At 54.4% G+C, this 101,091-nt stretch carries 95 protein-coding genes and 3 tRNA genes; 34 read left to right on the forward strand and 64 right to left on the reverse strand.

Going from position 1 to position 101,091, the window contains the following annotated elements; translation table 11 throughout:
* Nucleotides 1-9: 9 nt before the first annotated feature.
* From JXO48_04980 to JXO48_05045, 14 genes are all read right to left on the reverse strand, one after another.
* Nucleotides 10-987 carry a deoxyhypusine synthase family protein gene (locus JXO48_04980; protein ID MBN2283225.1) on the reverse strand — a complete coding sequence of 326 codons (978 nt, stop codon included), beginning with the start codon at nucleotides 985-987 and terminating at the stop codon, nucleotides 10-12.
* Nucleotides 988-1,152: 165 nt separating this feature from the next.
* Entirely contained in the window at nucleotides 1,153-2,034 is an 882-nt protein-coding gene (locus JXO48_04985; GenBank protein MBN2283226.1) for a nitroreductase, read from the reverse strand.
* Nucleotides 2,034-3,005, reverse strand: a complete 972-nt coding sequence (locus JXO48_04990; protein MBN2283227.1) for an NAD-dependent epimerase/dehydratase family protein — start codon at nucleotides 3,003-3,005, stop codon at nucleotides 2,034-2,036. The genes JXO48_04985 and JXO48_04990 overlap by 1 nt, the downstream gene beginning before the upstream one ends.
* A 4-nt stretch (nucleotides 3,006-3,009) precedes the next feature.
* Nucleotides 3,010-4,227, reverse strand: a complete 1,218-nt coding sequence (locus JXO48_04995; protein MBN2283228.1) for an alcohol dehydrogenase catalytic domain-containing protein — start codon at nucleotides 4,225-4,227, stop codon at nucleotides 3,010-3,012.
* Between the two features lie 4 nt (nucleotides 4,228-4,231).
* Entirely contained in the window at nucleotides 4,232-5,899 is a 1,668-nt protein-coding gene (locus JXO48_05000; GenBank protein MBN2283229.1) for a thiamine pyrophosphate-binding protein, read from the reverse strand.
* Nucleotides 5,900-5,990: 91 nt separating this feature from the next.
* A complete protein-coding gene (locus JXO48_05005; protein ID MBN2283230.1) occupies nucleotides 5,991-6,860 on the reverse strand; it encodes an SDR family NAD(P)-dependent oxidoreductase in 870 nt (289 codons plus the stop codon).
* A 64-nt stretch (nucleotides 6,861-6,924) separates the two neighbouring features.
* Entirely contained in the window at nucleotides 6,925-7,860 is a 936-nt protein-coding gene (locus JXO48_05010) for an NAD-dependent epimerase/dehydratase family protein (GenBank protein MBN2283231.1), read from the reverse strand.
* 49 nt (nucleotides 7,861-7,909) lie between these two features.
* Entirely contained in the window at nucleotides 7,910-8,815 is a 906-nt protein-coding gene (locus JXO48_05015; protein ID MBN2283232.1) for a C_GCAxxG_C_C family protein, read from the reverse strand.
* A 151-nt stretch (nucleotides 8,816-8,966) separates the two neighbouring features.
* Nucleotides 8,967-10,205, reverse strand: coding sequence for a thiolase family protein (locus tag JXO48_05020; GenBank protein MBN2283233.1), 1,239 nt, complete (start codon nucleotides 10,203-10,205; stop codon nucleotides 8,967-8,969).
* 30 nt (nucleotides 10,206-10,235) lie between these two features.
* Complete coding sequence (locus tag JXO48_05025) at nucleotides 10,236-11,468, reverse strand: acyl-CoA/acyl-ACP dehydrogenase (GenBank protein MBN2283234.1); 1,233 nt, start codon at nucleotides 11,466-11,468, stop codon at nucleotides 10,236-10,238.
* A gap of 36 nt (nucleotides 11,469-11,504) precedes the next feature.
* Nucleotides 11,505-13,118, reverse strand: coding sequence for an AMP-binding protein (locus JXO48_05030; GenBank protein ID MBN2283235.1), 1,614 nt, complete (start codon nucleotides 13,116-13,118; stop codon nucleotides 11,505-11,507).
* 24 nt (nucleotides 13,119-13,142) lie between these two features.
* Complete coding sequence (locus tag JXO48_05035; GenBank protein ID MBN2283236.1) at nucleotides 13,143-13,802, reverse strand: hypothetical protein; 660 nt, start codon at nucleotides 13,800-13,802, stop codon at nucleotides 13,143-13,145.
* Between the two features lie 17 nt (nucleotides 13,803-13,819).
* On the reverse strand, nucleotides 13,820-14,500 hold the full coding sequence (locus JXO48_05040; GenBank protein ID MBN2283237.1) for a hypothetical protein: 681 nt from the start codon (nucleotides 14,498-14,500) through the stop codon (nucleotides 13,820-13,822).
* A 15-nt stretch (nucleotides 14,501-14,515) separates the two neighbouring features.
* Nucleotides 14,516-14,908, reverse strand: a complete 393-nt coding sequence (locus JXO48_05045) for a hypothetical protein (GenBank protein ID MBN2283238.1) — start codon at nucleotides 14,906-14,908, stop codon at nucleotides 14,516-14,518.
* A 778-nt stretch (nucleotides 14,909-15,686) separates the two neighbouring features.
* Between JXO48_05045 and JXO48_05050 the strand changes: the two genes are divergently transcribed.
* From JXO48_05050 to JXO48_05065, 4 genes are all read left to right on the forward strand, one after another.
* Nucleotides 15,687-16,223 carry a gamma carbonic anhydrase family protein gene (locus JXO48_05050; GenBank protein ID MBN2283239.1) on the forward strand — a complete coding sequence of 179 codons (537 nt, stop codon included), beginning with the start codon at nucleotides 15,687-15,689 and terminating at the stop codon, nucleotides 16,221-16,223.
* 75 nt (nucleotides 16,224-16,298) lie between these two features.
* A complete protein-coding gene (locus JXO48_05055) occupies nucleotides 16,299-16,826 on the forward strand; it encodes a TIGR04076 family protein (GenBank protein ID MBN2283240.1) in 528 nt (175 codons plus the stop codon).
* Nucleotides 16,823-17,326: a hypothetical protein gene (locus tag JXO48_05060; GenBank protein ID MBN2283241.1), complete on the forward strand. Its 504-nt coding sequence runs from the start codon at nucleotides 16,823-16,825 to the stop codon at nucleotides 17,324-17,326. Before JXO48_05055 ends, JXO48_05060 begins: the two co-directional genes overlap by 4 nt.
* A 39-nt stretch (nucleotides 17,327-17,365) precedes the next feature.
* Nucleotides 17,366-18,973 (forward strand): AMP-binding protein, encoded by a 1,608-nt coding sequence (locus JXO48_05065; GenBank protein MBN2283242.1) that lies wholly within the window; start codon nucleotides 17,366-17,368, stop codon nucleotides 18,971-18,973.
* 27 nt (nucleotides 18,974-19,000) lie between these two features.
* Here the strand turns inward: JXO48_05065 and JXO48_05070 are convergent, their stop codons facing one another.
* The gene (locus JXO48_05070; GenBank protein ID MBN2283243.1) at nucleotides 19,001-19,591 is read right to left on the reverse strand and encodes a carboxymuconolactone decarboxylase family protein; all 591 of its coding nucleotides are present in this window, start codon (nucleotides 19,589-19,591) and stop codon (nucleotides 19,001-19,003) included.
* Nucleotides 19,592-19,647: 56 nt separating this feature from the next.
* Nucleotides 19,648-19,995 carry a cupin domain-containing protein gene (locus JXO48_05075; GenBank protein ID MBN2283244.1) on the reverse strand — a complete coding sequence of 116 codons (348 nt, stop codon included), beginning with the start codon at nucleotides 19,993-19,995 and terminating at the stop codon, nucleotides 19,648-19,650.
* A gap of 233 nt (nucleotides 19,996-20,228) precedes the next feature.
* On the opposite strand from JXO48_05075, the gene JXO48_05080 reads away from it, so the two are divergent.
* Both JXO48_05080 and JXO48_05085 read left to right on the forward strand, forming a co-directional pair.
* Complete coding sequence (locus tag JXO48_05080; protein ID MBN2283245.1) at nucleotides 20,229-20,603, forward strand: VOC family protein; 375 nt, start codon at nucleotides 20,229-20,231, stop codon at nucleotides 20,601-20,603.
* 89 nt (nucleotides 20,604-20,692) lie between these two features.
* The gene (locus JXO48_05085) at nucleotides 20,693-21,148 is read left to right on the forward strand and encodes a redoxin domain-containing protein (GenBank protein ID MBN2283246.1); all 456 of its coding nucleotides are present in this window, start codon (nucleotides 20,693-20,695) and stop codon (nucleotides 21,146-21,148) included.
* A 59-nt stretch (nucleotides 21,149-21,207) separates the two neighbouring features.
* Here the strand turns inward: JXO48_05085 and JXO48_05090 are convergent, their stop codons facing one another.
* Entirely contained in the window at nucleotides 21,208-22,431 is a 1,224-nt protein-coding gene (locus JXO48_05090) for a hypothetical protein (protein ID MBN2283247.1), read from the reverse strand.
* Entirely contained in the window at nucleotides 22,432-23,562 is a 1,131-nt protein-coding gene (locus JXO48_05095; GenBank protein MBN2283248.1) for an SPFH domain-containing protein, read from the reverse strand.
* 312 nt (nucleotides 23,563-23,874) lie between these two features.
* On the opposite strand from JXO48_05095, the gene JXO48_05100 reads away from it, so the two are divergent.
* On the forward strand, nucleotides 23,875-24,627 hold the full coding sequence (locus JXO48_05100) for a uracil-DNA glycosylase (GenBank protein ID MBN2283249.1): 753 nt from the start codon (nucleotides 23,875-23,877) through the stop codon (nucleotides 24,625-24,627).
* 18 nt (nucleotides 24,628-24,645) lie between these two features.
* Here the strand turns inward: JXO48_05100 and JXO48_05105 are convergent, their stop codons facing one another.
* Complete coding sequence (locus tag JXO48_05105; GenBank protein MBN2283250.1) at nucleotides 24,646-26,004, reverse strand: FAD-dependent oxidoreductase; 1,359 nt, start codon at nucleotides 26,002-26,004, stop codon at nucleotides 24,646-24,648.
* A gap of 143 nt (nucleotides 26,005-26,147) precedes the next feature.
* On the opposite strand from JXO48_05105, the gene JXO48_05110 reads away from it, so the two are divergent.
* The 5 genes from JXO48_05110 to JXO48_05130 all read left to right on the forward strand — a co-directional run bounded on the left by JXO48_05110 (nucleotide 26,148) and on the right by JXO48_05130 (nucleotide 30,715).
* Nucleotides 26,148-26,825 carry a Crp/Fnr family transcriptional regulator gene (locus JXO48_05110; GenBank protein MBN2283251.1) on the forward strand — a complete coding sequence of 226 codons (678 nt, stop codon included), beginning with the start codon at nucleotides 26,148-26,150 and terminating at the stop codon, nucleotides 26,823-26,825.
* Between the two features lie 215 nt (nucleotides 26,826-27,040).
* Complete coding sequence (locus JXO48_05115; protein ID MBN2283252.1) at nucleotides 27,041-27,880, forward strand: transketolase; 840 nt, start codon at nucleotides 27,041-27,043, stop codon at nucleotides 27,878-27,880.
* Nucleotides 27,881-27,937: 57 nt separating this feature from the next.
* Nucleotides 27,938-28,948 (forward strand): transketolase family protein, encoded by a 1,011-nt coding sequence (locus JXO48_05120; GenBank protein MBN2283253.1) that lies wholly within the window; start codon nucleotides 27,938-27,940, stop codon nucleotides 28,946-28,948.
* Between the two features lies 1 nt (nucleotide 28,949).
* Nucleotides 28,950-29,735 carry a hypothetical protein gene (locus JXO48_05125; GenBank protein MBN2283254.1) on the forward strand — a complete coding sequence of 262 codons (786 nt, stop codon included), beginning with the start codon at nucleotides 28,950-28,952 and terminating at the stop codon, nucleotides 29,733-29,735.
* A gap of 23 nt (nucleotides 29,736-29,758) precedes the next feature.
* Entirely contained in the window at nucleotides 29,759-30,715 is a 957-nt protein-coding gene (locus JXO48_05130) for an NAD-dependent epimerase/dehydratase family protein (protein MBN2283255.1), read from the forward strand.
* A gap of 25 nt (nucleotides 30,716-30,740) precedes the next feature.
* On the opposite strand, the gene JXO48_05135 is transcribed toward JXO48_05130, so the two are convergent.
* The 8 genes from JXO48_05135 to JXO48_05170 form a co-directional block, all read right to left on the reverse strand.
* Nucleotides 30,741-31,940, reverse strand: a complete 1,200-nt coding sequence (locus JXO48_05135; GenBank protein MBN2283256.1) for an alcohol dehydrogenase catalytic domain-containing protein — start codon at nucleotides 31,938-31,940, stop codon at nucleotides 30,741-30,743.
* A gap of 720 nt (nucleotides 31,941-32,660) precedes the next feature.
* Nucleotides 32,661-32,737 (reverse strand) — tRNA-Met (locus JXO48_05140).
* Between the two features lie 61 nt (nucleotides 32,738-32,798).
* Complete coding sequence (locus JXO48_05145; protein ID MBN2283257.1) at nucleotides 32,799-33,779, reverse strand: response regulator; 981 nt, start codon at nucleotides 33,777-33,779, stop codon at nucleotides 32,799-32,801.
* Nucleotides 33,754-35,988: a GAF domain-containing protein gene (locus tag JXO48_05150; GenBank protein ID MBN2283258.1), complete on the reverse strand. Its 2,235-nt coding sequence runs from the start codon at nucleotides 35,986-35,988 to the stop codon at nucleotides 33,754-33,756. The genes JXO48_05145 and JXO48_05150 overlap by 26 nt, the downstream gene beginning before the upstream one ends.
* Before the next feature lie 100 nt (nucleotides 35,989-36,088).
* Nucleotides 36,089-36,613 carry an arginine decarboxylase, pyruvoyl-dependent gene (locus JXO48_05155; protein ID MBN2283259.1) on the reverse strand — a complete coding sequence of 175 codons (525 nt, stop codon included), beginning with the start codon at nucleotides 36,611-36,613 and terminating at the stop codon, nucleotides 36,089-36,091.
* A 47-nt stretch (nucleotides 36,614-36,660) separates the two neighbouring features.
* Nucleotides 36,661-37,512, reverse strand: coding sequence for an agmatinase (gene speB, locus JXO48_05160; protein MBN2283260.1), 852 nt, complete (start codon nucleotides 37,510-37,512; stop codon nucleotides 36,661-36,663).
* A gap of 34 nt (nucleotides 37,513-37,546) precedes the next feature.
* On the reverse strand, nucleotides 37,547-38,266 hold the full coding sequence (locus JXO48_05165) for a UDP-2,3-diacylglucosamine diphosphatase (GenBank protein ID MBN2283261.1): 720 nt from the start codon (nucleotides 38,264-38,266) through the stop codon (nucleotides 37,547-37,549).
* A complete protein-coding gene (locus JXO48_05170) occupies nucleotides 38,263-38,919 on the reverse strand; it encodes a histidinol phosphate phosphatase domain-containing protein (GenBank protein MBN2283262.1) in 657 nt (218 codons plus the stop codon). Before JXO48_05170 ends, JXO48_05165 begins: the two co-directional genes overlap by 4 nt.
* Nucleotides 38,920-39,111: 192 nt before the next feature.
* Here JXO48_05170 and lptF point away from each other — a divergent pair, with 192 nt between their 5' ends.
* The 6 genes from lptF (at nucleotide 39,112) to JXO48_05200 (ending at nucleotide 43,715) form a co-directional block, all read left to right on the forward strand.
* A complete protein-coding gene (lptF, locus tag JXO48_05175; protein MBN2283263.1) occupies nucleotides 39,112-40,296 on the forward strand; it encodes an LPS export ABC transporter permease LptF in 1,185 nt (394 codons plus the stop codon).
* A gap of 16 nt (nucleotides 40,297-40,312) precedes the next feature.
* Nucleotides 40,313-41,398 carry an LPS export ABC transporter permease LptG gene (gene lptG, locus JXO48_05180; protein MBN2283264.1) on the forward strand — a complete coding sequence of 362 codons (1,086 nt, stop codon included), beginning with the start codon at nucleotides 40,313-40,315 and terminating at the stop codon, nucleotides 41,396-41,398.
* Nucleotides 41,399-41,528: 130 nt separating this feature from the next.
* A tRNA-Gln gene (locus JXO48_05185) sits at nucleotides 41,529-41,602 on the forward strand.
* Nucleotides 41,603-41,749: 147 nt separating this feature from the next.
* On the forward strand, nucleotides 41,750-41,899 hold the full coding sequence (locus tag JXO48_05190) for a hypothetical protein (GenBank protein ID MBN2283265.1): 150 nt from the start codon (nucleotides 41,750-41,752) through the stop codon (nucleotides 41,897-41,899).
* A 79-nt stretch (nucleotides 41,900-41,978) separates the two neighbouring features.
* Nucleotides 41,979-43,328 carry a sodium ion-translocating decarboxylase subunit beta gene (locus JXO48_05195; GenBank protein ID MBN2283266.1) on the forward strand — a complete coding sequence of 450 codons (1,350 nt, stop codon included), beginning with the start codon at nucleotides 41,979-41,981 and terminating at the stop codon, nucleotides 43,326-43,328.
* A 48-nt stretch (nucleotides 43,329-43,376) separates the two neighbouring features.
* Complete coding sequence (locus JXO48_05200) at nucleotides 43,377-43,715, forward strand: cupin domain-containing protein (GenBank protein ID MBN2283267.1); 339 nt, start codon at nucleotides 43,377-43,379, stop codon at nucleotides 43,713-43,715.
* A 9-nt stretch (nucleotides 43,716-43,724) separates the two neighbouring features.
* Here JXO48_05200 and JXO48_05205 read toward each other — a convergent pair whose 3' ends face one another.
* The 11 genes from JXO48_05205 to tsaD all read right to left on the reverse strand — a co-directional run bounded on the left by JXO48_05205 (nucleotide 43,725) and on the right by tsaD (nucleotide 57,098).
* The gene (locus tag JXO48_05205) at nucleotides 43,725-44,942 is read right to left on the reverse strand and encodes a glycosyltransferase (protein MBN2283268.1); all 1,218 of its coding nucleotides are present in this window, start codon (nucleotides 44,940-44,942) and stop codon (nucleotides 43,725-43,727) included.
* Nucleotides 44,935-47,130 carry a bifunctional alpha,alpha-trehalose-phosphate synthase (UDP-forming)/trehalose-phosphatase gene (locus JXO48_05210; protein ID MBN2283269.1) on the reverse strand — a complete coding sequence of 732 codons (2,196 nt, stop codon included), beginning with the start codon at nucleotides 47,128-47,130 and terminating at the stop codon, nucleotides 44,935-44,937. Before JXO48_05210 ends, JXO48_05205 begins: the two co-directional genes overlap by 8 nt.
* Nucleotides 47,131-47,323: 193 nt before the next feature.
* Complete coding sequence (locus JXO48_05215) at nucleotides 47,324-48,289, reverse strand: mechanosensitive ion channel (GenBank protein MBN2283270.1); 966 nt, start codon at nucleotides 48,287-48,289, stop codon at nucleotides 47,324-47,326.
* A gap of 319 nt (nucleotides 48,290-48,608) precedes the next feature.
* Complete coding sequence (locus JXO48_05220; protein MBN2283271.1) at nucleotides 48,609-50,297, reverse strand: glutamine--tRNA ligase/YqeY domain fusion protein; 1,689 nt, start codon at nucleotides 50,295-50,297, stop codon at nucleotides 48,609-48,611.
* Nucleotides 50,298-50,403: 106 nt separating this feature from the next.
* Nucleotides 50,404-51,663, reverse strand: coding sequence for an adenosylhomocysteinase (locus JXO48_05225; GenBank protein ID MBN2283272.1), 1,260 nt, complete (start codon nucleotides 51,661-51,663; stop codon nucleotides 50,404-50,406).
* A gap of 2 nt (nucleotides 51,664-51,665) precedes the next feature.
* Entirely contained in the window at nucleotides 51,666-52,841 is a 1,176-nt protein-coding gene (locus JXO48_05230; protein MBN2283273.1) for a methionine adenosyltransferase, read from the reverse strand.
* Between the two features lie 23 nt (nucleotides 52,842-52,864).
* Complete coding sequence (locus tag JXO48_05235) at nucleotides 52,865-53,518, reverse strand: DUF502 domain-containing protein (protein ID MBN2283274.1); 654 nt, start codon at nucleotides 53,516-53,518, stop codon at nucleotides 52,865-52,867.
* Between the two features lie 150 nt (nucleotides 53,519-53,668).
* Entirely contained in the window at nucleotides 53,669-54,028 is a 360-nt protein-coding gene (locus JXO48_05240) for an aspartate 1-decarboxylase (protein ID MBN2283275.1), read from the reverse strand.
* Nucleotides 54,029-54,052: 24 nt separating this feature from the next.
* Nucleotides 54,053-54,910: a pantoate--beta-alanine ligase gene (locus tag JXO48_05245; GenBank protein ID MBN2283276.1), complete on the reverse strand. Its 858-nt coding sequence runs from the start codon at nucleotides 54,908-54,910 to the stop codon at nucleotides 54,053-54,055.
* A gap of 274 nt (nucleotides 54,911-55,184) precedes the next feature.
* Nucleotides 55,185-56,033, reverse strand: coding sequence for a ribosomal RNA small subunit methyltransferase A (gene rsmA, locus JXO48_05250; GenBank protein MBN2283277.1), 849 nt, complete (start codon nucleotides 56,031-56,033; stop codon nucleotides 55,185-55,187).
* Nucleotides 56,034-56,075: 42 nt separating this feature from the next.
* Nucleotides 56,076-57,098 carry a tRNA (adenosine(37)-N6)-threonylcarbamoyltransferase complex transferase subunit TsaD gene (gene tsaD / locus JXO48_05255; protein ID MBN2283278.1) on the reverse strand — a complete coding sequence of 341 codons (1,023 nt, stop codon included), beginning with the start codon at nucleotides 57,096-57,098 and terminating at the stop codon, nucleotides 56,076-56,078.
* A gap of 131 nt (nucleotides 57,099-57,229) precedes the next feature.
* Between tsaD and nadB the strand changes: the two genes are divergently transcribed.
* The 7 genes from nadB (at nucleotide 57,230) to JXO48_05290 (ending at nucleotide 65,879) form a co-directional block, all read left to right on the forward strand.
* Nucleotides 57,230-58,873 carry an L-aspartate oxidase gene (gene nadB / locus JXO48_05260; GenBank protein ID MBN2283279.1) on the forward strand — a complete coding sequence of 548 codons (1,644 nt, stop codon included), beginning with the start codon at nucleotides 57,230-57,232 and terminating at the stop codon, nucleotides 58,871-58,873.
* Nucleotides 58,874-58,946: 73 nt separating this feature from the next.
* The gene (locus JXO48_05265) at nucleotides 58,947-60,221 is read left to right on the forward strand and encodes an aminomethyl transferase family protein (GenBank protein ID MBN2283280.1); all 1,275 of its coding nucleotides are present in this window, start codon (nucleotides 58,947-58,949) and stop codon (nucleotides 60,219-60,221) included.
* A gap of 61 nt (nucleotides 60,222-60,282) precedes the next feature.
* Complete coding sequence (gcvH, locus tag JXO48_05270; GenBank protein MBN2283281.1) at nucleotides 60,283-60,687, forward strand: glycine cleavage system protein GcvH; 405 nt, start codon at nucleotides 60,283-60,285, stop codon at nucleotides 60,685-60,687.
* Nucleotides 60,684-62,159, forward strand: a complete 1,476-nt coding sequence (locus JXO48_05275; protein ID MBN2283282.1) for an acyl-CoA dehydrogenase family protein — start codon at nucleotides 60,684-60,686, stop codon at nucleotides 62,157-62,159. Before gcvH ends, JXO48_05275 begins: the two co-directional genes overlap by 4 nt.
* 44 nt (nucleotides 62,160-62,203) lie before the next feature.
* On the forward strand, nucleotides 62,204-63,535 hold the full coding sequence (gene gcvPA / locus JXO48_05280) for an aminomethyl-transferring glycine dehydrogenase subunit GcvPA (protein ID MBN2283283.1): 1,332 nt from the start codon (nucleotides 62,204-62,206) through the stop codon (nucleotides 63,533-63,535).
* The gene (gene gcvPB / locus JXO48_05285) at nucleotides 63,532-64,989 is read left to right on the forward strand and encodes an aminomethyl-transferring glycine dehydrogenase subunit GcvPB (protein ID MBN2283284.1); all 1,458 of its coding nucleotides are present in this window, start codon (nucleotides 63,532-63,534) and stop codon (nucleotides 64,987-64,989) included. Before gcvPA ends, gcvPB begins: the two co-directional genes overlap by 4 nt.
* A gap of 26 nt (nucleotides 64,990-65,015) precedes the next feature.
* Nucleotides 65,016-65,879, forward strand: a complete 864-nt coding sequence (locus JXO48_05290) for a formylglycine-generating enzyme family protein (GenBank protein ID MBN2283285.1) — start codon at nucleotides 65,016-65,018, stop codon at nucleotides 65,877-65,879.
* A gap of 21 nt (nucleotides 65,880-65,900) precedes the next feature.
* Here JXO48_05290 and JXO48_05295 read toward each other — a convergent pair whose 3' ends face one another.
* The gene (locus JXO48_05295; protein MBN2283286.1) at nucleotides 65,901-66,899 is read right to left on the reverse strand and encodes a 4Fe-4S binding protein; all 999 of its coding nucleotides are present in this window, start codon (nucleotides 66,897-66,899) and stop codon (nucleotides 65,901-65,903) included.
* Nucleotides 66,900-67,109: 210 nt separating this feature from the next.
* Between JXO48_05295 and JXO48_05300 the strand changes: the two genes are divergently transcribed.
* The 8 genes from JXO48_05300 to JXO48_05335 all read left to right on the forward strand — a co-directional run bounded on the left by JXO48_05300 (nucleotide 67,110) and on the right by JXO48_05335 (nucleotide 71,861).
* Nucleotides 67,110-67,553, forward strand: a complete 444-nt coding sequence (locus JXO48_05300) for an Hsp20/alpha crystallin family protein (protein ID MBN2283287.1) — start codon at nucleotides 67,110-67,112, stop codon at nucleotides 67,551-67,553.
* Nucleotides 67,554-67,568: 15 nt separating this feature from the next.
* The gene (locus tag JXO48_05305; protein ID MBN2283288.1) at nucleotides 67,569-67,973 is read left to right on the forward strand and encodes an Hsp20/alpha crystallin family protein; all 405 of its coding nucleotides are present in this window, start codon (nucleotides 67,569-67,571) and stop codon (nucleotides 67,971-67,973) included.
* Nucleotides 67,974-67,991: 18 nt separating this feature from the next.
* On the forward strand, nucleotides 67,992-68,498 hold the full coding sequence (locus JXO48_05310; GenBank protein ID MBN2283289.1) for an Hsp20/alpha crystallin family protein: 507 nt from the start codon (nucleotides 67,992-67,994) through the stop codon (nucleotides 68,496-68,498).
* Nucleotides 68,499-68,700: 202 nt separating this feature from the next.
* Nucleotides 68,701-69,636 carry a 1-acyl-sn-glycerol-3-phosphate acyltransferase gene (locus tag JXO48_05315; GenBank protein MBN2283290.1) on the forward strand — a complete coding sequence of 312 codons (936 nt, stop codon included), beginning with the start codon at nucleotides 68,701-68,703 and terminating at the stop codon, nucleotides 69,634-69,636.
* 101 nt (nucleotides 69,637-69,737) lie between these two features.
* On the forward strand, nucleotides 69,738-70,043 hold the full coding sequence (locus JXO48_05320) for a hypothetical protein (protein MBN2283291.1): 306 nt from the start codon (nucleotides 69,738-69,740) through the stop codon (nucleotides 70,041-70,043).
* Between the two features lie 54 nt (nucleotides 70,044-70,097).
* Entirely contained in the window at nucleotides 70,098-70,586 is a 489-nt protein-coding gene (locus tag JXO48_05325) for a hypothetical protein (protein MBN2283292.1), read from the forward strand.
* Nucleotides 70,583-71,314: a hypothetical protein gene (locus JXO48_05330; protein MBN2283293.1), complete on the forward strand. Its 732-nt coding sequence runs from the start codon at nucleotides 70,583-70,585 to the stop codon at nucleotides 71,312-71,314. Before JXO48_05325 ends, JXO48_05330 begins: the two co-directional genes overlap by 4 nt.
* Nucleotides 71,315-71,489: 175 nt before the next feature.
* Entirely contained in the window at nucleotides 71,490-71,861 is a 372-nt protein-coding gene (locus JXO48_05335; GenBank protein ID MBN2283294.1) for a response regulator transcription factor, read from the forward strand.
* A gap of 5 nt (nucleotides 71,862-71,866) precedes the next feature.
* On the opposite strand, the gene JXO48_05340 is transcribed toward JXO48_05335, so the two are convergent.
* From JXO48_05340 to JXO48_05385, 10 genes are all read right to left on the reverse strand, one after another.
* The gene (locus JXO48_05340) at nucleotides 71,867-73,795 is read right to left on the reverse strand and encodes an FAD-dependent oxidoreductase (GenBank protein ID MBN2283295.1); all 1,929 of its coding nucleotides are present in this window, start codon (nucleotides 73,793-73,795) and stop codon (nucleotides 71,867-71,869) included.
* Nucleotides 73,796-73,852: 57 nt separating this feature from the next.
* A complete protein-coding gene (locus JXO48_05345) occupies nucleotides 73,853-75,460 on the reverse strand; it encodes an AMP-binding protein (GenBank protein ID MBN2283296.1) in 1,608 nt (535 codons plus the stop codon).
* A 69-nt stretch (nucleotides 75,461-75,529) separates the two neighbouring features.
* Nucleotides 75,530-76,654 carry an acyl-CoA/acyl-ACP dehydrogenase gene (locus JXO48_05350; protein ID MBN2283297.1) on the reverse strand — a complete coding sequence of 375 codons (1,125 nt, stop codon included), beginning with the start codon at nucleotides 76,652-76,654 and terminating at the stop codon, nucleotides 75,530-75,532.
* A 34-nt stretch (nucleotides 76,655-76,688) separates the two neighbouring features.
* Nucleotides 76,689-77,885 (reverse strand): acyl-CoA dehydrogenase family protein, encoded by a 1,197-nt coding sequence (locus JXO48_05355; protein ID MBN2283298.1) that lies wholly within the window; start codon nucleotides 77,883-77,885, stop codon nucleotides 76,689-76,691.
* Between the two features lie 80 nt (nucleotides 77,886-77,965).
* Nucleotides 77,966-79,570 (reverse strand): AMP-binding protein, encoded by a 1,605-nt coding sequence (locus JXO48_05360; GenBank protein MBN2283299.1) that lies wholly within the window; start codon nucleotides 79,568-79,570, stop codon nucleotides 77,966-77,968.
* Between the two features lie 131 nt (nucleotides 79,571-79,701).
* Nucleotides 79,702-80,163, reverse strand: coding sequence for a Zn-ribbon domain-containing OB-fold protein (locus JXO48_05365; GenBank protein ID MBN2283300.1), 462 nt, complete (start codon nucleotides 80,161-80,163; stop codon nucleotides 79,702-79,704).
* A gap of 60 nt (nucleotides 80,164-80,223) precedes the next feature.
* Entirely contained in the window at nucleotides 80,224-80,703 is a 480-nt protein-coding gene (locus tag JXO48_05370; protein ID MBN2283301.1) for a Zn-ribbon domain-containing OB-fold protein, read from the reverse strand.
* A 63-nt stretch (nucleotides 80,704-80,766) separates the two neighbouring features.
* Nucleotides 80,767-81,933, reverse strand: a complete 1,167-nt coding sequence (locus JXO48_05375; protein MBN2283302.1) for a hypothetical protein — start codon at nucleotides 81,931-81,933, stop codon at nucleotides 80,767-80,769.
* Between the two features lie 13 nt (nucleotides 81,934-81,946).
* A complete protein-coding gene (locus JXO48_05380) occupies nucleotides 81,947-83,083 on the reverse strand; it encodes a thiolase family protein (GenBank protein MBN2283303.1) in 1,137 nt (378 codons plus the stop codon).
* Between the two features lie 66 nt (nucleotides 83,084-83,149).
* Nucleotides 83,150-84,115 carry a 3-keto-5-aminohexanoate cleavage protein gene (locus JXO48_05385; GenBank protein ID MBN2283304.1) on the reverse strand — a complete coding sequence of 322 codons (966 nt, stop codon included), beginning with the start codon at nucleotides 84,113-84,115 and terminating at the stop codon, nucleotides 83,150-83,152.
* 524 nt (nucleotides 84,116-84,639) lie between these two features.
* Here JXO48_05385 and JXO48_05390 point away from each other — a divergent pair.
* A complete protein-coding gene (locus tag JXO48_05390; protein ID MBN2283305.1) occupies nucleotides 84,640-85,113 on the forward strand; it encodes a DUF3795 domain-containing protein in 474 nt (157 codons plus the stop codon).
* Nucleotides 85,114-85,268: 155 nt separating this feature from the next.
* Here the strand turns inward: JXO48_05390 and JXO48_05395 are convergent, their stop codons facing one another.
* From JXO48_05395 to JXO48_05465, 15 genes are all read right to left on the reverse strand, one after another.
* Nucleotides 85,269-86,501 (reverse strand): aminopeptidase P family protein, encoded by a 1,233-nt coding sequence (locus JXO48_05395; GenBank protein MBN2283306.1) that lies wholly within the window; start codon nucleotides 86,499-86,501, stop codon nucleotides 85,269-85,271.
* A 15-nt stretch (nucleotides 86,502-86,516) separates the two neighbouring features.
* Entirely contained in the window at nucleotides 86,517-87,410 is an 894-nt protein-coding gene (locus JXO48_05400) for a CoA ester lyase (GenBank protein ID MBN2283307.1), read from the reverse strand.
* A 143-nt stretch (nucleotides 87,411-87,553) separates the two neighbouring features.
* Complete coding sequence (locus JXO48_05405) at nucleotides 87,554-88,855, reverse strand: TRAP transporter large permease subunit (GenBank protein ID MBN2283308.1); 1,302 nt, start codon at nucleotides 88,853-88,855, stop codon at nucleotides 87,554-87,556.
* Nucleotides 88,856-88,883: 28 nt separating this feature from the next.
* A complete protein-coding gene (locus tag JXO48_05410; protein MBN2283309.1) occupies nucleotides 88,884-89,396 on the reverse strand; it encodes a TRAP transporter small permease in 513 nt (170 codons plus the stop codon).
* 25 nt (nucleotides 89,397-89,421) lie between these two features.
* Nucleotides 89,422-90,450, reverse strand: coding sequence for a TRAP transporter substrate-binding protein DctP (gene dctP, locus JXO48_05415; protein ID MBN2283310.1), 1,029 nt, complete (start codon nucleotides 90,448-90,450; stop codon nucleotides 89,422-89,424).
* A 20-nt stretch (nucleotides 90,451-90,470) separates the two neighbouring features.
* Nucleotides 90,471-91,427 carry a TRAP transporter substrate-binding protein DctP gene (gene dctP, locus JXO48_05420; GenBank protein MBN2283311.1) on the reverse strand — a complete coding sequence of 319 codons (957 nt, stop codon included), beginning with the start codon at nucleotides 91,425-91,427 and terminating at the stop codon, nucleotides 90,471-90,473.
* Between the two features lie 101 nt (nucleotides 91,428-91,528).
* Nucleotides 91,529-91,975: an acyl dehydratase gene (locus JXO48_05425; protein ID MBN2283312.1), complete on the reverse strand. Its 447-nt coding sequence runs from the start codon at nucleotides 91,973-91,975 to the stop codon at nucleotides 91,529-91,531.
* Between the two features lie 19 nt (nucleotides 91,976-91,994).
* Entirely contained in the window at nucleotides 91,995-92,462 is a 468-nt protein-coding gene (locus JXO48_05430) for a MaoC family dehydratase N-terminal domain-containing protein (protein ID MBN2283313.1), read from the reverse strand.
* Nucleotides 92,463-92,519: 57 nt separating this feature from the next.
* Entirely contained in the window at nucleotides 92,520-93,314 is a 795-nt protein-coding gene (locus JXO48_05435; protein ID MBN2283314.1) for an enoyl-CoA hydratase/isomerase family protein, read from the reverse strand.
* A gap of 57 nt (nucleotides 93,315-93,371) precedes the next feature.
* Nucleotides 93,372-94,238, reverse strand: coding sequence for a succinate--CoA ligase subunit alpha (gene sucD, locus JXO48_05440; GenBank protein ID MBN2283315.1), 867 nt, complete (start codon nucleotides 94,236-94,238; stop codon nucleotides 93,372-93,374).
* Nucleotides 94,235-95,377, reverse strand: coding sequence for a succinate--CoA ligase subunit beta (sucC, locus tag JXO48_05445; GenBank protein ID MBN2283316.1), 1,143 nt, complete (start codon nucleotides 95,375-95,377; stop codon nucleotides 94,235-94,237). The genes sucD and sucC overlap by 4 nt, the downstream gene beginning before the upstream one ends.
* Nucleotides 95,378-95,795: 418 nt before the next feature.
* The gene (locus JXO48_05450; protein ID MBN2283317.1) at nucleotides 95,796-97,718 is read right to left on the reverse strand and encodes a sigma 54-interacting transcriptional regulator; all 1,923 of its coding nucleotides are present in this window, start codon (nucleotides 97,716-97,718) and stop codon (nucleotides 95,796-95,798) included.
* A gap of 193 nt (nucleotides 97,719-97,911) precedes the next feature.
* Entirely contained in the window at nucleotides 97,912-98,685 is a 774-nt protein-coding gene (locus JXO48_05455; protein MBN2283318.1) for an HD domain-containing protein, read from the reverse strand.
* 103 nt (nucleotides 98,686-98,788) lie between these two features.
* Nucleotides 98,789-100,675 carry a GNAT family N-acetyltransferase gene (locus tag JXO48_05460; protein MBN2283319.1) on the reverse strand — a complete coding sequence of 629 codons (1,887 nt, stop codon included), beginning with the start codon at nucleotides 100,673-100,675 and terminating at the stop codon, nucleotides 98,789-98,791.
* Nucleotides 100,676-100,911: 236 nt separating this feature from the next.
* A tRNA-Arg gene (locus JXO48_05465) sits at nucleotides 100,912-100,988 on the reverse strand.
* Nucleotides 100,989-101,091: the final 103 nt, after the last annotated feature.

Genomic DNA, 101,091 nt, shown 5'->3' on the forward strand with positions numbered 1-101,091 from the left:
TTTTCGCACTCAGGCACTCAGCACATAGGCAAATATCAACGGCACCACGATGGTGGCATCCGATTCGATGATGTACCGCGGGGTGTCAATACCGAGCTTTTCCCAGGTTATCTTTTCGTTGGGAACCGCACCGGAATATGAACCGTAACTGGTCGTTGAATCACTGACCTGGCAGAAGTATCCCCAGAGCGGCGTGTCGCGCAGTTCCATATCCTGCCGAAGCATGGGAACCACACAGATGGGAAAATCCCCGGCGATGCCGCCGCCAATCTGAAAAAATCCGATGGTCCCTTTTTCGCTTGTTTTCTGGTACCAGTCCGCCAGGCACAGCATATATTCAATTCCTGTTCTGACCGTGTGAACGTTCTTTATCGTTCCCTTGAGACAGTGCGATGCGAATATGTTTCCCAGCGTCGAGTCCTCCCAGCCGGGCACGAAGATGGGAAGGTCCTTTTCACAGGCCGCCACCATCCAGCTGTCCTTCGGGTCGATCTGATAGTAACTGGTGAGTTTTTCTTCCTTGATCAACTGGTAGAAAAATTCATGGGGGAAATACCGCGCGCCTTCGCGGTCGGCCCTGATCCATTCCTCGAGCATCGCCCCTTCTATCCGCCTGATCGCTTCCTCCTCAGGAATACAGGTGTCTGTCACCCGGTTCAGATGGCGCTTCAGAAGCCCCTGCTCTTCATCCGGGCTCAGGTTCCGGTATGCCGGAATGCGCACATAGTGTTCGTGGGCGACAAGATTAAATACGTCCTCCTCCAGGTTCGCACCGGTGCAACTGATGGCGTGTACCTTCCCGCGGCGGATCATTTCAGCCAGGGAAAGCCCGATCTCCGCGGTACTCATGGCCCCGGCCATGACGAGCAGCATCTTTCCGCCCGCTTCCAGTGATTTCCTGTATCCTTCCGCCGCGTCAACGAGGGCCGCGGCGTTAAAATGCCTGAAATGATGCTTTATAAATTCTGCGATTCCTGCCGTTTTCATGGTCATACTTCTCGCTCGGATGAGGATTTTTCTCCTTTTTTTGGGGGGCTACGTTACCACAGGTGACGGGGAATGACCATTCTTTTCCATCATGGGAGAACGATCTGCAAAGGACACACAAAAACGGTTCGGGGTCCGCCGGAAACCGATGCGGCCGACGTGCCGTCAATTTCGGACCCAGGTCGCGCAATATTCGGCCCGGGGTGGAACGGTGTCAACAGCGGCGGGCCCCTTCTCCCATTGTCCGTCGATCCCTGCCTCACGCATAGCCAGATCGAAATGGCACATGGCTATCCCCATGTCTATCCGCTGGAGGTCCGCGGCCGGGAATAACTTCCTGTATCCCGGCGTGCGTCTGAGGAAGAAGTATACCCTGTCGTCCGCAACGACAACGCGCCAGGGCTGCTTGTTCACCGCCGACGGCGCGAGCCTGACCATCTCGAGAGGTCGACCGTAGACGCCGGCCCGGTCTGCATCGATAGGAGTTCGAAAATCCTTTGAAAAAAACAGTTCCTTCCACTCCTTCCGTTTCGCCGAGCCGACGCTCGCGCGCATGAACCTGTCGCGAAACGTCGGGGTCTCCTGTGGATATCCGACGGGACAGACGGCGGGCAGGATCTCATTTTTGGTCAGTCCGATCAGGTCCGCATAGGAAGAACGGCTGAAGGTCCCGCCTACCCAGCATGTAGCGAGGCGCAGACCCGTCGCGAAGAGAATGATCTTCTCAAACTGGTAGCCGAAATCCTCCATGTTCGCCCCGTCCTTGTTCACCGCTCCGACGATGAAATGGGTCGCCCCTCTGATCACACCGTAGGTTCCGGGAACAGTTTTCAGACCCTCCACGCCGCTCTCGACGAGATAAAATCTCGTCCGCGAGCCGAATGGGGGGTCCGCCTGAGACGCCATGAACGAATCGAGAAGTTCCTTTTCATTCATCCCCAGCGGCCGACCGCTGAAACTCCTGCACGACTTCCGCAGCTCCATCAGCTCCGTGAACGAGAGCCCCGTTCTGTGATTCACCGTCATGTGCCTGTCTCCATCGGACATCACATTTCCTCCCGTACCCACCGTCCGATCGTTGTCATGGCCTCGTCATAGGATACCATCGTCCGCCATCCCAGTTCATCCGCCGCCCGCGCCGTCCTCACGTCATTGTCTCTTCCCATGACGCCCGCGGCGAGTCGGGTGACAGGAGGTCTGATATTGAGAGGTGACAGGAGCATTTCCAGCAGATACCCCAGAGACCAGGCCAGGGGAAAGGGAACGCTTCCCAGGGGCTTTTTACCGATCATCGCTCCGAGGTCTTCAACATAACGTTTCCAGGTAACGTCCCAGTCATCCCTGAAAAAATAGGTCCTCCCGTCCGCGGCATCCATGGTACCCGAGCGGTACAGACCATCGATGAGGTTGTCCACATAGAGCAGGCTGGCACTGTGCCTCCCGCCGTCGATCAACGGAACGATCCCGGTCCGGTAGCGTTCTATGATATCGCGGACCCAGACACTACCCGGGCCGATGACATTGGCCGGCCTTACAATGGTGCAGGACAGGCCCCGTGTTTCCCGGTATGAACCCACCAGCCGTTCGGCATCGAGCTTTGCATCGTTGTATGGCACTCCCGACTTACGCGGCTCATCATCTTCGTCGAAGCCCTTGAGGTGACGCCCGAGGCCGCAGGCCGCCATTGAACTCACATAGACGAACCGGGAAACATCCCCGGCGCATTCCTCGAGGAGGGAGCGGGTACCGCCGAGTATCGCATCGTAGAAGAGGTGCCGCCGCCCCCAATCGGTAACCCTGGCGGCAAGATGGAACACGATATCGACACCCTTGCCGATACCGTGCAGGCTCTCAGGCACGGTGAGATCACCGTAGCGGAATTCCGTCACATCGCCGGCGATATGGTCGACCCCTTCACCGGGGAGCACAAGGGCGGTGACGGCGCAATCCTTTTCGGACAGCTTCCTGCAGAGCCGTGAGCCGATAAATCCCGTGGCGCCTGTTACGAGTACCTTCATACCATCACTGATGGGAGACCATTGTCTTGATCGCCCCGTATTTTCCCTTGTTCAGGTTTGTCTCTATCATTTCCCGGAAACGGTCAAGGGAGAATTTGTGTGTCATCATGTCCTTCACGACGGTCTTCCCGCCGGTGATAAAATCGATGGCCGCCTGGAATACATGCTTCCGTTCGCCGAAGGCATCGGTGAACCCGTAGCTGTAAACACCTCTGATCGTTTGCAGTTTCAACCAGAGAGGTGTCAGGTCGAGTTTTACGTCGTGCCCTATGCCGACGACGCTCAGGACCCCGTCGACGGCCAGGGCCCTCAACGAGGTGTTTATCGTCGCCGTGTTCCCCACGACATCGAAGATACGGTTGAACCCTCCCATGAGTATTTCCGTCCCGATCATGGGTTTGTAACGCCGGGCACCGGTAACGGTCACGGCCTGGGAAAAAACATCACCATCGGTGAAGACACGATCGGCACCGGACCTCTTGATCGCTTCGGCGTGGAAGGGAGAGGTCTCCGACACCGAGATACGGCAGTCGATATCGAGTGCGCGAATGGCTTTCACCACCATGGTCCCGATCACCCCGCCGCCGATGACGAGCACTTCGTCACCCGGCTCCGGCCGGTTATCGGCAACGGCCTGCAGGGCGACGGCGTAGGGCTCTACCAGGGCCCCTTCCTCAAGGCTCATCCCATCAGGGAGCTTGTAGACCTGGCTGTAGTGAGCCACCTGGTACTGTCCAAAGCCGCCACCCGTGTCCCGGCATATGCCGTTGAACATTCCCGGCGCGATGATCCCCTCGGCCATATTCTCGCAGTTGCCGGTACGTCCCGTCCGGCAGGCCCGGCATACCGGGTCTATACCCCGCGGTCCACAGTCCAGGTGGGGCGCTATGGTGACCATATCACCGACGCGGACGTTCGTGACGGCACTTCCCGTCTCAACCACCTCCCCCGACACCTCATGCCCCATGGTACAGGGAAAGGAGGTGAAGGGGCTTGCCGTCGGCGAATCCCTGAGCAGAATGAGGTTCAGGTCGCTGGCGCAGAACCCGCACAGATAATTTTTGATCTTCACCCACTCGGGCGACGGAAGGGACGGTTCGGGAACATCCACCAGTCGCGCCGTCGCCAGCGGCCCCTCATAATACAGTTTCTTGCTCACCAGTCCAAGTACCTTCAGCGCCGCGAATTGCGGAACTGTTACGGAAAACTGGAGTGCTTTCATGATATTACTCCATCTTCAGACCGTCCACCAGCATAAGTGTGGCCGGACTTGTTACGGTCGGGTCCGTCAAAACGTTGACACATACAGGCTTGCGTGATCTCAGCGCCTTCCTGAGGGCCGGAACGATGTCCTTGTCCTTTTCAACCAGGATGCCGACACCACCCAGCGCTTCGACCACCTTCTCGTAATTCGCCGCCCGTAATCCGGAGCCGTAACAGCGTTTCGGACCATAGCCCAGTTCCTGCCCGTGCTTGATCATTCCCCATGCGCAGTCGTTACAGATAACACAGATAAAGGGTATCTTGTGCCTGATGGCCGTATCGAATTCCATGGCATTGAAACCGAAGGAACCATCTCCCGTAATTACGACGACCGTTTTGTCCGGGCGCGCGACCTTTGCCCCGATGGCAAAGGGTATGCCCGTGCCCAGGCACCCGAAGAGACCGCCCGAACCGGGAAGTACGGAACCTTTTTCCGTCGCCGTCAATCCCACAAGACCGAAATAGGACGTGTCACCGCCGTCGACCACGTAGATGGCATCATTGCCGATGGTGGCACGGACCTTCTCCACGAGCCTGGCCGGATGTATCGGGTGGGAAGGCTTTTTCCGCGCCGCCAGTTCCTCGGCTATGAGCGGGGCATACCCTTCCTTGAGCTGCTTCAGCCATTTCTTCCGGTCGGTCTTTTTCACGGCTGCGTTCAGTTCTTTCAGCGTGAGCCCGATATCTCCCACCAGTCCCACGTCGGACGCCCTGTTCCTGTCTATTTCGCTGGCTTCCACGTCTACTCTGACCACTTTTGCCTGGGGAAAGACCTCGCCGTACATCTGGATCCAGTTGAGACGGATCCCGGCGGTGATGATCAGGTCGGCCATGGAAAATGCCGCCAGGATCCCCGAAAGGCCGCCGTCCCAGATGGAGCTGGGATGATCGTCGGGCAGGACCCCCCTGCCGGCGTTCATCACGATGAAAGGAACACCTGTCTTTTCGATGAATTTTTTGAATTCCCCGTCACAGTCGCTCCAGCAGAGACCGTTGCCGCCGATCAGGAGCGGCCGCTCCGCCTTGTTGATGAGTTTCGCCGCCTGCCGTATTGACGCCGCGTCAGGACGGCACCGGTAGACCGTGCCTCCCTTCTTCTGGCGGGGCAGCTCAGATTCATTTACCTTGATGTTCAGGATGTCCGGGGGCAGTTCGAGAAAGACGGGACCGGGCCTGCCCGCCACAGCGTTCCGAAATGCCGTTGCGAGGTATTCCGGGATACGCCTGACGTCGTAACATACGCCGTGCCATTTCACGAAATCCTTGATCATGTCCGCCTGGCACATATCCTGCAGCGCCCCCTTGATCCAGTCCCTCACGGGTGCCGTCCCGCTTATGAAGACCATGGGAGCATTCTCAAGCCGGGCATTTACGATACCCGTGAGGGCGTTGGTAAATCCCGGGCCGGCCGTTACGAGGCATACGCCCGCTTTTCCCGTATACACGCTCCAGGCCTGTGCCATCATCGCCGCCGCCTGTTCATGTCGGACATCAATGATCTTTACCTTGTATTCCAGGCATCCGTCGTAGATGTTGTCAATGTGGCCCCCTACGAGGGAAAAGATCGTGTCGATGCCTTCGACGTTCTTCAGATATTTGGCAACCAGGTGCCCACCAGTCAATTCAGCCATGCCATCACCTCCTGTTGTATCATGATGTACCCACTTACTCTTCAAAACACCGACATCGCGTGCCGGTCGCTTCACCATGAAATAATACCCCCTATTTCACCTCCCCTCTCCGCCGTTTCAGAAATTCTGACGCCGATGGCGGAAGGAAGTCCGACCATCCACGCAGGGCAAGGCGGGCCGTACCGGCCACGCTCTTCCGTGATAACAGCCGCACCACGCCCTGATGCAGTATCTTGTTCTGCCACCCTACAACGGTGAACATCCGGCCTTTTTTAAAAGCCTCATATCCCGTTCGTACTACATCATCCACACTATTACACGAGAGGGTAAAGGGGATCAGATCCCCGGGGAAGTGAGCGTCCTCGAGGAGCGCCGTATTGGTGAAACAGGGATTGAGTACGGATATGACAACGTTCGATCTCTTCGGAAGCTCATAGCGGATCGATTCGGCGAGGCTCTGGGTAAATGCCTTGGTGGCGGAATACACGGCCAATTGCGGTAGAGGCTGAAAGGCGGCCACGGAAGCGATGAACAGCATACCCCCGGCATCACGCTCTATCATCGCCGGCAGGCAGAGACGGGCAAGCTTGGCGTAGGCCATGCAATTGAGAAGGATCATCTTTTCCAGCCGCTCCTCATACGGCATCTGCGCGAACGAGCCGAACCAGCATATCCCGGCATTGTTCACCAGTATATGGATGCCGCCGGCTGTGGCTTCGGCTTCTCTGAACAGAGTTTCCGGTCCCTTTGGTTCGGTCAGGTCGATCCCGAACGTCCAGGTGTTGATACCGTACCGTGATCCCAGCTCCGCCGCCCACTGGTCCAGTTTTTCACGCTCACGGGGCAGGTCTGCCAGTATCAGGTCGGCACCGTCCCGCGCGAAGCAGTGGGACAATCCCTTTCCGATACCCATGGCGGACCCCGTTATGAGCACCGTTTTCCCCGTGACATTCAGTTTCATTCGTCCCTCCTTCACCGCTCAGCGGCCGTTATTGTCTCGACCTGACACGAATCTTGGAATGCCGTCACCTGCTGTGACGGATAAAATCTTCAAAGGCCTCCTTCGTCGTGTATCGGAACCGGTAGCCCAGTTCTTTCTTTACTTTCTCGTTACTGGCTATCCAGGAATTGATGACGAGGTTCAAACCGGGGCTGGGAAATTTCGTGATGAACGACGCTCTCAGGAACCACATCAGGTTATTGAGGGGGTACATGATGGGAAGGGGCAGTTTCAAACACCAGTTGCCCAGGCCGCGGACCATCTCATCGAAGGTCATGGTTCCGTCGGCGGCGAGATTATAGACGCCGCCCCTTTTTTCAATGAGCAGCCGGCACATGATCTCCACCAGGTCATCTTCATGAATGAACTGGAACGGGACCGTCTTCCGCGGCAGAATGACTATCTTCCGCTTCAAGTGCTGCGACAGGGGATTATCGAAACCGGCACCGACAACGAAGCAGGGCCGAATGATGGTAAGACAGATCTCCGGGTGGGTCTCTTGAAATTCGGAACAAATAAATTCGAGCTCCTTCTTGTTCTTCGAATAGGTAAAATCATCGTTTCCCCGCAGCGGGCTGTCTTCGGTCAGGAGGGGCGGGTTATCGGGATGAAAGCCGTAGGCCGTGGTCGATGAACAGTGCAGTACCTGGGGAATGGCCGCCCGCGCGGAAGCGTTCAGAGCGTTTTTCGTTCCGTTGATGTTGATGTCTTCCATGTAGGCCTTGTCATGCAGGGGCGGCAGGATAAAGGCGGCATGGATGAGCCGGTCGACATTCTTCCCCTCGAGCAGCGGGTAGATGTCGTCCCGTACGTCATGCCTTATGAATGTCAGTTTTTTCGACGTGAAGGAAGGCGGCTTCAGGTCGATCCCCCAGACCGCAGAGATCTCATCCTTCGTCTCGAACAGCGAGACCAGCTTGCTGCCGAAATATCCCGATACGCCTGTAATAAATACATTCATTGCAACCGGGTCCTCCATTCCTGCAAACCAACCACCGAGCGACAGGTCATCACAGGACCGCATCTTTCCTGACGAAGGGCCGCCACGTTTCGATCAGCATTGATGCCAGATCGGCGGTATGGTCGATCAAGCCGTTGCAAAAAGAAGAGCTGTTCATGTGGACGGCAAAATCATGCCAGTCTTCAAACGTTCGCGCCGTGATCCGACTACATTCGAGCGACCCCGCAGCAGAAGCAAAGTTCTTCGCGAGGGTCGATCCCAGTCCGAAAGGCTCAGGCATGCCACGGGGGCGTTCCAGCAAAAGGTTCACATGGCCTATGAGAAAGGCGGAAAGGATCTGCAAATAGGACATATGGCGGACATCAATTCCGAAGAGCATGTTCAACGCCATGACCCCTCCCGCCAGCGCACCACAAAGGCCGCCGGTCAGTCCAATGCCACCGTCAAAAACGAAGGATAACCGCTCTACGCGGGAGTCCCCCACGCCGGTCCGTTCACGGACCTTCTCAAGGACCGACCGGGCGCATCGGTATGACGGCATCTCCCGCGGAGACGTATCGTTCTCACTGAGCAGGATGGACGTTCCCGCACGGACGGGATCGAGATAATTCACTGCCTGTGTGATATGTCTAAAGCAGCGTGCCATGCGGTCCCCCGGCAGCAGGTATCGGATCTGACCGCCTACCCGGTTGAAATCAACTTCAGTTCTGACACGACAGATCGTGGTACCGAAATGAACGGTGAACCAGTCGATATACTTTTCAATGAGCCCGATCACATCGATCTCGGCGGCAAGACCACGTTCTTTCAGGGCATGGTCATGGAGCAGAGCGATCGCCAGGGCGCCACTGGTCACGACACCACAGGTAGAACCGCTGGCAACGGTCCCTCCCTCAAATCCGGTCGCCGCGCGAAGCAGCATGTCGTCCCTGCACTCGATCCGGTCCTGGAACACTTCCAGGGTGGCAAGGCCTCAGTTCAGATTCTTGAGCAGAAACAGAGCGCCTTTGAGCCCGAGGGAATTGTCGCTCTTTGCCACGTATTCCTCCCCACCGACCTGAACAGGCGGATGACGAATGTCATCCGCCTTCAGGTGTTCCTTCCGATCAGACCTTTTCCAGGATATGGATGGTCATCGACGCTTCTTCAACGCCGATATTCCCTCCGCCGTTTTCCGTCAGCCCGATCCGGGCGCTTTCCACCTGCCGCGCTCCCGCCTCTCCTCGAAGCTGATGGACCACTTCATAGATCTGGGCAAGCCCGGAGGCACCGATGGGATGTCCCCTGCATTCGAGTCCCCCGCTGGTGTTGATCGGCAGGGAACCGCCGAGTTTCGTAGCGCCCGTTTCCGCAAACACACCGCCCTCGCCGACGGGGCAGAATCCCATCACTTCGGCCTGATGCAGTTCACCGTAAGCCGTGGCGTCATGCAACTCGGCAAGGTCTATATCCTCCGGGCCCAGGCCGGCCATGTCGTATGCCTGCCGGGACAGACGCAGCCCGATATCGGGACCGTCGAGCTCCCGGTCCGAGCCGGAACCGAGGACGGACGCCCGGACCTTCACGGGACGGGCGTCCTTCAATTTCTTCAGGTATGAGGCGGAGCACAGGATGGCCGCCGCAGCTCCGTCACCGACGGGCGCGCACATCGCCCTGGTCAAGGGCCACGCGACGGACCGGTCGGCAAGCACTTCCTCAACGGTCATGTCCTGCTGATACTGTGCCAGCGGATTCAGCGATCCATGCCAGTGATTCTTCGCGCAGATGACGGCGAGCTGCCGCTGCGTCGAGCCGAACCGGTCCATGTGCCACCGGCATCCCATGGCATAGGCATCCATGAAGATGCTCCTCCCTTCACCGGGAGGACTCTGACCTTCGGGAATTTTCACGTTCACCTGTTTGCTGACCTCTTCGAACATTTTAATATGTTCGTCGAAGTGTTCCACATCCATGCAGCTCGCGTACGCCCCCAGCGAAAGCGCCTTGTTCTCATGGGTGATCTTTTCCGACCCGATGGCCAGGACCACGTCATGCATGCCCGCCTTGATGGCCGTATACCCCAGAAGGAACGCCGTCGATGCCCCGGCGCAGGCGTTTTCAACGTTCACGATGGGGATCGTGTCGATCCCCATATGCCACAGCATTACTTCACCCCTGATCGAATGCTGATTCGAGAACATGCCCCAGAACGTGTTCGATACGTACGCCGCCTGAATGTCCTTTTTACCGAGCCCCGCGTCCTTCAGCACAAGGTCCACCGCCTGAGTCGCCATCCCCGTGACCGTCGCGTCCGGATACTTGTTGAATCGAATCATTCCGATCCCGATTACATACACATCGTCCATAATCATTTTCCCCCTGTTTGGGCTGTCCCGCTATTCCGCTTTCAGGAGAAGATGCGCTCCCGACAGCGCGAGACTTTCATTTGAACCGTCCTCGATCATGCCCGCCCGGGCATCCCTGAACAGCTTTTCTATCGGGTATTCCTTCGTCAGGCCGTTGCCGCCGAAGAGCTGGAGGGCATCACTGGTCACCTCAAAGGCCGTCTGGGTGCAGAAGATCTTTGCGGCGATAGAATACTGAGTCGCCGGCGGGCTCGTCGACAGGTTGTATATGATGGCCGACCGCGAGTACGCACGGCCCACCTCTATTTTCATGAACATGTCGAAGAGCATCCGCTGCACCGTCTCGTGTTCACAGAGCATCTTTCCGCCCTGGACCCGCTCACGACAGTAATCTATCGCAAGGTCAAAGGCCGCCTGGGACACACCGGTGAAAAAGGCGCCCATGCAGGCGTTCGCCGTGGCAAGGGTGATGTCCGTGAACATCTCATAGCTTTCCGGGTCGATGATCATCTGCTCATCGGGACACACGGCATCATCGAAATAGATCTCTCCCTGGGGAAGCTCCCGCTGTCCCATCTTCTCAAGTGGCTTTCCCCTGGTAACACCCGGCTGCGTCAGATCGATCAGGCAGATACCACCGCCCGACATACCCATTGATTTGTCGATGCCGACGAAGAGCGCCGCCTGTGTCGCGATCGGACCGTTAGACACCCAGGCCGCTTTCTGACCGTTGACCAACCATTTGTCACCCTTCTTTTCGGCACGTATCTGCTGCGTAATGCTCGGGGAATTAAAAAAAGGAGTAAAGGGCATCAGGATATCCGACCCATGCTCCGGCTCGGTGATCGCCCAGCAGGACATGACGCTGGCGTCGGTGCATCCCACAAAGGGGGTGATGAAATTATTGATAAGGTTCTCTTCGGGAACCAGCGATGCGAAAAAGGCGGAGAAGCAGGAAACACCGAGGGATATCGTGAATCCTACGCTGCCGTAACTCAATTCCTCAAAAACGATGTGGATCCCCAGCGGGTCCAGGCCCAGGCCGCCGTATTCGTCGGGGATGAGGACCGTATGATAGGAATTCTGGTACATTTTTTTCATGCAGTCCCAGTACGGCGACCCCGGAGCAATGACTTCCTCGGCGCTCATCTTGTCAAGCTCCAGGGAAACCGGCCGGAGCACCTCTACGGAAAACTTGTGAACGTTCTCTTTCAGTGACTGATGCTCTTCAGACAGTTCAAGATTCAGTTCGGTATAGGGCATAGTTACCTCCTTTTTACGGCACAGACAGGGTACCGGTTACTGATAGTCTTCATATTTGTAAATTGTTCCCGCGCCCTTTTCAAAATCCTCCCGCAGCTTCCGATCCAGCGCCTTTTCGGAAACAGTCTTCGGTATATCGTCAACCACCTGAAGGTAGGAGGGAATAAAATTCGCTTCCAGGTCCTGCCGGCATTTCTGGAATATCGAGGCAGGGTCTATTGTTCTTCCCTCAAAGGGCGAAACAGCCGCCACCAGGTCGCTCTCACCGGGTGCCCCCGACGCGGCGGGTATTCCATAGACGCAGACCTCGCTCACGTCGGCATGCTCGCCGATGATCTTCTCCACATGATCCGGCTGGATGAAGTCCCCCGCCCTGCGCAGTTCGGTTCCCTTCCGAAAATCGAAAAAGTACCAGCCGTCTTCGTCACGATGGACGATGTCACCCGTTCTGAGCCATCCGCCCTTCGTTTTGTCCTTTGACGCGTCTGGCAGGCCAAGGTAGTCCACCCTGGTCTCGCCTTTCATCATCCGGCAGACGAGCTCTCCCTTTTCACCCGGCGGAAGGGGGCTGTCGTTGTCATCGACGACCCTGAACTCCATGACGCCGGGGATCGGTTTTCCAAAAGAACCGATGGGGCCTTTTCCGATCGGCTTGTAGGCGAACCCGCCCTCGATGGCACCGTACCACTCAAGGATCTGCACATTGAATCTCTTCTCGAAGGCTTCCCACATGGATACGGGCGTTCCCGCGCTGATGACCACCTTTACGGGATTGTCACCGTCATCGGGTTTTTCCGGTTCATTGAAAATGCCGGCCATCATCCCGCCGAGCAGTGAGAACGACGTACACCCGTATTTTCTGCAGATATCCCAGATCCTGCTCTTCGTGAACCGGGGGCTGAACACGGCCTTGATACCCGCGTACAGCGCCGGGAAAAGGGTAACGGCCTGCGCGTTTCCGTGGGTGAGGGAAAGGCCGGTATAGAGGATCTCGTCCGGCCGATAGCGCCAGACAAGCCGGTTCAGGATCGTAAAGAGTCCTGTCCGGTTGTTCCTGATCTTCACACCCTTTGGATCACCGGTGGTCCCCGATGTGTAGATGATCTGCATGGGTTGCCGGACATCCATGATCTGCTGTTCCACGCGATCCCAGGAATCCTTCTCCAGGGTTTCGTTGAGCACCGGGTACCGGTCGGGAACGTCGATGCCGTGCTCGGGGCGTTTTACCACTGAAATGAACCGGAGCCCCGGAACATCGGCGATGACCTCTTCCAGTTGCTCAAGGCACTGGTCCGACACGAAAAGGGCCTTCACGCCCGAGTTGTTGAGGAGAAATTTCAGGCGGTCACCCCTCGAGCGCGGGTCGATGGGCACCATGACCGCCCCGATGGTCGTCCCCGCCAGAAGGGCATGGACGAATTCGGGATGGTTCCGCATGAACACTCCGAAGGCATCGCCGGACGTGATACCCTGATCGAGCAGCAGGCGGGCCACCTTGTTCGAATTCTCATAAAGGCTCTTGTAGGTCAGAACATCCTCACCGAACTCACCACGTTCGAAAACAAGGATCTCCCTGTCCGGCTTCGCGTCGGCCTGTATCTCAACCATGTGTGAAGCGATCACCTGGTTCAGGTGTGCTTTTGAAGACATGTTCCACCTCCTCCGCGCGCTGTATCAGAAATCTTCGCTTTCCACCGCACCGATGAACCCTCTGTTGAAGGTGGGGAACTCCTTGTTGAAGATCTCGTCCCAGTAATCCTTCGTCCAGAACTTATGACGGTCGAAGAAGGGGTCTTCTTTCGCGGCGCTCACGCACACGCTCACGACGATGTCCACTCCTTCGAGCACTTCCATCGCCCTCGCACCGAATCCCAGGGTGCTGAAGACCCGGCAGTGGAGTCCCAGCCGCCAGGCCATAGCGGCGGCCGCATCGGCGGCGATATTCAGGTTGATGTTCTTGAACTGGCAACTCGGTCCGTTGGCCGTCAGCGACTCGACCTCCTCTGCCTTGTTCATTTCAGCGCAGGTGCGGTAACCGCATGCACCGCAGTTATAATTGAAATGCGATTTTCTCGTATCCCCCAGAACCAGCAGGGCACAGGGCTCCTTGATCAATTCAACGACGAACCTGCCGTCCCGTGCGGCCAGCGGCGCCATATCGCCGAGGGAAAAACAGAATTCCGCGATCCGTTCCATCTCTTCAGTCCCGACGGCGATGATCTTGACCGTGTCTCTCCCGCCGAAGCGGAAACTGTTGTGGGCCGCGAGCGCCATCAGCTCAACGGCCCTCTCAAGGCCGTTCTGCACCAAGGTTTCCATTTCTATTATAGCCATGACCTCTCCTCCTTTCCTCAGCTGTAGATTGATCGGAACTGAGGCCAGAGCCGCTGAATGATACGGTCGTTCATGGTCCTCTCGTTGATCTCATCGTACCGGCGCGGGATATCCCTGAAGGGACTCTTTTCCGTGACGGACAGTCCGACGGCAAGTGCGAAACCCGTCGCCCGCGGAAGGATCCCCATCCGCATCGCCGCCAATCCCGCCGACCAGTACACGCCGTAATCGATACCCAGGTTCCGTGCCATTGTGACAATACCGTCAATGGCATAGGCGATGTTGTTCGCTCTGAACGCGCAGAGCGGCCCCGTAAAGGCGACCCCCGGTTCGCTGGGCAGCTTTTCTTCCTCCTTCAGGTACTCGCAGGTCAACTTGCCGCACATGTTGCAGTTGATGTCGGCGGGGTCCGTGAGGCTCCTCAGGGAGGTGACGACCATGACCACATCGGCGTCACGCAGGACGGCCGCGTCCTTCTTGAAGAACTCCCAGGCCTTGTTCTCACCGGCCAGTTCTTCGACCATCTGGCAGAGGTCTTCGATGTCGCACTCATCATCGATGATGTGGGTCGTACATTCACCCACACCGCCAACACGGGGTGACGTCGTGGCCGACGCGAGAAGGAGCAGTGCCGCCAGCTTCACGGCGTCTTTCCGGTCTTCCTCGAATTGCTGCAAACTTCTCTCGATACTCATCATGATCCTCCTTCAGTCCTAAATGGGCAGATTGAACTTCTTTGCGATGTCGGGATAGGCCTGATAGGCGGGTTTCAGCATGGGAAGCAGCTTGAGTATCTTCGGCATGGGTCCCTTTGCCTTGACAAGACCCTTCGCCAGTGCCACGGGAAGTTTGACCTGCTGGAGCCAGAACTTGTGACAGGTATCCCCGCTCAGCCACATCTGGATGGTCGGTTTCAGGTCGGCCTCACCGCAGATGACCTTTCCTTCGTTCGACAGCCAGATATATCCGTCGGGACCATCGATGATGAACTGGATGACGATGTTCGCGTCGATGAATTTCTGACCCATGACGGGGTCTTTCATCAAAATCTCGAACAACCCACCCAGCACCTCGTACATCTTTTCCGTACTTTCAAATACCGCCATACTCTGTCCCTCCTTCTTCGTGTGATTTTGTTGATACGAACGTATTCGACATCCCCCGGGAATGCAGGGACGTGCACACAGGGTAAAACGGTAAAATTCGGAATCAGCAGGCAGCTCGTAATGGAAGAAACATCCGGATGTCGCACGGCAAAGGCTCGATCGAAACAGGCTTTCCCGCCTGAGCGGCGGTATGTGGAAGACGACGCAGAGAGGACGGCTGCATCCCCCCGGCCCCCCGTCCCTCCGCCGGCATCCGTTATGTCATCCGGCTGAAAGGGACAAAAACATAGTGCTTCGAACTGTGAACAACCCCCCGTTTAACAGTTGAGAAATATACCGACAATCCCGGCAAATCACAAGAAATAATTTTTTTATCGACCGATCGAAATGCCCGCTGTTGCTTGAACCGCACCGTATCATACGATAATTGCTGTATAACAACGCCCGGCAACCGGCATATCCCCGGCGCCGGACAGACTCCCGGGACATATTGTTTCCCGGGTAACGGCGTCACTTTTTGACTGTAAAAGAAACCAAAATATGGTAATTATCGAACCCTGTGGGAACCGGACATTTTGTTTTCAACCGCCAGCGAAACAAGATCGGGGAGCATCTCCCATGTCTCTGCCCTTCAAGCCACAAACAACAGACCTCCTTGAAATATACAACCGATCCGTTCATGCCACTAACTGTGAAGGGATTACGGATCAGCGGATTACGGATTAGCGGATTAGCGGATTAGCGGATTACGGGGGTTCGGGTATGAGGGGGGAATGGTATGGTCTTGAGACCTGAAATTGACGATTCCGTTTTTATCGCCGAGGGGGTTCGAATATACGGCGACGTGAGAATCGGTGCCGGGTCGAGCCTGTGGTTCAACGCGGTCATCCGCGGTGACGAGGGACCGATCGTTATCGGCCGCGATACGAATATCCAGGACAACGTGGTCATCCATAGCGATCTCATGACGGGCACCACCATCGGCGACAACGTAACCATCGGGCACTGCGCTGTTATCCGTGGCTGCACCATCGAGGACAATGTCATGGTCGGTATGAACGCCACCGTCATGAGCAATGCCGTTATCGGTGAAGGCAGTATCATCGGCGCGAATTCCTTTATTCCCTATAACGCGACCTATCCGGCCCACTCGCTTATCATTGGATCACCGGCCCGGTCGGTGCGGGTCCTGCGTGAAGATGAACGAGGGAATAACGCCGTAGCCGTCCTCATGTACCGGCAACTGTCTGAACGCTACCGGACGGGCGAGATTGCCGGGTACAGGAGGCATGCCGACGACTGGAAGGAGGAATAGAAAAACAGGACGTGCCTTCACCGGGGGCCGGCACGATCGAAAAAACGGACAACCCTGATATGGAAGGAGGGAACCATGCAGTGGATACGTGATGTTTACTCGAAGATTGTCTGGCGGATCATCAGGAACAGGAGCGGTTACACCGATAGCGAGATTGATGAACTGAAAAGGACGAAATGGCTGATACCACTCACGGACATGACCAGAAGTTTCTACTGGTTCAAGGTGGAGATGGTCAAAACGAACCGGTGCACCGTGGGATGGAAAGAGGGTGACCGCCTCTACTTCGACTTTACGGGAATGCTGCTCAGGAGAAAAAGCCCCTGCCTGATCTGTCCCCACGCCATCGCCGCCCTGTCTCCGGTCATGTACACGGCGCTTGACAGGATCGGGCGGGGCGCCGACCCGACACAGCTCCAGTTCGATCATGTCTGCTGTACCGATCCCGGATACGACAAAAAGGGGCTCGGCAACAACATTATGAGGATCACCTGTGAGAAAGTCTCTCTCTGGGACTACCTCATGAACATGCTCCCCCTGCAGCCCTTTCTCTTTTACCGCGCCTGGAAGGCACGGGGGACGAACCCGGGAGGTCTGGCATGATGAAAGACACCGAATACCAGGAAAGAACCGCAGTTCCCCGGTCACGGCCATCTGCCCGTGACCCGGAAGCCGTCGCGGCGGCGTCACAGGTGTTGAAGGGATATCCACTTTCGGAAGCGGAACAGGAGCTCTTTTTGCGATCCGACAAGCGAATAAACAAACTTCTGGGGATAGACAGGTACAAGGACAGGCGTATCGTCGTCGAGATAGAGGAATCGATGGCGTGCCTCGCCGGCCATACCGCCGGTGACCGGCTGTATTTCAATTCCGCGGGATTTCTCATGGTGGACGAATTAAAAAAGCCGGTCTGCGCCCGCCTGCTCAACAAGATATGGTACCGCCTGATCATGATCATGGACAGGATAGCGGATGGGACGGCGGATTATATCGGAGACGGCCGGTTCGAGGATGAGATCCTGGAAGTCCGCATGACCTGTTACGGAGCTGATTTTCCTTACGGAGACTGCGGTCAGGTGACCATGAAGGTCTCCGTGGAATAATACGCGAATACCCCGGCATACCGGACGAAGGAGGAAACCATGAACAGAGAACGAGTGGATGGCTTGTTTGCAGACGAACTCCAGACACGTTATGAGAAAACCCCCGACACGGCCATTGTGACTTTCGAGAACGGCGATTACCCCGATGAAACGGTCACCTATGCTGATCTCTTTCTGAACGGCTGCCGACTGGCAAAGTTCCTCCGCGACGCCGGTATCGGCCGGGGTGACCGCTTCAGCCTGGTCATGCGCAATCATCCCGAGTTTCTCTACGCCATGACAGCGGCGTCCCTGACGGGTGCCGTTATCGTATCCATCGACCCCCGTTCCAAGGGCGGCAAGCTGAGCTACCAGATCAAGGACTCCGGCTCAAAGGGGATTTTTCTGGCCAACGAATTCACCGAGGATGTCGAGGCAGCCCTGGCGGAGCTTCCCGATGTAAAGATACTGGGGATCTTCTATAAACCGGGTTTCGAAACACCCTTTCACGACAGGTACCCAAATTTGAACGAACTGTTCCAGGGGCCCGAGATGCCACCGCCGGACGACAGGAACCGCGAGGCGGCGTCGGCGTTCCAGATCATCTATACATCGGGAACCACGGGCGACCCGAAGGGGGTGGTCGTCAAAGGGAACCGGCTGGCCATGTTCACGCTTGTCGCCCAGCTTGTCTGGCAATACCGGCAGGACGACAAACTCTATACCGGCCTTTCCCTGACTCACGGCAACGCTCAGGCAGTGACCCTCACCCCTTCGCTCATGCTCGGTATTCCCTCGGTCATCAGCCGCAAGTTCACGAAGAGCAGGATCTGGGACATCTGCCGGAAACACGGCTGCACGGCCTTCTCGCTTCTGGGCGGCATGATGATGGGCATCTACAGTGAACCACGCCGTGACAACGACGGCGACAATCCCGTGCGGCTTGTCCTCAGCGCCGGCACCCCACTGCCGATCTGGGGAGATTTCGAAAAGCGGTTCAATGTCAAGATCCACGAATGGTACGGCGCCGTGGAAGGCGGGTTCGCCCATAACCCGCCGGGAGCGGGTCCCATCGGTTCCTTTGGAAAACCGATCGAGGGGGTCATGGAGATGAAGGTCGTCCGGGAAGACGACAGTGAGTGCGAACCGGGAGAGATCGGCGAGCTGGTGTCACGGACCATCGGGCAGAAAGAAGAGGTCGTCTATCATGGAAAGAAAGACGCCTCCGAGGCAAAGACCCGCGGCGGGTGGCTGAGGACCGGTGACATGTGCCATCGCGACAAGGATGGATGGTTCTATTTCGATTTCAGGAAGGGCGGCGGCCTCCGGCGGCAGGGAGATTTTATTCAGCCGGAATACATCGAGAAGGTCCTGGCGGACCTTCCTGAAATATCCGATGTCTGCGTCTACGGCATCCCCGCTGAATCGGGAGCACCCGGTGAAAGCGATATCGTGGCGGCCGTGGTCCCCGCACCGGGTTTCACTATCGAGCCCGCACCGGTGTTCGAAACGCTCTCGTCGCACCTGGACAACAATTCGATCCCGTCATACCTTCAGGTCGTCGACGAGATTCCCAAGACGGCGTCGGAAAAGAACCTTGACCGGGTCCTGCGCGATGAATTCGCCAAGGATGCTTCAAATGTTTACCGGTTCGAAGAACACCGTTAATACCGGTTCTTAGCAATCGGGAAAGGTTTACTGTCTGCTGTTCAGCCGGCCGAGCAGGTAGGCGAGCACGGGAAGCATGGCCAGATAATAGGGAGCAAGCAGAAGGAAAATGATGATCTCATTTCCCGGGTCGCTTCCTTCAGCCGGAGATCCTTTTAAGCGGTCGAGAAAGGCGTCGACGGTGTTCCCCGCCAGGTTCCCGAAATAAATGATCTGCAGGTAGCTCAGGATATATTGCGCCTTTTTCTTTCCATAGTAATCGTAGAGCCGCTTCTCCGCCTCTTCCCGGGGGCACCCGCCTGATTCACTGTAGTGCTGCGCGAAAGCCAGAGCAACGGCTTCATCCTCCGGGAAATAGCCCATTTCCTGGGACAGGAGCTTCTGTATTTCCGCCGATTTCACCCCATGGGTCAGAGCCATTTCACTGTGGAGCCAGGTACAGTATTTACAGGCAAGAACACCGCTGACGGCTACCATGAGTTTTTCTCTCAGGGCGTCACTGACCGTTGCGTTACGCGCATTCCTGATATAGGCGAAACCGTTTGCCCCGAGAAGGAAGAGGTCATGGAAAAAACCATCCAGGGTATTGTAAATTCTCTTGCGATGTTCGAACGACATGGCAATCCTCCTTGATTCAAACGGTTGCATCAGGCTTACAACGGATCGTATGCATATTACATGATGCCGGGCGAAAATACATCATAAATCAGAAGTTCATCGGAAACGTCGAATATCCGGTGCTTTGTGCCGCGTGGGACCCGTACCACCCTGCCCTTCTGCAACGGTATTTCCCCCACCCCGTCTATCCACATGGTCGCCGTGCCGGAGAGAATGAAAAGAATGTCCTCACTTCTTTCATGGACGTGTTCCGGCACCTCCTCTCCGACGGGAATTCTCACCATGAGGATCGTCGGACTGTCCGTGCCGAAACGTTCCGCAGTAACCACCTTTTTTATGGAAACATTTTCAACAGTGGGATGGGCAACCCATGCCAGGCTTTCCGTGTCGTACATGATGTCCATGACAATCTCCTTTTCCTCCGGCCGGCAGTCCACACCGGAAAACAGCAAAAGACCTCGGGACAGTTTCACTTCCCTGGGTCCTGCTTTTTTTAGCTTATAATTGTAGCAAAGGTGGAATCATATTCACAACATGTGTTATCATCTTATACAATATTTCTAAAAATTGAGTTCGGCGTTCCGTTAGCATGTCCGTGAGCGCCGTGAAGTCACGGTCTTTACCGACAGGGGGAATCATGCTTGAACACATCGGCATCACCGTCAACAGGAAAAAAGATATTGAGGCATTTTACAAAGGTGTGCTGGGACTGAAGGAGATCCACACATTCGAGGTTGCCGAAGAGGAGTCGGAAAAACTGTTCGGTATAAAAGGCGGGGCGCTCGTAACGCTTCTCGCCCGCGGCAACTTTCGAATGGAGGTATTCCTGACAAGAAGGAAACAACGGCCGGCGTACAATCACCTGTGCATCTCGGTCCGTGACAGGGAGAGCCTCATCGCAAAAGCGGACGCCCTCGGCTATTCCATGACGAAGCTCGCCCGGCAATCAAAGGAAAGCCTCGTGTTCCTGAAGGACGGTTCCGGCAACACATTTGAGATAAAAAGCCGCTGAGCATCAGGCTGTAGGGACCGGTCTGCATTACGAATGCGACAAGGCGATTCCCGGTCCGGGTGAAAAATACAGAAAGTGAGGGAACGGTCATGGCAAAGGTCGAGGTAAACACACGGGCGCCGGAGTTCACGTCGATCGATTGTAACGGGAGCAGCGTATCGCTTTCAGAGCTCACCGAACGAAAGAATGTGCTGCTTATCTTCAATCGTGGATTTTCCTGACCCTTCGCCCGCAGGCATTTGGCGCAGTTGCGTCATGATTATCAGCAATTCGTGCAGTTGAACACGGAAATACTCGTAGTCGGGTCGGAAAAGGCTGAATCCTTCAAAAATTACTGGCAGAAGGAAGAGCTGCCCTTTGTCGGGCTGCCCGATCCAAAACACAAGATTCAAAAATTATACGGACAGGAGGTCAAACCGTTCAGATTGGGCAGGCTCCCCGCGCAGATGCTTGTTGATACATCCGGCATGCTTCGTTATGTGCATTACGGAAAGTCCATGGCGGACATTCCATCGAACGAGGAGATACTGGCCCTGATACGATAATGAACTGCCGCTTTCGATGCGGCACCGAACCTGTCAACCCCGGTTCTGCGATCATCACATTACAAAAACCGGCCGAACTCCAGCGTCTTCTTCTGGATGCCGATGCACAGGTCTTCCTGGACCACCTCATGGCCGGTGTTGCGAAACGGAAGGTATATCAGCGTCGACTCCCCCGCCCTGAAAGCTATCTCTGAAAGCAGCGGAAAGAGTTGTTTCTTTCGCATCGCCGAGTCGGCCAGAATGAGTGTCAGGCTCTGGAGCGCCTCGGCGTGAGGAAGTGTCACCGGGAACAGGTTCCTGTCGGGGATCGATTCCTCCAGGTCAACATTTCTCTGGGTGATGGTCAGCTGACGGCAAAGGGTCAGGAAGACCTGGGGCCGTATCTTGAAGGCCGGGACCCAGAAGAACATGTCCTGGTCTTCCCAGCGCTTCTGAACGACACGAGGCTGATCGGTGACCCGTATGAAATCCGCATAGGTATCGATCTTCACCCCGCTGCTCCTGGCGGCGATCATCCAGAACGGCAGATATACCGAATCCTTGTTACCGCGAACCATCCCGAAGGGCACTTCAACAAAACGGCCGTTCCGTGCCGACCACACCGTATCGCAGTTGCTGCAGGTCAGAACGACGCTGTCTTTTTCACCATCGAGGTTCCAGCCACAGTTCGGACATATGGTGGCAATGACGGTCAGCCCCCACCGCGGTTTTTCGTCCGCGGCGGAGCCGAACGTGTCCCGGCCGCCAGGCAGCTCCGCGACGGGCCGGCCGGTCACGGCATCGAACAACCGGTTGTCCTGAATGAACAGGGGAAGATAGATGAGGCTGAGAACCTCACCGATACTGGCCTGGTGAAACACGGTTCCGGAGCCCGGAGACGAAGCCCGTTTTCCGACCGATTCAAGTACGTCCTCGGCGCGCAGGGTGTTCCGGATGAACGACCCGCCCAGATCGGGCGTGACGAATTTCATCTTGACGGCCTGGGGTTTCAGACCCAGGGTCACGGGAAGCTCTTCGAAGGGTGCGCCCCGGCGGGTGATATCCACGACCCGGTGACCGATGGATGTTTTCCCGCATACATAGACGGTGCCCCGGAAACGGAGGTACGGGGCATACAGAATGTCCTTCCCGGTAACGTTACAGGGCAGGACGAAGCGAAAATAATCTTCGGTAAAGAGGAAGTTCCTTACATCACAGTAGGGGCAGAGAAGCACACGGCTGGCCTCTTCCAATTCAACGGGAGCACCGCACTGCGGGCATTCATGCTCGATTGTAAAGGCCATTTAGTCTAACTTTTCCCCGCACTGATTACAGAACATGGAGTCGGGCAGGTTTTCGCTCTTGCAGTGGGGGCATACCAGGGGTTCGCGTTTCCGGTCCACCGGCTGCCCGCACCGGGGACAGAACCTGGCATTGGGCGGCAGGTTCTTGCCGCACGCGGCGCACTGGTCAAAGACCAGTTGCTGATGGCCGCAATGGGGGCAATACCGGGCATTGCCGGGAACCGTCAGGCCGCAGTCCGGACAGTGTGCTTCCGGCGTCTCCGCGGCAGGTTTCGTCACCCCCTGTGATCTGAACGCGTCAGAGAACATGGCCGGCATCATAAAGCCCATTCCCATCCCCATGCCGGCGCCGGCTTCACCGGTCGCCTGCGCCGCCTTCTCCATGGCCATGGCTGCCTTCATCTTGACCAACCGGTCCAGATCAATGATAACGCTGAGGCGGCTCTTATCGTCAATGGCGTGCTGCACTTCCGGCGGCGGGGTGATTGAATTTATGTAAAGCTGGTCAAGGGCAAGGCCGAAGTGACTAAAGTCTTCCTGAAGACTGATCTGCAGGCCTTTTGAAATTTCATCATAGCGTCCGGGCAGGTTGAAGAGGCTGTCCAGGTGCTCACCCAGGTAATCATTGAGACGCGAGACGATGACCTGCTTCAGATACTCCTCGATCTCTTCCGTGGTGAACTTGCCCATGGTCCCCACCAGGCTGTTGATGAACAGGATGGGCTGTATTACCTGGATGTTGAACACGCCGTGAGCCCGCAACCGTACCAGGCCGAGTTCCGAATCCTTGAAGGCCACCGGGTCCCGTGTTCCCCATCTGAGATTGGGGAATATCTTCATGTTGACAAAATAGACCTCGGCCCTAAGCGGACTTGTCATGGCCCAGGGAATGGCCAGGATCTTTGTCAGCACGGGGATATTGGCCGTCGTGAGGGTGTGGCGTCCCGGCCCGAACGCCTCGTAGGATTTTCCCTTGTAGAACAAGACCGCCACCTGGCTCTCGCGAGCTATCAATTGCGCGCCGAACTTTATCTCACCGGAGCCTTTTTCAGGTATACGATGCACCAGTTCCCGGCCGGTCTCATCAAACCACTCCAGCACCTCTAAGAAAATGATGTTGTCCGTACCCATTGCGCCCCCATTATATGTTTGCAGGATCATATTTCAGGATTGTGAGTGTAGGGAAAATACCATCTGATGTAAAGGATTAAATGGGGCCGGACAACAGCAGTCGACCCCGTAAACGCGTGGTCCGGACCATATGAAAATTATGGAAACGGGATGAAATGCGTATGAATGTATCATTTCATCACCATGGTATAGTACACGGAACCGTTATCCGAATCCTTACGTGTTGCGCTCACTTGAAAGAAAGTGCATTATTGAGTTCATGGATGCCTGCATCAAGGAGCGGTCCGGCCCGTGTCGAATAAAGCGAAAGCCATGGAAAAACTCAATGAGGACGTTCGCGCCTGCGAGGGCTGCCGTCTATTTCTCACCAGGACACACCCCCTGTATGGCGAAGGGAACCTGAACGCACGGTTGCTGCTTGTGGCCCTCTCTCCCGGCAGCGCGGAGGACCTGCTTGGCAGAATGTTCATCGGTCCCTCCGGTCGCGTGCTGGATCAGCTCCTGAACGTGGCGGGGGTTCATCGCGACAGCATTTACATGACCAACCTGATCAAGTGCATGTTACCAAAGAACCGGCGGCCAAAAATGGAAGAGATCGAATCCTGCCGTCACTTTCTTGAGGAAGAAATAGCGATCATTCATCCCGGGGTCATCGTACCCTTGGGCTACTACGCGACGAGGACTATCCTGACAAAATATCATGCCGATCCGCCGTCCGCGCGAAAGGATTATCCGGGCCTCTATGGAACGCTCATTTTTTCGGATGGACAGAAGATATTTCCCGTCCCCCACCCGGCGACCCTCCTCTACAACCCGGCCTTTGAACCCGGAACCGCTGAACTCTACAAACAGCTGTCCGTTCTTTCACGGGACTGTAAGTGGTATCTCTGCTGTCCCATGAAATTCTTTTACGAGGAGGGACGGTTGGAACGCCGCTGGATCGAGCTGTACTGCAAGGGACTCTGGCACCGGTGCATCCGTTACCACATGGAAGAGAGGGGTGAATATCATCCGGACTGGATGCTTCCCGATGGAACCCTGGATCAGCGATTAGCAGGCATATGAAGATCTGTGTGTGCTACATCACTGAGAAGCCTTCCATTCCCGGAGGGGGATGACTGCCTTGCACGCCGCGTTCACAATCGGATACATGATGGGAGATGACGTGAGCGCGGGATGTGTTCCCATCTGAAATTTCACAATGTCATTGGCCGTCATCCTGTGCATGATACAGGCGCTGAGCACGTTGACCATTTCCCCAACCGGTTTTCCACCCGATATCGCGCCTCCTATCAAAGTGGAGGTGTCTTTCGTAAATATGAGTTTTACCGTTGTGGAAGTGGAATTCGGCATGCCGCCGGGATGGGTGTCGGGAGCCTGGGCCTCCGTTTTGATATACTTGGTGCCTGTCTGTTTTACCCACCGTTCGGTCACACCCGCGACAGCGAAGGCCCTGCCATTGATAATGGTGGAAAAGACACTGACGGTTCCGCAGTTCTGGTGTGTCGGTGAGAACAGATTGGCACCGGCGATCCGTGCCTCCGAAGTGGCAATGGATGCAAGCATAACACCGCTCGGGCGTCCGTCAAAGAACGAAACCTTTTCCGCACAGTCACCACACGCGAAAATATCGGGATCGGTATAGGTCTGCATGTACCGGTCAACCTTTATCGTGTTCCTGAATCCCAGCTCCAGGCCGCATTTCGCTGCGAGTTCCGTGTTGGGAACCGCACCAATACCGAGGATAACGATATCAGCATCAAGTTCCCTGCCGCTTTCCAGCTGCACTCCCGTAACCGCACCGTCACCGATTATGGCTTTGACCTTTTCATTCACCAGAACGGTTACTCCCGTTTCCTCGATCTTCTGTTTTGCTTCATCGCAGAACTCATCGTCCATCGCCATCTGCAGACAGTGCGGCAAGGCTTCCACAACAGTCAAATTGACGTCCCTGCCCTTTCGGCACTCATCTGCAAATTCCATTCCTATAAAACCACCACCGACGATAACAACATTCTTCGCATTGTTCATCTTGTCCACGAGATCCGCCAGATAATCGAATTCCTTCTTTACCGGGAACACATTCTCCTTGTCGATCCCCGGGATAGGGGGAATCAACGGTCCCGAGCCGGTCGCGAACACGAGCTTATCGTACCTGACGGTCTCACCGTCTTTCAAGGTAACGATCTTATTCGTCCGGTCAACATCAACGGCTTCCCCTTTCAACAGTTCAATGCCGTTGTTCTCCAGAAGCCCATCGGGTATGACGTTGTTTTCCGGACTCCCGACCGTCCCGTAAATATATGGAATTCCGCACGGAACAAGAACCGTCCCCTCTTTTCTGATCAGTATGATCTTTTTATCAGGATAATGCCTCCGACAACTGATACCTGCAGTAATTCCCGACAGCCCTCCCAAAATCGCCACATCAGCTTCTTTCATAGTATCAACCTTTCCTCCCTGCGGATCTTCAAATGTCTTCTCTACTTCTAAAAAATTCGATTTCCCTTATACAATAATTTTTCATATTTATCGTTGATACAGGTCATTGATATAGATCAATTTTTGAAGTAGAGTAACACCCCATGGGCATACATTCCTTTTTACAAACCATTTCTCTTGGCAACAATCTTTCCGAAGAACAACTGGACATCCTTGTACAATCATCACGGAAAAAGAGATATAAAAGCGGCCAGCTTATTTTTTGTGAAAAAGATGAGTCCCGGTGTTTTTTCGTCGTAATGAGCGGCACGGTCAAGCTGTACAAAAGCTCCCCGGACGGCAAGGAGCAGACCCTGTATCTGCTCGGGCCTGGAGAGCTTTTCGGTATGTGCGCCGCATTTTCGGACTCGGTCTTTTCAGCAAATGCCATGGCCCTCGAAGAAAGCACGATCATCGTATTTCCCGGTGACGTGCTCGACATTATGGCACGAAAAGATCCCACGATCCTGTTCAACATGATCTCCATCCTTTCCTGCAGGCTGAAGGAATCCATGGCACTGATTGAAGCGCTGTCCCTGATGGAGACCCCTCAGCGGGTTGCGTCGTTCCTGCTTTTTTCGATCCTGAAAAAGGATTGCCGTGCAGGGGATGACATGGAAATAACGATCAGCCGACGGGAGATGTCGAAAATAATCGGGACCGCTCCGGAAACCCTCTCACGGGTCCTGAAAATGATGGTCTCGGAAAAAATAATAAGCATCCAGGGCAGGAACATCCGCATCCTGGACTGCGAAGAACTCGAGGGAATGGCACGGGGATAATATGATTGGTGATACTGGATGGAAGAGAGGAGCAACTACCATCCGGACCGGATGCTTCCCGGCGGAACCGTGGATGAACGATCAGCCCCTATGTGAGCAGGCATGATCATAATCATCGTTGACTTTCATGCATCAACAAACTAAAATCCCCCCATTCCTAACACAAAGATCGATCCCTTCTCTCCCCCGGCAGAACGATTTCAAAGGAGTGTGTTATGCCTCTCAGTGAACAGGAAATTTCGGTATTCCGGCAACAGGCGAAACAACTGCGGCTGGACATCCTGGATGTCACCTTCTGGGCGGGCGGCGCCCATATCGGTGGAGCGCTCAGCATCGTCGAGATCCTGGTCCTGCTGTATTACAAGTACCTTTCCATTGACCCGAAGAATCCCGAGAAAGAGGACCGGGACCGGTTCATCCTCAGCAAGGGCCACTCGGGTGTGGGTCTCGCGGCGCTGCTTGCCCGAAAGGGGTTCTTCGATTTCGAACTGCTGAAAGACTTCAATAAATTCAATTCGCCCTTCGGCATGCACCTGGACAAAAACAAGGTGCCGGGATTGGATGCATCGACCGGGTCATTGGGTCACGGACTGCCCATTGCCGTGGGGCTCGCGCTCGGTGCCCGGCTTCAGGGGAAACAGTGGAAAACCTATTGCCTGCTCGGTGACGGTGAATGCAACGAGGGTTCCATCTGGGAAGCGGCGATGGCCGCATCCCATTACAAACTGACGAACCTGATCACCATCGTGGACCGCAACAAGTACTCCGTGGACGGTAATACGGAAGATGTCATGGCCCTTGAACCCTTTGCGGACAAATGGCGGTCCTTCGGGTTTATCGTGAAAGAAGTAAACGGACACAACTGGATGGAGGTTTCCCAGGCCATCGAGGAAGCCCTGAGCGAGACGAAGGCACCGGTCCTGATACTGGCCCACACCATCAAGGGCAAGGGCGTGGACTTCATGGAGGATGATGTTCGATGGCATTACGGGGGGCTTGATTCCGACATGCTGGCAAAAGCAAAGCAATATGTGGCGAATTCAGTTGACGAATAATACCGGGACCCCCCGGTCTTCAAAGGGGACGCAACGGTCAATGGACGGAGGTATACCATGGCGGAAGGTCTGACCTGGAACGTATATGACGCCAATACGATGACACAGGCCGATATTTACGGCGAAGTGCTCTGCAGGCTCGGTGAAAAATACGACCGCATCGTCGGTCTCTCGGCCGACCTGGCCAAGTCCACGAAGATCGGAAAATTTGCCGAAAAATATCCTAACCGCTTCTTCAATGCGGGCGTGGCGGAGCAGAACATGTTCGGCATGGCGGCGGGGCTGGCCCTGTCGGGCCTTATGCCGGTCGTATCGACCATGGCTGTTTTCACTACCATGCGCGCCGGCGAGCAGGTCAGGACCGACATCTGCTATCAGAATCTTGATGTGAAGATCATCGCAACCCACGGCGGGATATCCTTCGGGCAGGCCGGCACGACCCACCAGTGTACCGAGGATATCGCCATCATGCGGTCAATGGCCAACATGACGGTCATCGTCCCCGCCGACGGCATTGAATGCGCCAACGCCGTTATCGCCTGCATCGAGCATCCCGGCCCGGTCTATATACGGATCGGTCGCGGGTTCGAACCTACCTGCTATGAAGACGACCGGTATGGCTTTCAGATCGGAAAGGCGGTGGAGATCAACCCGGGCACCGATCTTACGTTGATCTGCTGCGGGATCACCGTACTGCAGGCCCGTGAGGCGGCGCGTATCCTGGAGAAGACCGACGGCCTGAGTGTCAGGGTCATCAACATGCATACACTGAAGCCCCTTGATACCGAAACGGTTGTGAAGGCTATAGACGAAACGCGCAGGATCATTACCTTCGAGGACCACAATATTTACGGGGGATTGGGAAGCGCGGTGTCCGAGGCGATCGCCGAAAGCGGCAAGGCGTGCGCCTTCACCAGGGTCGGCTTGCCTGACTGCTATTCCCTCGTCGGATATCCCGAAGACCTCTATAACTATTACAAGCTTGATGCGGATGGTATCGTCGAGAAGGTCAGAGAGGTCATGGGGAAAGACTTCGAAGAGGACGAAAGCTGGGAGGACGGCTTCTGACATGCAACCCGACAAGGACAGAATGGCAGCGCAGCTTTTTCTGCGGGCCCTTTTCCCCTTACTGAAAGTGGTACTGAAGGATAATCCGAAGATCAGGGAGAAGTTCACCGGCGTGAATGCCAGGTTCCAGTTCGTGGCGAAGGATGACCGGCACGGCGATCTCGGCGCCTATCTTTCATTCACCGATGGAGAACTGGAGATCGTCCAGGGCATCTGTGACAACCCCGATATCGCGTTCAAGTTCTCCAGCGTCAAGCGAATGGCAGCCATGCTGGCGGGTAAACCCGCCCTGTTCCGCATCAAGGGCATTCACCGGCTGGGGCTGTTGTCAAAATTGCTGGCCCTGCTGATGAGCCTGACACTCCTCATGCCCAACGCGCGTCCAAAGACCCCGGACAAAAAACGAATGAAGGTCAAACTTTCCATCTTCATGATGGCGGCCGCGTTGAGCAAATACAACAAGCTGGGAGACCCCGAGATGAACAGGTGGACGGGAAAACAACCGGAACGTATCTATCAGTTTTCCGTCATCGGCGAAGAGGACATCGCTGCGTATCTGCGGGTGAAGGCCGGCAACACACAGGCGGCACCGGGCAGGTATACCCGAAGGAAGCCCTTTGTGCATATGAAATTCAGAACCGTGGATGAAGCAATACCCGTGCTGGCAAATGACATCAATATGGTGAAAGCCGTCGAAAAGGGGTATCTGTCCCTGGAGGGATCACCCGAATACGCGCGGGACGTCGGCAATTTTCTGATGAGGATCCAAGACCTCGTCATGGGATAAGCACAATCCGGGAGGAAACGGAAATGGCTTCGTCAGAGAATATTCTCGGCATCACCGGGGCCTTCGGCTACATAGGCAAGCGCCTGTTGAAGCGGCTCGAACGTGATACCGGGTTCCGGAAGATAATCTGCTTCGATATCATACCGCCTCCGTTTGCTCTTCCGGAACGGTTCGAGTATCGCCGGTGCGACATACGGGACGGGGAAAAACTCCTTTCCCTGTTTGTGGAGGCAGGGATCTCCACGGTCATTCACCTCGCTTTCATAGCCTATCCAACGCACGACCCCGGATTCGAGTTCGATGTGGACGTAAAAGGCACTGCGAACGTCCTGAACGCCTGTGAGAAGACAGGGGTCCGAAAGCTCGTCATCGCCAGTTCAGACTGTGCCTACGGGTTCTTTGAGGGAACACCCGATTACCTCACGGAAGATACGCCGCCGCGAACCACACCGGGGTTCCCCTACGCCGAGAACAAGGCCGAAATAGAAAAACTGGTTGCGAAATTTGCCGACGCCAATCCGTCATGCCGGGTCGTCGTGCTGCGGCCATGCATTGTCATGGGCCCCACCTGTGCGAGTACGACGGCGAAATCCATGAAAGACCCCGTCATCATCGGCGTGCAAGGCTATGATCCGATCATGCAGTTCGTTCATGAAGATGACGCGGCGGAAGTGTTCTACCAGGCTGCCGTCCGCGAGGTGTCAGGCATTTTCAATCTGGCTGCCGATGAGGGGCTCAGATATTCCGAACTGGCACGGTTCCTGAACAAGCCGTTCATCACTCTCCCATCCTGGCTGATCTACAACCTGGTGGAACTCCTGTTCCGTCTCAGGATCGTTCCCTTCGGGAAAGCGCAGATCGACTACATCCGCTACCCATTGTCCATGGACATACAAAAGATAAAAACGGAACTCGGCTTCGAACCCCGTTTCTCCACCAAGGAAACCCTGCGCTCCTTCATGGACGCTGCACAACAATAGAGAGGATTCCGTTCCGCTGCCGTTTTCAGCCGATATCGAAAACCGCCTTGATCACATCGGCCGATTTTTCCTTGACGAGTTTGAAAGCCTTCCGGTAGTCATCAAGCGCAAACCGGTGTGTGACGAAATCTTCCAGATGAACCTTTTCTTCCCGGATCATCTCGATGGCAAGTTCAAAGCTGCTGATGTCCCGGCCGTCGTAATGCTCACAGCCATGGGCGTTGATCCCCACCATCGTGATCTCCTGCTGCCAGACGGGGGTCTGATCAAAGTGAACAGGTTCCAGCTGGTTGCCGATCATGACATAGGTCCCCCTGGCCTTCAGCCACCGCAATGAGTCATGAATGGTATTTGAATAGCCGACACAATCATAGATAAGATCGAAACCGCCCAGTATGTTGTTGTTTCCGAGGGGGGCACGATACAGCTTGCCGCCGGTCTCCCCGGCGATCGACTCATAGGGGTCACCTTCGATGGAAACATCCGCTCCGAGTTTCCGGGCCAGTTCCTTTTTAAAGGGGATCTTTTCAAGAACGTACAGCCTGCATTCCGGCATCAGGACCTTTGCGAATTGAATGACATTCAATCCAATGGTCCCCGCGCCGAGAACCAGGACTTTCTCGCCACGCTTCGGAGGACGCTTCAGAACGGCATGAAGGGACACCGAGGCCGGCTCGATAAGAACGGCGATCGTATCCGGTATCCCATCGGGGACCTTTACCAGTTGCGTTTCATGGGCGATGAAGTTCGGGCCGAATCCCGCTCCAAGATTTTCAGGCAGCGCTCCAACGGAAAAATTTTCACAGAGCGTATAGTTTCCTTCGCGGCACTGCGGGCACGCCGGCTCTATCTCCTTCATGGAGCAGCAGGGAAGATATTTCTGCAGAACGACATGGTCTCCCGTCTTCAAATGCTGAACACCGCTGCCCACCTCGACGATGCTGCCGACGGCTTCATGGCCCATGAAGGCCCTCTTGACCCCGGGCAGTGCCGCTATCGAGATCCGGGGACTGGCCTTCACAAAGAACATGGAGATGTCCGCTCCACATATGCCCGTCATGATCGTTCTCACCCGCACCCACCGAGGCCCCGGCAGGTCCCGCTCGGGGATATCGCCATAGGCAACCGGCGATATCGGGCTGTAATACACAAAGGGGAGAATGCCTCCCAGTGCCTTGGTGGCAAGGATCTTCGGAATGTTGACATCAAAGTAGATAGATTTCATGGCTGCTCCAGTTCCGGAACCGATCGGTTCCTTATTGCTGAGACTTAACCATTTTCTTTTTTCCCTGAGATGCCATTATGACACCGGCAACTCCATATGACAGAGCGGTTACTCCAAGGAACGCGTGAATTCAGGATCAGGCTGGATACCGGATCGCGTTCACCATGACAGGTAAAATGATATGTACCGACCATTTATAAGGTAAATTGCACATAATTCAAAGGGGAATTCAAGGGTTCTGTATCGGGTCATCCCGGCAGGAAAATCAAAGGAACAGGCAGGCAAGAGACCTGATCCCGGATTTTACCGAATTACATTTCCATTTTTTCCCGAACTTTTATGGAGGGATCGCACTATGGCACACCGAGGAATTGTCATGGAATCCGATATCTGATACATTCGCGGGGCTTCCATGATACAATTTTTTGCGTTTTTCGACAGAATCCGAACGAGAGAGATCAGCACAATACATATTTCGAGGAAAAGTTACGCGAGGTTTAGTATCCGATCGAGTGGTGCAAAGGGAAAACGGCAAGCTACAGAGTTCCGAAATCAGTCGATTTTGCAACTGATTTTCCAAGGACGGCGGCCGGCAAGGTGCTGAAAAAGACCCTGCGGGAGAAATACTGGGAAGGACATAAACGTAAGATCTGACCACATTTCGCATTTTGTCAGAAAAAACAGGGGGTCACGACATTATCGTAACCCCCTGTTCTTATTTGGTAGCGGGGGCAGGATTTGAACCTGCGACCTTTGGGTTATGAGCCCAACGAGCTACCTGACTGCTCCACCCCGCGTCATGGTCGCCTCTCAGAAGTGACGAACTGTAACCAAATCTCTTACGGATGTCAAGCCCTTTTACGGCAAAGAATTGAGAAGGGCGTATACGCCGACCTTACGGAGAGTGCCTTTCATCACCAAGGGATCCACTCTATGAACAGGGGCGATCCCCTGTGTCTCCCTCATGGTCTCCTCGCAGATCAGGATCTGATCCTTCCCGGCACGGCTTTCAAGCCGGGCCGCCACGTTCACGGGCGGTCCGAACACGGTATATTCCTTTTTACGCGGGGAGCCAAAAATGCCCGCCAGGACCTCACCCGTGCTGATGCCGATCCCGATGGACAGGCCGGCGCTGTTTCTCCCGGCTATTTCCCGCATCATCGCTCCCGCACACCGGACGGCCCGCAGCGCGGCGTCATCCTGCGCGACGGGCACCCCGAAGACACCCATGATCCCGTCACCGATATGCTTGTCCAGCGTACCGTCATGCTCGCAGATAATCCGGTCCATGGGCGAAAAATATTTGACGTTCACCAGTTCCGACAGTTCGTCGCCCGTCAGCCGTTCCGACAGTTCCGTGAAACCCCTGATATCGCAGAAGAGTATCGTGGCCTTGCGCAGCCTCGGAAGGATCCGCATTCCCTCTTTCTGCATCTCCCGGAAGACCTCCTCGGACACGAACTGCTTCAGGCGTCTTTTCAGGGTGCATTCACGGACTTTTACACGGAGCTCGGCATTTAAAAAGGGCTTCGTGATAAACCCGTCAATCCCGGCATTCACCGATTCGATCGCGCTTTCCATCGTGGCGTACCCGGTGAGCATGATGCGCGTTATCTCGGGGTTCAACCGCCCGATCTCGACCAGCGTTTCAAGGCCGTCGATACCCGGCATTTTGAAATCACATATGACCGTTTCGATACCCTCCATGCAGCGTTTCACCAGTTCGATCGCGTCCCGCCCGTTCCGGGCTGTGTGCACCGCGTAGCCGTCATGCTCAAGTGCTTTCCGCAATGACCGCCTGACCCCCTCTTCATCATCGACAATCAGAAGTCCCATCATATGTCCTCCTCTCCACGGGAAGCGTGACCGTGACAACAGCGCCCTTCCCTGTTTCGCTCAGCACCTGGATGTCCCCGCCGTGACGTTTTACGATCTCATGGGACAGGTAGAGGCCAAGGCCGGTACCGGCGCCGGGTTCCTTGGTCGTAAAGAACGGTTTGAACATTTCCTGCATGATGTCCTGCGGTATTCCCCGGCCCGTGTCACGACATTCGATCCGGATCTCTTTTCGGCTTCCGTCATATGCTGTGCGCAACAGGATCGTTCCGCCCGGTCGCGGCAGGGCATCAATGGCATTTCCAATGATGTTGATGAAGACCCGGCCGAGATTGGAAAAATTACCCATGATACAGGGTATGGTTTCGTCCAGTTCCCTGACCACGGCAACGTCTTCCTTCCTGCAGCGGTTGCCCAGGACCCGAAGAGCATCGTCCACGACCCGGTTCATATGAACGGGTTCTTCATAGGTGTCCGTCTGCCGCGACACGCCCAGAAGGCTTTTGACGATCTCCCCCGCACGGCTCAGTTCCTTCAGAGAAAAGTCGAGATCATCACGGGCTTCGGTAAAACGATCATCGGAAGAACTCAATTCATCGAGCATTTCTGCGGTCGTTTCAACAAGGCTTGACGCGCTCGCCAGGGGATTGTTCAACTCGTGAGCCGCTCCCGCCACGAGCTGTCCGATGGCAGCAAGGCTTTCGGAACGGATCAGCTGCTGCTGGGTGCGCTCTTTTTCAGCAAGGGCGTTCATCAGTTCCCGCGTTCGCTCTTTGACCTTCTCTTCGAGGTGCGTATTCATTGCCTCTATCTCTTCATAGCGCCGGGCGTTCTCAAGGGCGATCGCCGTCTGGTTCGCGATGGTGGTCAACAATTCTATGTCTTCCGGAACATACATTTCACCGGACTCTTTCTGTGAGAGGCCGATGACGCCGATGGGAACGTCGCCTGACAGAACGGGCACGAGAAGCGTTGCCCCGGTTTTTGTGAAAAGGTCCGCCAAGGATTGGTGCTCTTCGGGCGTCGCTTTCTTCCGTTCAAGACCTGCCGTTGTGAGCGCCGCCGGTTCCCTTCTGAAATATTCCGACACCCGTCTCCAGGAGGTCGGTCCGGTTGCATCTGTCCGGCAATATCCCGAGGGATATGACACAACCATCGCCGCGCCGCGGTCGGAGAACAAAAGGAACACCTTTCCGATACCCATGGAGGATCTGATGGAACGCATCAGATAGGCGGCGATCTCTTCCATTCGCAGGAGAGATGTCATGACGCGGCTGATCTCCCTGAGTGTCGCGCGGTAATCGTACCGGCCCGGGAAGAAGAGTGTGTCAACGAAGCGCTGAACGACCGCCCGCAAGGGATTGAAGATCAGAACGACCGCCACAGACACGATGAGAGGCACCACCAGAGGGTCACCGCCGGCAAACCCCAGGGAGAACCGGTTGAAGGCGTAAAGAGCGCAGATATACAGAACTGTCAGCGATCCCGTGAGAATGATATAGACCGAGCCCTTCCGTATGACGGCACCCATGTCGAGCAGATCATATTTGAAGATGCCCACGGCAAGAATGATCCCCGGGATGAAACTGAAATTGCCCATGGGATAGATATTGTATCCGGCGATCGGCAGTGAGTTCATCAGGATCATGAAAGACATCCCACCCATGCCGACGAGAATGTATCTGATCCTGTTCCTGAACAGGCTGTCAGGGGTTTCCTCCATTGTCCTGAGCAAAATAAAAACGCAATAGAGAACGGTGATGGCACCGCCGCCGATGAACAGGAGATAGAGGGGGCCGGCATCAGCGATGACCCCGAAGGAGTATTCATTGAATCCCCTGATAAAGTTGCCTCCCTGGGTAAAGGGAACCAGGAGCACGCTGAAGGCGAACCCGGCCAGCTCCAGTTTCCGCCGGTTCCGAATGCCAAGGAAGGCATGGACGAATCGAAGATAGAGGGGAACGCTGAACAGGAACAACAGATAGGCGGCACGGTCAAGTTTCAGGGCGAGACCCTTGTCCGCCAGGATCGATACCTGGGCGATGTCAAGATTAATGAGCGTGCCGAGAAGGCACAGAAGGGCGAACAGACAGGTCACGGCATTCTTCCGGCCCTTCAACAGAGAAATACAGGCAAGGGCCAGGAGGATACTCGCTCCCAGCACGGGCGGCAGAAAAGCGACACCCGGCTCTCTGAAACCGTTTGAACACACAGCTACTCATCCCCCCGACTATAGCTGTGATCTTCCGTCTCTTATGGAACGGACGGAGCAAAACCGACAGGAATCCCGACACGGTCCCCAAACGACCGGTTCAGAAGAGGAACACCGCCGCGGCCACTACCGAGGTGTAGCCGCCGTTCTTCGCAATGGCGGACTGTGTCATATTCCTGGTCTTGACGATCTTTCCACTGATCTTGAATATCTCTTCCTTTTCGTCCCAACTTGCATCAACATCGAAATCAATGCCCAGTGTCGACGCGAGCATGGCCGCCGCGAGGTCTTCAGCATAATCTCCGGCTTCTTTTTCGGTCTGGCCGAAGGCGTGATGTTCGCTGATATATCCGTAGGCGCTCTTATCAGCGGGAATGGCGCATCCCACGGTCGCGGCGATGAGCCGCCGTGGTTCGTTGCTGCAGTTCCGGCTCATGACGCAATAGGTTATATTTCCCGGTTCCAGCAGCTTCAGACCCCGCTCCCGCGATATGAGCTTGCATCCCGGCGGGAAAATGCTGGATACCATGACGAGATTGCATTTTTCTATTCCGGCGTCTCTGAGGGCAAGTTCGAAGGAATGGAGTTCTTCCTTGTGAAAGCCGACGCCCTTCGTGAAAAACATCTTTTTGGGAACATAATCGTTCACTGTTTTCGCCCCCTGTCCTGTATTTACGATCGGTCGGCATATCCGATGATCCGGTACACCAGCTTTGCGGCCAAGAAATCAGGAGCGATCATCCCCGGGATCGGGCATAATTCCACTACATCAAAACCGCATATATGGCAGGAAAGTGAAACTTCACTGATAAGCCGGATTACTTCTTTCCAGTTCATTCCACCTGGTTCAGGCGTACCCGTGGCGGGCATGATCGCCGGATCGAATACATCTAGATCGAGTGAGACATATACATCGTTTGACAAGTTATCACAAATTTTTTTTACCCACTGAGGCTCACCATCCATGTTATCGGGTGAGACCTGCATGATATTGTTATCACTCACATATTCAGCCTCTTCGACACTCATGCTCCTGACGCCGACCTGAACGATCGGGCATGTCTCGACTATTCTCCTGGCAACGCAGGCGTGACTGAAAGGGCTGCCCTGGTATGATTCCCGCATATCGGCATGGGCATCGAGGTGAAGGACGGAGATAGACGGGTAGCGTTCCTTCATGGCATGGACCGCGCCGATGGTCACGCTGTGCTCTCCCCCCAGAAGGATGGGGACCCGGTCGCCGTCGAGAATCTCCTCGACCGCCTTCTGGACCCTTTCAACCATGAACCCGGGACCGCGGGCATCCGCCTCAAGGGGCGGCAGCGTGTGAATTCCCGCTCGAAAGGTTTCCTTTCGAAGCTCATCGTCGAACAATTCCATGTTGGCCGATGCCTCGAGGATCGCCGCCGGCCCTTTTCTCGATCCGGCCATATAGGTGGATGTGAGGTCATAGGGCACCGGCAGCACGACAAAACGCGCCGTCTCCAATGCCGCGTGTTCCACGCCGATACCACCGAAGTTCATTGAGAGACCTCCTGTAACATACCGTTGTTGACCATCATCGATCATACTTCATAAGGGTAAACGTGCCTGCTTCATATTGAAGATAGGTGAACTGGCTGATCCAGTCCCCCAGGAGCGCCAGGGTCCGCTCCGTCCCGTTCAGGAACCGTCGTTCCAGAAGGGCTTCATGGCAGTGCCCCAGGATCACGGCGTCGTAACCCTCAGCAAATTTTTCCCCGGCGAATGATTTCATCTTCTCCACCAGCCCGTGATCAAGGGCGCCGAGATGGTCCCGGCTTATGTTCGAACTGAACAGGGCCACTTTCCATATGAGGGCCGGCGGAAGGATACGCTGCAGAGCGTAAAGGCTTCGACTCCTCAGTATCCTTCTCAGAAAGAGGTACCGGCGATTCGTTCTGTCCACGGTATCTCCGTGGGCCAGGTAGATGCGGCTACCGTCAAGCCGGATATCGGCGCTTTCGGAAAAAACGGTCACCCCGCGAGGTTCGAAAAAATCCTTCAGAAAGAAATCATGGTTCCCTTCGCAATAGGAAATTCGCACCCCGCTTGATCCCAGTTCGAACAATGCATCGAGAACGGGTTTAAAATCCTCGTAGATCGCATTTTCATGACAGAACCAGAAGTCAAAGAAGTCTCCGGCGACAAAAAGATGGTCAACGGCGCCGTTCATGGAACGGAGGAAATCCAGAAGACGCCCGTATCCCGGTTGTGTCCGTTCTTTCAGATGCGCGTCGGAGAGAAAGATCGCCTTCATGAGCCCTGTACGATCTGTTGTACCAGGGCGGCCGAGTTCCGAAACATCTGGAGGATCTGTTCGTCGGACAACCCGGCACCCCGCGCCACGGCGACGGCACGCTCTTTTCCGATCAGATCGCCCGGACCGTGACTGTCCGTGTTCAGAACAAGCGGCGCCCGATATTGCGCCGCCAGCTTCGCTACATGACCGTTTGTCAGGCTGTGCCCTTTCCGAGCCGATATTTCAAGGAACAGTGACTTCGAGGCCGCCAGCTCCACCTCGTCTTCGTGTATCAATCCGGGGTGCGCGAGGATGTCGATCCCTGCTTCGATGGCCGCCCGGTTCGTTCCGGGCATGACGGGTTCGGCGATGGTCTCGCCGTGAACCACGATGAGACGGGCGCCCAGTTGCCGGGCCTCCCGTGCCAGAGACGCAATATCCGCGGGATGGACATGGGTCAGTTCAATACCCGGTATCGCCGTGATCGTTCCGTGCCGGGTGATGTTCCCGCAGGCCCTGACAAGGCGCGGAACAATAAAGTCGAGGTTCGAGTGGTCGGCATGATCCGTAATGGCAATGGCCCGGCACCCCGCAACCTCCGCCCTTCTGGCGAGCTCGGCGGGGACCAGTTCCCCGTCACTGAATATCGAATGCATATGAAGGTCGATCATAACACCCCCCGCGAAGAAAGATGTAATCGTTTAACAAATTCACCGTTCAAGGTCAACTGTGAAGGATGCCTCGCATTTTCCACACCCCGTGCACAGCACAGGGGCATGGCCGATTCTTTCTCTATTTTCATATATTTTCATCTATGCTATATGCTGAACCGAAGCGTTCAAAACATTGGATACCGTGACGGCATGGGGACAATCATCGGAAGATACATACTGAGAGAAATTTCGCTGCCATTCTTTCTCATGCTTTTTATCCTGACCTTCGTGCTCATCATGGGCAGGATACTGCAGCTCATGGACCTTATGGTCAACAAGGGGATCGGCCTGCCGGTGATCCTGGAGCTTCTGGGGTGCCTTGCCCCCTCATTCCTGGTGCTGACGATCCCCATATCTCTCCTGATCTCCATTCTCATCGGTCTGGGAAGACTCTCCGGCGACAATGAGCTCATTGTTCTGAAGTCATCGGGGATCAGCCTGTATCAGTTGATCCCGCCCGTTGCCGTCCTGACCGTTCTTGCCCTCATCGTCACCGCCGTGACGGGGATTTTTCTGGCACCGGCGGGCAACCTGAAAACGAAGACGCTCCTGTTCGAGATCGCAAAGCAGAAAGCCAGCGTCGGCATCAAGGAAAAGGTTTTCAACGACGATTTTGGCGGTCTCATTCTCTACGCCAACACCATCCCGGTCCACGGGGACTACATGGAGGGCGTCTTTATTTCCGACAGCAGGCTCGGGAAAGACCCGGTCACCATCATCGCGGAAAAGGGGTACCTGGTGTCAAACCTCGAATCGATGACCGTCATGCTTCGGCTCGAAAGGGGGAGCACGCACTCCGTCGACGATGCCTTCCAGCGATACCAGAAAATGGAATTCAGCACCTACGACGTCCAACTTGATTTTGAGGAGACGATGGGGGAAGGCGGCAAAAAACTGAGAAAAGATGAAAAGGAAATGACCATTGCGGAGTTGCGGGGAAAGCTCATGGACCCGAAGCTGAAACCCCGCACGAGGCGTGAAATGATCATTGAACTGCATTCCCGGTTCGCCATTCCCCTGTCCTGCATCGTATTCGGCATCCTGGGCATCCCCCTGGGCATATCGAAACACCGGAGCGGCAAGTCCCGGGGGTTCGTGGTGGGAATATTCATCATCATGACCTATTACGTTCTTCAGTTAAGTGGTATCGCCCTGGGAGAGACGGAAAGGATACCACCCGCTGTCGGCCCCTGGGCACCGAACATTCTTCTAGGCTGTCTCGGCATCTATCTCTTTTTCATGGCGGCACGGGAGCGGACCGTTCTGCCCTTTGATAACCTGAGCGGCGAGTCATTCCGACGGTTCATGATGGAACGTATCATGAAGAAACGATAACTCAGGGGATATCTCCATGCGCATTCTTGACCGCTACATATCAAGGGAATTTATCAAGACATTTCTGCTGATCATGGTATCGCTGGTCGCACTCTACCTGATCGTGGATTTTTTTGAACGCCTCAGGATGTTTCTGAGCCGGGATGCAACGGTACTCCAGGTGGTTTCATATTTTTTCTTCACCATTCCCATGATCGTCACCCAGATGCTTCCGGTGTCCTTTCTCCTCGCGGCCCTGATCACTTTCGCCATCCTCTCGAAGAACAGCGAGATAACGGCGATACGGGCCAACGGTATCAGCCTTTTTCGCCTTTCCCTGCCGGTCATCGTCCTATCCATCGCCGCATGCTTTCTGTCGTTCGTCCTCAGCGAGTTCATCACCCCGGCAGCCAATGAGCGGGCGAAGTATATCAAGCTCGTGGAAGTGCAGAAAAAAAAGAAACTCGGCTCCTTTACCCAGAACGAGATCTGGTACCGGGGAGATGACGGCATCTACAATTTCGCCGTTTATGACCCTGAAAAAGCAATGCTCAAAGGGGTCCGTATCTATTACCTCGATCAGAACATGCATCTTGCCAGGCGGATCGACGCCAGGAAGGCCCGGTGGGAAGCAGGTCGCTGGATCTTCGACGATGTCATGATCACCACCTTTCCGGAAGAACCCGGTTCCTTTCCGCGGATCGAACGATATTCGACGACAGAGATCGATCTTCCAGAACAACCCTCGGATTTCCTGATCGTTCAGAAGGACACCGATGAAATGGGGTTTTTTGAACTGAGGAGTTACATACGCAAGATCCGGTCTGAAGGATACGACGCTACCCGTTACATAACGGACATGCACGGCAAGATCGCCTTCGCTCTGGTCAATGTTATCCTCGGTGTTCTGGGAATTTCCTTCTCGCTGCGGACGGAAAGGAGCGGCGGGATAGCCCGCAGCATCGGAACGGGGATCATAATCGGGTTCTCATACTGGATAGTCTTTGCCTTCGCTGTTTCCCTCGGCCGCTCGGGGAGCCTCCCTCCCCTGCTCGCCGCGTGGGCGGCAAACCTGATCCTCGGCCTGGTGGCGGTCGTCTCTTTTATGCGGGTGAGAACATGAACATGGTGGTCGCAAAAATCATGTTCGAAAAAATTATTGACAGAAAAGTCCGATATACATATAGTATCGCCCTCAGAGTCGGAGCACCGGTCATACCCGATGGCCGGTGGATAATGAAACAGATCAGTGCTGGGGGATCGTTCAATGGTAGGACACCGGACTCTGACTCCGTGAATCAAGGTTCGAATCCTTGTCCCCCAGCCATATGAAAACAAGGAGCGGCCACACAGTGACCGCTCTTTTTTTTGCTGATACTGGCCCTATACGGGGGTCATGTCTTGCAATATGACATCTCCAGCGGCTGAGGTATACGATGCGCCTATTGGAGGGGGAAGAAGGAGGATAAATATCATGGTTGACTGGAATATGGCGGTGAGGATCGCCGCGGGTGGTTTCGGTCTGGTGTTTCTGCTCCTTACCATGCTGGCCTGTTCGGTATGGGTCACGAAGGAACTCCTGGAGCGGATCGAGAAGCGCGGCGGCGACAGGAAACAAGCGTAACGGATTCAAGGCTCACGACGGGCGGCTTGCGGGCATGCCGGTCCATGAGCCTGTGAGCATAACGATACGACAACGAGGGATGGCCGTGTTTGGATTACTGGAAAGCGGATTTCAGTTGTTTACCTGGGGCAACGCCCTGATGATACTCATCGGCCTGGGGTTGATCTACCTGGGCGTGGCGCGGAAGATGGAGCCCTTGCTTTTGGTCCCCATCGGGTTCGGCATCATGCTGGTGAACCTGCCGCTGGGTGGCATGATGGACTACGAGCTGCTGCTCCGGGCGCCGCAGCCGGGCGTAGTCATGGAGGTGGATGCCCGGAGGGGAGGCACCTTTACGAGCGGGGATGCCCTGGTCACCCTGGACACGGGGGCGATCGCCGCCCCGGTGTACGGCCGGGTGGACGAGCTGCGGGTGGCGAAGGGCCAGGTAGTGACGAAGGGCCAGGTGGTCGCCCGGCTAATCACGACAGAGCAGACGGACCAGGCAGTGCTGCCCACGAAGCCCATCGGGCTGCTGTCGCGGATCTTTCATTTCGGGGTCATGTGGCAGCTCCTGCCGCCACTTATGTTCTTATGCCTGGGGGCACTGACGGACTTCGGTCCCATGCTGGCCAATCCCAGGACGCTGCTGCTCGGTGCCGCGGCACAGTTCGGCGTGTATTTTGCGTTCTTTTTGTCGCTCTTTTTCGGGTTCAGCCTGCCCGAGGCCTCGTCCATCGGGATCATCGGCGGTGCCGAGGGGCCGACCACCATCTACGTCACGTCCGTCTTGGCGCCCCACATCATCGGGGCCACGGCGGTGGCCTGTTATTCCTACATGGCTCTGGTACCGGTGATCCTGCCGCCGGTGATCAAACTGCTGACCACGAAAGAGGAGCGGCGCATCTACATGAAGCCGCAGTTGCGGAAGGTCTCCCAGCGGGAGAAGATCCTCTTTCCCCTGGTAACCACCATCATCGTCATCCTCTTCGTGCCGTCATCGGCGCCGCTCATCGGCTGTTTCATGGTGGGCAATCTCTTCCGGGAATGCGGGGTGACGGAGCGGCTCACGAACACGGCGCAGACGGCCTTCGTGGATATCATCACCATCTTCCTGACGCTGGCCATCGGCGCCTCCATGCCGGCGGAGAACTTTCTCCAGCCCCGGACGCTTCTGATCCTGGTGCTGGGGGTGGTGTCCTTTGCCTCGGCGGCGGCGGCGGGGGTGTTGCTGGCGAAGTTCATGAACCTCTTTTTGAAGGAGAAGATCAATCCCATGATCGGTGCGGCGGGGGTATCGGCGGTTCCCATGTCGGCCCGGGTGGTGCAGGTCATGGGGCAGCAGGAGAACAAGAAAAACTTCCTGCTCATGCATGCCATGGGACCGAACGTGGCGGGCGCCATCGGCGCGGCCATCGCCGGCGGGGTCTTTATTGGTATCCTTGGCTAAATAAAGTAGTACAGTATTTTTCTTCAAAACAAATGAAGGAGCAAGGCAATGATCGTTCGTCACTTCACGGATGTCACGGCGGAACAGATAGCTGACGGGTTCCGGAAGCGGGTGGTAATCGGACAAAACGAAGGCGCACCGAACTTCATCATGCGCGTTTTCGATGTGGAACCGGGATTCTCAAGCCCGTTTCATGAGCATTTCTGGGAACATGAGATTTTTGTGGTCAGCGGCGAAGGGTATATACGCAACGGACAGGAAGAGGATCTCCCTCTTGGGGCCGGTGATACCATCTTTGTGCCGCCCTATGAAAAGCACTGCATGGTGAACAAAGGCAGTGATATTTTCCGGTTCGTCTGTCTCATCCCGGTCGGCGCTGAAAATTGAAATATCTTATTACTGCATCAACTCGCCTACCAGGTCCAGATAATCAATGAGGAGACGGGTGATCAGGAACCTTTCACGTACCGATTCCTTCGCCCTGCGGCCGATCTCCTGAGCCAGCTCACGGTCCCGCAGGAGGGTCACTATCCGATCCGCAAAGGCATTGTTGTCATGCGGTTCAACGAGGAAACCGTTTTCCCCGTCCTCTATCTGGAGGGGGATCCCCCCCACCCTCGAGGCGACCACCGGCGTCCCTTTCCACATGGCTTCAGTCACCACAAGTCCGAATCCCTCCTTCTGGGATTTCTGGATAATGGCCGACGAAATCCGCTGAAGCACGTTTATGAAGATAAAATTCGAGGCGATCGGATCGCTCACAAGGATCACATCGCCTGAGGCAAGCAGATTCTTGGCGTCCCGCTCTGTCTTTTCATACATCCTCAATCCCTCGGGATCGTCGGTCGCGATGTTCCCACACAGAACCAGCCGGCAGTCGATCTTTTCCTTGACCTGCTTGAAGACCTGTATCACCCCTCCGGGGTCCTTCCATTTGTCGAAACGGGATATCTGGGTGATAAGCGGCTTGTCCGTCTTGATCCTATACTTGCCGAGATACCGTGACAGGATCGTGTCGGTAAGCTCCATGTTCTTCGCCGTCAGGGGATCGATGGCAGGATGGATGATCCGCTGTTCTATGGGTATGTTATGCCGGACATAGGAATCATTGGAAACGATCATAACATCGTATTTGCGCACAAAAGTACTGAGGAAATCCCACAGGGACGGGTTCGGGTTCGACAGGTCCACATGACACCGCCACACCCAGGGCTGCCGTTTTTTATAAAAATTGACCAGCGCGACCGGTTGCGGATCATGAACGATGACACAATCATGGTCCAGGTGAGTGTACTCGGCGAATTTTTCATTCGTCTGGAGGTAGAGGGATTTTTTCCGTGCGGTGAAATTGATATCATCGCCTTGAAGTGCATTATGAAACTTCTTCGTGATCTCGAAAAAATCCGGATAACCGTGAAGGGTCCTCCACCCGGCGTCAATGCCGATATTGTTCATCAGCGGCACAAGGCTGTTCAGGATCTCCGCCACCCCGCCCCCCTGAAAGGTGGAGTTTATATGCAGGAGGTGTTTGCCGTAGAGCTTCCGCACTTTTTTACGTATCTCCGAGATCGTTTTTGTCCCCACGATGTCCTGGTATCTTTCGATATCAATCATTCCGCTTTCCTCCGTCCCGCAATTCTTCAAGGAGAGAAATGACATCATTCTGAGATTTCAGGTTGAATCGTGCAGATGTCGGGCCAAGTCCCACCTTGAGTGAATAACCCCATTTGGGAATGACCGAAAACATGTCCTCGTCGGTCCGGTCATCCCCGATCGCGAGGATGAAGTCCCATTCATGTTTCGCGATCCAGTGCATTGCCATGCGCCCCTTATTGATCCCTCTGTGTTTTATCTCCACCACCTTGTTGCCCTCGAGTATCTGCAGATCAAGATTCGCCGTCAGATGCATGAGATCGTCGATCAATTCCCTCACGCGGATCGTGCTTAACTCAGAGCTTGTTTTCCGATAATGCCAGACCAGGGAATACTCCTTTTCCTCAATAAATGAACCGGGGGTCCTGTCCATGTAAAGTTCGATTGTCGGGTAGATCTCGGCTTTCCAATCATCATTGAGCGGTTCCGCCATTTCCCATGTACCGTCCCTGATCCAGGCTCCATGCTCCGCCACGAGACCCACCGGAAGTTTTCCGAACCAGTCGTCAAGGACCTTCCGGTCACGTCCACTGATTATCACTGTCCGGTTTCCCGGGGCATTCGCCAGATCAATGATCAACCGCATGAGATCTTTTCCCGGTTTTGCCTCTTCAGGTTTGTGATGAAAAGGAACCAGCGTGCCGTCATAATCCAGAAGAAGCAGCCGTTTCGACGCGCGCCGGCAATCGGCAAGCAGCGCCTGTCGCGACGAATCGATGAGTTCGTTGCTTCGCATCTCACGCTGGCGGTCCTTCACGTCCTCGAGCCTTTCGATGAATTCACCGGCCCAGCGGCTCACGGTATACCGTTGCAGTCGAGACCGCATCACCCTGTTTTGCTGAACTCTTTCATTTTCGCTCATCTTCAGGGCCCTCACCAGCGCGTCGGTCACTTCCTCACGGTTATTGGGATTAACGATGATCGACTCTCCGAGTTCCTTCGCCGCCCCGGCCATCTCGCTCAGAATAAGGACTCCGGCGCCGTCCGTTTTCGAGGCGAGATACTCTTTGGCGATCAGGTTCATGCCGTCCCGGACCGGAGTGACAAGGCAGACATCGGCCAGGTTATAGAGGGCATTCAGTGTTGTAAAGGGAAGAGAGCGATACAGGTACCAGATTGGAGTCCAGCCGATGGTTCCGTATTTCCCGTTGATCATGCCGACCAGTTCATCGATGTGCCGTTTCAGTTGCTCGTAGTGCTCGACCTTCGTCCGGGACGGAACAGCCAGCAGAATGAGAACGACCTGCTCTCTGAATTCCGGATGCTCCTTAAGGAATTCATCATAGGCTTCGAGCCTCAGAGGAATACCTTTGGTATAATCCAGACGATCGACCGACAAAATGATCCTGTAGCCGTGAAGGCGTTTCCTGAAGTTGTGAAGGTCCCTCTGTACCTTCGGATTCTCAATGGCCTTCGCAAAGCGCTCATAGTCGATACCCATCGGAAACGTGTCGACACGGATACGTCTGTTCCCGGCGGTAAACTGTCCCAGGTTATTGTCGTATCCGAGAACGCGGTGGACACTGCTTAAAAAATGGCGCGCATAATCATAGGTGTGGAATCCGATCAGGTCCGAACCCACAAGTCCCTCAAGGAGCTGCCTTCTCCATGGCAGCATTCGAAACAATTCATAGGATGGAAAGGGTATATGGTGAAAATATCCAATTGTTACTTCCGGATTTTCCTCTCTGATAAACTGCGGGACGAGCATCAGCTGATAGTCATGGACCCAGATAAGATCGTCTTCACGAAGGATTTCGGAAACCTCGTGGCTGAACCGCTCGTTGACGTGACGGTAAGCCTGCCAGTACCGGGTATCGTGCACAACGAACTGAGGAAAATAATGGAAGAGAGGCCACACGGTCTTGTTGCTGAATCCCTCATAATAGAGGCTGACATCCCTTTGAGAAAGAAAGAGGGGATGGCAGTTGAACTCTGATTTCAGCCGTTCAGTGATCAATTCTTTTTCGTCGCCGCCGAGTTTGTCGCTCGCTATGCCGGGCCAGCCGACCCAGACGCTTTCATGGCTCTGATAGAAGGAGCTCAATCCCGTCGCGACACCGCCGGCGCTCTGGCGGTAATAGAATGTTCCTTTCCTTTTTTCTATCGTTACGGGCAATCTGTTCGATACGATCAGTATCCTTTTCATGGCTCATGTTTTCTCTGTCTTTTGAATGCCTTGTGACACTCCCCGGCAATCGCGTGAGGCGATCACGCGAACCCGCGACATCTCTTACCGGTTCGGTCAAGCCGGCCTGGGTGATGTTCATTATGCCAGCATATTCCGGGCCTGCTGTCAAATCGGGGAGAGTGTTCGGGGGCTGCATCCTTCACGCGGTCCATCATGAAACCCCGCCCTCAGTTTTGTGCAATGTCGCACGGAACAGAGGGAGTGAACCGGGATAGTTTCTCCGGATGAAATCGATCATTTTCTCCCGGACCGTGCATCGCAGTTCCCATGCCTTCGAGGAGTCGACGGCGCTGACGAGGGCCCGCAATTCCATTACGCCCTCCTTCAGGTCCGTTACCTGAAGAGCGCATACCCGGCCGTCCCACGTGTCGGTCTGGCGAACGATCCGTTCCAGCTCGCTTCGCAGAGGGGACACGGGCATGGTGTAATCGACCAGGAAATATACCGTTCCCAGAATTTCCGAGGTGGTCCTCGTCCAGTTCTGAAAAGGGTGCTCGAGAAAATAGATGATGGGCAATACAAGTCGCCGCTGGTCCCAAATTTTGACCACGACATAGGTCAGGGTAATCTCTTCTACCCTTCCCCACTCATTTTCAACGACAACTACATCATCAAGGCGTATGGGCTGTGTCACGGCGATCTGGATTCCCGCAAGAAGATTGGCAATGGTTTTCTGGGCGGCGACGCCAACGATGATACCGATGATACCGGCCGACGCCAGGATGCTGGTACCGACCTGGCGCACCGACCCAAAGGTCATCAATACGATCCCCAAACCAAGGATGGAAACAATGACAACGATGACACGCTTGATGATCCGTATCTGGGTGGTAACTGCGCGCGCCCTGAGGTTGTCTTTCGCGGATATGTCGAACTTGCTGAGCAGATACATCTCAAAGACCGACGTCATTGTAATGAGGAACCATACCAGTGAGGTTATCAGAAGGAGACTGAGCAACTGCTTGAAAAACGTCATGTGCTGACCGGAAATACCCGTGATGGGAGAGACATAATACAGGACAAGCACAACAATGAACAGCCGTGCCGGTCCCCTGCCGTATCGGATCACGGAATCGTCCAGTGTGGATTCCGTCCGTCGCGAAAGACGGTCCCCCATTTTAAAGAGTGCGAAGTGGATGATAAGTGCAACAAGAATGGACGCACAAATAACACCGAGTCCAAAAATAAAACTTTCCGCGGAATGAGCAAGCCCTTCCATGGGAACGATCCCTTCGTGAAAAAAGTATTGTCATGAAGAATGGAAATCAGCGGGGCACATTATCTGTGTGGTGAATTGAGACCGGATTGCGAGACCTGTCGACGCTCACGTGTTCGTTTGATTCCCATATAATGGTTATATTTATATGATATCCAGGGGGTGGACGTCAAGGAGCGGTTTCGAGAGATCGTGGCCTGACCGACCGGGGTTCCACTTTCTAACCCTTTGCGACTATCTTTCCCCAGGTATCCCGAAGCGGTACGACCCTGTTGAATACAGGCTTTCTGGGCCCCGTATCTTTCAGGTCCGCGCAGAAATAGCCGAGTCGCTCGAACTGGTATCGGCTTCCCGGCTCGGCGTTCACCAGGCTTGCCTCGACGGGGCAGGAAGGAAGGATCTCCAGGGATGAGGGATTCAGGTACGTGAGGTAATCGTCGCTTTCGCCGGCCGGATCGGCGACAGTGAAGAGCCTGTCGTAGAGACGCACCTCAGCGGAAACAGAGTGCTCGGCCGACACCCAGTGAATGACCCCTTCCACCTTTCTGCCGTCACGGGGCAGCCCGCTCAGTGTTTCGGGATCATAGGTGCAGTGAAGTTCGATTATTTTTCCTGTTCGTTCATCCTTCACCATGCGCTCATACTTGATGACATACGCGTTCCTCAGTCGGACCTCCCGGTCCGGCCCGAGCCGGCGATATTTCTTCGGCGGGTCCTCGTGAAAATCATCCTGTTCGATATAGAGCGTCCGTGAAAAGGGGACCCTGCGAACTCCCATGGCGGGATCCTGGGGATGGTTCGGGACCTCGAATTCCTCGACCCGGTCCTCCGGGTAATTATCGATGACGACCCGCAGGGGACGCAGGACCGCCATGGCCCGCGGCGCCGTTTCGTTCAGGTCTTCGCGAACACAGTGTTCGAGCAGCGCCAGGTCTATCAGGTTATCGTTCTTGGCCACCCCGATGGTCGTACAGAAGTTCCTGATCGCCCGGGGCGTGTAGCCCCGTCTGCGCATCCCGGCCACTGTTGGCATACGCGGATCATCCCACCCGGCGACCTGGTTCTTCCTCACCAGTTCGATGAGCATCCGCTTGCTGAGAACGGTATAACTCACATTGAGGCGGGCGAATTCTATCTGCTGCGGGCGACTTCCTTCTATCAACTGCTCGACGATCCAGTCATAGAGAGGACGGTTGTTTTCGAACTCAAGGGTGCAGATCGAATGGGTGATCCCTTCAAGTGCGTCGGAAAGACAGTGGGCGAAATCATACATGGGGTAGACGACCCATTTCATTCCCGTCCGGTAGTGGGGTTCCCGCTTTATCCGGTATATGACGGGATCGCGCATCACCACGTTCGGAGAGGCCATATCGATCCTGGCACGGAGCACATGGGCGCCGTCCTCGAATTCCCCGGCCCGCATCCGCTTGAAAAGGTCCAGGTTTTCCTCGACCGAACGGTTCCGGTACGGGCTCTCCCTTCCCGGTTCGGTGAATGTCCCCCTGTATTCCCGGATCTCGTCCGCGTTCAGACTGCACACATAGGCCTTGCCGGCCCTGATCAGTTCGACGGCGAAATCATAGAGGGCTTCAAAGTAATCCGATGCGTAATAGAGACGGTCTTTCCAGTCAAACCCAAGCCAGCGGATATCCTTCATGATCGATTCAACGTATTCAAGGGTCTCTCCACTCGGGTCCGTATCATCGAATCGAAGATTGCAGGTACCTTTGTACTTTTCAGCGGTGCCGAAATTCAGGCAGACGGATTTGGCGTGGCCGATATGGATATATCCGTTCGGCTCCGGCGGAAAACGGGTGGCCACCCTTCCCTCGTTCTTTCCCACCTCAAGGTCTTTATCAATGATCTCATGAATGAAATTAACCGGTGCCAAGTTCGACTTCTCTGCCATGAATATGCAACTCCTCTTTATATGGGCGGTCCCGGTAACGTTCGCACGGCGGCTGAGAAAAAAAGGCCGACGGCCACCGCCGCCGGCCTCTCCAGCCTGTGTTTCCTTATGTGCCCATTTCCCAGGAACTCAAATATTTTTCCTGCTCCGGTGTCAGAGTATCGATGGCAACACCCATGGCCGCCAGTTTCAACCGGGCGATCTCCCTGTCTATCTCCTCAGGAACGCTGTATACGATCTTCTCGAGCGATCCACCGTGTTTTACGAGGTACTCGGCCGCCAGTGCCTGATTGGCAAAACTCATGTCCATAACGCTCGACGGATGTCCCTCCGCCGCGGCGAGATTGATGAGCCGGCCTTCACCAAGGATATACACGTGCCGGCCGGTCTCCAGTTCATAGTCGTCGATGAAATCCCTGATCCGGCCATGGTAGACGGAGATCTTCTTCAGACCCTCGATGTCGATCTCCACATTGAAATGGCCCGAATTCGCGACGATGGCGCCGTCCTTCATCTTCTGAAAATGTTCCGTCCTGATGACATTGATATCGCCGGTGAGGGTACAGAAGAAATCGCCGATGCCGGCCGCTTCACCGATCGGCATGACCCGGAATCCGTCCATGACGGCCTCCAGCGCCCTGAGCGGGTCCACTTCGGTGACAACGACATTCGCCCCCATGCCGTTCGCCCGCATGGCGAGGCCCTTCGAGCACCAGCCGTAACCGCAGACGACAAAAACGGAACCGGCGATGAGCCGGTTCGTGGCACGGATGATCCCGTCAATAGTGCTTTGACCCGTTCCGTACCGGTTATCGAAGAAATGCTTTGTCTTCGCGTCATTCACGGCGACGAGGGGGAATTCCAGGACCCCTTTCTCAGCCATCGCCTTCAGCCGGATGACACCGGTCGTGGTTTCCTCGGTCCCGCCGATTATCCCGTTGATAAGGTCACGGCGCTCGGAATGGATCGTCGATACCAGGTCGGCTCCGTCATCCATGGTAAGATGGGGTTTCAGATCAAGGACCGTATGGATATGGGCGTAATAGGTATCCCGGTCCTCACCCTTGATGGCATTGACGGGGATCTCATGATACTTGACGAGATAGGCCGCCACGTAATCCTGCGTGCTGAGAGGATTTGATGCGCACAGGGATAGCTCGGCGCCTCCCGCCTGCAGGGTCTCCATGAGGCTTGCCGTTTCAGTGGTCACATGGAGACAGGCAGCGAGGCGGGTCCCCGCGAGGGGTTTTTCCGCCGCGAAGCGTTTCTTTACGCTGTTGAGAACGGGCATGCTCTTGTTCGCCCAGTCGACGCTGAGTTTTCCCTGCTCGGCAAGGGAAATGTCCTTTATGTCGTATTTCGTCATGATCAGATACCGGCTTCCTTTCTCAGCGCGTTTGCCTTGTCGGTCTTCTCCCAGGGATAATCATCGAGGAAGAGTGACCGGGCGATCTTTCTGTAGGTGTCACCGTTGAGAAGTTCAAAGTTCTCGATCATCGCCCGGGGGGTAAAATCAAAGACCTGCTCGACGATGCGGGATATTTCGCGGTCCGGAAGAACTCCCGTGCCGTATGTATTCACATAAAGCGACATGGGTTTCGCCACGCCGATCGCGTAGGCGATCTGGAGAGAACACTTCCGGGCAAGACCGGCGGCCACCACGTTCTTTGCCGCGTAACGGGTCCCGAACACGGCGGAGCAGTCGACCTTTTCCGGCGACTTGTTCACAATGGACCCGCCGCCGAGTTGCGCGCCGGGATATGCTCCGTAGAGCTGGCAGACGAGTTTCCGGCCCGTTATTCCCGAGTCGGCGGCGCTGCACGAATGAACGGCCTGCCACTCGCCGGTCGGGTTGAAGAGGAATTCCGTCCCGTCATCCACCCACTCATCCAGGCACTCAAAGGCCATCTTTTTCGCTATGGACTCCACTTCGTTACTGGTCGTCACGTACCGGTAATCGATGGCGTTCGACATAAGGACCTTTGCCACCCTGAGGGGTTTCATGGTCTCGTCATCATACTCGACAGTGACCTGGCCCTTTCCGTCCGGGGCGAACACGGGATTGTCGCAGTTCTCAAAGACCTTCATCATCTTGTTGACAAGGACATAGGTCAGGGGAAGTAGTTCCGGGGTTTCATCACAGGCGAACCCGAACATGATGCCCTGGTCGCCGGCCCCGATCTCCTTGTATTTACCGAGGTCAGCCCTCGTTCCTATGTTGATGTCCGGAGACTGGGGGATGATGGCATTGAACACGCCCATGGAATGACCGTTCAGTCCGACGGCGGCATCGTTATATCCCAGAGCAAGAACGGTTTTTCTGATGGACCGTTCGATATCCACGTATATCCTCGTTGATACCTCACCGCCGACGATACAGTACCCCTTCCCCAGAAACACCTCGAGACCGCAATGGGGCATCGTATTGATGTCCATACCTTCCTGCTTTTCCTTGTCGAGTATCTCGGCTATCAGGTTCGCCGCGATCGTGTCGGCCACAACATCCGGATGTCCCACCTTAACTGCTTCAGCTGTTATCAACATACAGACTTCCCCTTTATCATGATTTATTTTATCGTTTTCTGCACTTCACCCGGTCGCTCCGCATCCTTGACCTTCTCCGGCGCTATGATGCCGCCCGATATGATAAGACGGAAGGCCTCCTCCACGGTCATGTTAAGATTGACCACGTCACCCTCGGGGACCATGATGTAAAACCCTGATGTCGGATTCGGTGTCGTGGGCACAAAGAGATTGATGCAGTGCTGATTCGTTTTCTGCTGGACCTCTCCCTTGGCTTCGCCCGTTACAAAGGCAATGGAATACAGTCCCTTGCGCGGATACTCGATAAGGACCACCTTTTTGAAACTGTTGGCCTTTTCGCTGAACAGGGCATCGACAAGTTTTTTCACGGCACCGTAGATACCACTTACAAGAGGTATCCTGGCAACGATCCTTTCACCGATCTGTACGACCTTATTGCCGATATAGCTCTTGACGATGAGTCCCAGGACCAGTATCAGGATCAGGGCTATGAGAATATCAAGGCCCGGAATGGGAAAGGGAAGCAGGTTCTTGAGCTGGAACCGGGCCGGAACGATATCAACGATCCTGTTCAGAAACTTGATTATGAACAGGATAATGTATATGGTCGCCGCTATCGGGATAATAGCGGCGATACCTGTCAGAAATGTGTTCTTCAGTTTTTTACGCATTGACATGCCGTCATAAACCCCTTCATGTAAAGCGAGCCTTTGTTATCAAAAACCCCCTGTTATTTCAACCTATCTTTTCCCGACAAAAAACGGGGCTTCAGTGCCCCGTTTTCAGATACTTCTGTGACGTGATCCCGGAATCGGTCTTTCCTGTTGTCACCGGTTGATCTTTTTGACCTTGTTTTCATTGCCGAGGAGAACACAGGTGGCCTTCCAGCCTTTCACCTCGCTCTCGTCCACGTTGACATAACTGGCAATGATGATCAGGTCCCCTTTTGAACATTTCCTCGCCGCGGCACCGTTGAGACAGATGACACCCGACTCCCTTTTCCCCGGAATCACATAGGTTGAGAACCTCTCCCCGTTGGACACATTGTAGATGTCAACCTTTTCATGATTCACGATATCGGCGATCTCCATGAGATTCTCATCGATCGTGATGCTGCCCTCATAGTGGAGGGACGCGTCGGTTACCGTGGCCCGGTGCAGCTTTGATTTCAGCATTATCCTCTGCATGATTCACCCCGCCCTTCATGTTTTTTATATTTCAAGAGGTTCACCGAATACGTAATTATCGATCAATCGCGGCACACCAACCCAGACCGCCAGGGCCAGCACGGATTCACCTGAAAGGGTTTCGACGTCCTCCATGGTCGCCGTGTCGCAGATCTTTACATAATCGACCTTCGTACCGGAATGCTTGTCGATGAAATCCCGAACAGCCTGAATGATCTTTCCGGCACTTCTTTCTCCCCGGTCATAAAGACCGGCCGCGAGCTTCAGGGAACGGCTGAGGCTCAGCGCCGATTCCCGCTCGTCTTCCTTCAGATAGGAGTTGCGCGAACTCATGGCCAGGCCGTCCGCTTCCCGAACCGTCGGGAGGCCGACGACCTCGAGGTCCATGTTGAGGTCTTTCACCATCCGCTGAATCACAACAAGCTGCTGAAAATCTTTTCTTCCGAATATGGTCACGTGAGGTTTGACGATGTTGAAGAGCTTGGCGCAGACCGTGGCCACTCCTCTGAAGTGGCCGGGCCTCGTAAGACCACAGAGATTCTGCGTAACGTTCTCTACGGTCACATAGGTTTGATACTGCGGGGGATACATCTCGGCATTGGATGGATAAAAAATGACGTCGCAGCCTGCTTCACGGGCAAGCATCTCGTCACGCTGAAAATCCCGGGGATACTTGTCGAGGTCCTCGCTCGGCCCGAACTGTGTCGGGTTCACGTAAATGCTGACGACCAGACGATCTCCCCTTCTTCGCCCCTCTTCCATCAGGCTCAGATGTCCCCGGTGAAGATACCCCATGGTGGGAACAAAAGCTATTTTGGTCCCCTGCCCCCTGAGGGACTCGGAATATCTCTGCATTTCATGAACAGTTTCAATAACTTTCATCGTTCCACAATAAAAAAGCCCCACGTCGGAGACGGGAGGCCTGCGGTATCATCCTCGTAATACATTGTTTCAAACCTTCCGTCCCAGTCCGTTCCCGGATCCAGGCGGTTTTTTTCGGCACCTGCCTAACAGATGTAACACATAATTGTCAAGTAATTTCTGTGATGAATTCGTAAAAAAGTTCCACAAACGGGCAAGGGCGTGGGGCGAAAACATATACGGATTACGGATTATGGATTATGGATTACGAATAACGATTCCCGAGCCCCGACAGTCATTTCTCAGAGACCGCCCGGGTTATCGCAACGAATTCTTCCACGGTCAGCGTTTCACCTCTTCTCCGGCCGTCGATGCCGAGAGAGGCAAGAAGTTCCCCGGGGTCCAGGCCCGTTCGATCCAGAAAGGAAGCAGTCCTGAGGTTGTTCAGCAGCGTCTTTCTCCTCCGGGCAAAGGCGGTCCTCACAACGGTGGTGAAAAGTTCATCGTCCGCGACATCTCCCCGCGGCTTGTCGAGGATCTCGAATTTAAGCACCGCGGAATCGACTCGGGGCTTTGGGTAAAAACAATGGGGAGGAACGGCCATCATCTTCCACGAACGGGCGTACCGGGCCGTCAGGACCGAGAGGATCCCATAGTCACGGCCTCCGGGCGACGCCGTTATGCGGTCCGCCACCTCCTTCTGAAACATAAGGACCATCGAGGAAATGACCCGCCGCGATGAGAGCAGGTGAAAGAGTATCTGGCTGGAAATATTATAGGGTATGTTTCCGAGGACCTTCACCGTCGACGGCGTACCGACCATACCGTCGAGAAAAGAGGCAAAATCACAGGTCAGAACGTCGGCTTCCAGCACGGTCAGATTCGGAAACTCCATCAACTCGCTGCGGAGGATTCCGATCATCACGGGGTCGACATCGATCGCCACAACGCTCTGGGCCCGCTCGGCGATACGGGCCGTCATGACACCGAGGCCGGCGCCGATCTCAATGACCCGGTCGTCTTTCCCGATATCCGCGGCATTGACGATCTTGCCGATGATGTTCGGATCGATGAGAAATGATTGCCCCAGTCCCTTTCGGGGACGCAATCCATATTTTTTGATGAGTTCCCAGGGCGTCGTCATGACCGGTTGCGGCACCCCTTTCTTACCGCCGTCACGCGAACCTCAGCAACCACCGGGTTTCGGTCTGTCGTCGAGGGGCCACCGGGAAACGGGTGCCAGGTCATAGCCGTCCCTCCTTCCCGCGGCGAGAAGATGCGTCCCCACAACGGCCACCATCGCCGCGTTGTCCGTGCAGAGCACCGGTGGCGGAACGAAGATATCGATCCCCCTGGCCTCCCCTTCCTGACGGAAACGCTCCCGGAGCCTGCTGTTCGCAGCGACACCTCCCGAAACGACGACACGGGCAAGACCATGCTCACCGGCCGCCCGAAGGGTCTTTTCAACGAGCACTTCCACCACCGCTTCCAGATAACTTGCCGTTATATGTGGTAATTCGTCCTTTGAAACGGGAGTTTCCCGTTTTTTGAGGTAGGTAAGCAAGGATGTCTTCAGCCCGCTGAAGCTGAAATCATTGCTTCCGCGCATGGCCTGGGGAAACCGGATGTACGACGTATTACCCCCCCTCGAAAGCCGGTCGATGACGACGCCACCCGGATATCCGAGGTCAAGCATCTTTGCCGCCTTGTCAAGGGCTTCTCCGGCGGCATCATCCCTGGTCTGTCCCAGGACCGTAAAGCTTTCGAAACCGTCGACCCGGTAGATATTCGTATGACCGCCCGACACGACCAGCGCCGCAAAGGGAAAATCAGGGCGGTTCTCCGCGAGAAAAACGGCGGCGATATGGCCCTCGATGTGATTCACCCCGACAAAGGGAAGACCCCGTGCATACGCCAGTGCCTTGGCGGTGGTAAGGCCCACCAGGAGCGAACCCACGAGACCGGGTCCCCGGGTCACGGCAATGCCGTCAATATCGCTCATGGTAACACCCGCGCCGTCAAGCGCCTCCTGGATAACGGGCATGATCGCTTCGATATGCTTTCGCGAGGCTATTTCAGGCACAACACCGCCGAACCGTGTGTGGATGTCTATCTGAGAGGCGATCACGTTCGACAATGCCCGTGTCCCGTCGGCCACAACGGCGGCGGCGGTTTCGTCACAGGATGATTCTATTCCCAAAACAAGCATGGACCGTTCCCTGATATAATGAATACTCGCTCCCGAAGGCATTGAACGCCCGCGGGAAAGATGTCCCTTTGCAAAGGATCGAAAAAGGTATATAAGAAAGCCCGTCGTTTGTAAATAGACAGGGATGAAAAATGGAAATTCAAAGTGATTTTCTCATTCTCGGCAGTGGTATCGCCGGACTGTGTTTCGCCATCAAGGCATCGGAACTGGGAACGGTGGCCGTGGTCACCAAGAAAGAGAAGGTTGAGTCGAACACCAACTATGCCCAGGGGGGGATCGCGGCCGTCACGACGGAGCGGGACAGTTTCGGCTCACATGTGGAAGATACGCTTCAGTGCGGTGCCGGGCTCTGCAAGGAACCGATCGTACGAATGGTCGTCACCGAGGGTCCGGATCGGATCAGGGAATTGATCGACTGGGGGGTTCACTTCACTAGGTCGGAAGAGGTCTATTCTTCCGAATATGATCTGGGACGGGAAGGCGGTCACAGTCACCGGCGTGTCCTTCACGCCGAAGACCTGACGGGAAGAGAAATAGAACGGGCCCTGATAGAAAAGGTATCATCAAAAAAGAACATCTCGATCTACGAGAATCACTTCGCCGTGAATCTCATCACCAAATCCCAGCTTACCGACGTCGGCAGGGGCAGGCGCGACACCTGCCTCGGAGCCTATGTCTTCGATATCGAGAACAACTGTGTCCATACCTTCCGCGCCCGTTTCACGGTGCTGGCAACCGGCGGTTCCGGGAAAGTGTATCTCATCACCACCAACCCCGACATCGCCACGGGTGACGGCGTCGCGATGGCCTACCGGGCCGGCGCGGAGATCAACAACATGGAGTTCATTCAGTTCCATCCCACGTGCCTCTTCCATCCCGAGGTAAAATCATTCCTCATCAGCGAGGCGGTCCGCGGCGAAGGAGGGATCCTCAAGCTGCAGGACGGCACGCCCTTCATGGAACGGTATCACCCCATGAAGGACCTGGCACCCCGCGACGTGGTGGCGCAGGCCATCGACGCTGAACTGAAAAAATCGGGGGACCAGTTCGTTCTGCTCGACATCACTCACCGTGACCGTAACTTCCTCGCGGGGCGATTTCCTTACATATACGGGAAATGCCTTGAATTCGGCATTGACATGTCGGAAGACCCCATACCGGTGGCACCGGCGGCCCACTACCAGTGCGGCGGCGTCGCGATCGATCCATGGGGCCAGACCAACATCGACCGCCTCTTCGCCTGCGGAGAGGTCGCCTGCTCCGGCCTTCACGGCGCCAACAGGCTCGCAAGCAATTCGCTTCTTGAAGCACTCGTCTTTTCCCACAATGCCATCACGCGGATCACCGAACTACTGCCGGACGCCCGTGACATATCCATTCAGATACCATCCTGGAACCCCGGCGGAGCGACGGAAAGCGATGAATCCATCGTGGTTTCCCACAACTGGGACGAGATCAGGATGTGCATGTCCAACTATGTGGGGATCGTGCGTTCGAAGAAGAGACTTGAGCGGGCGCAGCGCAGGATCGACGTTATCAGCCAGGAAATAGACGAATATTACTGGAACTTCAAGATCACTTCTGATCTTCTCGAGCTCAGGAACATCGCCACCGTGGCGAAGCTCATCATCGAATGCGCCCGGATGAGAAAGGAAAGCCGCGGTCTTCACTTTAACATCGACTACCCCGAAAGAGACGACCGGAACTGGTTGAAGGACACGGTGCTCCTGAAAGATACCGGCCTTCGCCGGTCCCGCCGCGAAAAAACTGGTTGACAATCCCCGGGCGATGACCGTATGAAACATATCATACGGCCCGCCTTTGAAATTATCTACCGGGGGAAAATCAATGGGTGAAAATGTCAAGTCAACACCGCTGATTGACTGGCACAGGGGTCACGGCGCCAACATGTCCGTTTTTGGAGGCTACGAGATGCCCCTCTGGTATGGGACGGGGGCAAAAACGGAACACTGTTCCGTTCTGACCGCAGCGGGCCTCTTTGATACGAGCCATATGGCGGTCATCACCCTGTCCGGGTCTGATGCCTTCGACCTGCTCCAGTACTGTTTCACGAAGGACCTCACCTCATGCATCGGAAAGAACAAGGGCCCGCTGGTTCCGGGAAGATGCGTCTACGGCATTTTTCTCGACCCTGAGGGGTGCACGATCGATGACGCCATCGTCTATCGCCTGGACGAGACGGATTATATGATCGTTGTGAACGCCGGCATGGGTGTTGCGATAACGGCCCATCTGTCCGCAAACAGGTCGGGCCGAAGCGTCATCATCACCGATCTTACGGACCAGGTGGGAAAGGTCGATATTCAGGGTCCGGCAAGCGGCGGGATTATGAAAATGGTGTTGGAAAATCCCGGGGACGTACTGCGGGAAATGCCCTATTTCAGTTTCAAGGGCCGTTTCGACAAAAAGACGGCCTCACCTGACGCTCCGCGTATGAAGGACGGAAGGGCCTTCCTTCTTTCACGGACGGGTTATACGGGAGAGTTCGGCTTCGAGCTCTTCATGGAACGCGATCATCTCCTCGATCTCTGGGAGATGCTGCTCGACGCGGGCATGAAACAGGGCATGATCACCTGCGGGCTCGCGGCGAGGGATTCGTTGCGCGCGGGCGCCGTGCTCCCTCTTTCCCATCAGGACATCGGTGCCTGGCCCTTTGCGCGGAACCCCTGGCTGTTCGCCCTGCCGCACAAGGAAGACGCCCCGGGATTCACGAAAGACTTCATAGGAGCGGAAGCACTGCAAAACACCGGTCATGCCGATCACACCTACCCTTTTGCGGGTTTTGACCTGAGAAAGGTGTCCGTCGGCGATCCGGCCCGGGTATATGACCGTGAAGGAAGGGAGATCGGGACCGTGCTCACCTGCGCCACCGATATGGGGATCGACCGGGTCGAGGGCCGGATCTACAGTATTGCCAGCCCGGAGAAACCGGAAGGATTTTCACCCCGCGGCCTGTGCTGCGGATTCGTCAAGGTGAACAGGAGACTTGACCCGGAAGAACGGATACATCTGCGGGACAAGCGTCGAAGCATCGAGGTAATGATCGCGACGGACGTCCGGCCGGACCGGACGGCGCGGCGGCCCCTGGGCGAGATGCTCTGAAGGGAGGCGGTCAAGGGGGTTTCGGATTTGAAAAACATACCACGGTCCAAAGGAGAGACTTATGAAAGAAATTCAAGAACTTTCGATACCGGATGACCTGCGATACGCGAAGGACCACGAGTGGGCGCGGCGGGAAGCCGACCTGGTTCGTGTCGGCATCAGCGATTACGCCCAGGACCAGCTCGGGGACATTGTGTTCGTCGAACTTCCCGAAGTGGGCTCTGTATTTGACAAAGGACAGGAGTTCGGCTCCATTGAATCGGTCAAGGTCGTTTCGGACCTGTACATGCCCGTGGGGGGAGAGATCGTCGAGATAAACACGGCACTCGAGGAAACACCGGAACTGGTGAACCAGCAACCCTATAATGAAGGATGGCTTGTGGTGATCAAACCAGCCGATATAGCGGAACTGGATGGCCTCATGGAGCAGAAAGCCTACGTGGCCATGCTCGGGGGAGAAGAGTGATCCGATTCCTTTCTCATGTCGCGCCGACCGACCTGGTCGATACCGTCCCGGCCCTCACAAGACTGAAGGCATGCAATCCGTCATACATACGAAGGGCCGAGGCGGCCCTGAAAACCGGCCGGGATTTCGCGGAGAGGGTCATGCTTCCGCGGGTCCTCGACATTGACTCGCGCTGCACCGATGACCCGCGGTATTTTGACTGGGAGCTCTGGCGCCGGGCGAACAGTGAAAAACTGACCGTTGCCCTCATACCGGAAAAAATGGGAGGCCTCGGGTACACGGCGCTGGGAGCAACGATCCTCTGCGAAGAGATGACATCAGCCTGTATGGGAATGACGGCAAATATTCTGTTCAATAATTTCGGCCTTCTCGGTGCCCTTGTTGAATTCAGGACGGGGATCCTTATGCGGGTCATCAGTGACATGATAGAGGCGCAGCGCGCGGAGCGGCCGTTGTTCTGGGCCTGGGCCATCACGGAGCCGAGCGCCGGCACCGATGTGGAAGACGCGCAGGCCATGCGCACCATGAGACCCTCCACCTGGGCGGAAAAAGTGAAAGGCGGGTACCTGATCAACGGAACAAAATGTTTCATCACGAACGGGAGTCTCGCCCATTATGTGATAGCGACCATTCCCACGGACCGCGCGGCGCCGCTCGAATCGATGGCGACCTTTCTCATACCGGCGGATTCGAAGGGATATGCCGTCGGCAAGGTCGAGCGCAAATGCGGCCAGAAAGCGTCCCAGACGGCGGAATTGATCTTTGAGAACCTCTTTGTTCCCGAGGAAAACTGTTGGGAACCGCCGGGACGGGGGTTGCGGCATACCAGGGAAATTCTCTCGACGACGCGGGGGTTCATCGGTGCCGCCGCCCTGGGTGTCGCCCGGGGCGCCTTTGAGCGGTGTGTCGGCTTTGCCGCGGGCGTGTCGGTGCGCGGCCATCGTCTCATTGAAGAAGACTGGGTGCAGATAGCTCTCGCGGACATGTTGAAGGACATCAAGACGGTCCGGGCGGCCTGTTACAATTTTGCCGTATCCGTTGATACGCTCCATGTCATGCGGCTTTTTGAAAATCTGCCGGTTCGGGCGCTGCTCAGGATCGTACCGGAATCCTTTCTTATGGCAAATACCGTTAAAAAGCTGGCCGGCTCAGCGATCATTGAGAACATGGCAGCACGGCTCAAACAGTCACTCGTCTCAGACGAACGGGTGGAGGATTTCGTCAAGGAAGGCTCGGCGGTGAAGGTGGCCGGCACCGATCTGGCGACCCGGATATCGGTTCGCGTGCTTGACATAGCGGGGATCGAAGGCATGTCCTATCGGTACGGTCTCGAGAAAAGCTATCGTGACGCAAAGATCACACAGATCTACGAGGGAACCAATCAGGCGAACAGGATCGACCTTTTTCATGGTGACATCTACGGACGGCTCGGTTCGCTGTTCGTGAAAGAGGGACGTCCCGTTGGGACCTGAGAGAGCAAGAACACTTGAAACAGCACGGAAAGGAACGGAACCCTATGCCCTATATTCCTCATACCGACGAAGACATTGCGGCCATGCTCGAGGCGGTCGGCACGCCAAGCGTTTCCGATCTTTTCACGATGATACCGGCCGAATGCCGGGCAGGCAAAGACCTGGACCTCCCCGCGAACCTCACGGAATGGGAACTGAAGGACCACATGGGCGCGCTCGCTGAAATGACGGCCCGGGAACCGGAGTACACGATATTTCTCGGCGCGGGAAGCTACCGCCATTATGTTCCGGAATCGCTGACGCATATCCTGAACCGGACGGAATTCGTCACATCCTACACGCCCTACCAGCCGGAGCTGAGCCAGGGGACCCTCCAGGCGATATACGAGTACCAGACATTGATGGCCCGTCTCCTGGGAATGGAGATATCGAACGCCTCCCTGTACGACGGCGCGTCGGCTCTCGCCGAAGCCCTGCTCATGGCGGCGCGCGTCACAAAAAGAAAGACCGTGGCATTGTCAAACCTGATCCACCCTTTTTACCGGGACGTGGTCAGGACCTATCTCGAACCTTCGGGCCACGAGATCATCGAGATCTCGGCCGGTGAGAACGGAACAACCGATTGCGCGAGCCTTGATAATGTGGATGAGCTCGCCGCTGTCGCCCTGCAGTCACCCAACTTTTTCGGATGCATCGAAGCTCTTGCTCAGGCAGCCGACCTCGCTCACAAAAAGCAGGCACTGTTCATAACGGTCTTTACGGAACCGCTTGCCTACGGCCTCTATAAAAACCCGGGAAGCCTGGGCGCCGATATCGTGTGCGGTGAAGGTCAGAGTCTCGGCATTTCACAGAGCTTCGGCGGTCCCGGTCTCGGCATGTTCGCGACAAAAATGGAATATGTCCGGCACATGCCCGGAAGACTCGTGGGCAGGACAAAAGATGTCGACGGCCGTGATGGATACGTGCTGACGCTGGCAACCCGGGAGCAGCATATCCGTCGCGGGAAGGCGACGTCGAACATCTGCACGAACAACAGCCTCTGCGCCCTGGCGGCGACGGTGTACCTGGCGTCCCTCGGGGCCACCGGCATGCGGGACCTGGCCCGCCTCAACTATGATAAAACGGAATACCTGAAAGAACTTTTCAGAAAGGCCCGTTTTGAGATCCCCTTTCCGAAACCGACCTTTAACGAGTTCGTCGTGAAAATGCCGGCCGGTTCCGAATCGATATACAAACGAATGCTGGAGAAAGGGATCGTCGCCGGTCTGCCGCTCGATCCGTACTATCCCGAGCTGACCGACCATTATCTTTTATGCGTCACCGAGGTCATTTCAAAAGAAGATATGGACGCTCTGGTCACGGAGGCAAAATCATGAGTACGTTCACGGGCACCACCGGACTTGTCCACAACGAAGGCTCGCTCTGGAAAAGGGGGAAACGAGGGCGACGCGCCTATTCACAACCACGCCGTGATGTCGACACGCACCCCCTTGATGAAACGCTCATCAGCGAAGGGGTTGACCTGCCCGACCTCAGCGAACTGGACGTGGTACGGCATTTCACCCGTTTGTCCCAGTGCAATTTCAGCGTGGACAGCGGCATGTACCCTCTGGGCTCGTGCACGATGAAGTACAACCCGAAAATAAATGAGAAGCTTGCCGCCCTGCCGGGGTTTTCCGCCGCCCACCCCCTGCTTCCTTCCCTTCTGGCCCAGGGCATTCTCAGGATCATGCATGAACTGGAAACATGGCTCTGTGAGATCACGGGCATGGACGCCGCCACGCTGCAGCCCGCGGCCGGTGCCCAGGGTGAATTAACGGGCATGCTGCTCATGCATGCCTATCACGCCGGAATGGGCAGCCGCAGGACGAAGATCATCGTCCCCGATACCGCCCACGGAACGAATCCGGCCAGTGCCGCCCTTTGCGGGTATCAACCGGTGCCGGTCGCATCAAACGAGCGGGGCATCCTCTCTCCGGATGCCATCGCCGCCGTGATGGATGAAGAAACGGCGGGTATCATGGTGACCAATCCCAACACGCTGGGACTCTTCGAGGAGAACATCCGGGATATCGCGGACATTGTTCACGCCAAGGGGGGTCTGCTTTACGGCGACGGAGCAAATATGAACGCCCTCATGGGGATCGTCAGGCCGGGGGATATCGGCATTGATATCATCCATCTCAACCTTCATAAGACCTTTTCGACCCCCCACGGCGGCGGCGGTCCGGGTTCCGGTCCCGTGTGCGTGAAGGAAAACCTCGCGCCCTACCTGCCCGTTCCGCGCGTCATCGAAGAAAAAGGGAAGTATCACCTCTCGCAGGACCAACCACGATCGATCGGCAGGGTCCAGGCCTTTTATGGAAATGTGGGGGTCATGCTCAAGGCATATTGCTACATCCGCACGATGGGAGCGGAAGGGCTGAAACAGGCGAGTCAGATGGCCGTCCTCAACGCCAATTACATAAAGGAAAAATTGAAGGGCTCCCTCTACCTGCCCTATGACGTACCCTGCATGCATGAGTGCGTCTTCTCCGACAAACTGCAAAACCCCTTCAAAGTTTCGACGCTCGACATGGTCAAGAGGCTCATGGACCTGGGATTCCATCCCCCTACGATATATTTTCCTCTCGTCGTACCGGGGGCAATTATGATAGAACCAACGGAAACGGAATCAAAAGAGGAGATCGACCTCTTTATTGAAGCAATGAAATCCATTTGCCGGGAAGCTTCTGAAAACCCCGGATTGCTTCACGAGGCACCCCTGAAATGCAAGGTTCGCCGTCTCGACGAAACGATGGCGGCGCGACACCCGTGCCTCGCGGGTTAGGATGTGTGCATAAAGGAGGACAATCAATGGAATCAAGAAAAAGAGCATGGAAGCGACCTCCCCGGGCCTGGTCGGTCCTGCTGTGTCTCTTGGGCGGAATCCTTCTGTGCACGGGATGCGGCCACGAAAAAGCGGCCCTTGACACGTCCAAGTATTTCACCGGGACCGCCTTTACGAACAGCATCGGCATGGAATTTCTCCTCATCCCCCCGGGAACGTTTCTCATGGGAAGCCCTCCAGGCGAAAAAGGAAGAGATGTCAACGAGCTGCAGCACGCGGTCACCATTGAAAAACCCTTCTTTCTCCAGACGACCGAGGTAACCCAGGAACAATGGAAGGCGGTTATGGGGACCGTGCCGTTCTATTACAAGCACTGCGGTCCTCACTGTCCGGTGGAGAGCGTGACCTGGTATGAAGCCGTCGATTTTGTCAGAAAGCTCAACAGCATGGAAAAGACAAAAAAATATCGTCTTCCCACCGAGGCCGAATGGGAATACGCCTGCCGTGCCGGAACGACGTCACCTTTCAATACCGGCTCCTGTATCACCGCCGCGCAGGCGAACTTCGATGGAAACCGGCCCTACCCCGGCTGTGAAGGCGGCATTTACATGGATGCCCCCATGCCTGCCGGAAGCTTCCCCCCGAATCCCTGGGGACTCTTCGACATGCATGGAAATGTCTGGGAATGGTGTAGCGAAAGCCGGCATGGAGTCGCGGAGGAATCAACAGCCCCTGTCGCAGGCCCCGCATCAAAGGAATACAGGACACATCGCGGTGGTTCCTGGTATAACGATGCTACTCATCTCCGCTCGGCAAGCAGAACCAGGCTGTATCCGATGTACAAATTCCGGTTCGGCGGGTTCCGGGTCGCCGCGGACACGGCATCCTGACGGCACTGACAGAACTGCCGCTCACGCGGGTATAAACGATTCCTCCCGAATCTGAACAAGCATGACGGCTTCCACGGGGCACACGCCTGTGCAGAGGCCGCATCCGATACAGAGGTCTTCGTCGACCACGGCGCAATCACCGTCATCGTCAAGCGCCAGGGCTTCAACAGGACAGATATCTATACAGGAACCACAGGCCGTGCAGAATTCCGTCTCCACGGAGGCACGGTATCTGCTCGGGGCCACGATCCCTCTCGTCGCGGGATTTTTCAGATAGGGAAGCGCTTCACAGCAGCACTCACAGCAATTACACAGGACCGTTCCGACCCCTGATTTATTTTCAGTGGTGTGAACCAGGCCCGCCTCTTCGCATTCCTTCAGTATCCGCTTGGCTTCATCAACACTTATCTTCCGGCCCGTCCCGCGCCTGATCGCGTAATCGGCCCCCTTGTTGAGCTGCAGGCAGACTTCCAGAGGCTTGTCACACTTCTTCATTATAAGCCGGCAGGTGCAGTTCGTAACAGCGATATTGTCCGCTTTCTCAACGATGGCCGCTGCATCCTCATAGGGAAGTACCTTGCTTTTCGCTTCGATTCCTTCGTTTATGGGGATGACCCGGAAAAAAGCCGGATAGTTGATCGCGGTCAGCATCTCCGGTATCTGGGGGAATTCCTCTTCCATATACCTGATCCAGAGGTCGATCATTTTCTCCGGAGCCTCTTTCCAGAGGATCGTGGCATCATGAAACTGTATGATATGGCGGGGCATCCGGTAAACGGTCTTCTCTTCCTTGGTGTAATCAAATACGACCCCCTTGAGGAACAATTCGTTCAGTATCCTGTTCATGTCTTCCGGTGACCGTCCGAACCGCTGTGCCAGGTCTTCGGCCGTGGCGGGCATTGCGTCCAGAATTGCCGCCTCCTCTTCTGAACAGATATGCCGCCATATTTCCGGTATGAGCACAGAATTTTCCATGCCTATCTTCTTTGCCAACTGCCGGTAGATATCGGTATCACTCATGGTATCCTCCTCAACAATATTCAGTTCAGCCGGTGTCACCTTCCTATACTACAGAATCTCCTTACATTGAAGAACTGATTACCGGTTCTTTTTACCGCCGACGACACCGCTCCTTGACAAAACACAGAGGGTGATTATCTTATGGTCAAGGACAATTAAAGCAATATAATTAGTTAGTTGTAGAAAAATATATGAAAGGAGGGTGTAGCAATGTTGTTCTCCGACGTAAGAAAATTCAACAGCATGTTTGACCCCTGGCACGATCTTGATCACCTGCACAGGGAGATGAACCGCCTCTTTTCGGGCCGAAGCCTTCCTTTCTCCAGAGAATATCCTGCGATAAACATCTGGGGAGGGGATGAGGACGTGATCGTGACCTCTGAAATTCCCGGCATCAACCCGGAAAATATCGACATATCCGTCGAAGGCGATGTTCTCACCATCAGCGGCTCACGGACGATGCAAGACCTGAAGAAGGGAGAAAAGTACCATCGTCAGGAACGTGAGCACGGAACGTTCAAAAGAAAGGTACGGCTTTCCTTCAGGATCGATCCGAACAGGGTCGCCGCCCGCTATGAACGGGGTGTTCTAAGCATAACGCTTCCCGGTCTCGAAGCGGATAAACCCAAAAAGATCTCCATCAAAACGGAGTAAGGGGAGGTGTTGATCATGGCATACAAGACAAAAGATATAAAAACGGAAGTAGTACCGTCAACGGTCGATACGGAGCCGACCCGGGACCGGAAGGTATATATCCCCCGGGTGGACATACTGGAAACAGCGGACGGCATCACGCTGTGCGCCGATATGCCCGGTGTCAGTGAAAACACTGTCGATATCACGCTTGAGAAGGGGGTCCTGACCATACAGGGAACGGTTGAACCGGACCGTTATGAAAAGCACCGGATCACCTATGCCGAATACGATATCGGCGATTTCCGTCGTTCCTTCTCCATATCTGATATCATCGACCAGGAAAAAATAGAGGCGTCCATGAAAGACGGTGTTCTATGGCTCACCCTGCCGAAAGCTGAGCCGGCAAAACCCAAAAAGATCGATGTAAAACCTTCATAAGGAAAGGAGGGATTTAAAATGACAATACGAGATATTGTATCAAGAAACAAAGCGCGAAGGAACCTTCCGGCCCGGCGTGAGGAAGACCATCCTTTCTTCTCGCTGCAGCGCCAGATGAACGATCTCTTTGATTCCTTCTTTCACAACTTCGATGTCGCCCCCCTAAGGGAATTCGGTGAGTGGTACGGTGATTTCTCGCCGAGCATAGACATCAAGGAAAGCAGCAAGGAGATCACCGTTCACGCGGAACTCCCCGGAATGGATGAGAAAGACATTGAGGTGCTCCTGGCGGGCAATACACTGACCCTGAAGGGTGAGAAGAAGGAAGAGAAGGAAGAGAAGAACGAAAGCTCCTGGCATGTTGAGCGTCGCTACGGTTCATTCAGCCGTGTGATCCCGTTGCCGGAAGAAGTTGATACGGAAAAGGTGAAAGCCACCTTCAAGAAAGGCGTCCTGCAGATCCGCCTTCCGAAAACGAAGGAAGCCATTGTTGAAGGAAAGAAGATTTCCATCAAGACCGAATAACGGATCAGGTTCCTTTTCACAACGATCATGACCGAGGCGGTCAGGGGCACTCTGTCCTTGACCGCCTTTTTTATAGAGCTGTCATACACATTTTCTTGACTTCATCCTGTTTTCCATCTATTGAGTCCGGTATACTTGAGGGGTATAATCCAATCAGTTGTCTGAATTCCAGCCGGTTGTCATCCCCTGACAGGAGAAAAACATGTTTGTCGACCTAGACTATCTGAACAGGATCAAAATATCGGCCGTCCCCAATTTCCAGAAAGTCATCGGCCACCTCGTCCTGACACCCAATTATCACCTCTTTTCAAAGGTGGATATCCGAATCGACGGTGTCGAACATATCCCGAAGGACGAGAACGTCATTTTAGCCATGAACCACACGGATCGGTTCAATTACTGGCCGCTCCAGTATAAGTTATGGAAACTCAAGGAATATCCCTACACAACGGTCTGGGTTAAGGGAAAATACTACCGGAACGCCGTTCTGGCAAAGATGCTTGACTGGTGCAACCTCATACCCGTTCCCTCCATGAAATACCTCATCGAAGAAATGTTCGAGAAAAAGGTGGGGCGGCGGCTGAAAGAAGATGAATACCGTGCCATCAAGGACCTCGTGGACGGCAGGATCGAAGCGCTCGGTGCGGCTTCCAACAGGGGACTGGAGCTGGCCGCGCAGATCCATGACGACTTCATGGAATTTATCAGGCATTATTACGCCTCCGTCATGGACCGTGTTGCGGAACTGAGCATCACGGCCATTGTCGAAAAGAAGCTCAATGTCATCATCTTCCCCGAAGGGACCCGGTCGACCACCCTCGGCGAGGGTAAGACCGGTATGGCGCAGCTTGCGGCGGGAACGAAAACAACCATCGTCCCCATCGGCTGCAATAATTCCGACGCACTCTATCCCGGAAGCTCCCCCTTCGCGAAGAGCGGGCAGGTCATCTATCGCGTCGGCGAACCGCTTTCCTTCGACGGGGCGTTGCGTGACTTGCGAATAGATGAAGATTTTAAGATCTTTTCAGCGGAATCACGGGAAAAATACGAGGACGTATTCAATGAAATAACCAGGATCGCAATGGAGCGCATCAACGCGCTGGTCGACGAGCGATACCGGCTCACGCTTCCCGCATAATGTTCAACCAGCCCGTGACACGCCCCGAAAGAGGTTGATCCCGTCCATTTTCTGATGAAAATCCGGAGGAGCACGACACGGGTACCGCGAAAGGAGGAGGGATGAAAGAAAAGGTCGTTTCCGCGGCGCAGGCGGCACAAATGGTTGAGTCTGGCACGCATCTCGGCGTTGGTTCCGGTATGGACATGAACCCCATGCCCGTAGTGCGTGAGATCATAAAAAAAGGGGTTACCGATCTTGCCCTCACCTCGGTTCTGACCGGCGGCTATGTGGCGGACCTGCTGATCGGCGCCGGTTGTGTCGCTTCCGCCCAGTTTCCCCAGATAGTCATGGACGAGTTCGGCCTGGCGCCGCAATTCAGGAAATACTCGGAATCGGGAAGGCTCTTGAACCTTGAGACCATGTGACCGGCCATACTCCTGGCGCTCCAGGCTGGAGCCAACGGCATTCCCTTTACCCCCGTGGTGGGATTCCTCAACAGCGACTATATGACCATTCGGAAGGATTTCAAGCTCGTGAAAGACCCCTACAGCGGCGTTGAGTACGTTACGGTCCCCGCGCTCATCCCCGACGTGGCCGTCATCCATGCCTTTCAGGGGGATCCGTACGGGGCCGTCATAACGGACAGCTTCAGGAACGACCGTCTCATTGCCATGGCAGCACGGAAGACCATCGCCGTCGTCGAAGAACTGGTGGACCCCGACGACCTTCTGCCCGGCAGACACGGAGTATACGTGTCCGCCGCCCACATTGACGCCGTCGTCGTCGCTCCGCAGGGGGCTCACCCGACGGCATGCCGAGGCCATTACAGTATTGATTCGGCCCATATCATCCGTTACATGGAGGCCGCCAAAAATGACGATTCCTACCGGGCCTACCTGGAGAAATACATCACCGGACCTGAAAACCATGAAGCCTACCTGGAGGTTGTGAAGGGAGACGCGATATGAGCGAACAAGCGGTACACCCCTTTGAACAAATGATCGTCGTCCTGTCCCGGCTGGTGCGGGACGGGGAGATCGCCGCCGTGGGAACGCTCTCTCCCCTGCCGGCGGCGGCGCTGTACCTGGCGCAACTGCGCCACGCCCCGAACATTGAACCTCTTGTTTACGGCGACCCGGACATGCGGATCACCGACGGCCTTCACGAGTTCTTCGGCCTTGCCCAGCGGGGCCTGATAGACCTCTTCTTTCTCAGCGGCATACAGATAGACCAGCAGGGCAACTTCAACCTCTCCGTCATCGGTGATTACCACCGGCCGAAGCTTCGCCTGCCCGGAGGGGCCGGGTCGAACATGATGATCATGATGGCGAAGCGGACCATTTTCTTCACCATCACCCATACGAAGAAACTTTTCGTGCCCCGCGTCGACTTCGTGAATGGCTCGGCCCGAGATGACAGCATCCCCTGGCGCCGGGGCGTCTTTTCACACTGCGTCACCCCCCTGGCGCTGCTCCGTTTCGATGAAAGCAAGGGACGGCTCATCCTCGACGCGACATACCCAGGCATCGGCATCGAAACCGTCGCCGGGAACACGGGCTTCGACCTCGATACGGCAGGACGGACGATCCCGGAGATCGACCCAATCACAGAAGAGGAACTGTCACTCCTCCGGGGAACGGTACTGGAAAGACTGAGACGGGTCTACCCCCTCTTTTGCGATATGATATGGCCGTAAAGGATTGATTTTCCTCCGGCCACCATATTGTGCTTGATCCATCCGGTTTTTCTCCGGATAGTGAGTATCTCGTATACCCATTTCACACCCACTAAAATCATCCTTGCGCAAACGCGCCTTACATGATTTTCTCGACTGGCACTATCCCTTAGATTTTATTGCGCAGGAAAAGTAGATGAAGGTATGTATCATCGATGATTCGCAGGCATGCCGCGAAGGAGTTTCAGCAATGCTGTCGTCCTTTCCGGACGTGGAGATCATTTGTCTTTCAAGCACCGACGGCGACGCCATCGAGATGGTACGCCGGGAGTCCCCGGCTGCGATAATCCTCGATTCCGAACTGGACGGATTTGACTGCGTGGAAGCGGTCCGGGCGATCAAGGAATTAAAGCCGTCACCAGCAGTTATTGTGCTCTGCAATCATCCCAATCCGCATTTCAGAAAACTGGAAAGGACCTTCATGCAGTCCGGGGCCGACCACTTTCTCGACAAACTGCTGGAAATGGACCGGGTCCCCGAACTGATGGAGCGTGTGCTGAAAGGATAGAAACATCATATCCGGCAGCCCACGGCGTAAGCATCGGATACGGCCTCGGCGACCTGGCCCGGTTCCCGGCATGAACCTGTCGAATAATATTCAATGCCCGCGCGTTCCAGCACGCCGGTCAGTTCATTCACGGGAGCAAGTCCCACGGCGACAACGACGGTATCCGCCGGTATGTCCCGTTTTTCTCCCTGCCGGTCCTCAACGGTAATGAATCCTTCTCCGATGCTCACCGCCTTCGTGGATGTGTGAATGGCTACCTTCTTTTTGATCCGGGACAGCATTCCCCAGCGGACCGCAAAACCGACGTCGCCGGCGACGGTTTCCATCATTTCCACGAGTGTGACCCGTTTCCCCCGATCCGCGAGAAACTCGGCGGTTTCCACGCCGATCATGCCTCCCCCGACGACAATGACCTCCGTGCCGACCTCGACACTCTCACGGAGCACTTCGACGGCGGTCACCACGGCATCTCTCTCGATCCCGGGGATGGGAAGCATCTGCTCCTCGGCCCCCGCGGCGAGAATGACCACATCAGGTTTTATCTCCTGTAACAGTTCCTCCGTAAAGGTCTCACCGAGCCTCACCTTCACGGGGAGCAGTTCCATCTGGCAGGTATAGTAATCAATGATGTTCTGCAGCTCTTCCTTGAAGGGAGGCTTGCAGGCCAGGGTGAGCATGCCGCCCAGGGCGGTTTCACCTTCGAATAACGTCACGTCGTGACCGCGCAGCGCAGCGACCCGCGCTGCCTCCATACCGGACGGCCCTCCGCCGACGACGACGACCCGTTTCTTCACGCCCGCCGTGCCGATCGGGTTTCCTTCGCGCCCCAATTCGGGATTCAGCGCGCAGGTGAGCGAGACATTCTTCTCGCCGAGCATGGCCCGCATGATCTGGTCGAAACAGTGGCAGCAGGCCGTACACTTTCGTATTTCACGGCACCGGCCCTCCTCGGCCTTTACAGCGAATTCGGGATCACAGAGCAGCGCCCGGGCAAGGCCGATCAGGTCCGCGTCACCCTTTCTCAGGATATCGGCAGCCACAAAGGGGTCGTTGATCCTTCCCACGGTTGCCACGGGAACGTTCACGACATCCTTGACGGCCGCCGCCAGATGGGAAAACGCGCCCCGCGGCACGAAGTGGGGAAGCATGGGACGCGGCGCTTCATGCCAGCCCGCCCATATGTGCAGACGGTCGGCACCCGCCCGCACAAGCTCGGGGGCGACGAGCAGTGAATCCTCCAGGGTCCTTCCACCCTTCATGCCGTCTTCGCCGTCGAACTTGACGGAAATGTTGAAGTCCTTCCCGGTCAGCCGTCGTATCTCCCGTATTATGGACAGAAGGAACAGGGCTCGTTGCATTGTGTCCCCACCGTACTTGTCCTCTCGCTGATTGGTGAGGGGGGACAGGAACTGACTGATGAGGTAGCCGGAACACCCGCAAAGCTCTATCCCGTCAAATCCCGCGTCCCGGGCGCGACGGGCCGCTTGGGCAAAGGCATGGACAAGGCCGTCTGCTTCTTCAGTGCTCAGTTCGCGGGGGACCTCTCCGCTGTAACGTGACGGAACCGGTGACGGGGCAACCGGCTGACAGCCGAGCAGATGTCCGAAGGAATAACGCCCGGCATGGTTCAACTGTGCGACGATCCTGGCACCCGTCCGCTGAACGGCCTTGACCACCGGCTCAAAGATGCCGATATCGTCATCTTCATAGAGGTGCGGTTCCCCGGCCACACCGACACCACCGCCGGGGTCCACACAGATCTCTCCCGTCGTTATCAGGGCCACCCCTCCGAGTGCCCGGGCGACAAGGTAGTCGTTGAACTGCACGGGATCAATGAACGTCGTTCCCATGGGGGCCATAAAGAGCCGGTTCTTCAGGACCATGTTCGGCATGACAAGAGGTTCAAAAAGAATATCCAGGCGCGCGTCTCTCATCGCATCCTCCTTCAAAATGAACTGGAACGGGACACAGTGTATGTGCACGAAAGCGGTCTATTTCCCCTTTGCGTCCTTATAAATGTCTTTATAGGTGACCCGCAACACCTTTCTGAGTATCTTTCCCGTCGGGCTGACGGGAAGGTCGGCGGCCCCGATGAGGATGAACTTCTTGGGGATCTTGTACTTCGCCAGGTGCTTCAGCGAATATTCCATGAGTTCCTCTTCCGTCAGATCCGGCGACGCGGGAATGACCACGGCCGTCACCCCCTCTATCCAGTACGGATGATGTACGCCGAAGACGGCGCTGACCTGCACGCCGGGGTGCGAGTTGAGCACTTCCTCCACCTCAAGACATGAAACGTTCTCTCCCCCTGTTTTGACCATGTCCTTTACGCGGTCGACGAAATAGTAGTTGCCGTCTTCGCCCAGATAGCCGACGTCACCGGTATGATGCCATCCGTTCCTGAAGGTTTCCGCCGTTTTTTCCTCATCCTTGTAGTACCCCGACATGACCGAGGGTGACCGAAGAACGATCTCGCCGATATCGCCCTGCGGCACTTCCTGGTCCTGGTAGTCGACGATCCGTATTTCCGTGTCCAGGCAGGGTTTCCCGATAATGTTCCCTGAAGAGGGCATTTTTTTATCTCTCATCCAGAAGAAGGTTCCGGTAATGTTGATCTCCGTCTGGCTCCAGTGACCACCGAATATGGCATTGGGACACAGTTCCGTCCAACGCTTCAGTGCATCGAGCGGCATATTTCCGCCGAACCATACACACTTCCGGAGTGACGTCAGGTCATACTGGTCCAGGGGCATTCCCAGCAATCCCGTGTACAGGGTCGGCGGCCACACAAGACCCGTGACCTTTTCCTTCTGGATCAGCTCCATCGATTCCACGGGATCGATCCCGTAGGTGGCGATACAGAGGGCACCCGCCTTGGCGGCGGCCACGAATATGGAAGAAGCGCCGATGTGAAAAAGCGGAATGTTCATCAGAAAGATGTCGCTCTCCTCGATCCACGCACCGGAGGTGGTGAGAAAATTGGCCGTCTGGGAGAAGTAGTTGCTGTTCGTGATAAGCCCTCCCTTCGGGGCAGCCGTCGTTCCACTGGTATAAATTATGGACGCCGGGTCTTCATTCTCAATGATCATGTCCGGTTCATCATCGGGATAGTGCTCCGCAAAAAGTTCGTCCACATCCATCCACCCATCGGGAATATCAACGCCCGCGAGATTGATGAGCCCGAACTTTTCCACCGTCTTCAGCTCTCCCGCCACTGCCTGGACCGGCTCGAGAAAGGCGGTCTCGACAAAGAACGCCTTCGCCTCACAGTGATTGATCTGGTAGACGATCTCTCCCCCCCGGAGAAGGTAATTGACCGGCGCATACCAGATGCCGGACTTGAAACAGGCCCACATGAGCGTCGCCATCTGCAAGCAATTCTGGGACATGATCGCAAGGGCGTCCCCTTTTCGAAGTCCCAGCTCGTGCAGCGCATGAACGGTACGGTTGACGATCGCATTATATTCCGCGTAGGTGAATCGTTTATCCCGGAACATGAAAACCTGTCGCTGCGGCGACCGCTTCGCTGTTCTTTTTAAAAAATCCCCCACCGCCTGTCGGCGCATCAGATTCAGTTGCAGTTTTTCCTGATCATTCATGGTTCCCTCCTTTTCCGCATATTACGTAATATTCTCCGCTTCACATAAGGAACGCCTGCAGTTGCCCCCTCAAAGCCCCAGTTCCTCCGCCACGCGAGCACGATGAAGATCGGCGCCGCCGAACTTCAGGTCGCCCGTCATGGAGCGCTCGTGATAGAGGTACATGTCATGTTCTTTCGTAAACCCGATACCCCCGAATATCTGATGGCCGAGGATCGTCACGCGCCGGTAGGCCTCGCCCACGCGCGCTTTCGCCATCGCGGCGTCCATGGAGGCGTCCCTGCCCTCGCTGATCTTCCAGGCCGCTTTCAGGAAAAGGTACCGGGAGCCGCTTATATCGGCCAGCATGTTGGCAAAATGGTGCTGGATCGCCTGAAAACTCCCGATGGGACGGTTGAACTGGGTCCGTTCCCGCGCGTATTCGAGGCTCATGTCCATGACCGCCTGAGCGCCGCCGATCATCTCGGCACAGAGAATGACCGTCGCTTTCCGGTGGATGTCTTCGATGATCGGCCAGGCCCGGTCCGGTTCGCCCAGGATGCGCTCCTTCTTGACCGGGACACCGTTGAACACGACCTCGAACTGCCGGTCTCCCGCCAGGGTTTGCAGGGGGGTGATGGTGATCCCCGGTGCATCCTTTTCAACGATAAAAAGGGTGATTTCCTCTTCATCAGCGCCCGTCCGTGCCGCACACAGCAGGAGATCGGCCCGGTCCGCGTCGGGCACGAAAAGCTTGGTGCCGTCGATGACGAACCCGTCACCCGCGGTCGAGGCTTTCGCGGTGATCGAAGATGCCCGGCGGTACGCGCCCGGTTCATCAACCGCCAGGGTCATGATGCGCTCGCCCCCGGCGATCTTCGGCAGTATATCCTCCTTCTGTTCCGGGGTACCCCAGGCCATGACCGGCAGCGCTCCCAGCACGACCGTTGTGAAGAGCGGGCCCGGACAGATGTGGTAGCCGATCTCCTCAAAAAGGATCGCCAGGTCCAGAAAGGACCCACCGCTTCCCCCGTATTCGCCGGGGATGATCAGGCCCGTCCATCCAAGGTCCGTCATTTTCCGCCACAGTTCCGGCGGGAATTCCTTCCCCTCTTCGAGTGTTCTCACCAGGTCCCGGGGGCACTCCCTGGACAGGAAATTCCTTGCCGACTCCTTGAGCAGCTTCTGTTCTTCCGTCAAATCAAAATTCATCATGTCACCTCCGGTTTCACTATCGCCGTTCCCGGGATCATTTTCTCGGCAGTCCCAGCCCGCGGGTTGCGATGATCCCCCGCTGCACCTCGGACGTACCCGCGCCGATGGGGCCGGACACGGAGTCCATGTATCCGAGGTTCACCAATCCTCGCAGGGGAGCCCATTTCGATCCCCGCTTCAACTGCCCGGCGGGTCCCAGTATTTCCATGGCAACACCCGCCAGGGTCCGGCTGAGCTCCGTACCGAAAAGTTTCAGCATCGATGATTCGAGGTCCGGTATCGTACCCTGATCCATCAACCAGGCCGTGCGCCAGTAAAAGCCGGATACCACCTCTATCTCTATGGCCATCGAGGCAAGCTTGTTGCGTACCAGCGCATCATCGGCAAGAAGCCGCCCGTTGCTCTTCGTTTCCTTCACGTATGCCACCAGTTCATCGAGGATCCGCCTGAACGCGCCAACACCGACGAACAGCCGCTCATACTGGAGGGCAAGCATCACGGAGTAGAAACCCTGGTTCACGTTCCCGACGACGTTCTTCTTGGGGACCCTGACGTCATCGAAGAACACTTCATTGAAGGAATGTATCCCGCAGATGTTTTCGAGGGGACGGATCGTGATGCCCGGCGATCGATTGTCGACAAGCATGATCGTCTCGCCCCGGTATTTCGGCGCCCCCGGGTCGGTCTTCGCGAGCAGCCATGCGTAATCGGCGATGTGGGCGCCGCTGCTCCATATTTTCTGGCCGTTGACGACAAAGTCGTCTCCGTCATCGACGGCACGGGTCTTTATGGAAGCAAGGTCCGAACCGGCGTTGGGTTCACTGTAACCAAGCCAGAAGCGCAATTCGCCCCGGGCGATCCTCGGCAGCCACTCCCGTTTCATTTCATCAGAGGCGACTTTGGCGATGGTGGGGCCACCGATCGCCGTTGACACATCACCCGGCGGCGCCCGGTGGTAGCTCATGACGTCATCGAGAATGGCATGTTTTACCATGGAGTTCATGCCGCCGTACTCGCTGGGCCAACCGATGCTCAGCCACCCGCGCTTTCCCAGTTTCAAAAGCAGCTCATCGTGAAATTCCTTGAACTCTTCCTCCAGCCCGGGGAGCGTCCCGTAACCCGCCGGCCAGTAAAGGGCCTTTTCGTCCCAGTCCGGGGGAAGCTCGGCCTTCGCAAACTCCTCCACCTCGCGCCTGAACGATCGTTCTTCTTCACTGAAATCGAAGTTCATTCCATTCATCCTCCTCGTCATCGACACTATCGCAAACGGCAACCCGCAGCGGTGCTGAAACTCCTCACGAAACGCGTGCTCTACTTCGTGGCAATATCATGGTACTTCTTCCGTAACTCCTTCTTCAGGATCTTTCCCGTCGGGTTCCGGGGAAAGTCCTCAACGACCAGTACGTATTTTGGGACCTTGAAGCGGGGCAACTTTTCCTTGCAGTAGGTTATAAGCTCATCTTCCGTGATGGTCTCTCCCGGCCGGGGAATGACGGCCACGGTCAGGGCCTCCATCCAGTCCGGATGGGGAACGCCGAAAGCGGCGCACTCCGCCACCTTCGGATAGGTACTGACGATGAATTCAATGCCCGCCGAGGGGATATTTTCTCCGCCGCTCTTGACCATGTCCTTCAGGCGGTCCACGAAGAATACTTCTCCCTCTTCATTGATCCTCCCCACATCGCCTGAATGAAACCATCCGCCGGCGAAGACCTCCCGGTTCTTTTCATCGTTCCGGTAGTATCCCTTCAGGACGGCGGGGCCCCTGAAGACCATTTCACCCTCTTCGCCCGCGGGGACCTCATTGTTGTTGATATCCACGATCTTCATCTCCAGCGCGGGCGCCGGCCGGCCGACCCAGTTCATGTTCCCCTCCGGGATCTCATCAACGTCCCTGAAATTGCCGGCCGTTCCCAGCGCGGTCAGTTCACTGGACGCGTAGAGCGAAGCCCACTCGATATGGGGCGCGGTCCTGTTCCAGTCCACGATCATCTGTTTCGGGATCGTGGCACCGAAGGACACGCATTTCCGCAATGATAGAGCTGCCGTTTCTATCTCCGGCACCTGGAGGAGACGGGTGTACAACGTCGGGGGGAGCACCGTGTAGGTGGCCTGATACGTCTTTATAAGGTCGGCGATACCGGCGGCATCAGGCATATAGAGAAGTACCACCGTTCCGCCCAGCATGAGGGCGAAGGTCGCCACGGCGATACCTCCCGTGTAGAACAGGGGCAGCGCCTGAAGGCCGGTGTCGCTTTCCCTGACATCAAGATACCGTGCCGCCTGCACGGCTGAAGCGGCGGCAAAATAGTTACCGTGGGTCAGCATGACGCCTTTCGGCAGCGCCTCGGTCCCGCTGGTGTAGGTAACGGTCGCCACATCATCGATATCTATCTCAATCTCAGGTTCATCGTCGGGGTGATCCTTCATCAACTCCGCCATGTCGACCCACTCCGGCGGGCGCTGTGCCGCACCGGTCACCCCGATAAAGCCGAACCGGACACCGGAAAGACGCGGCAGGACATTGGCCACGCGCCCCATGAGTGTATCCTCGACAAAGAGCATCTTCGCCCCCGAGTCGGTCACGACATAGAAGACCTCGTCGTCGGTGAAGGTAACGTTCACGGGCGTGATGCACGCGCCGATCTTGGAAAGTCCGTAGATCAGAAAGAGAAATTGCGGGCAGTTGAGCGAGTAAATGGAGACCTTGTCCCCTTTTGTTATCCCCAGGGATAACAGACCATTGGCCACCCGGCAGATGATCCTGTTGAATTCATCCCACCGGTAGCGAAACACCTCACCCCCCGGCGAGGGAAAGATCAATGCGGTCTTGCTCGTAAGCCGCTTCGCGTTCCTCCTGAAGGTATCCCCCAGGGCGAAGCGCCGCATGATATGGTTCCCGGCATATGATTCCATACACGCACCTCCCTTCTGTCAGTGAACGGTGACAGCCTCATTCGCCGGCCCGAGATGTATCAAAAACGTTTCGGGCCGACGGAAAAGGGATTCAGGTAACAGGCCAACAAAAACCCGACCCTATCGCTTCTCTAAACCGGCTTGAAATAGGCTATATCGTAGATCGTACCCTCTCTCTTTCGGGCCCACACCGCCTTGACCTTCGTTCCGATACCGATCTTTTTCTCCACTTTCTTCGTGTCGGAAAGCGGAAGTCCCCCCAGGAAATGAACAAGGTCGCAATCGGCACCGTCAAGGCGGATCAATGCCATCGCATAGGGAGGTTCCTTCACCTGACCGTAGAAGCTCTTTCTGACAAGGTTCCATGATCGAACGGTACCGACCTGAGAAACCTCCACCCATTTATCCATATCTTCGAGACAATAAGGGCAGAACGCCCGCGCAGGCACAAGCACCTTGCCGCATTTTCTGCACTTCGTGCCCAGTATCTTCCGCTTTCTCAATCCGTCGAAGAATCCGGTCCAGTATTTTCCGAGAGCCCACCGATAGGGCAACGCGACATTGTTCGGAGTTGTTCGGTATTCCTTCGGCATATGTCGATCCTCCTTCTCTTCGCTCTTCTCGTCATCGATAACCGATATACCCGTAAACGATCATTTTATCGGTTTGAAATAATCTATATCGTTGATGTTTCCTTCCTTCTTTTTCCGCCACACCGCCTTGACCCGTCCTCCGAGCTTGACCCTTCTGTTCACCTTCTCGAAGTCCTTCAGGTCAAAGCCGGCGATGCGATGGAGAAATCCGGTATCACATCCGTCCAGGCGTACCTGAACCGTTATGAAGGGCGGTTCAGGTATCTGGGCGTAGAATTTCAGCGTCGCGTAGGACCATGTTTCTATTGTTCCCTCGTCCGCGACCTGGACCCATTCTTCCATTTCTTCAAAGCACCGGGGACAGAACGTACGGGGCGGCACAAAGATCCGTTTGCATTTGCTGCACCGGGTCCCCATTATCCGCTCTTCCTTCAGGTAATCGAAAAACGTGCTCCACGTGGGACCGACAGCCACCTCGTAAGGCACGAACACCTCGGTTCTGATCTCCCTGGGTTTTTCTTTCGGTTTTTCCTTTGCCATTATCCGATCCTCCTCACTCCACGGAACACTGCCGTTTGGTTCCATCTGTCATGTTTTCAGGAATCAGAGCTCAGACCCCACTATCGTAATGCCGTTGAACTGGTCTATCCCGCCCATTGCATGGGACAGGGCGAGACGTGCCCCCTCGATCTGGCGTTCACCGGCCTTGCCGGTGACCTGAAGCGCCGCCTCGGCGAGCCTGATGAGACCGGTGGCCCCGATGGGGTTGGTGCAGAGCGTTCCTCCCGAGGGGTCACAGGGGAGCTGCCCGTCTTTCAGGAATGTCCCCTTCAGCACATAGTCGGGGGCCTCTCCACGAGGGCAGAAACCGAAACATTCATAGAATATCATTTCCTGGTAGGTGAACGGATTGTACACTTCAGCGACATCCAGTTCCTTCAGCGGATCACGGATCCCTGCCTGTCGATATGCTTCCTTGGCCGCTTCCGTGGCACTGGGCCAGATCGACTTATTGCTCTCTCCATAAAAGAATTCCTCGCCCCTGAATCCCAATCCCTTGATCCATGCCGGCTTCTTGCAGATCTTCCTGGCCTTCTCCTCTGAAGCGTAAATGATAGCGCAGGCACCGTCGGACGAGGGACACACGTCAAGCAGGCGAACGGGATAGGTGATGATCATCGCGTTCTTCACCTCGTCGAGGGTGACCTTCATATGAATATGGGCGTACGGATTCTCCAGGGCATTGTCATGATTGCTCACCGATATGAGGGCGGCGGCATCCCGGGCCTTCTCTTCGGAAATGCCGAACCGGTATATCCATTCCATGGACTGCATGGTAAACACCATGGGGGCGCCGGCCGAGAAGGGTTTGGTGAACCACGGGTCCGCCACGGTCGTCATGGTCGCCTGCCCGTCACCCTCGAACATCTTCTCAGAACCCACGACAAGGATGATATCCGCCGCGCCGGATGCCACCCAGTAGAACCCGCAATGGGCGATCGACTGGCCGGTGCTGCCACAGGTCTCCGCCTTCAGGACCGGTTTCCCGACGGACCCCAGGGCCTCGGCAAAATACAGATGTGTATCGGAGACTCCCTCCATCATCGACGGCATGGTCCCCGAGACGACGCCTTCGATATCACGCAGCGATATGCCGGCATCATTCAGGGCGGCCACGACAGCCTCCCTCACCAGCTCGGGATAACTCACATCATTCCGTCTCCCGTGCTTCGTCTGTCCCGTTCCGATAATCGCAACAGCTCTTCCCATGTCTCTTCACCTCCTAACCTTCCAGGATCGCCACGGAATGGCACTGACCGGCAAACCCATGCGTCCCGTGAGCCAGGGCCTTCTTCACCTTCTTATCCACCTGGTGCTCACCGGCATCTCCCCGTATCTGCAGGGTGGCTTCAATGATGCGGTACAGACCCCTGGACACATAGGGGTTCATCGCAAGGACACCACCCGATGGATTGACCGGAAGGGCGCCGTCCATCCGGGTAAGACCGCTGTCGATCAGCCTGCCGCCCTTGCCTTCTCCGCAGAACCGGAGTTTTTCGCACCAGAGCAGTTCCTGGAACGCATAGGGCTCACAGATCTCGGCAACATCGATCTCTTTCCGGGGATTTTTGATCCCGGCCATCTTGTAGGCCTTTGAAGCCGCCGCGGGCAACTGCCCGTTGAGCAGGTCCCGGTCACCGGGATTGAAGTGGTCCATGGAACAACCGTATCCCGACAGCCAGACAGGCTTTTCGCAGAGTTTCTTCGCCCTTTTCTCCGACGCCAGGAGCACCGAGGCGACGCCGTCAGACTTCGGCGCACACATCAGTGCCCTGAGGGGGTCGCAGACCACCTCGGAAGCAAGCACATCGTCGACGCTGACCCGCTTCTTGACATGCGCGTAGGGATTATAGAGAGCGTTGCCCAGGTTCTTCTCCACGACACGAGCGCACTGTTCTTCCGTAATGCCGTAACGCTCCATGTACTGTCGCATCTGAAATGCCGCCGCCGCCGTTTCGTTCATGCCGACGGGCCGCAGGTAGAACGGATCGGCGAAAAAACCGGTCAGCGTATCATAGTCCGGATTCTCCGATCCTTTGATGATCGCCGTGACGAGCAGTGTGTCGAAGAAACCGGACATTACCCGCATGCACCCGTAAATAAAGGCGAACATGGAATCTTCTGCCCGTGTTCCTTCGATCATGAAGGCGCCGGCGCCATCCCAGTCAAGGGAATTCGCACAGGAAAAACCGCTGTGAAAAATATCCGATGATCCGATGACGACGCAGTCCACCTCCTCGCGTTTCATCCCGGCCCGATCCAGTAGCTCCTTGTTCACCCGGTACGTGAAGTCCATCAGGTTGTCCCTCGATTCGACACCCGGACTCTGTGCCACCTGAGTGATCGCAACTCTTCGCATAGGCCACCTCCTTGTTTATCTGTCTCCTTGTTTTTTTTACGGGTGGATCTTGTTCCCCGTTACCATTCAATATTGTGAAGGCTCAGCCGAGATCCCCAGCATTTCCCGCGCCTGCTGCGGCGTGGCGATCTCCCTGTTCATCTCCTTCGCAATCCTGACGATCCGGGCGACGGCTTCGGCGTTGTTCTTCATCTTCCGTCCCCGCGCGTAGTACACGTTATCCTCCATCCCGACCCGCACGTGACCGCCCAGCAGGATGGACATGACATTCAGGGGAACCTGGTAATGGCCCACGCCGATAACGAAAAACACCGATTGCGGCGGCAGTTCGCTGATAAGTGAAAGCAGGTTCGCCGGCGTCGGAAAGGAGCCGGTCTGAAATCCCATGACGAACTGGATGTCATAGGGCGGATCGATCAATCCCTCCATCATCAGGTCCTGAAAAACCCAGAACATGCCCGGATGGTACAGTTCCATTTCCGGCTTGATCCCCTTTTCCTTCATGGTCTTGGCGTACATCTCGATGTCCCCATAGCTTGCCGGGATGCATCGGTCAAAAACCAGGGCGGGGCGCGGATGCAGCAGGGGCTCCGCTCTCTCGCGCAGGGGTACCTTCAGGACAAAGGGTCCCAGGTTCAGCGAGCACATCTCCGGGTTCGCGTAGATGCTCGCCATGCGCTGCTCGATGGTCAGTTCGGGACCGCCGCCCGTCGTGTTGTTGATGATGATGTCGGGGCATTTGGCGCGTATGAGGGCGTTTATCTTCAGGTAATCTTCGGACCGGCTCGACGTCAGCCACCAGGTGTCCGGATTCCTCGCATGGACGTGCACAATGCTCGCCCCCGCCTTGTATGCCTCGTAGGTCTGTTCCGCCTGTTCCTCGGGTGTCTCAGGAAGATTTTCATTGTATTCCTTCCCGTGAACCCCGCCCGTGATCGCACAGGAAATGATCAGCGGCGGTAATCCCGTCCTGGTCTTCTCCATCCAGGCATAGGGATCCCGGTAGTCCCAGATATACTCCTCCAGTTTCATGGCACTTCCCTCCTTTGAGTTGATTCATGACCGGCATGGGTCGAGCCCACACCGCCGGTTACGATATAACTTTTCCAGAACATATTTTTTCATGCGCCATCAGGCGGCACATGAATTTTTTCAATTCTGAAACCGGTGATTCAACTGTAATTCGTGAAGCAGTGAAACGGTGAGACATCCCTCGTAAGAGGAGAAAAGGGGCAGATTTTTTAAATTGACAAAGTATATCAGCGCAGAAAGAGTATCCGAAGCCCGTTGTTCAGTATCTTTTGAATGTGGAATGCACGGAGGGTACCATGAGAAGAAGCGCCGTGCAACCGTAAAGTGACCGGGAATGCATTGCAAGTCAAAAGAAATGCGGTTTTACGGATAATGGAATAACGACTCGCTACGTTGACCGATACTCTGAGGATGCCTTCAAAGATCATTTTACAAACCTTATTTCAGAAATAAAAAATGGCGGAATTCCGCCGTAACATGTGGTACAAACATTCGGGCTGGTCGAATGGGGAGGAACACAGGATATGGATATCAACAAAGACCTTCTCGCTCCCTGTGGGCTGTACTGCGGGGTCTGTGGCGTATATATAGCCACAAAGGACAACAACACGCGCTTCAAGGAACTCCTTCTCGACATGTACCAGCGGAGCATGTCCGGTCTGGACCAGTGCACCATACGGGATGTCGAGTGTGAGGGATGCCTCTCCGACAGGAAGTCGATCTTCTGTTCATACTGCACCATCCGAAACTGTGTGGCGGAAAAGGGATATGAAGGCTGTCATCAGTGCGCGGAGTTCCCCTGCAATTACATTGATACGTTCCCCATTCCCGTTGGAAAGAAGGTCATCCTGCGGGCGATTCCTTACTGGCGGGAACAGGGAACGGAAAAATGGGCACATGACGAAGAGGCCCGTTATGTGTGCCCCACATGCGGGAATCATCTCTTCCGCGGAGCCAAACGCTGTAACAAGTGCAAGACCTCCGTCGATCTCGACTGAAAACACATCAAAGTGACAGTGCTTTCCACACCAACAAAGACACCCTGCACTTCCTTCTCATGACGTTGCACCTTTGCCGTTATCCGTTCATGGAATATTGCGGGTGGTAACCGGCCACATGGGTCACAGGCAGACTTGACTCTTTTGTTTTACTCTCACCATATGATCAATTCGCGAGGGAACTTGTTCAATATATCATAGCCGCTTTCCGTTACTAAGATCATATCACCGATAGCGCCGGTAGCCTCATTCGGTATGAACACGTTGGGATGAAGTTCAAAGAGCATCCCCGGTTCAATTTGAATTGATGGTCCCGAAGCACCTTCAACGGTACTTCCTTCATCTAACTGGTATGGATAGCGAAAAACGTCTGATACAACAGGTTCGGAATAGTCAAGCCCCATGCCGTGGCCGGTTTTGAACCAGTACCATGATTTGAGGTCTTTTACGTTCGGGTAATGTCCTTTCAACGCCCTCGCCGAGGCTTTCCATACCTCATCAAGATTTACACCCGGTTTCATACATTCTAATGCTGCCTCTTCCATCTCGAAGGCAATATCAAATGCTCGTTGTTGTTCCTGGCTCGGCTGCCCGATGGTACCCGTTCGTACCGCATGTCCCCAGTGGCCTTCATACATCAAGAAAACTGCGAGCAGGATTTGGTCTCCAGGTTGAGGAACACGGACACATTCCCTTCTTATACGACGTGCGCGGTCTGCCACGGGACCTACAGCGAGAAACGTGGAGGCATGTTCGCAACCCTCGTACCTGGCTGTATGCTCTATGTCGGCTTGAAGCTGGTAGGCCATCTTGCCACTGCGCACCTCCCGCGTAAAGGTCTGAAACATGGCATCGCATATTTCAGCCGCACGGTTATGGAAGGCAATCGCAAGACTGTCCTTAATCATTCGCAATTCATCGATTATATGATCTGCCTGCACCCACGTTACGCCAGTCAAACATTGGGATAGCGCGTCATAAACGGGTACCGGTGTTTCAACTCGGCCGATATATCCGATCTTTTCATTCTCGGATACGAGAGGCCTCAGGATAGCAGCTGTTTCATGTCCGAACTTTCCTTGCGAAACCAGCCGGATATCCTTGAACCACATGGTTTCCTTGGCAAAGAGCTGAGAAGGAGGATTCGGAACCAGGAGAATGGGTTCACTTCCAACCTTTAAGACAAGAACTGAAGCTGCATACCGTGAGTCCCAATCAAGGAGATATCGTAAGTACCCATGGGTATGACTGGCAGGCCCCAGGCCGCTTCCCGTAGAGTACACAACAAGAAATTTCAAACCCTGCTGGATCAGTTTCTTTTCAACCTTTGTTATGCGCTCTTTGAGCACGGAATGCGGAATTGTCATAATTGTTGTCTCTGGAAACATACTCTTCCCCTACTTCTACCTGTGTTTTTCTCTTTCTGATATCTCCTTTTGTTTCGCAAGAAGTTGCTTCGCCTGCATATAGCTCATGCGATCTATCATCTTTCCTTCAAATGAAACAGCACCCAGTCCCTGTTTCTCCGCTTCCTCAAATGCTTCGACAAGGCGCATAGAGTATGCAACCTTTTCCTCCGACGGTGAGAATGCCTGATTTACCGGCGCTATCTGGTCGGGATGGATACATTGTTTTCCGCCAAATCCGAGTCTGGACGCAATGGATACCTCATTCATGAATCGTTCGGTATCTTTGAGCGAAAGAAGATACGGCGTATCGATCGGATTAGCACCGACAGCTTTGCAGGAATTTACGATCTGCGAGCGGGCATAGAGAAGTTCACCCTGTTCCATTGAAACAGACGCAATGTCCAAACCAAGATCCCGTAAGTAATCACCGGCACCGAAAGCCACAGCATCGATCCGCGCATTTGACTTCACCACGGAATATACATTCATCACGCCACGAGCCGATTCAATAAGTGGCGCGATCTTAATACTGCCGACTTTCATACCTGAGCGGGTCTCATACTTATTAAGCATCGCATCAACACTGGTAATATCTTCATCGGTTTCCGTTTTCGCCAGAACGATCCCGTCTACTCCTTTACCAACGATCACGTTCAGGTCTTCATTTGTAAGACCCGTACCGACCGAGTTGACCCTCACGAACACTGATAGACCAGCCTCTTTAAAACTCCCGACGTGTTGTTTAATGATGTTTCTGGCCTCTTCCTTTGCCGGCAGTGGAACGGCGTCCTCAAGGTCCAGGATGACAGCATCCATCGACAAGCCTAATGCTTTATTGATGAGCTTCAAGTTATTTCCTGGAACATACAGCATTGATCTGAGTATCATCTTTCATCTCCCACATTGAAGTTTTGATTTTTGGAACTCCATTTTCCGGGAATGTTATCGAATACATCATCGGAAACTGTCGCTGTTAGTTCTTTTTGGTTTTGTTATTGTTTAATCATTTTCGTAAAAATTCGTGTGCGGTTTCAATGCCCCATGTGTGAGGGAAGCCAGAGGGCAATATCCTGAAAAAGCGCAACCAATATGAGCTGAATTGCGAGAAGAACAATAAAGGGCAATGAACCTTTTAAAATTTCCATGAACGGGACTTGCGGCAAAGCATCCCTGATCACGTATAGATTCAACCCGACCGGGGGGGTGATCAAGGCCATTTCCATATTTATTGTCATAATTATGCCGAACCAGATGGGGTTCCAACCCAATGCTATGATGATCGGGACGATAATAGGCGCTGTAATGAGAATAATTGAAACAACCTCAAGAAACATTCCCAGGAACAACAAAAGAATGTTTATCATTATCAATATCCACCATCTTGATATTTCCAGTGACGCAACGTGTTCGGTTATGGTCTGCGGGATATACGTCGCCGTGAGCAGATATCCAAAGAGCATGGCCCCCACAATAATGAACAGGATCATTGCACTGGTTGCAACAGCATCCTTCACCGCCTTGTACAATCCCCGCAAATTAAGACTCCGGTAAATACCCATGGCAATGATCAGGCTGAATACCACACTGATCGCAGCAGCTTCGGTTGGAGTTGCAATTCCTCCATAGATGGAACCGATCACTATGATCATGACGGAAACAAACGGGATCATTCCTCTTATTGCCTGCAATTTTTCCTTCCATGAGAACGTTTCCTTCTCACCCATTGTCTTGTCTCTCAGTGCCGCAAACACCTCATAGATCGAAAACATCACTACGAGCATGATACCCGGTATCACGCCCGCTATGAACAATTCACCGATGGACTCTTCAACGATAACACCGTATAGGATCAGGGGAATGCTTGGAGGGATCAGTATGCCCAGCGTGCCGCCCACAGCGACCGAACCGGCTGCAAGGCTTTGCTTATAACCTTTCTTGATCATCGAAGGCACGGACACTTTTGAAAAAATCGCTGCCGTTGCAACACTTGACCCGGAAATTGCACTGAATATACCGCAGGAAACAGTCGTTGCAACTGCCAGGCTTCCGGGAAGCCGCGCACTCCACTTGAAAACACCGTCATACAATCTCTCCGCCAATCCGCTGCCTGAAAATATGGTCCCCAGGAGCAGATATAACGGTACACAAATAAGCACAAACGGTGTGATGGCATCCCATACCGTTATGGCCGCAATCGCGAGCCCGTCTACGCCAAGAAAGAAATAAATACCTCCCAGCGACGTCGCGATGAGTGCAAAAGCGATCGGCACACCCAGTAAAATTATACCAAGTAAAACCGCAAACAAACTGATTGCTATAGAAATGGGTTCCAAAACATCTCCTTTTTGATCTGCTTGTGATCTATTCTCTATGATCTTTCAAATTACTGATGTCATCTCCTATATTAACCACGTACTGAAATGTGAGAACCAGCATACCAATAAAAAAATACAAATAGAGGAACCCGAGTGGTGCTCTCAGTGTCGTCCACGTTCGTTCCCCGGTGGTAAAGGCTTCATACCATAGATCAAAAGACAAAATGCTGAGCACGACACAGGTAAGAAATGAAATGAACGAGGTACCAATTCCCAAATACCTCCTGGGTTTCGGGGGGATGCGGTCGATCAGCAGATCGACCGCAACATGCCGTCTTTGTTTCAAGGTATAGCAAGCTCCCAAACATGCAGTGGCGGCCAGCATGAATTCCGAAACCTCCACCACCCATATTGATGGCTTGTTAAAAAAATACCGCAGGCAGACATCATATGTTGTACTCACGGCCATGAACATGATCAGCAACCCGCTGATGCTCCCGAACAACTCACTTATTCCATTCACAACCCTGGAGAACTTTACCCATCCACTATGAAGCACGATTTTTCACCCCCGTTCTGCGCGTTTAGAACGTTAGTTCCGGAAATGCATCCTTATAGAAGAAATTTCCGTCTGGAACCTCATCTCGCTTCACCGGCCATACGGCTTTTTCTGCAAGTTTTCGCCACTGTCCAAATTCCTCTTGCGTCATTTCCCGAACATTACAGCCGGCATCTTTGAACATCTTGGTCACTTTTTCATCATACGCTTTCAGGAGTTCAAGGCCTGAAACTTCACATTCAGCTGCCACTTCAAGAAATATCTTTCGCTGCGCATCGTTCAACTTCTCATTCCAGGTCTTCATACTGATGCAGATCGGCTCCATACCATAATCGATACAGGGACCGAGGGGACTCAGGTAGTGGTCGAAGACTTCATACAGTTTATACCCGGCCATGGATGGTGAGGACGTTACCACCGCTTCGAGCATGCCCCTCTGGGCTGCCGTATATATCTCGGCAGACACCATGGGAGTTATTCCGGCGTCAGCAGACGCAAACAACATTTCAGGATATCGACCATTCGCCCGCACCTTGACTCCCTTGGCATCGGCCGGCGTTGCAATATATTTCCCATTACTGGCCAAACCGACCGAATAGTGCAGCCATACGAGTGTCTTCACTCCCGCGTCATTCACCTTGCTCTCAAGCAGCTCATATCCCTTGCTCTTACGCCACGCAAAATAGGCATCATGACTTTCAAAGGCACAGACCCACTGAGAAAAGTTCAACTGCGGAACGATCCCGGCAGCATAGATGTAAGGAAGGATGCTCACGTCAACCACGCCTTTTTGCATGGCTTGAAACGCCGATTTCGCTTTTACGAGAGACTGTGCCGGGTAAAACTTAAATTGAACCGCCCCATTGGTTCTTTTTGTTATTTCGTCGGTAAACTTGAGGGTCGTTGCGATCAGGGGGTCTTCCGGATTCTGCGGCCACTGATGCGCCACTTTCAGCGTTACGACCTCTTCGGCAGCAACGGTTGTACCCTGTGTCACCAGGATCAAGCTCACTGCCATCATGAAAGCACATAATACGATCCCTACTTTTTTCATTTTGTTCTCCTCCTTGGTACTTATTGGAATTTTTGATCAGAAAACACATCGGTATAAAAATATTCTCCGTCGGGAACCTCCTTTCGTTTCACCGGCCATACCGATCTCTCGGCAAGGGTTTTCCATTCATTGAACTCTTCTTTCGTCATGACTCGAACAGCGCAACCTGCCTGCCTGAACACTTCCGCTACCTTTTTATCATATGCTTTCACCCGCTCGAGTCCGAACACCTCGCATTCCTTTGCTACCTCCAGAAACATGTTTCGTTGTTCATTGTTCAGCTTTTCGTTCCAGGTTTTCATGCTGATACAGATCGGCTCCATGCCGTAATTAATTGAAAAGCCTGGCTGTGACAGGTAATGGTCGAACACTTCATACAGACGATAGGCAGACATTGATACGGACGAGGTGATCACTGCATCGAGCATCTTTCTTTCCGCCGACTTATAGATCTCAGCGGAAACCATGGGAGTTATCCCTGCTCCCGCTTCCTTAAAAAGCATTTCCGCGTATCTGCTGTTCGCCCTGAATCTCATGCCCAGTGCATCCGCGGGGGTTGCAACATGCTTCCCATTGCTGGCCAAACCGACCGAATAGTGCAGCCACACGAGGGTCTTCACTCCCGCCTTGTTTACCTTGCTCTCCAAAAATTCATATCCCTTGCTGGTGCGCCACGCGAAATAGGCATCATGACTTTCAAAGACACAGATCCATTGTGAGAAGTTCAGCTGCGGAACGATCCCGGCGGCATAGATGTAAGGAAGGATGCTCATGTCGATCACCCCCTTCTGAAGTGCCTGAAAAGCTGACTTGGCCTTCACAAGAGATTCCGCCGGGTAAAATTTGAATTGTATCGTTCCATTGGTTCTCTTCGTGACTTCATTCGTAAATTTAAGCGCCGTTGCGATCAGGGGGTCTTCCGGATTCTGCGGCCATTGATGTGCGATTTTTAACGTTATAACCTCTTCGGTTGCCATAACCTTCCCCGGAGAGAGGCACAACATGCTCACAAGCACCAGAAGAACACTTGTTACTATGGGTATCCTTTTCATCATTACCTTCGTAATTTTCATATCGGTTAAACGCCGGCAGATCTGAGGGGAAGAACAACCACGGCATTCCCTTTTGTGGTCACGATTTCCTTTTGATTCTCCGCCCACAGTTCACAATATACAGTACCCTGCTCTTCCTCAATGTTCTTTGCAGTGACTTTCCCTTTGATATGGAGCGTATTCCCAGGTACATCGATCGCCCTGTATGAGGCGCTGACCTTTTTGAGCGTCCCGTGTTCTCCGATCCATTCCCTCATCAGCCTGTCAAAAAGCGCCAGTTTTAATGGTCCCTGTACCAGAACATCAGGATGACCCTCTGCTCTCGCGACATCCTTATCATAATGGATCGGATGAAAATTGTTACGGGCGGCCGCAAATCGAACCATCATTTCAGTCGTGATCGGCCCATAACTGATCGTCGGAAGCTCCATGCCTTCCTGAACATCTTCGTAATATATTTGTGATACCTTCATTTTCTTTTCTCCCCATGCGCTATCGCCTGATACTCGTTATCTGATGCCTCATAACTACTATACCGTCCTGGTTTATGTACTCGGTCACGGCAACGACGAAAACCATCTTCGCGTTCTTGCCTTCCTTTTCATAAACATCGATCACCGTGCTTTTTGCACGGATCGTATCTCCCACATAGATGGGATGGAGCAATTCGATCTCGTCCTTGCCCCGCACTCGATTCTTGACCGGCAGGGGGATCTTCCACGTTATCTCCCTTTCGTCACCCGAAGGTACGTTGTAATCAAAGAAGGTAACGGGCGCTAGCAGTTTGCCGTGTTTACTCTTCTTTGCGAACTCCTCATCCGTGTAAAGCGGACTGGTATCCTCGATTGCCCGGGCGAGTTTTAACAAAGCGCCTTTCTCTATTTCGAGCGGCCCTCCCAGCGGCGTTTCAGCACCGATCATCTTTTTGGCCTCAGGCCCAATTAATGTCTCGTTTCCCATTATTGCCTCCTGCATTCGTGTTATAGATCATAAGGAACATGTCTGAACCGACTGTGGCTATTTCCCCTTCCACACCGGTTTCCGTTTTTCTAAAAAGGCTTTTCGCCCCTCTTCAAAATCTTCACTATCCCATGACGCATCGCAGATATATTCCATAAAAGAATACTGACCCTGAAATATCCAGTTTCTCCATCGCATAATGGCTTCTTTCATCGTGCGAACAGCCAAGGGCCCGTTCTGACATATTCTTTCCGCTACCTCCGTTGCAGCGGAAAGCGCTTCTTCGCGATCAGACACGACCTTGTTTATCAAACCGACCTCATAGGCACGCTGAGCCGTCATCCGGTCCCCCAGGTACAGAATTTCATGAGCGATTGCCGGAGATACATGATACAGCAAGGGAAGAGCGATCTTGGTCGCATTACCGAACTTGGGTTCCGGCATGCCGAACACAGCGTCCTCGGTCGCGATCCTGATATCCGTCTCAAGGGCCAACCACATACCGCCCCCTAATGCATAGCGATGAATGGCCCCTATCACGGGTTTCGTAATGCCATACCGATTAGGGCTGCCGAGCAGTGCCGGTGATGTGTTCACAGGTGTCGGAGGTACCGGATCCTTCAGGAGCGGGTAAGAATCAAAAGCACCAAAGCCAGCAAAATCGGCACCGGTGCAAAAGGCCTTGCCCTCACCACTCAATACGGCAACCCACAGATTTTCATCATCCCTGAAATCAAGCCACACGTGAGCCAATTCATTCAACATCTCAGGACTCAGTGAGTTCATCTTTTCAGGACGGTTATAGGAAATATAGGCGATCTTATCCTTTTTTTCATACTTTATCAGGGACATCGTGTTTCCTCCTCTCCGTTACCTGACATTCGTATTTCATTGTTCGCGTCCATGGGCTTATAGAAGTTCAAGAAGCGCCCTTACAACATCTTTCGGTGTATGCATGACCTGTACACCAGCGGCATTAAAGGCTTCCATCTTTGATTCAAATGTTCCTTTTCCCTGTGTGATGATTGCGCCGGCATGACCCATCGCTTTTCCCGGAGGCGCGCTTTTTCCTCCCATGAGAGCGACTACCGGTTTTGTTCCAATTTCCTGAATGACCGATGCTGCTTTTTCCTCAGCCAAACCGCCGATTTCTCCAATTATAACAATTCCTTTTGTTTCAGGATCGTTCTCAAAAAGCGGTATCAATTTGTCAAAACTCGTACCGGGAATTCTATCCCCACCAATGCCCACCACCGTTGTTTGACCGAGACCCGCCTTGCTCAGCTCATCACATATTTCGTAAGAAAGGGACCCACTCCTGCTCATTACGCCGATCGGGCCCGGCGCATAGGCCCGCGAGGGCATGATGCCCAGCTTGCACTGCCTGGGTGTGATCAGACCGGGGGTATTCGGTCCGATCACCCAGGATCTTGTGCCATCGAGTTTCATCCTGATGTTCATCATGTCGCGTATCGGAACACCGTCGGCGATATTGACGATCACTGCAACACCAGCATCAATGGCATCGAGGATGCTCTGCGTCGCCCCGCGAGGTGGAACGAAACCGATACAGGCTTCTATATCCTGGGATATTTTTGCCTCGAGGATCGTGTCGTAGATGGGAATTCCCTCAAAATCCTGTCCGCCTTTCCCCGGAACCACACCCGCCACAATGTTCGTACCTTCCTGCAACATTAATTTCGTATGAAATGACCCTTGCTTGCCTGTTATTCCCTGAACGGCAACGCGCGTATTTTTATCTACAAGGATACTCATTGTCTTGCCTCCAGCATTCTCTTCAAACAGTTCAGCGTATCTCCCAGTTCCGAGTACACGTCATATTTTGCATCTTTTAATATTTTCTGTCCTTCCTCTGCATTCGTTCCCTGAATACGCATGATTATCGGCTTTGAGGACGCCTGTTCCATGGAATCGATAGCTTCCAGCAACGACGTGGCCACTTCGTCCATCCTGGTCAAACCGCCGAACATGTTGAGCAGAATGTAAACAACCGTTGGGTCGGAATATAAAACCTCAAGAGCCGTCTTGAAACCCTCAGGGTTGATTCCGTGGCTCATGTCGATGAAACACCGCGCTTTGCTACCTAGTTGCTGGATCAGGTCCATCGTCAGCATTGTCATGCCTGCACCTGCGCACAGCAGACCGACTTCACCATCGCCAAGATCCACATAATCAACACCTTTTTCCCGCAAGACCATTTCCTTGAACTGGCCCTTGAATGCCGCTATTTCCGGGTGACGGAACAGGGCGTTATCATCGACGTTCAACCGCCCGTCAGCAGCGATAAGCGAATTATCCCGGGTAACAACCAAAGGATTGATTTCCACCAGTGTCGCCTCACTGTCGTTGAAGACTTCATAAAGATTGAGGGCGATGGCAACGAATTGGCTCCAGACATTTCTTGGAAAATCCAGTGACTTTAGAAGACCAATAACCGCGTAGGAAGGCAATCCCCGTTTCGGATCAATGATATACTTACCCAATGCATCAGGGAAATTCTTCGCAACCTCTTCAATATCCATTCCTCCTTTCGGGCTGATCAGAAGAACGGGTAATTGGGCGTCGGGATCTATGGTAAAACTTAAAAAATACTCGTTCTGTATATTGAGTTTTTCCTCCAGAAGGATCTTTTCAACCTGTAATCCTTTGATGTGCATTCCTTTAATGGCAAGGAATGTCTCATGGGCATGTTCGATCGAATCGACAACTTTGATACCGCCGGCCTTGCCTCTTCCTCCCGTAAGCACCTGAGCTTTCAAGATCCCAAATGCATCATCACCCAGTGATGCATGTGCCTCATTTATTTCCTGCTCGTCTGATAGCAGGTATCCTTTTGGTATCGGAATTCCATGGTTCGCGAATACGGATTTTGCCTGATGCTCATACAAATTCATGGAACAGTCTCCCTTCCGGCATTGCTTTTTTAAAAATTGCCACAATTTTAGATAGAGTCGGTAGCGTGAAAAACTATTGAGCAATTGATATGCCAAATGCACTATTGAAAGGTATTTGTTTGATTTAACTGTACGTTCACAGATAATGAACTTACTATGTTGTGTTTCATTATATTCAAAATGAGACATCATGCTGTTTCAATTCTATGGACATGAAACACTTTTGGCGACCTCTAACCACTTTTGACCTGTCATGATCACAACCACGCCAGCGCAGGTAGAAACCACTTTGAAAATGAAGGAATCCCGGGCAGAAATTGAGAATTTCTCAAATAGGAGGTTAAAGAGGAATGTATCGGAATGATCGCTTTATTGTGATAGGGAAGATGTGAAAAGAAAAAAAGGAAGGATATGTATATCAGGCGAGATTATATTTTTTTAATTTCCTCCATAAGGCCGAACGGCTGACACCAATTGATTTGGCAAGCTGCCCCATGTTCATATTTTTTTCCTTTAGGAGGGACGTTAAAATTTCCGCTTCCGTTTCTTCATCTGCTGGTTTCACCCTTTTCCAGGTCCTTGTTTTCCCCTCCGTTTCTTTTGTTTCAAACTTGTCTTGTTTAACGCCATATATGATCTCCCGCAACATTGCTTTTACAACACCAAAGGACAAGGTATTTCCTTCTCCCATAAGAACTACTAATTGCGTTAATACGTTCGACAATTCCCTGACATTGCCTTTCCAGGGATAATTTGAAAATTCCCGAAGCGCCAGGGTAATTATTTTTTTATTATATTCAGACACATGAAATGTATCGAGGATATGCAGGGTGATCGGATATAAATCTTCTATTCTGTCACGAAGCGGAGGAACATAGAGATGAAGGACATTCAAACGGTAATAGAGATCTTCACGGAAGCTTCCCTCGGCTACCTTTTCCCCTAAGTTCTCATTTGTTGCAGCGATCACTCTCACATTCACGGGGATGACCTGGTTCCCACCGACTTTTATTACTTCCTTCTGTTCTATTACCCTCAGCAAGCGCCCCTGGACATCAAAATTGAGTTTCCCGATCTCATCAAGAAATATCGTACCATTGTGAACAATTTCAAAGTAGCCGGGTTTCCCTCCCTTTTTTGCACCTGTGAACGATCCTTCCTCGTAGCCGAACAATTCGGCTTCAAGAAGATTCGGAGGAATTGCGGCACAGTTTATGGCGATAAAAGGTCCTTTTTTCCGCTTGCTTTCATTAACGATGCTATGTGCAAAAAGCTCTTTGCCGGTACCGCTCTCCCCGGTTATTAAAATTGTAAAATCCGTCGCTGAAAACTTTTTCGCTTTTTCTATGGTTTCCACTATGGAATCATGATTCCCCAAAATATCATCAAAGGTGAAGTTCTTTGCCGTCAATCCTCTTGCGTGGAGTGAGAACCTGATATCCTCTTCCATCTTCTGAACTTTGTCAGCTTCGTGAATGGAACAGACCCCGCCAAAATTTATTCCATCCAGTTTGATTGGAACCGAATGGATAATTACGTTCTTGTCGTTGATGCTTTCAATAGATTCATATTCATTATTATTGGTGATCGCCTTCAAAAGCCCGGTTTTCTTGAGGACAAAATCATTATACTTTCCCAATACGTCATGACCGGGGATTTTGAATATCTGTTCCGAAACGGTGTTGAACACAGTGATCTTTTTATGGATATCAATGGCGATAATTCCTTCTTCCGTTTCATTCACGATCGTTAATAATTGAATCCTTTTTTGTTTTTCGTCCAATTTCGACCACGCCACTTTATACGCATTGTCCAGTGCGTATTCGATCCATTCCTCACTCGATTCAACCAGTATCGTCCTGAATCCATGCTCACCGGCAATATCGCAGGTCAGGCCGCCGCCAACGATAGCATGTCTTTCACTGTTCAATTTATTAATTTTATTGTTCAGCTCTGTTCGTGTTTCAAATTTGAATTCCAGGATCTCTCTGCCGAGAACTTTTTCTAGTGTTGCAATATCCTTATGAATACCGCGAAAATTTCCAAGTACCAGGGTTTCCTTTACCTCACCGGCTTTCAATATGGCCTTTAAAACCTCCATGCTGCCTATCTTAATAGGGACAACGGGAATGTTGATATGTTCTTTTATTATCGAATCGGTCCCTTCACGTGCAACAATGACGTCGATACCCTCTGCTTCCATTTTCCGTGCTGTTGCAATGGCCTCCTCTATGGCGGCATAAATAGCCCATAGACAGACCCCCTTCTTCTTCGATATTTTTTTTGCTTCACTTACTAATTTTTTATACGGGGCAACGAGCCCTATTCTGATATCGCCCATTCCGCTCTATCCTTGCCGACAACTGAGTGTTCACAACATGTATTGAACACATTGAAAAAAAGGTAAAGGTCACTTGAAACCTGAAAGTGTTGTTGTGTATCAAATTATTTTCACAGTATCAATATCATCTGAAAAGCGGGAGTAGACCGATCATCGGGCCGAGAGACACTGTGAAAGCCGTATCTTGCTTCACCTACATTTTGTAGGAGTCAAATAACCGGCGCTCCGCTTCGCCTTCGATCGAAGCGGTAACTTCCACGAACGGCGTCAGAGAAGAATGTTTCAGTTTGTTCTTCAGCAGTTCATCGATCTGATAGATCCCCGCCGCGTTAACAAGCTTGATTCCAATACGTACGGGTTTTGTTTGTCCTTTTTCAATATTCACTCCCGCGATGGCTTGCGCGGATATGGAATGAATGTTCACTTTTCCCGCTTCAAAGGGTATCCGTGAACGGCCTTCCGTCATGTCGAGCGCGTCGGCGACTTTAAGAACACCCGCTTCGATGGTCAGGCATTCTTCATCCGCGTCATGGGCGACCACGGCATGGAGTGTTTCTGAAACCATGATTGTCAGATCCGGTTCGTCATAGAGCCCCTCCAGCAGTTCACGCACTTTCCGAAACGCGATAAAGAGGCTGTACCGTTCGTGATCATCACGATGCACCGAAATGCCGGTATCGTGGAAACATGCCGCCAATACGACGATCAGCTCCGCATCTCCAGCGGTCAGGCCATGATCTTTCACCACACTCGGTTCTACTCCTCCTTCGACCAATAAGCGGAGTATACGCAGGGCGGCATTTGCTACGATACGAATATGTACCTCTCCATGATCGCTGATTCCGGAACGGTCAACCGCGTTGACGTTCGCGCACTTCCAGATCTGAAACAGTTCTTTATCAGCGTTGATCCGCTTTATTAAAAGCTGCAGCTTTTTGTTGTTTCGCGCGGGTAGTTTGAATTCCATACAATGTTCCTCAGTTCCTCCGTGTCTCGAAAAACGTCCGTCACATCAGATCCGGGCTGCTGAAGACAGGTCCGGGCACCTTGTCACCGACAGGCATCCGCACCTAGTTCTCGAACATCATGGTCACCTCATAGCTGCCATAGCTCGGTGGCGACGTACAGACATTGTTGGTGCACTTGTAAGCCAGCTTGATCATTTTTTCATTCTCGGTGAGGATATCCGCGGTAAATCCGCGGATCCCTTTTGATTTCGCGTATTCGATCATTTTATCCTGCAGGCAGGAACCAAGCCCCTGTCCCTGCCACTCGGGCCGGATCATGTATGCTATGTCGGCAAGCCTGGTCGCCTGATCCATATAGTAACAGGAACTGCCGACAACACATTCATCTTCTTCTTTTTCACCGGTGACCGCGACAAAGGCCATTTCATGCTCATAATCCACGTTACACAGATGCTGCGCCTTTGATTCGGAAAGAGAGTTGAGCTTGGTGAAAAACCGCGTAATAACATCTTTCGGACTGAGATGATAGAACAGGTCCTGAAGTCCGCTGTAATCGCTTGCCCTGGCCGGCCGGATCAAAACCTTGGTGCCGTTCCTCAGCTCGATCTCACGATCTTCATCATGCGGATAGGCACCCCTGCTTTTCAGAACCTGGTCTTTGCGGACATACCCAAGCCTTTTCGCCTCTTCCAGCAGCCAGGGGCGGAAATCCGGGTGCGCGATCTCGATAAGCGAAAGGGCCCGCTCACGGATGGATTTTCCAAATAGATAGGCGGTCCCATACTCGGTGATGACATAGTGGATCTCCGATCGAGAAATGGTCACCCCTTCCCCCTCATGCAAAAGCGGCCGTATACGTGAGTTTTCACCGTCTTCCGTAATAGAAGAAAGACAGACAATGGGCTTTCCCCCGGGTGATCCGGCAGAACCCCGGAGAAATTCGGGCTGCGTGGATACACCGCTGTAAAATTCCCCCTCGAACTGATCCGAGCACACCTGCCCCGTAAGATCTATGGCAAAGGCCTGAGTGACGGAGACAAGCTTGCTGTTCCTGGCCAGTATCGCGGGATCACATATGTATTCTATGGGATAAAAGGCCACTGTCGGGTTTCTGTCAACAAAATCGTAGAGTCGCCTGGTCCCCAAACAATAGCTCGCGACAACCTGGCCCTTATGAAGTGTCTTGGCATTCCCGGTTACTATCCCTTCTTCGATAAGATCGATGATCGGTTCGGTTATGACATCGGAGTGGATCCCCAGATCCCTCCTGTTGGCAAGATATTTGAGCATCTCATTGGGGATCCTCCCCAGCCCGATCTGCAGGGTGGAACCATCTTCAATGATCCTGGCAACATAGCGGGCTATCTGTTCCGAAATGGCATCCATTATATGGGGATGGGTATATTCGGCAACAGGAGTATCCACCAGGACCGCGTGGTCTATGCAATCAACGGGGATCACCGTGTCGCCGAGTGTCCACGGCATGTTCGGATTGATCTCCGCAATAACGGTCCTCGCCTGTTCCACCGCGGTTCTGGTAATGTCCACGGATACCCCCAGGCTCACATGTCCATGTTTATCGGGGAGAGATACCTGGATAAGAGCGACATCGGGAACCACTCTGCCGCTCCGGAACAGGGCACATGCCTGCGGCAGGGAAATGGGGACATAATCGGCCCGGCCTTCATTGACGATCTCACGGGTATCGGTCCCGACGAAAAATGATCTATGATGATATTTCGTATGCGGCACACCGTCTTTTCTGGGAACAGCACCGTCCGTCAGAAAGTGCAGCAGATGGACATCAGCGGGCTTTGTTTCCAGGTTCTCAAGGGCCATGATCAATGTTCGTGGTGTTGCGCATGCGGTCGCGATAAAAACCTTGTCCCCCGGTCTGATAACGGAAACCGCCTCGTCCGGTGTTGTTAATTTGTCCTGAAAGATCTTTGACATTTCTTGAACAGAAAATCCTGCAGGTTCTTCTCTCATAATAAAACCCCCGATAAAAATTGCATGAAAGTAAACCCGTTTGCGTTTATATGATTGTGGTCTGGTTCCGGTATTTGTACCACATGTTTTCGAATTCGGGGTGATATATTTACAAATTTTTTGTGCGGGATCACTAACAGTTTGTAATTATTGGGAATATGTGAATATGGCATATTCTGAAAACGCTGCCAACTAAAAAGGGCTACAGACTGATACTCTGTAACCCTTTTTATTTCTGGCACGCCCACCTGGATTCGAACCAGGGACCTTCGGATTCGTAGTCCGACGCTCTATCCAGCTGAGCCATGGGCGCGCGCTGTTCCGTTATAAATGGCGGAGAGAGGGGGATTCGAACCCCCGGTACACCTTTTGGGGCGTACAATCGCTTAGCAGGCGATCGCTTTCAGCCACTCAGC

The sequence above is a fragment of the Deltaproteobacteria bacterium genome, from assembly GCA_016933965.1.
Lineage (GTDB): Bacteria > Desulfobacterota > Syntrophia > Syntrophales > UBA2210 > JAFGTS01.

Bases quoted from the DNA above. Each gene is read 5' to 3' on its own strand.
- JXO48_05345 (MBN2283296.1), bottom strand. From the start codon at position 75,460: ATGAATGATCAGGAAAAACTGCAACTGAATCTGATGCGCCGACAGGCG.
- JXO48_05005 (MBN2283230.1), bottom strand. From the start codon at position 6,860: ATGAAACTGAATGTCACGGGGAAAACGGTGCTCATAACGGGGTCCGCC.
- JXO48_05145 (MBN2283257.1), bottom strand. From the start codon at position 33,779: ATGATGGGACTTCTGATTGTCGATGATGAAGAGGGGGTCAGGCGGTCA.
- JXO48_05115 (MBN2283252.1), top strand. From the start codon at position 27,041: ATGCCTCTCAGTGAACAGGAAATTTCGGTATTCCGGCAACAGGCGAAA.
- JXO48_05450 (MBN2283317.1), bottom strand. From the start codon at position 97,718: ATGGGCGATATCAGAATAGGGCTCGTTGCCCCGTATAAAAAATTAGTA.
- JXO48_05050 (MBN2283239.1), top strand. From the start codon at position 15,687: ATGGTCTTGAGACCTGAAATTGACGATTCCGTTTTTATCGCCGAGGGG.
- JXO48_04995 (MBN2283228.1), bottom strand. From the start codon at position 4,227: ATGAAAGCACTCCAGTTTTCCGTAACAGTTCCGCAATTCGCGGCGCTG.
- JXO48_05355 (MBN2283298.1), bottom strand. From the start codon at position 77,885: ATGAACTTCGATTTCAGTGAAGAAGAACGATCGTTCAGGCGCGAGGTG.
- speB (MBN2283260.1), bottom strand. From the start codon at position 37,512: ATGAACTTCGGTGGTATCGGCGTGGAACACGCGGCATTGGAGACGGCG.
- JXO48_05105 (MBN2283250.1), bottom strand. From the start codon at position 26,004: ATGAAAGAAGCTGATGTGGCGATTTTGGGAGGGCTGTCGGGAATTACT.
- tsaD (MBN2283278.1), bottom strand. From the start codon at position 57,098: ATGCTTGTTTTGGGAATAGAATCATCCTGTGACGAAACCGCCGCCGCC.
- JXO48_05375 (MBN2283302.1), bottom strand. From the start codon at position 81,933: ATGGGAAGAGCTGTTGCGATTATCGGAACGGGACAGACGAAGCACGGG.
- JXO48_05040 (MBN2283237.1), bottom strand. From the start codon at position 14,500: ATGATGAGTATCGAGAGAAGTTTGCAGCAATTCGAGGAAGACCGGAAA.
- JXO48_05000 (MBN2283229.1), bottom strand. From the start codon at position 5,899: ATGGCTGAATTGACTGGTGGGCACCTGGTTGCCAAATATCTGAAGAAC.
- gcvPB (MBN2283284.1), top strand. From the start codon at position 63,532: ATGAGTACGTTCACGGGCACCACCGGACTTGTCCACAACGAAGGCTCG.
- JXO48_05020 (MBN2283233.1), bottom strand. From the start codon at position 10,205: ATGGACGATGTGTATGTAATCGGGATCGGAATGATTCGATTCAACAAG.
- JXO48_05155 (MBN2283259.1), bottom strand. From the start codon at position 36,613: ATGTTTTTCACGAAGGGCGTCGGCTTTCACAAGGAAGAACTCCATTCC.
- JXO48_05030 (MBN2283235.1), bottom strand. From the start codon at position 13,118: ATGTCTTCAAAAGCACACCTGAACCAGGTGATCGCTTCACACATGGTT.
- JXO48_05070 (MBN2283243.1), bottom strand. From the start codon at position 19,591: ATGTCGTTCGAACATCGCAAGAGAATTTACAATACCCTGGATGGTTTT.
- JXO48_05080 (MBN2283245.1), top strand. From the start codon at position 20,229: ATGCTTGAACACATCGGCATCACCGTCAACAGGAAAAAAGATATTGAG.
- JXO48_05455 (MBN2283318.1), bottom strand. From the start codon at position 98,685: ATGGAATTCAAACTACCCGCGCGAAACAACAAAAAGCTGCAGCTTTTA.
- JXO48_05435 (MBN2283314.1), bottom strand. From the start codon at position 93,314: ATGTCCCTGATAAAGTATGAAAAAAAGGATAAGATCGCCTATATTTCC.
- JXO48_05245 (MBN2283276.1), bottom strand. From the start codon at position 54,910: ATGAAAGTTATTGAAACTGTTCATGAAATGCAGAGATATTCCGAGTCC.
- gcvH (MBN2283281.1), top strand. From the start codon at position 60,283: ATGAAAGAAATTCAAGAACTTTCGATACCGGATGACCTGCGATACGCG.
- JXO48_05220 (MBN2283271.1), bottom strand. From the start codon at position 50,297: ATGGCAGAGAAGTCGAACTTGGCACCGGTTAATTTCATTCATGAGATC.
- JXO48_05090 (MBN2283247.1), bottom strand. From the start codon at position 22,431: ATGGCCTTTACAATCGAGCATGAATGCCCGCAGTGCGGTGCTCCCGTT.
- JXO48_05370 (MBN2283301.1), bottom strand. From the start codon at position 80,703: ATGGCAAAGGAAAAACCGAAAGAAAAACCCAGGGAGATCAGAACCGAG.
- JXO48_05165 (MBN2283261.1), bottom strand. From the start codon at position 38,266: ATGAAGGCGATCTTTCTCTCCGACGCGCATCTGAAAGAACGGACACAA.
- JXO48_05305 (MBN2283288.1), top strand. From the start codon at position 67,569: ATGGCATACAAGACAAAAGATATAAAAACGGAAGTAGTACCGTCAACG.
- lptF (MBN2283263.1), top strand. From the start codon at position 39,112: ATGGGGACAATCATCGGAAGATACATACTGAGAGAAATTTCGCTGCCA.
- JXO48_05215 (MBN2283270.1), bottom strand. From the start codon at position 48,289: ATGGGGGACCGTCTTTCGCGACGGACGGAATCCACACTGGACGATTCC.
- JXO48_05100 (MBN2283249.1), top strand. From the start codon at position 23,875: ATGGAAAAACTCAATGAGGACGTTCGCGCCTGCGAGGGCTGCCGTCTA.
- sucC (MBN2283316.1), bottom strand. From the start codon at position 95,377: ATGAATTTGTATGAGCATCAGGCAAAATCCGTATTCGCGAACCATGGA.
- JXO48_05195 (MBN2283266.1), top strand. From the start codon at position 41,979: ATGGCCGTGTTTGGATTACTGGAAAGCGGATTTCAGTTGTTTACCTGG.
- JXO48_04980 (MBN2283225.1), bottom strand. From the start codon at position 987: ATGAAAACGGCAGGAATCGCAGAATTTATAAAGCATCATTTCAGGCAT.
- JXO48_05010 (MBN2283231.1), bottom strand. From the start codon at position 7,860: ATGAATGTATTTATTACAGGCGTATCGGGATATTTCGGCAGCAAGCTG.
- JXO48_05205 (MBN2283268.1), bottom strand. From the start codon at position 44,942: ATGATTGATATCGAAAGATACCAGGACATCGTGGGGACAAAAACGATC.
- rsmA (MBN2283277.1), bottom strand. From the start codon at position 56,033: ATGACGACGCCCTGGGAACTCATCAAAAAATATGGATTGCGTCCCCGA.
- JXO48_05045 (MBN2283238.1), bottom strand. From the start codon at position 14,908: ATGGCGGTATTTGAAAGTACGGAAAAGATGTACGAGGTGCTGGGTGGG.
- JXO48_05390 (MBN2283305.1), top strand. From the start codon at position 84,640: ATGGATATCAACAAAGACCTTCTCGCTCCCTGTGGGCTGTACTGCGGG.
- JXO48_05310 (MBN2283289.1), top strand. From the start codon at position 67,992: ATGACAATACGAGATATTGTATCAAGAAACAAAGCGCGAAGGAACCTT.
- JXO48_05290 (MBN2283285.1), top strand. From the start codon at position 65,016: ATGGAATCAAGAAAAAGAGCATGGAAGCGACCTCCCCGGGCCTGGTCG.
- JXO48_05265 (MBN2283280.1), top strand. From the start codon at position 58,947: ATGGGTGAAAATGTCAAGTCAACACCGCTGATTGACTGGCACAGGGGT.
- JXO48_05065 (MBN2283242.1), top strand. From the start codon at position 17,366: ATGAACAGAGAACGAGTGGATGGCTTGTTTGCAGACGAACTCCAGACA.
- JXO48_05430 (MBN2283313.1), bottom strand. From the start codon at position 92,462: ATGGGAAACGAGACATTAATTGGGCCTGAGGCCAAAAAGATGATCGGT.
- JXO48_05240 (MBN2283275.1), bottom strand. From the start codon at position 54,028: ATGCAGAGGATAATGCTGAAATCAAAGCTGCACCGGGCCACGGTAACC.
- JXO48_05395 (MBN2283306.1), bottom strand. From the start codon at position 86,501: ATGTTTCCAGAGACAACAATTATGACAATTCCGCATTCCGTGCTCAAA.
- JXO48_05120 (MBN2283253.1), top strand. From the start codon at position 27,938: ATGGCGGAAGGTCTGACCTGGAACGTATATGACGCCAATACGATGACA.
- JXO48_05460 (MBN2283319.1), bottom strand. From the start codon at position 100,675: ATGAGAGAAGAACCTGCAGGATTTTCTGTTCAAGAAATGTCAAAGATC.
- JXO48_05380 (MBN2283303.1), bottom strand. From the start codon at position 83,083: ATGCGAAGAGTTGCGATCACTCAGGTGGCACAGAGTCCGGGTGTCGAA.
- JXO48_05230 (MBN2283273.1), bottom strand. From the start codon at position 52,841: ATGTTGATAACAGCTGAAGCAGTTAAGGTGGGACATCCGGATGTTGTG.
- JXO48_05360 (MBN2283299.1), bottom strand. From the start codon at position 79,570: ATGGAATCATATGCCGGGAACCATATCATGCGGCGCTTCGCCCTGGGG.
- JXO48_05075 (MBN2283244.1), bottom strand. From the start codon at position 19,995: ATGGACATCATGTACGACACGGAAAGCCTGGCATGGGTTGCCCATCCC.
- JXO48_05210 (MBN2283269.1), bottom strand. From the start codon at position 47,130: ATGAAAAGGATACTGATCGTATCGAACAGATTGCCCGTAACGATAGAA.
- JXO48_05060 (MBN2283241.1), top strand. From the start codon at position 16,823: ATGATGAAAGACACCGAATACCAGGAAAGAACCGCAGTTCCCCGGTCA.
- JXO48_05025 (MBN2283234.1), bottom strand. From the start codon at position 11,468: ATGCCCTATACCGAACTGAATCTTGAACTGTCTGAAGAGCATCAGTCA.
- JXO48_05385 (MBN2283304.1), bottom strand. From the start codon at position 84,115: ATGAAACTGGAGGAGTATATCTGGGACTACCGGGATCCCTATGCCTGG.
- JXO48_05130 (MBN2283255.1), top strand. From the start codon at position 29,759: ATGGCTTCGTCAGAGAATATTCTCGGCATCACCGGGGCCTTCGGCTAC.
- JXO48_05425 (MBN2283312.1), bottom strand. From the start codon at position 91,975: ATGAAGGTATCACAAATATATTACGAAGATGTTCAGGAAGGCATGGAG.
- JXO48_05095 (MBN2283248.1), bottom strand. From the start codon at position 23,562: ATGGGTACGGACAACATCATTTTCTTAGAGGTGCTGGAGTGGTTTGAT.
- JXO48_05335 (MBN2283294.1), top strand. From the start codon at position 71,490: ATGAAGGTATGTATCATCGATGATTCGCAGGCATGCCGCGAAGGAGTT.
- lptG (MBN2283264.1), top strand. From the start codon at position 40,313: ATGCGCATTCTTGACCGCTACATATCAAGGGAATTTATCAAGACATTT.
- JXO48_05400 (MBN2283307.1), bottom strand. From the start codon at position 87,410: ATGATACTCAGATCAATGCTGTATGTTCCAGGAAATAACTTGAAGCTC.
- JXO48_05125 (MBN2283254.1), top strand. From the start codon at position 28,950: ATGCAACCCGACAAGGACAGAATGGCAGCGCAGCTTTTTCTGCGGGCC.
- JXO48_05135 (MBN2283256.1), bottom strand. From the start codon at position 31,940: ATGAAATCTATCTACTTTGATGTCAACATTCCGAAGATCCTTGCCACC.
- JXO48_05330 (MBN2283293.1), top strand. From the start codon at position 70,583: ATGAGCGAACAAGCGGTACACCCCTTTGAACAAATGATCGTCGTCCTG.
- JXO48_05190 (MBN2283265.1), top strand. From the start codon at position 41,750: ATGGTTGACTGGAATATGGCGGTGAGGATCGCCGCGGGTGGTTTCGGT.
- JXO48_05200 (MBN2283267.1), top strand. From the start codon at position 43,377: ATGATCGTTCGTCACTTCACGGATGTCACGGCGGAACAGATAGCTGAC.
- JXO48_05340 (MBN2283295.1), bottom strand. From the start codon at position 73,795: ATGAGAGACGCGCGCCTGGATATTCTTTTTGAACCTCTTGTCATGCCG.
- JXO48_05320 (MBN2283291.1), top strand. From the start codon at position 69,738: ATGAAAGAAAAGGTCGTTTCCGCGGCGCAGGCGGCACAAATGGTTGAG.
- JXO48_05170 (MBN2283262.1), bottom strand. From the start codon at position 38,919: ATGATCGACCTTCATATGCATTCGATATTCAGTGACGGGGAACTGGTC.
- JXO48_05055 (MBN2283240.1), top strand. From the start codon at position 16,299: ATGCAGTGGATACGTGATGTTTACTCGAAGATTGTCTGGCGGATCATC.
- JXO48_05350 (MBN2283297.1), bottom strand. From the start codon at position 76,654: ATGATGAATTTTGATTTGACGGAAGAACAGAAGCTGCTCAAGGAGTCG.
- nadB (MBN2283279.1), top strand. From the start codon at position 57,230: ATGGAAATTCAAAGTGATTTTCTCATTCTCGGCAGTGGTATCGCCGGA.
- JXO48_05365 (MBN2283300.1), bottom strand. From the start codon at position 80,163: ATGCCGAAGGAATACCGAACAACTCCGAACAATGTCGCGTTGCCCTAT.
- JXO48_05225 (MBN2283272.1), bottom strand. From the start codon at position 51,663: ATGACGAAATACGACATAAAGGACATTTCCCTTGCCGAGCAGGGAAAA.
- JXO48_05035 (MBN2283236.1), bottom strand. From the start codon at position 13,802: ATGGCTATAATAGAAATGGAAACCTTGGTGCAGAACGGCCTTGAGAGG.
- JXO48_04985 (MBN2283226.1), bottom strand. From the start codon at position 2,034: ATGTCCGATGGAGACAGGCACATGACGGTGAATCACAGAACGGGGCTC.
- dctP (MBN2283310.1), bottom strand. From the start codon at position 90,450: ATGAAAAAAGTAGGGATCGTATTATGTGCTTTCATGATGGCAGTGAGC.
- gcvPA (MBN2283283.1), top strand. From the start codon at position 62,204: ATGCCCTATATTCCTCATACCGACGAAGACATTGCGGCCATGCTCGAG.
- sucD (MBN2283315.1), bottom strand. From the start codon at position 94,238: ATGAGTATCCTTGTAGATAAAAATACGCGCGTTGCCGTTCAGGGAATA.
- JXO48_04990 (MBN2283227.1), bottom strand. From the start codon at position 3,005: ATGAAGGTACTCGTAACAGGCGCCACGGGATTTATCGGCTCACGGCTC.
- JXO48_05110 (MBN2283251.1), top strand. From the start codon at position 26,148: ATGGGCATACATTCCTTTTTACAAACCATTTCTCTTGGCAACAATCTT.
- JXO48_05315 (MBN2283290.1), top strand. From the start codon at position 68,701: ATGTTTGTCGACCTAGACTATCTGAACAGGATCAAAATATCGGCCGTC.
- JXO48_05300 (MBN2283287.1), top strand. From the start codon at position 67,110: ATGTTGTTCTCCGACGTAAGAAAATTCAACAGCATGTTTGACCCCTGG.
- JXO48_05295 (MBN2283286.1), bottom strand. From the start codon at position 66,899: ATGAGTGATACCGATATCTACCGGCAGTTGGCAAAGAAGATAGGCATG.
- dctP (MBN2283311.1), bottom strand. From the start codon at position 91,427: ATGGCAACCGAAGAGGTTATAACGTTAAAAATCGCACATCAATGGCCG.
- JXO48_05235 (MBN2283274.1), bottom strand. From the start codon at position 53,518: ATGTCAATGCGTAAAAAACTGAAGAACACATTTCTGACAGGTATCGCC.